This window comes from Polaribacter sp. MED152 (assembly GCF_000152945.2).
Taxonomy (GTDB): domain Bacteria; phylum Bacteroidota; class Bacteroidia; order Flavobacteriales; family Flavobacteriaceae; genus Polaribacter.
Window position 1 is genome coordinate 1,658,529 of record NC_020830.1, and the last position, 115,343, is coordinate 1,773,871.

A 115,343-nucleotide genomic window follows, 5' to 3' on the forward strand; every position below is an offset into this window, starting at 1 on the left:
GCATAAACATTGCTGTATTCATTGTTCTAAATGCAGCAATAGCCTCGGAGTTATTTGCCAATAAAGCAATATTCCTTTTTAAGCGCTTATAATCATTTCTACAGGCCTTTAACTGCTTATTTAATAGTTCTCTAGAGTTCTCGTTAAGGTTCTTCTCTTCATTTAAATCTGCCTGTTTATCATTTATCCAACTGTCTATCGTTTCGTCTCCATAAGCATCAATAAATAAGTTTAATCCTCCAATAATTTCATCATCTGTAACGTTACTGAGAGTAGAAAGATATCGCATAGACAGCATGGTATCATCTTCAATTCTAGATTTAATAGCATTTTGACTTTTAATGATTTTACTAGGCTTAAAGTCAACTGTAGGTGTTTCTTGAGTGGGAAGGAAATCTGAAGATATAAACTTCAGCCCATTATTGGTAGTACCCCAATTCACAGATGTATTATAACCTTCACCATAATCAATATAGTTTCTGTAAATTAACTTATTAAAACTATCTTCTTCATCAAAATCTAATAATTGAGGTGGATTGTATTGTGAAAGACAAGATTGTTTCTTTTCCTGAATTCTTAATTCAATTCCAAAAAATGATAATTTATTGGCTTGATCTTTTTTATTTAATTGAGGTGGTTCATTTTCTTTTAATTTATACTCATTAACGTTTTCAACTATTAATTTCACAAAAACTTTATCTTCATCATTTTTAGGAATATAGTATTGAACATAGTATTCTAAACTTTCTTTGTCTTTCTCATCAATTGGTTTTCTTGTTTCCCTTTGAATCGCTTTTCCATTCAGCTTTGGTAAATGAATTTCTTTTGTAAATTTTTCAGATTGCCATACTGGGGAAGCATTGCGTGCTTTTAGTATTGTTTTTAGGTCTGTAGTTATTTGTACTAACTGATTATAAATTTCGAGTTCTTTTATTAGGACCTTATATCGGTTATAATTGGATATTCCGTTTTCTAATTCTTTTTGAATAAAATCGGTTATTGAATCGGTAAAAATTGTGTAAACATTTTTATGGTGATGTTTAGATTCTGAAATTGAAAAAAACTGCTTAATAGGATTTGCTAAACCAAAATATTTAACCCCTTTATCTTCTTTTAACTCAATAATATTATTGTCAAATACTTTATTTAAAACTATGAGAAATTCTTTTTTTACATAGTTATTTAATAATTCGTAATCTATTTTGTAAATGTCATCTTGATTAAAGTCTCTGTTTGTATGAATAAATAAATTATTGCCTTTTTTAACTATACTAAAAGCTGAATTCAAGTATGTTGCAATAATCTGTTCTATTTCTTCTTTATATTCTTTAACGTTTATAGCTATTTTGTTCTCTACTAAAACCTTTTTTCTAATATTTTTATATTTCCTGTAGGAAAGTGTGATTTCTAAATCTTCTTGGATGTTTTTGTTTTTATCAAAAACGAATGATAGACCAAAGGTATTTGGATAATTTTGTTGAGTTAGCACAACATTAGTTGATGTATCTTCTGATATATTATCGTCATCTGCAGAGGTGTTTACAGGTACTTCATCAGGTTCATCATTTTCATCAGGTTCTCGTTGCTCTTCATTTCTATTTTCACTAGATTGAATAGTTCTTGGAAATAAAATAGCAGAACTATATTGATAAGCAGGAACTTCAGGTATAATTTCATCAAAATTCTCTATGGCAGAAACTTGAGCAAGGTCTTTGTCAACATATGTTGACTCATCCCAATCCTTAAGGAAAAAATATTTTTTATTATATGCACCAGGGCCAATAACTTGTTCCTTAACATAGTTTTCTAAACTTTCTCTTTTCTCTATAAACTTATTCATTTCTTATAGTTTTTATTTCAGTAAATTCAAGTTGACTGAATATTGTTGATATTATAGATTCAGAAACCTCATCTTCAGTAATTTCATTTGAATCGGATATATTAAAAATGGTATTATGTTGTTTAACTATTTTAGAAACTGATTCTATAATTAATGGATTTTCAATTGAGCCTATCCAATTATTTTCTATTAATAGTTCTATAATTGTTTTATAAACCTTTTTTAGTTCGTTATGTTTACTTCTTCCATAATATGCAATGAAAGATAGATGTTGGTCAGAGTCGTTGATATTTAAGAACTCACAAATTACTGCCCAATCTTTTTTTCTTCTAGGTATTCTGAATGTTTGCTCGTTAACTAATTCTACTGCATAGTTTTTGTCAAAGTAGTTTTGGTACTGGTATGAAATCCCTTTATTTTTTAGAATCTTATATATGTTCTTTTTTGTAAATAACTGCTTTTGATATGAAAGAACATCTTGAGGTATATTTACGAGCTTATCATAAAAGTCATTTGATTGAAATAAACCTGTAATATCTGAATCTCTTATTATCCGATCTCCGATTTTTAATGCTCTTGCTTTTACATACAATAATGAATCTCTCTGCAATAGAACTTTCTCATTTGATGGTATCATTAAGTTGTCATTTATAATTACTAACTCATCATCAATATCAACATCATTATTAAACGTCTCGATTTCTTCATCGTTTGTGAATTCTAAATCTTCTACATCTGCATTTTCATCTTCTAAATTTTCATCTTCTAAATTTTCATCTTCTATATATTTCCTTCTGTAATTTTTAAAATCTGACCTAATTTTAGTGATTAGATCTGTTTTTATTTTTTCTAACTCATCCTTATTTGCATCATAATTATCATCAAATTGTTCTCTCACATTGTTAAGCAAAGGACTGAATTGATAATTAAATAAATGAAGTTTTATCCAAGGTTGATAACCAAAATATAAAAAGTCTGGTATTGCAACATTGATTTTTTTGTTTGGTTTATTTTGACTTTTATTCACCAAATCAATTACGTTAAATGAGTCAACAACTATGATGCACTCTAAATTATCATAATCTATAGAATTAATAAACTCAACATTAGAATTAAGAGATTGTACATAATTTTTAAAATTATTGAAGACAAACTCTAATCTTTTTTTTCTATTACTTTTTAATTCGGGGAACGAGATTTTTGTTGAATTTGTTAATATTTTTTCAATCCAATTTAATTCAATTACCTCTTCAATTATTTCTTCAATTATTTTAATTATTGGCTTTTCAGCAACTGCAGGAAAATCTTTTTTAAATTGAACCAACCACTGCTCTTTAGTTAATGAAGGATTTAAGAAAAGTAACCAATATTTTGGAAAAGGTGTGGTGAACTTATTTAATTCTAGTTGAACCCATTGATCTTTAAAAGACTTAAACAAATCATATAGTTTTTTTGTATGATTTGTAGTGATAATCTCATAATTTAAATTTGTTTTAAGACTATTATCGTCTTGTAATAATATTAAATTATTTTCTAAATTCTCATTATTATAAGCAAATCGATTATTAAAAATTAAATTAAATTTCTTTTCTGCAACATCAGTTAAATATGGATGTGGCTTTTTAGAATATGGATATTTTATAAATAGGCTATTATTTAACTTTTTAGATATAAGTTGATCTTCTAATTCAATGGCTGAATCATCATCTAATTTATTATCAAATAACAAAATATTTTCCGAAATTAATTGACTAGAGACATTATCTAGATTGTTGAATATCAAGATTTTTTCCTTAATTTCAATATGGATTGGAAAATCAATAATATTTGATTTACGGATACTTTTAAAAAGTTTAAAAGTATTTTTAATGACACTTGCTTTGCAGTAATCTTTAATTTCTTCTTTTTTAAAAACGGGTAAAAAAGTGTCTAGTTTTGTAATTGTATCTTTTTGCCACAGAACTAGATTGTCCTTTTGCTTTTGAAACTCAAGTGTTAATTCTTCAACTCTCTTATCTTTCGAATAATTAAATATATCAAAAAGGCATGTGCCTTCAAAATCAGATAACTTTTGATTTTTTACAAGGTTAAAAATAATTGTAAATGCTCTTACATAATTAAAAGCAGTTAAAGAAAACTCTTTGGAATAATAAGGTAAATGTAATCTGAGTTTATCACTGTCGGATTTCAAAAAATTGAAATACCAGAAACCAATAGTTCTTAATTTACCATTATCTTTCTCGTTAAGAAAATCTAAAGTAGTATTATGGATTTTTACAAACTCTACTTTCTCCATAAGATAATTTTAACTGCTTCCATTGCTCTTGTAACAGCAACATAGTTTTGTACTTTAGATTTTTCATTTAATTCATCTGTTATCAGATAAACTGATTTATTTTCTAAACCGCGGTATTTAATTGGTGTTGCGTACCTTATTTTAGCTGAAGGAATATTAATGTTATTATCAAGAAGTTCCTCTAGATTATCTTTATAATAATCTTCGGCGATTTCTTTAAAAGAATCAATTATTTTGCTATGAACTAAAATTATTTTTTCCGAATTTAAGAATATTCGCTCATCAATGATTTCTTTAATTAATTTTAACTTATTCTCAAGTGAAACAACAATCTTATCTTCTTTAGTTTTTTTACTATGAAGTATATTATTTGATATAGTAATTATGTTTTTATTCTGTCCACATCTATACGTTTCATCAAATAAATAGTGCGTAAAACCATTCTCTATATAAAAGTCAGTATAAAAAGAGATATCACTAAAATTGTAAATGATTGTTTGTTTTGGATCATAAAGAACTAATAATTTAGGATGTTCCATTTTTTGTTCAAATTTTTCAATAAGCTCAAACAAACCTTTATTAAAATATTCTTGAGCCTCATCAAATATGATAAAACCTATTTCATCTGACACATTTTCATTTATAGCATTTTCATGGTAAACTTTAAACTTTATCAAACTATTATCTATGCCATAATCTCTAATTATAGCATGTTCAATTTTTGATTTTATTAATTTATTAGCGCAATAGTATATGCCTTTTTGTTGCATTAAAATATTTTCCGCTAAAAACTTTTTTGCTAAGACAGTTTTTCCTGTTCCAGGCGCACCTTGAATTATTACTTTTCTATTTCTTTTTAAACCTTTTAAGGTTTCATAATTTTCCTTTAAAATAATCTCAGAATTAATTCTTTCAGGATTATACCCATACGAAGATTGAGCTGGAAATAATTGAGCTTTTAGCGATTTAATTTTTTTCGAGGATAGTTCTGGATATTTTTCAAATATTTTTTTATTTATTTTTTCAGAAGACCAACTTGGGTTAAGTTCTCTTAATATTTTACTTCGTGAAGTTTTAGCTAAGTTTAATATGAAATCATAAAAAAGTTTATTTATTGCTTTATCATCTTCACCACCTTTTAAGTTTTCAAAATCTTTTTTAGAAAAAAGTAAATTTTTATAGCCTTCTAATTGTGGCCCTCTTAATTGAAAACCTGCTTCGTGTGGCAATACAATAGCTCTATATATAAAAACTCCCTCATCAATTAATTCTTTAAGTGTATGTGTATATTCTTTTGCTTGATTAAAAGGATTTTGAGTTTTGTAACCTCTTAGATTTGCTTTATTAAAAGAAAAATATTGATCGCTATTATCTACCTTTAAACCTCCCCCTTTAACCTCAAAAATTAATATTCCATACTTAGATAAAAGAACAAAATCTATCTGACCTTCAACTTTTCCCTTACTTGCTGGATGAGTTGACAAATTATAGTCATGCTTTAAAAACCACGATTCATTTTCTAAAAGTTTGTATTCATTAAATTTTAGAAATTGATCATACAGCCAAATTTCTCCATAAAGGGGAGAATTGTCTATTTTAGTTATACTTTTTTCTAAGTTATTTTCCGGGTAATTGTTTAATAAGGTTACTGGCATTCTTTTTTTCTTTTTCGTTAGCTACCGATGCAATTTTATTTATAGCATATAAAGCAAATAGTTGTTCCATTGGAATTTCATCCTTATATACAAATATTTCCCTCTCTCTTTGTTTAAGTGTGTTATTACTTATGTTTAAGTTTTTAATAATTACATTCACTTCATGTACTAATTCTGTAGGTTCTTTAAAATTACCTTTAGATTCTTGTAACTCATACATTTCCTGTAAACTAAGACCATCTGCAATTTTTTCTGAGAAACCATTATTGATTATTCTTACAAACTGTTTACCGCTTTTATTTTTAATCAACAAAGGTTCAAAATCTTTATAATAATTATCTTGAACTACTTGATTCTTAAAGTTTATACCTGTACCATATTGAATTGATGTAAACCATTTCTTATTTGGTTTTGTTTTTTTTTCAATTTCATAATTTGATAAAGTAACTGTTAAATTTCCCACTTTTATTGGATGCCTTCTAAACCGAGAGTTTTTTGTTCTTTTAGGTTGCTTATCAAATGATTTTTCTTTGAAGTCATTTAGATTTACTATGTCAGTAAATGCTATTTCTTTTTTTAGTTTAAGAGACTTGGGTGCTTTTTTATTTAAACTTAATAATACTTGATTAGCTAATGACCTACTTACTGAAGGACAAACCGCATTACCAACTAGACGCCACTTAGAATTTATTGACCCGAGAAACTGATATGTATACGGAAAACCCATTATACTTGCCGCTTCTCTTATTGTTGGAGTTCTATATTCACCATTCCCTTCTCGGTTATATTCTGATTTATAAACTAATGCTTCACGTGAAGTGCCACTTTTTGTTGCGGTAATTGTTCTACTTGGTTTATTTAAATTTTCAGGAAATGACATTTTCCCCATACAATAATGATTTATCTTATGCTCCATAGATTGACGCCATTCACTTCTATATAAACCACTATCATAGAAATGGTCAGTGATTTCTTTTTGTTTTAACATTATTGACTTGTAGACAGGGTCATTTTTTACTACATCTGACTCATTAGAATTTGGAGGTGGAATTTCTTGTAATAATTCACCCAAGGTATTCCAATTAAGTAAATTATCTCCTGCTATATTCGAATGTGTTTTTCTTGGAACAATTAATTTGTTAAAAAAAATAATTTCACCAGAAATAGACCTTTTTCTTGCCTGGTACGAACCATAGTCGGCGGAGTTCATTATTACTGTATTATCTTTTAAATTTAAAGCCTCAGAATCTGGATTTTTACCATTTTCAAGTGCCCAATCCGTTAAATCTAAATCCTTAAAGGAGTAAATTTCACTAATATATTTTTTGGAATTAACAACATTTTCCATAAACCAAGCTTTAAGAATAGAATCCTTTTGATGCTTTTTAACAGCAACTATTCTTAAAAAGCATTTTGTTAAATCTAAACCTAAAGATTTGTCTGCTTTCCCAGATTTATTTGAACTTGAAAATGAAACACAGGGTGGAGAACCAATTATTATGTCAGAATCTGGCAAATTATCTATTTCTTCTAAAGAATCTTTAAACTTTAATATATCTGTTAACTTTGATTCCGTATCAAAATTATAATTGTATGTATTTATTGCAGGTTGCCAATTATCAAAACCCTCTAAAATCTTAAAACCAACTTGTCTAAAACCTTCAGAAAACCCACCAGCACCACAAAAAAAATCAATGACAGTTAACTTACTCATGAAATCAATTAATAGAAATAGTATAAACTAAATAAAACGTTTACATTAATATTTTTTAAGGATGAAAGTTATTTAATTTTATCATATTTAGCAAGTAAATCTACCCATATAATTAGAATCAATAGATATAAACTTGATTTATATAGTATTAAAAATCCATATTAATGTAATTTAATAATTGATGTTAGCAAGGTTTAAAAAAGACCTTTAAATTCTTTTCTCTCCCCGCCATTTCTTTAATTACCTCGCTCAACCTAAGCTCTAACTGTTGTATATCCTTTTTTGTTGCAGGCTTATTTTCTTTAGTTGTAAATATTTCTTTTGCTAACTCAACAACTCCAGAACCAATAGCTGCATTGCTTACCCCAGATAAACTTATCTGATCAATTTTAGTCTTTTGAAACTCTTTTCTATTTTTGTTTGCAACTATTGAAAGTGTTGTTGCTTCTGTTGGTTTTACTGTTGGTTTGCTTTTTAATTGATGTGAGCGCACTCTGCAACTGTTACTACAAAACTTTTGTACTCCTCTTCTTTTAGGTACATATTCTTTTTTGCAATAATGACATTCGTAATTTCTTGTTTCCATTTAGCGTTAATTTTACGTACGATTAACTTATAATCGTTGGTTTTTATCCTTTTTTACCTCTTTTTGAATACATGATCCAATAAGTATTGAGTTGCTTCTTCCCTACTAATTGGTGATGTCCTTCTCTTTTTAGGCCTTTTTGATATGCTAAAATCCTTCTGTAGTTTTCTCAACAACAACAATTGCTCTTCGTTGGGAAGCGCTTTAGCTATTTGATAAACTATATCTGAATTCATATCTAATTACAAAATTAGATAGTTTATGAGCCATCAAATACCGAGTTTACTAGATACGACATGACTGTGCACGACTTAAACCAACTTTTAATGACCGTGCACAACTTTTATCAAGTTTTAAATGGAATGATTTAAGGAGTAAATCAAATAACCTCGATTATAAGAAAGCAAATGAAGGTTTAATTTATATAACCCTTTTGAATAAAAAAAGTTCTCTAAACATTTGAAGTCAATTCAATTACCTAAAAACCAATTCATTCAATTAAGCAAAATCTTCTGAATAATCAGCTGGCATTTCTGCATCAATATCTCTTAAGTATTTTTGTAAAGCATCTAATGTAACATGACCGGTAATATTCATTAATTTACTTTTAGCTTGTTGAGGAGTCATGGTTTTTACATACTTCACATACAATTTTGTAACATAAGTATGTTTAAAACTATATATACCATAATCAGATCCTAATTTGAAATGATCTTTAACAGCTTTAAAACGTTTCGAAAATTCGTTTCTTTTATTAATAGGTTCTGCATCCCAAATCTCCCCAATTTCATAGCGTCCAAATAAGTTGGCTCTTGGATCTTTTTGTGATAAATCTGGAAGATGATCCAACAAAATTTGTGGTATAATTTTCTTTTGAACAGGTTTTGTCTTTGACTTAATGTACATCAATTTATTTTCAACATCAATATCTTCAACCTTTAATCTACAAATCTCTATAGGACGCAAAAAACTGTAAGAAACAAATCGAATAAATAAAATCATATAAGGATCATTCTTCTCTAAGTATTCAAAAATTTCATCTTCTTGTTTTGGAGAATAGGTTTTATTTCTTTTTGGAATCGATTTTAACTTTGGTATTCTTTTTACAAAGTTGACAGTTATCCATTCATTATCTTCTAATAGTTGAAATGTTGAGGCAAGATCCGTTCTTGAATTATTTCGGTTTCTTGGACTAGTTCTTTTCAGAACTTCATTTAAATATTCTGTAATAATTCTTCTAGTAATAAAACTTAATGGTTTGTTCAGGTATTCTTTAGACTTCAACCATTTTTTAAAAAGACCAATTCTACTACTATATTGAACAAAGGAGTTTTTGTTCATCATACTTACTTTAATATCTAAAGCAAAATCAAGTGCCTCTTCTATTGTTTTTTCAGGAATCCCTTGAACCTCCCTAGGCTTCTTATTTTCTTTTATAGAATCTTTCTCCTTAACTTGATTTTTAATTTGAGGCTTTTTCTTCGATTGCGTTTTTTCCCCAGAAAGAAACTGGTTTTCTAGGTCAGTATTATCTTGGTAAGGATTAAATCCAAATTGCAATAATTGTATTAACGATTGTTGAAGCTTTTTCAAATAAGAATAACGTTCTGTTTTGGTTTTAAATCGATTAGCACCAGCTTTAATATTAGGCTGTCTAACTAATTTTCCAGACGATGGATCTCGAAAAGAAAAATAGAGATACCAAGGTCGCTCTAAAGCGTTATTTTTTTGTTTAGCTGTAAGTTTAGACCAAGTCGAAATATCTACTCCTCCAGTGTAGATTTTTGGTTCAGAATAATTCAATTTCATAGAAAAAACGTGTACGTTTTCGTGTACGTTTTGTAAAAGTAAAGAATTTAAAGGCATAAAAAAACGAATTGTGAGACACAATTCGTTGATTTAATACGCTTTACGCTAGTAGCGGGAACTGGACTCGAACCAGTGACCTTCGGGTTATGAGCCCGACGAGCTACCTACTGCTCTATCCCGCGATTTGGACTGCAAATATACAACACAAACTAAGTAGAAACCAAACTTTATTTTAATTATTTTTTAATACTGAAAAATTAAAACAAAGATTAAAACTAATTACCTTTGTATTTATGATACATAAAGCAGGATTCGTAAATATAATAGGTAACCCAAACGTTGGTAAATCAACATTAATGAATGCTTTGGTAGGCGAAAAACTATCTATCATTACGCCTAAAGCACAAACTACGAGACACCGTATTTTAGGAATTGTAAACCATGAAGAGTATCAAATTATATTTTCTGATACACCTGGAATTATAAAACCAGCCTACGAATTACAAGCTTCTATGATGGATTTTGTAAAATCTGCTTTTGAAGATGCTGATGTATTAATTTATATGGTTGAAGTAGGAGAAACTGCTTTAAAGAATGAAGCTTTTTTTAACAAAATTATTCATAGTAAAATTCCGGTTATTCTTTTATTGAACAAAATTGACAAATCAAACAAGGAAGAAGTAGATGAAAAGATTGCCTATTGGAGAGAAAAAGTACCCAACTCTTTTGTATATGTGATATCTGCTTTAGAACGATTTAATGTAGATGCTGTTTTTTATAAAATCATAGAATTGTTGCCAGAAAGTCCTCCTTTTTATCCAAAAGATCAGTTAACAGATAAAAATGAACGCTTTTTTGTAAACGAAAAAATCAGAGAAAAAATTCTAACGCATTATAAAAAGGAAATTCCTTATTCAGTTGAAGTGGAAACAGAAAGCTTTATTGAAGAAGAAAATATTGTTAGAATAAGGTCTATAATAATGGTGGAAAGAGATACACAAAAAGGAATCATTATTGGCCATAAAGGAACGGCTATAAAAAGGGTTGGTGCAGAAGCACGTAAAGATTTAGAGCGTTTTTTCCAAAAGAAAGTATTTATTGAACTTTACGTGAAAGTAAATAAAAACTGGAGAAGCGATAAAAATCAATTAAAAAGATTTGGGTATCAACAATAAAATTACTCAGACAAATAATCTAACTTCATCGTAATTGAAGCTGTTTTTTCTTTAGAAGATGTATTAAAAGCGCCTCCCCAAGAATAACTTTCGTTCGAATTTTGACCAGTGATTTGGAATATTCCCATTTTCGCAGAAATTAAATCACCCAGTTTACCACCAGAATTATCAGCAATTTTCTCTGCTCTCGCTCTTGCATCTGCAGTAGCTTTAGAAATCATTTCCACTTTTAAATCTGCCAATTTTGTATAATAATACCTTGGTGGTTGAGAGTAGAATTCGATACCCTTATTTAATAATTCAGTTATTTCTCTAGATATTTTCTCTACGGTTTCTACGTTCTTAGAATCGATTTGTAATGATTGAGTTAAAACATACCCTAAAAACTCATCTCCAGCATATTTGCCATTCACATAAATAGATTTATTATCCTTTCTACTTTGTACTGCTTTAAAAACAATTTCATTTGCTGTAATTCCTTTAGAAATCAAGTATTCTGTAATAATTTTTTTATCCTTTTCAAGATTATTATAAGCTTGTTTCAATTGTTTATTGGTGTTAGAAAAAGAACCTTCCCAAACAATTAAATCTGAAGTAAAATTAGCATTACCCAAACCTGTTACAGAAATATTCCCTTGTCCATTATTTCTATTTATAATGGCATCACCCAATAAATAAGCAGCAATAACTATCGCTATTGAAAACACTATAGAACTAAAACTTTTTTTCATAATTAAGGTATTTAACTGTCTCTAAAAATACAACTAAAAATCTTGGCTTTAATTGTATCTTTGCACCAAATTATTTTAACAAATGAATAGTATTATAGCCATTGTAGGAAGACCAAATGTTGGAAAATCGACTTTATTTAACAGATTGGTTCAAAGAAGAGAAGCTATTGTAGATTCTGTAAGTGGAGTTACAAGAGACAGGCATTATGGAAAATCTGATTGGAATGGAAAGGAGTTTTCTGTTATTGATACAGGTGGATATGCTATTGGTTCTGACGATATTTTTGAGGAAGAAATTAGAAAGCAAGTTAAATTAGCAATTGACGAAGCAGATTTAATTGTTTTTGTTGTAGATGTTGAAGATGGTATAACACCTATGGATGCTGAGGTTGCAAAGCTTTTAAGAAAAGTTAAAAAACCAATTTTTACTGCAGTTAATAAAGTTGATAATGCAATGCGTGATGCAGATGCAGTTGAATTTTATAATTTAGGTTTAGGAGACTATCATACAATTTCATCTATTAACGGAAGTGGAACAGGTGAATTATTAGATGCAATAGCAGAAAAAATTCCTGCCCCAGAAGAAGTAGATTTAGAAAAAAAGGAATTACCGAGATTTGCTGTTGTTGGTAGGCCAAATGCAGGAAAATCTTCATTTATTAATGCATTAATTGGCGAAGACAGAAATATTGTAACCAATATTGCTGGTACTACAAGAGACTCTATAGATACTAAATATAACAGGTTTGGTTTTGATTTTAATTTAGTAGATACTGCAGGAATTCGTAAAAAATCTAGAGTAAAAGAAGATTTAGAATTCTATTCTGTAATGCGTGCTGTAAGATCTATTGAATACTCAGATGTTATCATTTTAGTAATAGACGCTACTCGTGGTTTTGAAGGTCAAGACCAAAACATATTTTGGTTAGCGGAGAAAAATAGAAAAGGTGTTGTTATTCTAATCAACAAATGGGATTTGGTTGAAAAAGAAACCAATACAATGCGTGATTATGAAGCTAAGGTAAAAGAACAAATTGCACCTTTTACAGATGTGCCAATTGTTTTTATATCAGCATTAACCAAACAGCGTTTATTTAAAGCTATCGAAACTGCTGTAGAGGTTTTTGAAAACAGAAAAAACAGAATTCCAACAAGTAAGTTTAATGATGTAATGCTAGAAGTGGTTAAAAACTATCCTCCACCAGCAATTAAAGGTAAGTTTGTTAAAATCAAATACTGTATGCAATTACCTACACAAACTCCTCAGTTTGCGTTTTTCTGTAATTTGCCTCAATATGTTAGAGATCCTTATAGACGTTTTGTAGAAAATAAATTGCGTGAAATTTATAATTTTTCTGGAGTACCAATTACCATCTATTTCAGACAAAAATAAGATGTAATTATATTTTTTGTAACTTAAACTCAAATCAAGCGTCTAAAAGAGTACCATTTTATAATCTTTGAAGCATGAATATCATAAAATCAACTAAAATAGATGATGTAGAGTTGCCATTACAACTCAATATTTCTTTTCAAAAAGTTTTCGTTTTATTTGAAAAATATGCCGAAAATAATTTTGCTCATCACCCATATCATGATGCAGCAAAAAAAATGGTAACGCTCTTTAAAAATCATCCAGAATTAATTGATGGTTTTTCTGATCTTAGTTTGTTAACCAAATATAAAGAGCAAATCAACTTACTCTTAGACCCTTTATTTCCTGAACCTCTAAGAACAAATGAAATAAAGGCTGCTAGTATTCCTTTCTCATTTACCTCGTTTAAATTTACAGACAGATTTGAAGATATTATAGAAAATGCAGGTGAAGATTACGAATTAGTTGTTCGCAATTTTGAAGATAACAGCATGTTTGTAATGGCATGTACCTTTATTTTAGGTTTTGTTTATGGTTTTAAAATCGATATAAAAAGACCTTTCTATTTCGATATTCCTGATAAAAAAACAGGAACCATGAAATATTATAGAGCTGCTTTTAATGCCGATTTTTCTGAAGTAATCCCTACAGAAAATGCGCCAGAACTTACTCAAGAAGATTTTAGAGAATTGCTAAATAATTTTGAAAACATAGATTTATGGAAAGAAAAATTTCCACCAAACAGCTATATTTTTAAAGGTTTTGGTATTATTAATTTATTTGATGTTACTGCAGAAGAAATGTTATCTGCAATTAAAGCAAATTTATTAGCAGGTGGAGATCAATTGATTTTTAAACTACAAAACAACTTAAGAGATTTTTATAGTATAAAAGATTTAAGATTAGGTTATTCTATTTTCGACAAAATAAATTCTAAGATTTGCGAAACCATAGTAAACAAATCTAATAGCTTAATTCTTAGCAATGTAGAAGAAATTAAATGCGATAATTCTTATTTCTGCAATACAATTATGCAGAAAGTTTTTAAGAAACACGAAACATTTATTATTTCAGATATTGATGAATATGGAGCAAATACAGGTAAAAATCCATTTTACCAAAATCTATATGATTCAGGTATAAAGAGTATTATTTTAATACCAATTTTAGCTTCAGGAAAAGGAGATTTGGCATTATTAGAAATTGCTTCACCAAGAGCCTACGATTTAAATTCAGTAAATATCAACAAGCTGAAAGATATTATTCCTGTTTTTGAGGCAGCTGTAAAAAGATCTTCTGAAGAGCGTCAAAATGTTCTGGAGGCTACCATCCAAGAAAATTACACTTCAATACATAGTGCTGTAAAATGGCGTTTTTATGAAGCTGTAGAAAAATTTCATGTAGAATCTCAAACCAATGAGAATGCAAAGTTAGATGAAATTATTTTTGATGATGTGTACCCTATTTTTGGACAGAGTGATATTAAAGGTAGTTCAGATGCTAGAAATGAAGCCATTCAAGAAGATTTAATTACACAACTTTCCTTGGCTATAGATGTACTAGAACATGCTTGCAAAAGAGAAGCATTACCTATTTACAAAGAACTTATGTTTAGAATAAACACGTTCTTAAAAGAGGTAAAAAGTGAACTTAATGCTGGTGATGAAATAAATATATTAGAGTTTTTAAAGCGTGAAATCTATCCTGTTTTTAATCATATAAAAGACATTAATAAAGAGCTTTCTAAAAAAGTAAACATTTACATGAATCGTTTGGATCCAGATTTAGGTGTGGTTTACGAAAAAAGAAAAGAGTATGAGAAAAGTGTAAATCGTTTAAATGATAAACTTTCTAGATACTTAGATTTAAAACAAAAAGAAGCTCAAAAAATGTATCCTCATTACTTTGAAAGATACAAAACAGATGGTGTTGAGTTTAATATTTACATTGGGCAATCTATCACCAAAGAAGATACTTTTGATGATATTTACCTATACAACCTTCGTTTATGGCAACTACAAACCATGTGCGAAATGGAAAATATTGCCTACAGCGAACTTTCTAAAATGAAGCAAGAACTTAGAGTGGCTTCTTTAATTTTAGTACACAGCAATCCTATGGCTATTAAATTTAGGATGGATGAAAAGCAGTTTGATGTTGATGGGGCTTATAACATTCGTTATGAAATTATTAAAAAACGAATTGACAAGGCTTACATAAAAAACACTGAAGATAGATTAACAGTTCCTGGTAAAATTGCCATTGTTTACTCACAAGACAAAGATGCTTTAGAATACATAAAGTACATTAACTTCTTACAATCTAGAAATCAACTAGGTAAATTAGAGTTCTTAGAGTTGGAGGAATTACAAGGTGCTACAGGTCTAAAAGCACTTCGTGTTGAAGTAATTTATCAAGAAAATTTTGACGCCAAAAAAGTAATTACGTTTAATGATTTAATTAAAGAAATAGAATCTTAAGGAGCTATTTCTTGAAATGAAAACGATACTGCAAACGCAATTACACTTACAATAATACCTGTCATAAAAACAGTGTAGGTAATTCTTAGTATTTTATATTTTCTGTTCAGAACCAAACCTAAATAGTATAAATCTTTGGTTAATGAGCCATAAAGATAATCTCTATCTTGCATCATTTCAGATATTCCCCATTCAAAATCATCTAATTTCATTTGATGAAAATTACCAAAAAACAATAGGTTTACCTTTCTTTTAGCAACATCTTCTTTCGTAAACTTGCCCTCTGTTACATTAGGTCTAGTAGCCAAAATTGATAAAATTATAGAGATTACAGTAAACCCAACAAATATAATTGTTGGCACAAATAAATGTGAGTTTGAAGGATTGTCTAACTTTGGTAATAAACTAGAAAGTGCCAAAGAAACTATAATGGCATTTACAGAAAGTAAAATATTGGCTTTGGTATCTGCAATATCACTTAAAGTAATATGGTTTCTTAAAGCTACCCTAAACATTGTTTCTACACCTCTTTCAGGTACAATACTTTTATTTTTCTTAAGATCTAAAGCCTCTTTCTTTTGTTTAAACTTTTTATTCTCTTTTTTTAACTTCTTTTGATTTTTTAAAAGTTTGGCTAAATTTTTATCTTTTGGCTTGCTCCAATTTCTCAGTGCAAACTCAGTATAATATCTGTGCTTCTGTGTAAAAAAAGCCAGATTTAGAGTAATCCATTCTTTATTACTGTAGGTTTTTTCTAACACCAACTCCCACTCTTTTCTCAACAAAGAAGTATAATCAAAAAAGTTACCTGAAGCTAAATGTGCAGAATCTGCATCTCTTAAAACCTCTTCTAATTTATTTTTAGGAATCGAATTCATTCTAGTTGCAAGAATAAGCTCACCAATAGCAGTTATGCGCTCCTCGTTAAATTTGTGCGATTTTAAAAATTCTGAGGCAATTTTAATACTTTCCTCTTCATGATTTTCATCACTTACAGTAAAGCCAACATCGTGAAACCAAGCAGCAATAACCAAATTTTCTAAATCATCTCCTTTAATATCGGAATCTTCAGAAATTTCTATAGTTTTCTCAACAACTCTTTGAGTATGAGATAAATTATGATACACATAATTGGCATGTAATTTCTCACTCAATAAATTGTAAACAAATTTCTCTACTTCATTAATAACGTTGTTCATGCTAAAATTTTTATCAAAAATAAACAAATAATTTTGCTTTTTAACCTCTTCATTTTATCGTAAATTTATAGAAGTTAATTCTATACTTAAATCCGTTTTCAATTGTAATTTTTTAAGTGTTTAAACGACTATTTTTAAGAAAGATTTTAAAAGAAAATAATTTATATGCTTACTTGGAAAGATATTATACATTTTGCTACCAAAGGAAACCCAACTCCAGAGAAAAGAGTTGAAAAATCAGAGGCAGAATGGAAAGAAATTTTAACTGCAGAACAGTTTAGAATAACACGATTAAAAGGTACAGAAAGACCTCATACAGGCGAATTATGTTCTATTTATGATGAAGGCCAATACAATTGTGTGTGTTGCAATACACCTCTTTTTGACTCTACCATAAAATACGAATCGAGTTCTGGTTGGCCTAGTTTTACTCAACCTATTCAAAAAAATGCAATTCAGTACGTAAAAGATACCACATTTGGTATGGTTAGAGTAGAAGTTTTATGCAATACTTGCGATGCTCATTTGGGTCATATTTTTCCTGATGGACCAGAACCAAGTGGTTTGCGTTATTGCATAAATTCTGAATCTATGAAATTAGAAAAAAACAATGAGTAAAGATATTAGAATAGCCACAGTTGGTGGTGGATGTTTTTGGTGCACAGAAGCCGTTTTTCTGGAAGTTAAAGGCGTAGAAAAAGTAGTATCTGGTTATGCAGGTGGTAATGCACCTGGCAAACCTACTTATAGAGAAATTTGTTCTGGCTTAACAGGTCATGCAGAAGTAATTCAAATTACCTATGATGCAAATGTTATTTCGTTCGAAGATATTTTAGTGATTTTTATGACAACTCATGATCCTACAACATTAAACAGACAAGGTGCAGATAGAGGTACACAATACAGATCTGTTATTTTTTATCATGATGAAAATCAGCAAAAAATTGCAGAAGAAGTTTTAAAGCAATTACAAGTTTATTTTGATGATAAAATAGTTACAGAACTTAGTCCTTTGCCAATATTTTATGAGGCAGAGCAAGAACATCAAGATTTTTATAAAAACAACCAAGGTTATGGCTATTGCACTTATGTAATAGAACCAAAATTAGCAAAAATTAGAAAATTACACGCAGATAAATTAGCATGAAATTAAACCTGAAACATACTTTTTTAAATGAATTACCAGCAGATAGTATTCTAGAAAATACTAGAAGACAAGTTTCAGATGCTGTATATTCTTTTGTAAATCCAAAAAAGACACAGCAACCTGAGATACTTCATGTATCTCAAGAAATGGCAAATGAACTGGGTATTACACAAGAAGAAACCACATCAACCCTATTTAAAAAAATATTTACGGGTAATGAAGTATACCCAAACACAAAGCCTTATGCCATGTGTTATGGAGGTCATCAGTTTGGAAATTGGGCAGGTCAATTAGGTGATGGTAGAGCTATTAATTTATTTGAAGTAGAACATGATAATAAAAATTGGAAAGTACAATTAAAAGGTGCTGGTGAAACTCCTTATTCTAGAACTGCAGACGGTTTAGCTGTTTTACGCTCATCAATTAGAGAATATTTATGTGCAGAAGCCATGTATCATTTAGGAGTACCAACAACCAGATCTTTATCTTTAGCTTTGTCTGGAGACGATGTTTTAAGAGATGTTATGTATGATGGAAATCCTGCTTATGAAAAAGGCGCCATTGTTTCTAGAATATCTCCATCATTTTTACGCTTTGGAAATTTCGAAATATTTGCCTCAAGAAATGATTTTAAAAATCTTAAAATTCTAACAGATTATACCATAAAACATCATTTTTCTCATTTAGGAAATCCTTCTAAAGAAACCTATATTCAATTTTTTGGTGAAGTCGCAGATCGAACTTTAAACATGATTATTGATTGGCAAAGAGTAGGTTTTGTTCATGGAGTTATGAATACAGACAACATGTCTATCTTAGGATTAACCATAGATTATGGACCTTATGGTTGGCTAGAAGGTTTCGATTTTGGCTGGACACCAAATACCACAGACAGACAAAATAAACGCTATAGGTATGGAAATCAGCCTAATATTGGTCTATGGAATTTATATCAACTTGCTAATGCTTTATATCCTTTAATTGAAGATGCTTCTCCTTTAGAAGCTATTTTGAATAAATACAAGACAGATTTTGAAAGAAAATCTTTACAAATGATGAAAAGTAAATTAGGGCTTTTTGTTGTTGATGAAGATGATTTAAAATTGATACAAGAATTAGAAGATAATTTACAATTAGTAGAAACAGACATGACAATTTTCTTTAGAAATTTAAGTGATTTTTCTAGCACTAAAGAAGGTTTTAAAATTATTGAAGATGCATTTTATGATTTAGAAAGTATTTCTGATGATGTAAAAATTAGATGGAATAGCTGGTTCAATAAATATGAAGATAGATTAGCGATTGAAAGAGTACCTTTTGATGAACGTAAAGAAAAAATGGATGCCGTAAATCCGAAATATGTATTAAGAAATTATATGGCACAGTTAGCTATTGATGCTGCAAACAATAAAGATTACAGCTTAATTAATGAGTTATTTGAATTATTAAAAAAACCATATTCAGAACAACCAAATTATGAAAAATGGTTTGCAAAAAGACCTGAATGGGCAAGAGATAAAGTAGGTTGTTCAATGTTATCTTGTAGCTCTTAACCTAAACTAAATAATTATGAAAGCAATTTGGAATAACGAAATAATAGCAGAAAGTAATGTAACAGTAGTTGTGGAGAATAATCATTATTTTCCTGAAAATAGTATAAAAAAGGAGTTCTATATACCAAGTACAACTAGAACCACTTGTCCTTGGAAAGGTGAAGCCTCTTACTACACTTTAGTGGTTAATGGAAAAGAGAATAAAGATGCAGCATGGTTTTATGGGCGTCCTTTTGAGGCTGCAAATAATATTAAGAATCACGTAGCTTTTTGGAAAGGGGTAAAAGTTACAGAATAACTACATATGCAAACCAATAAAATAGCTTTTGGTGGTGGCTGTCATTGGTGTACAGAAGCTGTTTTTCAATCTTTACAAGGGGTGGCTGAAGTAAATCAAGGTTGGGTTGCTTCAACTGATAAAAATAGCACATTTTCAGAGGCTGTAATTGTACATTTCAATCCAGTAGAAATTAATTTAAAAGATTTAATTTCAATTCATTTGGCCACACATAAAAGCACTAGCAATCATTCTATGAGAAAGAAGTATAGATCTGCTATTTATGTATTTTCGAATCAGCAAAAAATAGAAAGCGAAAATATTCTAACTGAAATTCAAGAAAATACAGCAAGTCAAATCATCACACAGATTTTACCTTTCTCTGAGTTTAAACCTTCTGAAAATCAGTTTCAGAACTATTACAAGAAGAATCCTCAAAAACCCTTTTGTAAGAAATATATCTTACCAAAATTAAAACTCATTTCCAATCAGTTTACTGCTAATGCTATTGTAAAAAATTAGAAATTATATTCTTTAAATTATTTACTGTAACTTTAGGTACCCTAAACTTGTACTTAATAGTTTATCACAACACAAAAATCAGCCAAACATGAAAAAAAGAAATCGTTTTTATATAATTCCGCTTTTAATGTTAGGAGGAATTTTATGGGCTTCTAACTACAACAAAACAGAAAAAGACTATACTCCTTTAGAAACTAAGCTTATAAATGCTTCAGAAAATTCTGATAATTTTAATAAAATGATGGATGTTCTTACACATCCAAGATGCATGAATTGTCATCCAAGTGATAACATTCCAAAACAAGGTATAGATAGTCATCCTCACTATTTTGGAATGAAAGGTGGTGAGAAAGATCATGGTTTTGAAGCTACAAAATGTGCAACTTGTCATCAAAAAGAAAACAATAATTATTCAGGTGTGCCTGGAGCTCCTCATTGGGGTTTAGCTCCACAATCTATGGCTTGGAAAGGTTTAACAAGAAAAGAAATTGCAGAAGTAATTTTAGATAAAAATAAAAACGGTGGTAAAGATTTAAAAGGTGTAGAAAAGCATTTAACAGAAGATGATTTAGTGCTTTGGGCCTGGAATCCTGGTGTAAATGCTGCAGGAGAAAAAAGAGAAATTCCACCAATTTCTGAGGAAGAATTTAAAAGAGTTGTAAAAGAATGGATTGCTAATGGTGCAGTAATTCCAGAAAATTAATCGCAAAAAAGAAACAATGAATATATCATTTAAAATAAATAACGAAGCTATTACAGTTAATGTTTCTGATGAGAATACTCCTCTTTTATGGGTGGTTAGAGATGTGTTAAATTTAAAAGGCACCAAATTTGGCTGTGGTAAAGCAGCTTGTGGTGCATGTACTTTGCATATAGATGATGTTGCTGTGCGTTCTTGCTCTTATGCAGTAAAATTTGCAGAAGGTAAAAACGTAACTACTATTGAAGGTTTGGGTGATGCAGAAAACCCACATCCTGTGCAACAGGCTTGGATAGAAGAAGTAGTGCCTCAATGTGGATATTGTCAGCCAGGTTTTATGATGGCTACAGCCGCCCTTTTAAAAGAAAACGACAATCCAACAGATGAAGATATAGATAACAATATTATTAATATTTGTAGATGTGCAACCTATTACAGAATGCGAAAAGCAATTCATAGAGCTGCTGAATTAACAAGAGAATCTAAACTATAAAACATGAGCAAGAAATTATCACGTAGAAAATTTTTAGTTAGAGGTGGTTTAGGTACACTTGGAGTTTTGGCTGTAGGTACCTATCTATTTCGTAATCCAATTCGAAGAGAAATTATTGGTTTTGCTGAGTCTTTTGTGGCACCTTATTCTGGCTCAGGTACAGATGCTAATTTGTGGTTTGAAATCACAAAAGACAATAACATCATTTTACATTCTCCTAAAGTAGAAATGGGCCAAGGTACTTTTACTGGCTTAGCACAAATAGCTGCAGACGAATTAGATGTAAATATCAACCAAATGCAAGTAATTGCTGCAAGTTCTGCTAGTGGAATTGTAGACAGACTTGGAACTGGAGGTAGTTTATCTATTGCTTCTATGTGGACTACCATTCGTGAATTGGCAGCTACAACTCGAGAAATGGTAAAGTTAGAGGCTGCTAAAAAATGGGAAGTTTCTGTTGATGATATAACAACTAAAAATGGAATAGTAACTCATGAAAGTAAAGAATTATCGTTTGCAGAAATTGCTGCGAATGTTACTGAATGGGAAATACCAGATACACCGAAATTAAAGCCCGTAAATTCTTATAAATTGGTAGGTAAACCTGTACCAAGAATCGACTTAAAGGCAAAGGTATATGGAGATCCTATTTTTGGAATGGATGCAGAAATGGACAATATGCTTCATGCAGTTATCTTAAGACCAGAATATATTGGAGCCACCTTTAAAAGTGCCAATTTTAGTAAGGCAGAACAAATGCCAGGAGTTGTAAAGGTTGTACAAATTGATGACTGGGTAGGTATTGTTGCTAAAACATATCCAGAAGCTTTAGCTGCAAAACTTGAGGTTGATATTGAATGGAACATCCCTAAAAAATGGACAGAAGAAGATATAAGAAATCTAATTACTGTAGGTAGTGGAGATGAAATGATTGTTCAAAAAGAGGGTGATGTTCTTGAAAATGATGATGAAGATTTTCTAGAGCTGGAGTTTAAAAGTCCAATTGGTGCTCATGCACAATTAGAACCAAATGGTGCTGTTGCTTCTTATAAAGATGGCAAAGTAACCGTAATTTTATCTACCCAAGTAATTGGTATTACACAAAATCAAATTGCAAAAGCGTTAGATATTGATACAGATGATATAAATGTAATTCCTACCTATTTAGGAGGTGGTTTTGGTAGACGCTTAAATACAAATCATGCAATTCAAGCTATTAAATTATCTAAAGCAGTTGGGCAACCAGTAAAGTATTTCTTCACTAGAAAAGAAGAGTTTCAAAATGATATGTTTAGACCTCCAACACACCATATTATGAGAGGTAAACTAAATGAGGAAGGTTTGATTGAGCATTTAGAGCATCACTTTGCAAGTGGTAATGTGGCTATAGATTCACTGCTTTTACCAGGTATTGCAAATACAGTTTTAGGTGCAGATTTTGGTGCAATTCGTGGAGGACGAATTCATTACAGTGACATAAAAAATGTTAGATCTATTCAGTGGCATAAAACCTTGCCATTTGCCACAAGTTGGTGGAGAAGTTTAGGTTTGCTGGCTAATACTTTTGCTATTGAAAGTTTTGTTGATGAATTGGCTTTTCAAAACAATAAAAATCCTATTGAATTGCGTTTAGTGCAGATAAAAGAAAATGAAGAAGGAATTCGTTTAAAAAACGTTATTAAAAAAGTACAAGAAGAATCAAATTATTCTGAGACTGTTTCTAATGGAAGAGCCATGGGTTTTGCCTGTTCAACAGATACAGGAACACCATGTGCACAAGTTGTAGAAGTATCTATAGAAAACAAAGAAATAAAAGTGCATAAAGTTACTTGTGTTATGGATTGTGGAATTGCTGTAAATCCAGATCAAGTTAGAGCACAATGTGAAGGAGCAATGATAATGGCCATGAGTGCAGCCATGCACGAAAAAATGTATATAGAAGATGGCCAATTACAACCTACCATTTTCGGACCTTATGAAATGGCTATGATAAAACATGCTCCAAAAGAAATTAATGTACACTTACTGCAAGGTATGGACAAACCAGGGCCTGTTGGCGAACCTCCTTTAGGACCAATTGCTGCTGCTATAGGGAATGCAGTAAAAAGATTAACAGGAGAAAGATTAACAGAAATGCCATTAAAACTCTCTTAAAATTGATACACGAACTTAAAGAAATCATACAACAAGCAGTAATCAATCAAGAAAAAGGATTGAAAAATGTGATGGCCTCTGTTGTACATTTAGAAGGTTCATCTTACAGAAAACCTGGAGTTAGAATGCTAATTTCGGAAGATTTACATTCAGTAGGTGCAGTTTCTGGTGGTTGTGTAGAAAAAGAAATCATACAAAGATCAAAAACTGTTTTTAAAGACAACAAACCAAAAATCATAACTTATGATGGTAGGTACAGATTGGGTTGTGAAGGTATTTTGTACATTTTAATAGAACCTATATTTATTAAGAATGATTTTATAGCGGTATTTCTAGAAGCATATTCAAAAAGAGAATCATTAAAAATTGAAAGCAATTTTAAACTAGAAGACGAATCTTTTGGTGCTTATGGTTCTGTAATCACTTTTGAAAATGGACAGCAATTTTCGTTTAGTAAGCAATTCACCATTGATGAGCAAACACAAGTTTTTTCACAAGTATTACAACCTGCCTTTAAATTAGTAATTTTTGGTGGAGAACATGATGCAGTGCAATTGTGTAAAATTGCAGCAAATCTTGGTTGGGAAATAGAAGTGATTACATCTGCCAAAGACAGTAAGAAACTATCGGATTTTCCTGGAGCTAATAAAGTTTTAGGCGAAAGTCCTGAAACCATTGAATTTAAAGACATCAAAGAAAATTGTGCAATTGTTTTAATGAACCATAGTTATGTGCAAGATTTAAAATATCTCGTAAAACTATCTAAAGAAAACTGTTCGAATTACATAGGTATTTTAGGTGCACCTAAAAGAAGAGAACGTTTATTTAATGAGCTTTTTGAATTTGCTCCTGAAACTACAGAAGAATTTTTAGAAACTATTTATACGCCTGCAGGTTTGCATATTGGTGCTCAAACACCACAAGAAATTGCAATTTCTATTATTGCAGAAATTTTAGCAGTAACAAGAAATAAAGATCCTTTTTCTCTTAGAAATATTACTAGTAAAATACATAGTAACTAACCTTATGAAGATTGCTATTTTAGTTTTAGCTGCAGGTAAATCATCTCGCATGCAAAGTATCAAACAGCTAGAGAAAATTGAAGGCAAAACCCTTTTAAACATCACTTTAGAAAAGGCAAAATTATTACAAAAAAATAATGTTTATTGTGTTTTAGGCGCAAATGCTAATCGTATTAAACAATCCATTTCAGCTTCAAAAATAACAACAATTTACAATGATAATTTTGCTGATGGTTTAAGTACTAGCATAATTTCAGGGCTTAATTATTTTAAAAATCAACATTTAAAATTTGATGCTATTTTTATCCTATTAGCAGACCAACCAGCTATAGATATAGCTTATCTTTTATCTATGAAAAGCTTGTCTTTAAAAAATCCTACAAAAATTATAGCTACCAAATATCCAGCTCATTTTGGAGTTCCTGTAATCATCCCTAAAATTTATTTTGAAGCTCTACTAAAAATTAATGGTGATAGAGGTGCTAAAAGTTTTATTAACGCACATAAAAACGAAGTTTTATCATCAAATTTGCCAACTAATCATATAGATATTGACACGAAAGAGGAGCTAAATCTTTTTAGAAAGTCAATTTTAAAATAGTTAATTTTACCAATATGAAATTCGTAAAATATATTGCCTTAGTTTTATTAATAGTTCTTGTATCTGCTTGTGCTACAATAGATATGCAAATTACAGAGGGCCAGAAATTTACACCTAAAACAAACAGTAAAGTTTTACACTCATTTTATTTAATTGGTGATGCAGGAAATTCTGAATTATATAAAAGAGATTCTGCTTTATCATATCTGAGTCAAGAAATTTTAAAAGCAAAAGAAAATTCAACACTTATCTTTTTGGGAGACAATGTGTATCCTAAAGGTATTCCAAATAAAAATAAAAAAGGCTATAAACTAGCCAATCATCGCTTAAAAGTTCAAACAGATATTGCTAAAAATTTTCCAGGAAAATCACTTTTTATACCTGGAAACCATGATTGGTATAGTGGTTTACAAGGCTTAAAAGATCAAGAAAAATTAGTAGAAGATGCCTTAGGTAAAAAGAGTTTTGAGCCAGATAATGGATGTCCTTTAGAGAAAATTGAAGTAAATGATGAAATTAACATTATTGTTGTTGATACTCATTGGTATGTAACAAATTGGGACAAACACCCAGGAATTAACGATGATTGTGAAATAAAAACGAGAGCTAAGTTTTTTGAGGAATTAGAGGGTTTAATAAAAAAATCGCAAGGAAAAACTACCTTATTAGCACTACATCACCCAATGTTTACTAATGGTCCTCATGGAGGGTATTATTCTTTTAAAAGCCACATGTCACCTGCACCAATTTTAGGAACTGCCAAAAATATACTTCGTAAAACTACTGGTTTAACCAATACAGATCAGCAGAATGACAAATACAATACGCTTAGAAAACGTATTATTAGTTTAGCTCAGCAAAATGAAAAAATCATTTTTGTTTCTGGTCATGAGCATAGTATTCAATATATAGTTCAAGATAACATACCTCAAATTGTTAGTGGTTCTGGTTCTAAATTAACAGCAACTAAAAATGTAAACGGAGGTAAATTTTCTTATGGAACTCAAGGTTTTGCAAGGCTAGATGTTTATGAAGATGGTGCATCTACAGTTCATTTTTACACAGCTAAAGAACGTAAAATTGTTTATGAGGCTAATGTTTTCGAAAAAGATAGTATTATAGAATATTCAGAATTTCCTAATGTTGATTTAAGCGAAAAAGAAGCTTCTGTTTATACAGATAAAGAAGTTAAAAAAGGTAATGTATATAACTTACTTTGGGGTAAAAGATATCGCAAATATTTTGGCGAAAAAATTGTAGCTCCTACAGTAAAATTAGACACTTTGTATGGTGGATTAACACCTGTAAGAAGAGGTGGAGGTCATCAATCTAAATCTTTGCGTTTACAAGACAAAGAAGGTAGAGAATATGTAATGAGGGCTTTGCGCAAAAATGCAGTTCAATATTTACAAGCTGTTGCATTTAAAGATCAATATGTAGAGGGTCAGTTTGATAAAACTTACACAGAAAGTTTGTTATTAGATGTTTTTACAGGTTCACATCCTTATGCACCATTCACTATTGGAGAATTAGCAGATGCTATAGATGTGTATCACTCAAATCCTATTTTATTTTATGTGCCAAAACAAAAAGGTTTGGGCGAATTTAATGCGGATTATGGAGATGAATTATACATGATTGAAGAACGTACAGCAGATGGTCATGGAGATAAAAAAAGCTTTGGATATGCAGATGAAATAATAAGTACAGATGACCTCAGAAAAAATTTAAAGAAGGATGAAAAATACGTTTTAGACGAAGAAGCTTACATTAGAGCACGTTTATTTGACATGCTTATTGGAGATTGGGATAGGCATCAAGACCAGTGGAGATGGGCTGAATTTGAGGAAGGAGACAAAATTGTGTACAGGCCAGTTCCTAGAGATAGAGATCAGGCATTTTCTGTATTTAGTGATGGTATTTTACTTAATATTTTTACTAGATTAATTCCAGATTTAAGGGGTATGCGTTCTTATCAAGAAGACATAGAAAAGCCAAGATGGTTTAATTTATCTGGCTACCCAATAGACATGACTTTAATTCATGCATCAGACAAAGATGTTTGGGATGCACAAGTAGCTATTATTCAATCTCAAATTACAGATGAAGTAATAGAAAGTGCATTTGCAAAGTTTCCTAAAGAAGTAAATGATGAAACTGTAAATGATATCAAACAGAAATTAATTGGTAGAAGAAAAAACTTGCAAGACATTTCTGACACCTACTTTAAATATTTAAATAGATTTCAAGTAATTAAGGGGACCAATAAAGACGATCATTTCGAAATTGAAAGATTTGTAAATGGTGATACAAAAGTAACTGCTTACAGAATTAAAGATGGAGAAAAAGCGGATATTATACACCAAAGAAGGTATAAGTTTGCCACAACTAAAGAAATTTGGATTTATGGTTTAGATGATGATGATGTTTTTGTTGTAAATGGTGAAACTGGCAACAACAATGCAATTCGTATAAAGATTATAGGAGGTTTAAATAATGACACCTATGAAATAAATAGAACAAAAAAGGTGAAAATTTACGATCAAAAATCGAAGAAAAACACTTTTATAACACCTAATGTTAGTAAGAAAATTACTGATGATTATGATACAAATACTTACGATTACAAGAAATTAAAAAGTCAGAAAAACTCCATATCTCCTGCAATTGGTTACAACCCAGATGATGGAATAAAATTAGGTTTAAAAAACACCTTTTTAGTAAACTCATTCGAAAGAAATCCGTTTACGAGAAAATATACAATTTCTGCTTTTTACTATTTTGCAACTAATGGTTTTGAACTGAATTATAACAGTGAATATGCCAATATTTTAAATAAATGGAACTTAGGTTTCGAAGCACAATATACAGGTCCAAATTACGCTTTAAACTTTTTTGGTTTTGGTAATAACTCAGAAAATTTAGAGGCAGATGGTACAGAAGATAGAGATTACAATAGGGTTAAAATATCACAAATTAAAGCAGGCTCTTTTGTAAAATGGATTGGAGACTTAGGTGATGAATTAAAAATTGGTGCAAAATTTAATAGTTATAACGTAGATAGAACTGCAGGTAGATACCTAGAAACACAATATGCAGCAGATAACAGAATCTTTAACAGAGAAAACTTTATCAACTTAGAAACAAGTTACAGCTATAAGCATGCAGACAACCCTGCTTTTCCAACACTAGCTATGGATTTTATGGTAAGTGTTGGCTATACCAAAAACTTGGCAAGTAGTAATAATTTCTCTTACACTAGTTCTGGTTTAGGAATTACACATAAATTAATTCCTAGTGGTAAATTGGTTTTTGCTACTAAAGTTCATGGCCAATTTATTTTCGGTGATGATTTTGAGTTTTATCAAGCAGCAAATATTGGTGGTAATAATGGTTTAAGAAGTTATAGAAATCAGCGTTTTACAGGTAAAAATGCATTTTATCATTCAAGTGATGTAAGATGGAATTTAAGAGATGTAAAAACCAACTTAGTGCCTATGAATATTGGTTTATTTGCTGGTTTCGATTATGGTAAAGTTTGGGGAGCACCGAATACAATTGTTACTAATCCACAATTTTACTCGAACACACCTAATACATCTATAGGTGGTGGCTTTTTCTTTAACACTGCAGATATTTTTGCAGGAAACATCTCTGCATTTACTGGTGAAGATGGTTTACGAATTATGTTTAACGTAGGTTTTGATTTATAAATAAAATGAGTGTAATCGCATTAATTTTTGGAAGTATCTTCGGATTTTTAGCAATAGTTTTAGGTGCATTTGGCGCTCACCTACTAAAGAAAAAACTAAATCAAGATCAATTACAAAGTTTTGAAACTGGTGCAAAATATCAAATGTATCATGCCATTGTTTTATTAGTATTAGGCTATAATCTAAATGATACTTTGGCTATTGATAATTACATTGTTTACAGCTTTATTATAGGAGTAGTTCTTTTTTCCTTTTCAATTTATGGTTTAGTAATTTCTACATATAAAGGAAAAAAATTGAAGTTTTTAGGACCAATCACACCTTTAGGAGGTTTATTTTTAACCCTTGGCTGGCTTCTTTTGTTGTATAAATATATCGTTCTATTTTAAGCTATATTCATATAAATTTCCTCCTTCACCTCCTGCTCTTTCATCCGTAATTAAAAGTGTGTTATCGCCTTTAAAACAGATACCTTCTTTTTGAGATTTATGAGTTAAAGGTATTTTTTTTACAGAGCCAGAAAAGAAATTATCTCCTGTAAAATTGGTAAAGATTAAAATATTTTTTTGAGATAATAAAACTACTTTTTTACCATCATCAGAAATATCTGCAGAAGTTATCCAAGAGGATTCTTTTTTACCATTATCAAACTTACCAATTAACTTAGCTTTATGTTTACCAGGTGTTGCTGGTACTCTATATAAAGAAGTTTTGCCATATTTGTTTTTTACTCTACTCTTTGTAAAAACATAAAAGTTGTTATTAAAGTAGAAGAAAGATTCTGCATCAAAATAACGGACTTTCTTTTTAGGTGGATACTTTTTTTGATCTTCATATTCAAACTCGATTTCCTGAACCTTTGCATCTTTCTTATCTAAATCATTTTTGTCGATTTTTAGGATTTTTAGCTTTTTACGTTTGCTATAATTATTTCCAAAATCGCCAATGTACAAATTTCCAAATTCGTCTGATGTTAAGTCTTCCCAATCTTTATTTTTAGCATCAACATCTAACTCATGTAAAATTTTTCCTTTAGAAGAAATTCTGTAAATATCAGATGAATTTCCTCCATCTTCTAAAATCCAAATAGCGTTAGAATTCTGAATATATTCATTCCCTGAAACCTCTTTTAGAGAATTAGGTAAATCCCCCAACATTTTTAATTGACCAAAATTTTGGCAACTAAAAAACACAAGTAAGCAATTAAGAATAAATAGTTTTTTCATGAAAATGCAATTAAAATAAGATTAAAAAATAGGGTTTGGCTGTTGTATAGAATAGCTAATTACCAGCCTCCAGAAGCGCCTCCTCCACCAAAAGAGCCTCCTCCAAATCCGCCACCAAAACCACCTCCACCAAAAGAACCACCTCCTGATGAGCTACCTCCAAAACCACCACCAAAGCTTCCTCCACCTCTACCAGCGTTGCTTAAAATGATTGTATCGAAAATAGTGTCTGCTAGAGAACCTCGTCTAAAACGTCTTCCTCCTCCTCTGTTGTTTTTATTTCCTCTAGAAATTATGATGAAAAATATAACAATAAGAAGAATAAAAAATACAATTCCAGGGTCAAACCCTTTCTCTTCTTGTATTCTAGTGCCTTTAAACTCACCTTGCAGCGTTTTAAATATGTAATCTGAGCCTTTATCTAAACCTCCATAGAAATCTCCTTTTCTAAATTCAGGAATTATTACTCTTTCTATGATTCTTTTTGATTGAAAATCGGTTAATAAATATTCTACTCCTCTACCAACTTGGATAGCGATTTTTCGATCATTTTTAGCCAATAAAATTATAACTCCATTGTCTTTTTCTGCATCTCCAATTCCCCATTCTTCGCCCCAATTTGCAGCCAAATAATTAATATTCTCACCTTCTGTAGAATTTATAATGGCCACAACAATTTGGGTTGATGTAGTGTCTGAATAGCGAACTAATTTATTCTCTAAATTTGATTTTTGCGACTGCGATAAAAGGTTTACATAATCGTAAACACTAGTTTGAAACTTTGGTTTTTCTGGAATTTGAAATCCTTGAGCAAAGGTTTGTAAGGAAAAAACTATCGCTATAAATATGAACCCCTTTTTACTTAAACCTACTAACTTACTGCTTGCTAAAAACTGCTTATTCAATATCATCCTTTAGAAATCTCATTAGAAAGTTCGTTCTCATCATCTATCTGCCAAGGAAAATGTTCTTTTAGCTCTTCACCTGCTTTTAAAATACCTTCTACCAAACCTTGCTTAAAATTGTTATTTTTAAAATGATTTTGCATAACATCTTTTGTAGCATTCCAAAAATCTGATGGCACAACATTGTTTATACCTTTATCACCATAAATAACAAACTTTTTATCTTTTACTGCAACATAGATTAAAACTGCATTTTCATCTTTTGTATTGTTCATTTTTAACATGTGGAATACCTCCAAAGTTCTATCAAAATGATCTTTGGTTGATGTGGCTTCCATATGAACACGAATTTCTCCAGAAGTATTGGTTTCTGCTGTTCTAATAGCCGCAATAATTTCTTGCTCTTCGTCTTTTGTTAAAAATGCTTCTACTTTAGACATTTAGGCTGCTTTATTAAAATCGAAGTTAACATCTGGTGCATTTTCAGAACCTGGATTTGCTTTATATCTATCCATTTCTTCAAAATTAAACATACCTGCTAACAAAGAGTTTGGAAAAATTTTGATGTGCTTGTTGTACTTATTTACACCTTCATTAAAACGATCTCTTGCTACATTAATTCTATTTTCTGTGCCTTCTAATTGGCTCTGTAATTCTAAAAAGTTTGTGTTTGCTTTTAAATCTGGATAACGTTCTACAGATACTAATAGTTTAGATAAAGCACCACTTAAACCTGCTTGTGCTTGCTGAAATTGTGCCATATTTTCTGCAGTTAAATTACCTGCATCTATAGTTGTAGATGTTGCTTTTGCTCTTGCATTAATAACTTCTGTTAAGGTACTTTTTTCAAAATCTGCAGCTCCTTGTACTGTTTTTACCAAATTACCAATTAAATCATTTCTTCTTTGGTAGGCACTTTCTACATTAGACCAAGTGGTTTTAGCATCTTCTTGTAAAACTACAGCTTCGTTATTAAAACCTTTTGCCCAACTATATATTGCGAATGCTATTACTCCTATAATTATAACCGGAATTAACCATTTTTTCATAATTTCTAATATTTAAATTTTATTTTGATTTGTTTGATTTCTTCAAAAATACTTAATATATCCTACAGTAAAAAAAGACTTTTTAGCTGATAAACTAATTCTATTAACGCTAATGAGATCTTACAAAGAAGTTCCTCCATCTAATGTTATGGTTTGCCCAGTAATAAATTTTGTGTTATCTGAAGCCAACCACACAACTGCATCTGCTATCTCTTCTGCTTTACCATAACGTTTCATAGGTATTACACTTTTTAAAATTGCATCCATTTCTGGCTTTGCATTGATAAGTTGTGTTAACAAAGCAGACTCTGTATACCCAGGACAAACTGCATTTATTCTAATGTTCTTAGTGGCATATTCCATAGCTGCAGACTTTGTCATACCAACCACTGCAAATTTACTGGCACTATAACTAATATTATTAGGTGATGCCTTTAAACCAGCTAAAGAAGCTATATTTACAATATTTCCAAATCCTTGTTCTAAAAACTGGTGCAAAGCAAGCTTCATTCCATAAAAAACACCTGTTTGGTTTACGGCAATAACTCTATCCCAATCTTTTACTAAAGATTCATGAGTTCTTAATAAATGTGGACCAATACCTGCATTATTCACTAAAACATCTAACTGTCCAAATTTGGCAACTGTTTCATGTATTAACCTTTCAAACTCATCAAAAACAGCAACGTTTGCTTTTATAGGTATCGCTTTTCCTCTATTTGTTACAATTTCTTGCACAACTTTTTCTGCACTCTCTAAATTAATGTCTGATACTACTACTGTTGCTCCATGGTTTGCAAAATGCACTGCTGTTGCTTTACCAATGCCTGAACCTGCTCCTGTAACAATTACAATTTTATTTTTTACTTCCATTAGTCTATTGATTTAGTTTTAATTGCTTTTAAAGCCAGTTTACAACATAGTTCTGCTGCCTTGTTTAGGTTTGCAAATCGAGGATCTGTTGTCCAACCTTTAGAATATCGATAATAAATTTGTTGTGCAATCACAGCAATTTTGAACAGACCAAAAACATAATAGAATACTAAGCTTTCTGTTGTTCTTCCTGACTTTTGAATATATTGTTGTGCAATTTCACTTCTTATAGGATTACCTTCAAAAATAGTTGGAGATGGGATGCCTTGTTTCACAAATTCATGATCTGTAGCTACAGTCCAATATCCTAATGAAGTTCCAAGATCCATAAATGGATCTCCTAAGGTAGCCATTTCCCAATCTAAAACTGCAGAAATTTCTTGCCATGAATCATCTTTAAAAACAACATTATCGTATTTAAAATCGTTGTGAATTAAACAATAATTATATGTTTTAGGTTGATTTTTCTGCATCCAATCCATTACCATTTCCGCTTCTGGATATTCATCTGTTTTGGCTTTTAAGTACTGTTTGCCCCAATTTGTAACTTGTCTTTCAACATAGCCTTCTGGCTTTCCTAAACCAGTTAAACCAACTGCATTGTAATCTACATTATGTAATGATATCAAGGTATCTAACCAAGAATTCGCAATTATTTGATAATCTTTTGCTGAAATTTTTCTCTTTTGAGCTTCCTTGTAATTTAAAATGATGCCTTCTACTTTTTCCATAATATAAAAGTCACTTCCTAAAATGGCTTCGTCATTAGAAAATCCATACATTTTTGGAACTTTAGAAAATTGAGAGGCTATGGCCTTTTGAACCTTAAATTCACGCCCCATATCATGCCCTCTTTTTATGGCACCTTTGGGTGGCTTTCTAAGTACAAATTCTTTACCTTCAATTTGTAATAGATAAGTTAAATTAGAATAGCCATGTGTAAATTGCACTACGTTTAAATCGCTTTGAATATCATCAATTAAATTAATTTCTTTCAAATACTTTTTTAAAGGTAGTTCTGGTAATTCTTCTCCTTTTCTTACTTTTTGATTGCTCATGAATTCCCAAATTTTTTGATGCAACTTTTACCTAATTGATACATATGAACTTCATCTGGACCATCTGCTAAACGTAACATTCTTGCAATTGCATAATAATGTGCCAAATACGTATCTGGGCCAACACCTTTTCCTCCTAAAATTTGAATAGCTCTATCTATTATTTTTTGAGCCATGTTTGGTGCTACAATTTTAATCATAGCAATTATATCTTTTGCATGTTTGTTACCAACCTTATCCATCTTATCTGCAGCAGATAGGGTTAACAAGCGTGCTTGTTCTATTTCGCAAGCAGATTTTGCAATTTCATGACGAATACTACTATAATCATAAAACTTTTTACCAAAAGTTTCTCTTTCTAAAGTTCTTTTAGACATCATTTCTAAAGCATATTGGGCCATGCCAACCAATCTCATACAATGATGAATTCTACCAGGACCTAAACGTCCTTGTGCTATTTCGAAACCTCTACCTTCACCTAAAATTAGGTTTTCTTTAGGTACACGAACATCGTTTAATATTATTTCTGCATGTCCTTCAGGTGAGTCATAAAAACCTAGTACAGATAGTGGCCTTACTATTTTTAAACCTGGTATATTCATAGGAACCAACACCATACTTTGTTGCTGATGTCTATGTGCTTCAGGGTTTGTTTTACCCATTACAATAGCTACTTCACAGTGTGGATCCATTGCTCCAGAAGACCACCATTTACGGCCATTTATAACATATTCATCTCCTTCTAGTATTATTGAAGTTTCAATATTTGTAGCGTCTGAAGATGCAACTTGAGGTTCTGTCATTAAAAAAGCAGAACGAATATCTCCGTTCATTAAAGGAGTAAGCCATTTCTTTTTCTGAAATTCACTTCCATATTTCGCCAAAACCTCCATGTTTCCAGTATCTGGGGCAGAGCAGTTAAAAATCTCTGAAATCCAGATTTTTTTTCCCATAATTTCTGCTAATGGTGCATATTCTAAATTGGTTAAACCTGGACTTAATTCTCCATAATCTTTAGGTAAAAATAAGTTCCATAAACCAGCATCTTTTGCTTTTTGCTTTAACATTTCCGTTTTTGGAAAACGTTTCCACATGTTATTCGCATCACTTTGAAAAGCCAAGAATTCCTTTTCTATTGGTACAATATGGGCATCAATAAAAGTGTTTAGTTTTTCTTGTAATTCTATTGATTTCTTTGAGTATTCGAAATTCATAGTTTTTCTATTTTAACCTGCAATCATATAACCACCATCTGCAGTATAAACGCCTCCAGTCATATAATTACCTGCATCTGAAGCTAGTAAACATGCCAAACCTACCATTTCTTCTGGCATTCCCATTCTTGATGATGGTAAAGCTTTTTCTACTTTACTTAGTATTTTTTCATTTTGCCATAAGGCAGCACTAAACTTTGTTTTAATTAAACCAGGACAAATGGCATTTGCTTTTACACCATACTTACCCCATTCTTTAGCCTGATTTTTTGTGAGCATTAAAATAGCAGCTTTACTTGTACTGTAAATACCTAAACCTAAACCTGGAGTTAAAGCTTCTACTGATGCTATATTAATTATACTGCCGTTTTTATTGGTCTGAAAATGTGGTAACACTAAATTTGACAAAGACCAAGGAGCTTTTACATTGACATCCATAATTTTATCAAAAATTTCTGGAGAAACCTCTTCAATTGGCCCAAAAACAGGATTAATAGCTGCATTATTTACCAAAATATCTATTCTACCAAAAGACTCGATTGTCTTATCAACCAAATTTTTTCGTTGGTCTTCTTTTCCTATATGACAAGCAATACCGATGGTATCTAAACCTTGTTCTTTAAATTCTTTTGCAACTTCGTCACAAGCTTCTTGGTTTCTGCTAGAAATAACAACTTGTGCTCCTTGTTCTGCTAAACCTTTAGCAATAGCTTTACCTATACCTTTACTTGAACCTGTAATAACAGCAACTTTTCCTGATAAATTAAATTGATCTTTACTATGCATTATATAATGTATTCTTTTTCATTTTTAATTGTTATAACTTCATTATTCATTAATGATTCAGCTAAAGAATTGGTTTTAGGTAACTCATATTTAAAGTAAAATTTCATGGTATGAATTTTACTCTCATAAAACGTTTCTGTGTATTTTTTATCGTTATTACTTAAAGATTTTTTAGCATCAACAGCCATTTCTAACCACAACCAACTTAACACAACAATACTCATATATTCCATAAATAAATTGGCATCTGCTAAATAACGTTCATAATTACCTTTCATAGCAAAAGGCATTAAATGACCAAGAATTTTTTGGGAGAGTTCTAATTTATCGCCTAAAATTTTAGCATATACTTTAAGATCTTCATCATTGCTTGCTGCAATAATAGTTTTTACTATTTCTGCAGATAATAATTCTAATCCTTTACCATTTTGCATAGGCACTTTTCTACCTAATAAATCTTGAGATTGAATACCTGTTGTACCTTCATATAAAGCAGAAATTCGAATATCTCTATAATATTGTTGCAGGGTAAAATCGGTACAAAAACCATAACCTCCCAATACTTGCAAGCCATTATCTACAGATTCTGCACCTGCTTCTGATGGATATGTTTTTACAATAGGAATAATCATTTCTAACAATAAATGATACTTTTCTTTTTCCTCTTTTGAAGTGGCTGTTGTTAATATATCTTGATATTTAGAGGCCAATAAAACTAAGCTTAAAGAACCTTCTACAATAGATTTTTGGAGCAATAACATTCGTCTAACATCTGGATGTTCTATAATAAGACTTTGCTTTTCAGTAGGGTTTTTCTTACCATCTGCAGATAACTTTCTTCCTTGTGGTCTTTCATTCGCATATTGTAAAGAAGTTCTATATGCAGCCATTGCAATTGCTGCTGCACCTCTACCTACTGCAATTCTAGCACCATTCATCATTAAAAACATTTGGGCTAAACCTTTGTGTTCTTGACCAACTAACCAACCTCTACAATCATCAGAATCTCCAAAACCTAAATGCGTAGTGCAATATCCTTTTTGGCCCATTTTCTGAAAATCGGCTACAGTCATTACATCATTATATTCTAAAGTTCCATCTTCTTTTAACCTGTTTTTTGGTACTACAAATAATGAGATTCCTTTAGTGCCTTTAGGAGCGCCTTCAATTCTTGCCAAAACTAAATGCACAATATTTTCTGCACCATTGTAATCGCCTCCAGAAATAAATATTTTTTGTCCTGTTATTTTGTAATAACCATCATTAGTTGGTGTGGCTTTAGTAACAACATCAGATAAAGAACTACCTGCTTGCGGTTCTGTTAAACACATGGTACCACCCCAAACTCCAGCCAACATATTTGGCACATATTTATCCTTTAAAACTTGCGAACCAAACTCTATAATTAATTCTGCAGCACCTAATGTTAAACTAGGATAACCAGGTAAGTGATTATTGGCTGCATCCATAATATACACTGCTGCCTGAAATGCAGAAATTGGCATTTGTAAACCACCATCATCATAATCGAAACAAGCAGAAATAATACCCATTTCTCCTGATTGATGCATTACTTCTTGAACTTGTTCGTGAACAATAACAGTTCCATCTTTATGATATGCAGGATTTGCATCCATCTCTTGAAAGTAAGGATACATTTCTCTATCAGAAAAGTCTTTTACAGAATCTATAAATAGATTTAAAGATTCCATATCATGTTCTTGGAATCTTTCTCTTGAAAGTAAATCTTCTAATTTGTGAATATCATAAAGTATGTATTTCAATGTTTCTAAATCTACATACTTTTTTGACATAATTTTGAGGTTTTATTTAAATGTACTGCTATAAATTAGCAAATACGTAATTTCATACTTCCCAAATATAGGGAAAATTACTATGCATGCATAATATAAAAACAGGTAAAATATATTGGCATATTTAAATAAGAACGTCTTACAAAAAGTAATTAAAGTGAGTTCTTTATTTTTAGCAATTCTGCTTTTACAGCTTCTAGTCTGCTAATAACCTCATGCTTATTGAAAGTGCTTTCTGGGTTCTTTTTAAGCTGCTGTTTTGCCCCTTCTAAGGTGAAGCCTCTTTCCTTAACTAAATTAAAGATAAGTTTAAAGTTATGAATATCATCTTGCGTAAAAAGTCTATTTCCTTTTTTATTTTTCTTTGGTTTGATGATATCAAACTCCTTTTCCCAAAACCGAATTAATGAGGTGTTTACATCAAAAGCAGATGCAACTTCGCCAATCTTATAATATCTTTTTTCGGGTAAATCTATATACATAAAATAGGCCTAAATTAATCGTAAGATTGACTTTCTTCTGAGGTTTGCTGCAAGTTTGCAAACTCTTCTAAGGTTAAATCTCCATAATAAAAGTTTATCGGATTTAAAGCCACATCATTTTTATGAACCTCATAATGCAAGTGTGGAGCTACAGATAAACCTGTGTTACCAACATAACCAATTAAGTCTCCTCTTTTTATAGTTTCTCCTCTTTTTACTACCATTTTGCTTAAGTGAGCATAAATGGTTTTATAACCATAACCATGATCTATGTAAATTACTTTACCAAATGTAGAGCTTCTTTGGGCTCTATAGATTTTTCCATTTCCTGAGGCGTAAACAGGTGTGCCTTTTGGAGCTGTAAAATCCATTCCTTTATGAAACTTATTGATTTTTAAAATAGGATGCATTCTCATTTTATACCCAGAAGCCACATAAAAATCACCTTTTTTAACAGGTAAAATAGCTGGTATTGAAGCCAACATTTCTTCCTTTTCTTTTGCTAATGCAACTATTTCATCTAAAGATTTAGATTGCACCACCATTTGTTTAGATAAGATATCAACTTCTTTAGTTAGATTTTTAATTAGTTCAGAATTTTCAAATCCGTCTAAGTTTTTATATCGATTTACACCACCAAAACCTGCTTTTCTTTGTTCTTCAGGTATTGGGTTTGCCTCAAAATAACTTCTATAAATATTATTATCTCGTTCTTGAAGCTGAGATAATATAGAAGCACTTTCTTCTAATCTCTTATTAATTAACTCGTAATGAAACTTTAAGTTTTCTAATTCTCTTTTTTGAGCACGTTCTGAAGGAGAAGTAATTATTTGACTAAAGCCAATAAAACCAATGAACGCAATAAGAATCACACCTAAAAAGCTAAATAATATTTTACGATAATAATCGCTCTTCTTTACAGCAATTTTTCTGTAAGAAAGCGTATCCTCATCATAATAATATTTTACTTTTGCCATATTGTGAAATATACTATTTTTGTGTTTGTATTACAGATTTCTTGGAAAACTTTTCAATACAAGAACTCACAAATTTACGAAATGTTTTACAACTGCTTTTTTAGGGCAGTTATTTTAAAAATATATTAACATAATCCAACTTGTTGGAAACTTCTTTTTTATGAAATCTCAAGATATTCGCGCTACTTTTTTAGACTTTTTTCAGAAAAAATCACACTTGGTAGTTCCTTCTGCACCAATGGTTACAAAAGATGATCCAACATTGATGTTTGTAAATTCTGGAATGGCGCCTTTCAAAGAATATTTTCTTGGGAATGCAACTCCGAAAAAGAATAGAATTACAGATTCGCAAAAATGTTTACGTGTTTCAGGTAAACATAATGATTTAGAAGAAGTTGGGTATGATACCTATCATCATACATTATTTGAAATGTTAGGAAATTGGTCTTTTGGAGATTACTTTAAGAAAGAAGCAATTGCTTGGGCTTGGGAGTTATTGACAGAAGTTTATAAGATCGATAAAGATATTCTTTACGTAACTGTTTTTGAAGGTTCAGAAGATGCAGACCAACTAAACATGGATACTGAAGCCTATGATATTTGGAAAGAATATATAGCTGAAGATAGAATATTAAAAGGAAATAAGAAGGACAATTTTTGGGAAATGGGAGAACAAGGACCTTGTGGACCATGTTCTGAAATTCATGTTGATATTCGTTCTGCAGAAGAAAAAGCAAAGCTTGATGGACGTACTTTAATTAATGAAGACCATCCTCAAGTTGTAGAGATTTGGAACCTTGTTTTTATGCAGTACAATCGTAAAGCAAATGGTACTTTAGAAGAATTACCAAACAAGCATATAGATACTGGAATGGGATTTGAACGTTTATGTATGGTATTACAAAACGTACAATCTAATTATGATACTGATGTTTTTACACCAATTATTAGAGAAATTGGTACAATTACCAACACTTCTTATGGTAAAAATGAAAAACAAGATATTGCAACAAGAGTAATTTCAGATCATGTTAGAGCTGTTGCATTTTCTATAGCAGATGGTCAGTTACCTAGTAATACAGGAGCTGGTTATGTTATTCGTAGAATTTTACGAAGAGCTGTAAGATATGGTTTCACATTCTTAAATAAAAAAGAGCCCTTTATTTATAGGTTAGTATCTATTTTATCAGATAAAATGGGTAAAGCTTTCCCTGAGCTAAAAAGCCAAAAACAATTAATAGAGAATGTAATTAAAGAAGAAGAAACTTCATTCTTAAGAACCTTAGACCAAGGTTTAGTTTTATTAGACGGAATTATCGAAAACTCAAAATCAAAAGAAATTTCTGGAGATAAAGTTTTTGAATTGTATGATACTTTTGGTTTCCCTATAGATTTAACTGCTTTAATTTTATCTGAAAAAGGCTATACTTTAGACGAGAAAGGCTTTGAAGAAGAATTACAAAAGCAAAAAAATAGATCTAGGGCTGCAAGTGAAATGTCTACAGATGATTGGACAATTTTAATTGATGATGCTGTAGAAGAATTTATTGGATATGACTTTTTAGAAGCAAATGTTAAACTAACAAGATATAGAAAAGTAACCTCTAAGAAAGATGGTGAAATGTATCAATTAGTATTTAACTTAACTCCTTTTTATCCAGAAGGTGGAGGTCAAGTAGGTGATAAAGGTTACTTAGAAGATACTCATGGAGATGTGGTATATATTTTAGACACCAAAAAAGAAAACAATGTAATTATACATTTTGCCAAAAACCTCCCACAAAATTTAGATGCAAACTTTAAAGCAGTTGTAGATGAAAAACAACGTTATAGAACCGAATGTAATCATACAGCTACACACCTATTGCATCAAGCATTAAGAGAAGTTTTAGGAACTCATGTAGAGCAAAAAGGCTCTGCTGTTCATTCTAAATACTTACGCTTTGATTTTTCTCACTTTTCTAAGTTAACTACAGAAGAATTACAAGATGTAGAAAACTTTGTCAATGCACGTATTTCTGGTAAATTACCTTTAGAAGAAAGCAGAAACATAACTATGGAAAAAGCAATTGCAGATGGTGCAATGGCTTTATTTGGCGAAAAATATGGTGATACTGTTAGAGCAATTAAATTTGGTAAATCTATAGAACTTTGTGGTGGAACTCACGTAAAAAATACAGGCGATATTTGGCATTTTAAAATAAAATCTGAAGGAGCTGTAGCAGCAGGAATTCGTAGAATTGAAGCTATTACAAATGATGCTGTTAAAGACTTTTATTTTGATAACAACAGAACATTATTTGAAATTAAAGATTTATTAAACAACACAAAAAATCCTGTTAAAGCTGTTCAAAAACTTCAAGACGAAAATACTGAATTACAAAAGCAAGTAGAACAGCTATTAAAAGAAAAGGCGCAAAACCTTTCTGGAGAGATAAAAAATCAACTTCAAGAAATAAACGGAGTTCAATTTTTAGCCACTAAAGTAGATTTAGATGCTAATGGAATAAAGAATTTGGCTTTTAGTTTAGGTAAAGAACATCAAAATTTATTTTTGCTATTTGCTTCTGCTCCAAGTAACGAAAAAGCATTGTTAACTTGTTATATTTCTAAAGAATTAGCAAACGAAAGAGGTTATAATGCAGGAACTGTTGTTAGAGAATTAGGGAAATTAATTCATGGAGGTGGAGGTGGCCAGCCATTTTTTGCTACTGCAGGTGGTAGAAATCCTGGTGGAATTCCTAAAGCTTTAGAAAAAGCGAAAGATTATTTAACAGCCTAATTAAACCTTATTGTAAAGTTAAAGTCTTAATTAATAGTAGATTACTATATATCTATTATTTTATTATCTTTAACTATGGCTTACCTAGATACGTATTCTGGAAATTGGACAGCTGCAGAAGCTAATCATTTATTAAGAAGAGCTTCTTTTGGTTGTTCTCAAGATACCTTAACTGAGGCTTTAGAATTAGGTTTAACTGGCACAATTTCTAAACTTTTTGAAGCTCAGCCAATGCCTGAACCACCATTAAAGTACGAACTTGATGGTACAGAAAGAGACGAAGTTTATGACCCAGAGGTAAATTATGGAGAAACTTGGGTAAATGCAGCTCCATACCCTATTTTACCCACACAACAAGCTACTAATAAAGCTATAAGAGCTAGAAATCGTTCTTTATATGCTTGGACTTTTATTCAAATGCAAGAGTCTGGTATTTCTATCAGAGAAAAGCTTACGCTATTTTGGCACAACCATTTTGTATCTGTAAACACCAATCCTCATAGAGAGTTTTATTACATTAATACGTTAAGAGAAAATGCTTTAGGCAACTTTAAAGAGCTTACCAAAAAAATTACAATAGACCCAAATATGTTGGTTTATTTGAGTGGAAACCAAAACACAAATTCTGCTCCTAACGAAAATTACGCAAGAGAACTTTTAGAACTTTTTACCTTAGGTAAAGGTGCTGCTGTTGGTAATGGAGATTATACAAACTATACAGAGGATGATATTGTAGCCATCGCAAAAATTCTTACAGGGTGGAGAGTTAAAAGTCTACTAGACCCAGATACATTAACTCCGTTTTTCTCAAACTTTAATCATTCAAAAGGCAGTAAAACATTATCTCATAGATTTAATAATGCAGTTATTGAAGAAAATGGAGCGGATGAATATAAAGATTTAATTGATGTAATTTTTCAGCAAGAAGAGTGTTCAAAGTTCATTATTAGACAAATCTATAAATGGTTTGTAAACTCTGAAATTACTGATGATATTGAGGTAAATGTAATTACACCTTTAGCCAAAATCTTAAGGGATAATGATTACGAAATTGCACCTGCATTAAAAGTAATACTAGCTTCAGATCACTTTTTTGAAAGTACATTTTGCATGATAAAAAATCCTATTGATTTAATGTTATCTGTAACAAAATCTTTACTTTTTGATGGGCCATCAACAACTATTAAAGAGCAATATGATTATGCTTTAGTATTATATTCTGCTTGTTTTGATTTGAATCAAGATATTTTTCATCATCCAGATGTTGCTGGGTGGAAAGCCTATTACCAAGCACCATTATTTTACAAAAGTTGGGTAAATAGTTTCTTATTGCCAAAAAGATTAGACTATTGTAGAATTATAGTTACAGGAGGTGATTTGGTTATCGATGATATAACCTATACAATTCCGCCTTTAATTCCGGTTTTAACCATAGTTTCAAAAATAGAAAATGCAACAGATCCTAATGTATTAATAAGATCTTTATCTAATTTGTTATTTAATTACGAAGTTTCAGAAGAACAAATAACAAGTTTAAAAGAATTTTTAATACCTGGTTTACCCGATTTTGAGTGGACAGTAGAATACAGTGAATATCTAGCAGATAGCACTAACATTACCTTAGTAGTTGCTGTAGATAAAAAGCTAAGAAACTTACTTTCTATTATGGTTCAAATGTCTGAATTTCAAATAATGTAGGTTATGAAAAATCAAAAAAAACTTAACAGGAGAGATTTTATTAAGCTAAGTTCTATAGCCTCAGCATCATTACCTATTGCACTGAGTGGTTTTCCTGTATTTGCAAAAGAGAAACCTAATAATTATCAGTTTACAGAAAATAATGAGAATGTTGAGAATGTTCTTGTTTTAATACAACTTCAAGGAGGAAATGATGGTTTAAACACTATTTTTGATTTGAATGAATATGCCAATTTGCAATCAGTTCGTTCAAATATTATAATTCCAGAAAATGAATTGTTAAGTCTAAATGGTTCTACTTACGTGCATCCTTCATTAGAAAAAATGAAAGAAATTTGGGATCAAGAAAAATTAGGAATTATTCAAAATGTGGGTTACCCAAATCAAAATAGATCTCACTTTAGGTCTACTGATATTTGGAACTCTGCATCAGATGCCAATGAATTTGTTGCTTCTGGTTGGTTAGGTCGTTATTTTGATGTCAATCACAGCAGTTTCCCATCAAATTATCCTGATGCCACAAATCCAGATCCATTTGCAATTACAATTGGTAAAGTAGTTTCTGAAACATGCCAAGGTGTAAATTCTAACTTTTCTTTGGCTATTGAAGATCCAGAGAATCCAGGTACAGCACTAGTATCTAACACAAGTACAATACCCAATAATTGTTATGGAGATGCTTTAAGTTTTGTAAACGAAACTATAGCGCAAACCAACGCATATGCAGAAGTTATACAAAATGCAGCAAGTTCTGGCACTAACAAATCTAATAAATATACAGACTCAGACTTATCAGAAAAGTTAAAACAAGTGGCTAAATTAATCGCTGGCGGTTTACAAACAAAAGTTTATGTTGTGCAAATTGGTGGTTTTGATAATCATGATAATCAAGTTGTAGAAAGCGATAAAAAAACAGGCCAACATGCAAGTTTACTACAAGAATTGTCAGAGGCTATGGCTGCTTTTCAAGATGATTTAGAACTTTTAAACATAGATCAAAAAGTATTGGGAATGACCTATTCTGAATTCGGGAGACGTATACGTTCTAATGGAGGTTTAGGTACAGATCATGGTTCTGCTGCACCTTTATTTTTATTCGGAAATTGTGCAAAAAATCAAATTTTAGGTGATGCTCCAGAAATTGATACGCAAGTAGATGATCAAGAAGGTGTGCAAATGCAATTCGATTTCAGAAATATTTATAGCACCATTTTAACAGATTGGTTGGGTGCTACAAAACAAGAATCTGAAACCGTACTTTTTAATAATTTTGAAGCTCTACCTATTTTTAAAGTAAATTGCAATGCTACTTTAACATCAGATACTAGTATTAATAACGACTCTGTTTTTAAGGTGTATCCTAACCCTACTACAGACTTTGTAATTTTTAATTTTACAGGTAGCAATGCCAACACAAAAATTACTTTATACAATGCAATTGGGGCTGTAGTAAAAGTAATTGCTAACACCACTTTTAACGATTCCAATCATACAGTTAAAATTGATTTACAATCCTTACCAAGAGGCAATTATTTTATTCATTATCAAACGAAAGGAAACTCTAAAACCAAAAAATTGTTGAAGTACTAAATTTCGATTAAATTTACTTTTCAAAATAAGTAATTTATGAAATTTCAAACCACGATTCTTTTAGAAAAACAATCTAGAAACCTCATAGATTACAACTCAAAAATTCTATTATTAGGTTCTTGTTTTTCAGAGAATATTGGGCAAAAATTAGATTATTTTAAATTACAAAATTATCAAAATCCTTTTGGTATTTTATTTCATCCAAAAGCTATAGAGCAATTTATAACTGATATTATCAATACAAAAACTTTTACTAAAGATGATTTAATATTTCAGAATGAAAGGTATCATAGTTTTGACGCGCATTCTTCGTTAAGCGAAGTTGATGAGAATATGATTTTAAACAATCTAAATTCTCAAATTATAGCAACTTCTAAATTCTTAAAAAACACTTCTCATTTAGTGATTACTCTAGGTACAGCTTGGGTTTATCGTTTTATTGAGGATGATAAAATTGTGGCTAATTGCCATAAAATTCCCCAGAAAAAATTTTTAAAAGAACTATTAACTATTACTGAGATAAGTGAGAGTTTAGAAGCAATTATTTCTTTAGTAAAAAATGTAAATCCAGATATTAATCTGCTCTTCACAGTATCTCCTGTAAGACATTTAAAAGATGGATTTGTAGAAAATATGCAAAGTAAGAGTCATTTAATTTCTGCCGTTCATGAAGCAATTGACAAAAGAAATAATATTCACTACTTCCCTGCTTATGAGATAATGATGGATGAACTTAGAGATTATAGATTCTATACAGAAGATATGATACACCCTAATCATACAGCAATACAATACATTTGGGAGAAATTTACATTTACTTGGTTTTCTGAAAACACAAAAGCAAGCTTAAAAGAAATTGATACAATTCAAAAAGGAATTGCACACAAACCATTTAATCCTAAAAGCAAAGAACATTTAAAATTTTTGCATAATTTATCGTTAAAACAAGAGCTATTAACTTCTAAATTTCCACATATATCCTTTTAAAATAAGGCATTTGGCGTATTTATAATTATGAATAGTTTTTATTGATTTGTAGTTCTAAAATTTACTGCGTGATTAAGAAGATATTATATCCTACACCTCAAAATGCATTTATCTGGTTAAGTAGCATTTATTTGCTTTTCTTACTATACCTGGGCAAAGCAAATGCCCTTACTATTTTGTTTGCCTACTTTCTAGAAACCATTTTAATAGGCATTTTTAATGCATTAAAAATGGCAACTACAATTTGTTTTGGCAAGTCTAAAACTAAGAATGTTACCTTAATTCTTTTCTTTGCAGTACATTATGGTTTTTTCGTAGCCATACAATCCATATTCGGCTTTGCACTTTTTAGTATGGGCAAAAGTAGCATCATAAAAGAACCCTTTAACCTCATAGAAAATTATACCACAATTTTGCAATTAGAAGACATAAAATATGCCTTACCTGCCATTATTTTTGCGCACTTGGGTAAATTTATTACAGATTATATTGCTCAAAAAAAGTATCTAAAATTTACAACCAAAGAGTTGATGTTTAAACCCTATTTAAGAATTTTTATCCAGCAATTTGTTGTAATTATTTCGTTTTTCTTTATTTTTCTTGATAATGGTGCAGGCTTAATTGCCGCTGTTTTATTAATTGTTTTTCGACTTATTGTCGATTTATTTTTTGAATCTATAAAAGAAAACTCAGCAATTCTAGACTCACTCTCTGTAAAATTAGCCAATGAAAAAGCTACTGCAGATGAAATTAAAAAACAACTAATTTCTTATACCGAATAAAAATATACGTCAAATGGCGTATTGTAAGCGCTTTCCTTTCTTGTGACTTTTGTAGAGTAACTTTAAAACACTAAAAATGAAAAATTTGGCACTTCTTGTATTTGCTTTTTGCATATCTTTTGTAAGTACTGCTCAAAATATTGGAGACTTGAAAATCACATCTAAAAAATATGGGATGAGCACCATGAAAAAAGCACCTAAAAAAATATACATCAACACTTTTAACGTAAACTTTGAGATGTATAAGGAAGCAATAGATTTTAAAGCTGGTGGAAATGGAGGTAGAATTGGTGGCAATACAAGTAATGCAACTGCTAAAGCTGCTGTTGGTTTAGATGGTATTGATGCAAATTTAATGCTTGCAAAAACAAACGAACTTTACAAGAATTTTATTGATAGAATTACGAAAGAAGGTTATGAAATAATAACTTTTGATACTGCAGAAAACACTGGTGTTTTTGAAGGATGGCAAAAGGCCTCAGGGCCTGCTATTGGTGAAAGTATTTCTGGAATTATTAATGTAATTCCTGAAGGTTATACTACTTTCTACAAACGAAAAACTGATAAAGGAGAAGTAAAAAAAGGTTTTTTAGGCGGTATTGGCTTACAATCTAAATTATCTAAAGCGCTAAATGATGCTATTGTTGCAGACGTAAATTTATACGTTATGTTTTCTGAGGAAGGCAGTGATTGGATGAAAGGTAAAGCAGCCAAGGTTAAAATTAAAACCAATTTAAGATTGATAAATAACCATGCCATATCTGTTCCTCAAAAATTGAAAAAGAAAAAAACCACTATGGGTAAGCTATTTGGTTCTGTAAAAATTGCTGGGGCATCAGATACTTATCCTGCAAGTTCAAACATTACTTTTTCTCAAGGTAAATCTGGCTTAGGAACAAAATCTTCTTTTATTGGAACTTTAAAAGGTGACGAAGAAATTGAGGGAGTTATGAAAAAAGAAAAAATTGTAGCCTATCAAAAACAAGGTTCTTTTGTACCTACATCTTTTTCTACCTTTTCTAATTATTTAGATGCAAAAGCAGATCGATTTTCTACTACAACAAAATGGATTCCTGTAGATGCCACAAAATTTGCAAACGGATTCTATAACGCTTGTAACACATTTTTAAACAAACAGTTAGACGCTTTATTTTCTAAGTTAAACTAAGATGAAAGCATTACAACTTTTATTGTGTCTTATTGTTTTTTTGTTACTTTTTAGTTGCTCTGAATATGGCAAAAAATTACAATATGATAAAACAGAAGTTTACTATACAGATTTAGTTGAAAAAGAGGAAGCAGAAAAGTTGGGCGATTTTTTAGTATCATCAAAATTTGCAGGTGAAAACGAAAAATCGGTTCAACTTTCTAAAAATAAAGAAAACAATCATTATCCATTTAGAATGGTAACTACCACAGATGCTGCAGAAAGTGAAACCTATGAAGCTATATTTAAAATGTATGCTCAACAATTATCTGATTCTGTCTTTAACAAACAACCTTTAGACTTTCATGTTTGTGATAATACTTTTCAAACGCTAAAGGTCATCACTTTCAAATAAAAAACACTATCTATAGTAGCTTTAAAAACAACTTAAAACACCTATAAATGCAAGGATATCCCCCAATTTTAATTTTTATAATCATTGCATTTATGGTGTTATTGATTGTTTTTTTATCCAATTCTTATTATCAATTAAAGAGAAGAGAGCATACTAAAATTAAAATTTTAATGAAGACCATTTTAGAGGAAAATAACGCAACTTTATTATTAGAACATGAAAATAGTTCTCTTAAGGTGGTGATGCAATCAATTAAATTGAAGCTAAAAATAGTGAATGTAAACCTTCTAAATATTCAATTTTCGCTTTTAGAAATCTTACATTAAATTGTTTTTTTTAACTTGGTTACCTGATTTACTTTTACTTATGAAAAAGACCTTACTCGTATTTGCCCTATTATTAATGGCAAATACCTCTATTTTATTAGCTCAAAACAATACTATAAATAGTTTAAAAACTTCACTCACATTAGCTAAAACCAAAAAACAAAAAGCGGCTACTTACTTACTTTTAATCGATAATTATTTTAGCTCTAACAAGGATTCTGCAGAATTCTATTTAAAAAGAACCTTACAATTTACAGAATCAGAACCTACACTTCAAGTAAGTTACATTAGTGCCATTTTAAAGTATGCACAACTATTTATTGTTAAAGGAGATTATAAAGAATCAGAAAAATATTATAATAAAGCTTGGGCAATTTTAAAAGACAACTACAATTACGAGTTATACTCTAAATATTATGGAGATTTTGGTGTTTTGCATTTTTATAAAGGCGATTTTAAAGGTGCTTTAAACAATTTTTCTAAAGCATTAGAATTGGCTGAAAAAGAGCAAATAGACGAGGATCAACTACGCTTTTTAAATAATAAAGCATTAGCTATGTCTTATTTAGGAGAAGCTGAAGCTTCTTTAGACGTTCATAAAAAAGCCATTTTTTTAGCTGAAAAGTTAAACGATTCTACAGCACTTGGTAAATCTTTTAACAACATTGGTTTAATTTACGAGGACATGAAAGAGTACAATAAAGCTTTAGAGTTTTATTTAAATGCATTAGAAATTAAAAAGAATGGAACCAGCCAAATAGATGTTGCAAATAGTTTATACAACGTGGCTGGTATGTATAAAGAAATTGGTGAAAAAGAAAATGATACCTCTTTGTATATGAAAGCAGAAAATTACTACCAGCAGTCTTTAGAGTTAGGTGGTAAAATTAATTACGGAAAAATTATTTTATATACTAAAACAGGGCTAGCTCAATTGGCAACAGCTAGAAATAAACCCAAAAAAGCTATTGAAATTTATAAAACAGTTATTCCAGAAGCAACAAATTCGAATGACAATCAAACTTTAAGGTTAACCTATTTAAATCTTGGTGTTAATTATTTAAAGATTAATCAATTGAATACAGCAGAAAACTATTTATTACAAGCAAAACCTTTAATAGAATCTTCGAATAAACCTTCAGATAAGGCTAAATTGTATAAAAATTTATCAAAATTATATGCAGATAAAAATCAATTTAAAGTTGCATATGAGTTTTTTGAACAACAATACAATTTAGAGCAAGAATTGTCTAAAAACTCGTTACAAAATAAAATTTCTGATTTTGAAATTAAATACGAAACTGCTAAAAAAGAGAAAGAAATTGCAGAGCAAAAAGAACAGTTATTAGCACAAGAACTTGATATAAAAAACAGAAATTTATATGCTCTTTTGCTTAGTTCTGCTTTAATTATTTTAGGTATAATCTTTTTCGCTATCTACAAAAGAAATCAGCTTAAAAGAAATCAACTGCAAAAAGAAATCGATTTAAAAGATGCACTTGCTACCATAAAAACTCAAAACAGATTGCAAGAACAGCGCCTTAGAATTTCTAGAGATTTGCACGATAATATTGGCTCTCAACTCACCTTTATAATTTCTTCTATAGACAATTTAAAATATGTGTCTAAAGATGCAAATGAAAAACTGAAAGAAAAACTATCTAATATAAGCACATTTACAGGAGATACCATTCATCAACTAAGAGACACAATTTGGGCAATGAATAAAAGTACTATTTCTGTAGAGGATTTACACTCTAGAATATTATCATTTATAGAAAAGGCAAAAGTTTCTGTACCAAATATCGATTTTAATATCTCTTATGATATTGATGCAAATAAAAGTTTTCCTTCTATAGTAGGCATGAACGTTTTTAGAGTAATTCAAGAAGCCATTAATAACGCTTTAAAATATGCAGAAGCATCTAAAATAAATGTAGAACTTGCCAAAAAGGAAGCTCATTTTTTAATTAAAGTTTCTGATAATGGTAAAGGTTTTAATTTAAAAACTGTAGAACTTGGCAATGGTTTAAGCAATATGGAAAAAAGAATGAGCGAAATCAATGGCTCTGTAATTATAAATTCTGAACTTAAACAGGGAACAGAAATCATTTTAAAAATTGCTTTAGAAAACAAAATAACATGAGTTTAAAAATTTGTATTGCAGAAGATAATTACTTTTTAACCAAAGCCATTAAAGAAAAATTGTCATTTTTTGATGATATTTCTGTAAAGTATCATGCAAATAATGGTGCTGAACTTATTGGTAAATTAGAGGAGAACCATAACATAGATGTTGTTTTAATGGATATACAAATGCCAGAAATGGATGGTATTAAAGCAACAGGATTGGTAAAGAATAAATACCCTCAAATAAAAGTTATTATGCTAACAGTGGTAGATGATGATGAGTATATTTTTAACGCCATCAAAGCAGGTGCGAATGGCTATTTATTAAAAGAAATTGATGCAGAAAATCTCTACAAAAGCATTATAGAAGTTACAGAAGGTGGTGCACCAATGTCACCAAGTATTGCCTTAAAAACTTTAAACCTATTAAGAAACCCAACAATAGCAACTGAAAAAATAGAAGAATCTGATACTATTAAATTAACAAAAAGAGAAACCGAAATTTTAATACAGTTAAGTAAAGGCTTAAACTATAATAGTATTTCTGATAACTTAATAATATCACCTTCTACTGTTCGTAAACATATAGAAAACATTTACAAAAAATTACAGGTTCACAGTAAAATGGAAGCTGTAATGAAAGCTCAAAAAAGAAATTTGATTTAGTCTTCTAAATGTTGTGCTACGTTTTGCCAAGGGCCACCATTAATTACATCTAGTCCGTTTTGTTTTAAGAACTGAGTAGCTTGTCCACTTCTACCTCCACTTCTACAAACAGCAATAATTGGTTTTTCCCAAGCCTTTATTTGATCTAATTCTGTAGGAATCAAGTTTAATACAATATGTTTTGCAGCTCGTATATGGCCTTCATCCCATTCCATTTGTGTTCTCACATCTAATATTACTGCATCTTTTCCTAAATAATTTTTGATTTCATCACTCATATCTTTCCTTTTAAAAATGTCAAATAAACCCACGTTATTTTGTTTAAAGTTGATGCAAATTTAAACCATTTTCAATAAGGCTAGTGTAACTTTTGTTACTTTTTAGTGATTGTAGCGTCTCTAAAATTGAACTTTTTATGGCATAATTATTAGCTAAAGCCAACTCATAAAGTTCTAAATGCAAGAGCCAATCATTAGGATAATTATTTTTTAAATCAGTATAAATAGCAGTTATTTTTTCTTCGGAAACTGTTGCTTCTTCACGCATTTTTCTAACTGATGAATAAAGAGTATACAACTGTTTTTCAGCATTTGTATAAACAATTTTATGCGTTTTTGTTTCTGAAACTTTGCCCAAACCATCATAAGAATCTACATCTGCAGGCCCTGCATAAGCAGATACAATTGAAGAACCAACAGCCATATCATATAAACCCCATTCAGGTTTAAATAATACCTCATCTTTGTAAGTAACAGTACATTCATCAAAAGTAATTATTAGTATTTTACCTCTTAAATCTCTTGTTCCTGTAATTGCTCTACCTTTTAAAACAATACCACTTTCGAACTCTAAGGTCATGAATTCACCTTCATAAATGCCATAAGCTTTTAAATCTCTTGGACTCATGTCTTCAATAGGCAAATTAATTCCTTTTAACTTACCTATTGGGCTACCAAATCCATTTTGATGTACAGCTGTACCATGCCCAATTAATTCTTTATCTCTATTAGCCAAAGCTGTTGCTCCCTTTGTTTGAAAGTAAGCTACTTTATTGTTTTTAAATTGAATAACTTTATCAAAAACACCCGAAATTTGAATACCAGTAGTTAATTCAATCGTTCCTAAATTTTGTGAATCTATTAATTTTTGCACACCATTTAAGCCTCCTTTTCTCAGAGCCATTGTATTTGCAAATTCGTCTAAAACTAAACTTAAATAAGCAAAATCTGGAGTTACAAATAATTGTGGTTGTGGTTTTGTAATATCAAAATTTTTAGTGGCAGCTTCTATAGAATATTTTACCTTTTTAACTTTGTCTTGCATGCACCAAGCACTTTCACCTATAGATGATAATAAACCTGCTCCATAAATTTTTGGATTCTCTAAAGTGCCAATCAAACCATATTCTACTGTCCACCAATGTAAATTTCGAATCATAGCCATTTCAGACAATTCACCCATATTGTCTTGCAGCCAAGCTACTTTTTCTTCAGCCTCTTGAATTTGTTTCTCTGTAGAGTTTGGATTCTCTTTTAAAATAGATAAAAGTCGAATAGCTTCGTACATTTCGTGATCTTTAGCAGATGAAATGGCTTTACTACCAATTTCTCCAAAACGTCTTAAATACTCAGAATACTCTGGGTTTGCAATAATTGGTGCATGACCTGCAGCTTCGTGAATAATATCTGGTGCAGGTGTGTATTCTATGTGGTTTATGGTTCGCATATCTGATGCAATCACTAAAACATTGTAAGCTTGAAACTCCATAAACGCATTTGGTGGTATAAAACCATCTACAGAAACAGCTGCCCAGCCAATTTCTTTTAAGATTCTGTTCATACCTTCCATTCTAGGAATGATTTCTGTTGAAATACCTGTTTTTTCTAAACCTGGAATGTAAGATCTGTGAGCTACTTTACTTAAATAATCTACATTCATGCGCATTACATACCTCCAAACTGCTTGGTTTTGTGGTGTGTATTCCTCATAAGGTTGCTTAACAACAAACTTGTGTAAATGTTTTGGTAACTTCTTAGTTACAGCATTCATTTCAAAGTGTGAATCCATTAAAAAAATCTCATATAATTTACCTTGTAAAATTACGATTTTTACAATTAATCTATGTTTTATTTCATGTTAAAAATTGATTTGAAAACGATTGGTAAAATAAATTACGATATTACTAATTGTAACAAAATCAATAAAATACCTACATATCTATAAAAGAGATACAATTATGGGTTTTGGAGGTTCTGCAGCAGCAATGATTACTAGTTTAAAAAATAACAAGAGAAATCGTGTGTCTGCTTTAGAAAAACTTAAAAACCATAAAAAAGGAAACGCAATTCAGGTTAAGTTTGATAAAAAAGCCAATAAAATTCAACTTAAACAAATTAGAGAAAAACTACAGGCAGAAAACAAGCGTAAACTAAGAAGAAATATCATTCTTTTTGTCTTGGGAATCCTTATTATCATTTACGCTATCGGTTTCGTAAAATTTTAAGTTACTCTCTAAAATCTTTCTTATTTTTACGTTATAAATCAATAACATGAACAAGAAAGTAATCTTAATGATTCTAGATGGTTGGGGTATTACACAAGACCCAAAAGTTTCTGCCATTTACAATGCGAACACACCTTATATTAACGCTTTATATGACAAATATCCTCATGCAGAATTAAGAACTGATGGAGAACATGTGGGTTTACCTGAAGGACAAATGGGAAATTCAGAAGTTGGACATATGAATTTAGGTGCTGGTAGAATTGTATATCAAAACTTAGCTAGAATAAACAAAGCTGTTCAAGAAAATACTTTAGGTCAAGAAAAAGTGTTGTTAGATACCTTTAAATACGCCAAAGAAAACCATAAAAATGTGCATTTATTAGGTTTAGTTTCTAATGGAGGTATTCATGCTCATATTAATCATTTAAAAGGAATTTTAGATGTTGCCAAAGAAAATAAGGTAGATAATGTTTTTCTACATGCTTTTACAGATGGTAGAGATTGTGACCCAAAATCTGGTGCTTATTTTATAAATGATATTCAAGAATATATGGCAAATAGTACAGGGCAATTGGCTACTGTTACTGGGCGTTATTATGCCATGGATAGAGACAATAGATGGGAAAGAGTTAGTGAAGCATATCATGGAGTTGTGAATGGTACAGGTACCAAAACTACTGATGTAATTGCAACCATTAAGCAGAATTATCAAGATGGTTTAACTGATGAATTTCACAAACCAATTATTGTTACCAATGAAGATGGCACACCAAAAACAACCATTAAAGAAGGTGATGCTGTAATTTTCTTCAATTACAGAACAGACAGAGGTAGAGAGTTAACAAATGCGCTTTCTCAAACAGATTTTCCTGAATTTAATATGAAAAAACTAGATTTATATTATACAACAATGACCTTGTATGATGAATCTTTTACCAACATTAACGTAATTTACAATAACGATAATATTAAAAACACTTTAGGTGAAGTTTTAGCCAATGCTGGTAAAAAACAAATTAGAATTGCTGAAACAGAGAAATATCCTCATGTTACTTTCTTCTTTTCAGGTGGCCAAGAAGCACCTTTTGAAGGCGAATCTAGAATATTAAGAAATTCTCCTAAAGTAGCAACTTATGATTTAAAACCAGAAATGTCTGCTTATGAATTAAAAGATGCACTTTGCGAAGATTTAGAAAAAGGTGACGCAGATTTTGTTTGTTTAAACTTTGCAAATGGTGATATGGTTGGGCATACAGGTATTATGGAAGCTGCCATTAAAGCGTGTGAAGCTGTAGATGAATGTGCGAAAGCCGTTATTGATACTGGCTTAAAAAATGGTTATACAACCCTTTTAATTGCAGATCATGGAAACTGTGAAACTATGATGAATCCTGATGGATCACCTCATACAGCACATACCACAAATCCAGTTCCTTTTATTCTAATAGACGATGAAATTAAATCGATAAAAAGTGGTATTTTAGGTGATGTTGCACCTACTATTTTAGAATTAATTGGAGTAGAACAACCAAAAGAAATGACTCAAAAATCGCTTTTATAACTATGAAAAACATATCAATACTATTTTTTACAATACTACTTTCTGCATGTAATGCAAATAAAACTGCAGTTGAGAACAATACAGAAATTGAAGAAAAAATTGAAGTTGTAGAAGTTAAGGAGGTTGTTAGACAAAAAGCACCAGCAGCAAATGCTACAAAAAATGATAGAGATTATTTAATTGGTATTGCAAACAGAGAAATGTTTAATGAGAACTCTTACAACTACTGGTTTAATGATAGGTACAAAGAGTACAATACAGACAAAGAATTAATAGCAAAGTTAAAACCAATTATTAACGATTTTACCATTAAAGGTTTTATGGGTACTTGGTGTGGAGATAGTAAAAGAGAAACACCTCGTTTTTATAAAATTTTAGATGAAACAGACTTTGATCAAGAATATTTTGAACTAATAACTGTTGGCCGAAACAAAAAAACACCAAACAATTTACAAGAAGGTTTTAATATTATAAGAGTACCTACTTTTATTTTTTATAAAGATGGTAAAGAAGTTGGGCGTTTTGTAGAGTACCCTAGAGAATCTTTAGAAAAAGATATTCTAAAAATTCTTACAGGAGAACCTTACAAACACTCTTATGATAGAAGTAAATAAACAGTACTACTCTTAAGTACTAAGCATCCAAAAATCCTAATAATTGTAGTAACTTTGCGTTTCAATTTTTTTAAGATGATTAAGATTAAAACCAGAGAAGAAATAGAAATTATGCGCGAAAGTGCGTTAGTCGTTTCTAGAACATTAGGTATGCTTGCTAAAGAAGTTAAACCTGGTGTATCTACTTTATTTTTAGATAAACTTGCAGAAGATTTTATAAGAGAACAAGGTGCTATTCCTGGATTTTTAGGTTTGTACGATTTTCCAAACACACTATGCATGAGTCCAAACTCGCAAGTAGTTCACGGTTTTCCTACAAAAGAGCCTTTAAAAGAAGGTGATATTATCTCAATTGATTGTGGTGCTTTAAAAAATGATTTTTATGGTGATCACGCTTACACTTTTGCTGTAGGTGAAATTGATGCAGATACTAAAAAACTTTTAGATGTAACCAGAGAAAGTTTATATGTTGGTATTAGAGAATTTAAAGCAGGGAACAGAGTTGGTGATGTTGGTTTTGCTATTCAAAATTTTACTGAAAAGCATGGTTATGGAGTGGTTAGAGAACTTGTTGGTCATGGTTTAGGACGAAAAATGCATGAAGATCCAGAAATGCCAAATTATGGTAAAAGAGGAAGAGGTAAAAAGTTTACAGAAGGTATGGTTGTAGCCATTGAACCTATGATAAATATGGGAACTCAAAAAATTAGACAACACTCAGATGGTTGGACAATTACTACCTTAGACAATAAACCATCTGCTCATTTTGAGCACGATGTTGCTATAGTTAATGGTAAACCAGAGCTATTGTCTACTTTCAAATATGTACATGAAGCTTTAGGTATAGAAACTAACGAAGAAGATGAATTTAGACAAAATTTATAAGTGTCTTTTTTCAAATCCATATTAAATACCATACCAAGACCTTTTTTAATAAAAGCAAGTTATGTAGTTAGACCTCTAATTGGTTTGTATTTGAAGGGCGATAAGTTTACAGACCCAATAGATGGTAAATCTTTTCGCAAATTTTTACCTTATGGTTATGGTAAACAACGCGAAAATGCACTTTCTCCCTCTACATTATCTTTAGAAAGACATAGATTAATGTGGCTATTTTTAAAGGATGAAACTAAGTTTTTCAAATCAAAAGAAAAGCTAAAAGTTTTACATATAGCACCTGAACAATGCTTCTTAGACATTTTCAGAAATCAAGATAATTTAGAGTACATCACATCAGATTTAGAAAGCCCTATTGCAGATGTTAAGGCAGATATTTGCGATTTACCTTTTAAGGATAATGAGTTTGATGTTGTTTTTTGTAATCATGTCTTAGAACATATACCTGATGATACAAAAGCAATGCAAGAATTGTTTCGTGTTTTAAAAAATGGTGGATTTGGAATTTTCCAAATACCTCAAGATTTAAGCAGGGCAATTACCTTTGAAGATAATTCGATTACAGATAAAAAACAACGAGCAGAAATTTTTGGGCAATATGATCATGTTCGTGTTTATGGTAGAGATTATTTTAATAAGCTTAGAAAAATTGGCTTTAGGGTTGATGAGGTAGATTATACAAAAAAAATCGCTCCAGAAAAACTAGAACGATTTTGTTTAATGAAAGGAGAAATACTCCCTGTTTGTTATAAAAACTAATTATTTACCTGAATTTTGTCTTAGAAAATCTGCCATTTTTGGCAACTTCTCTTGGCCTTTAATAATCATATTATCTCTCAAAATCTGATACGCACCAGAATTTAATTTTCTTACTTTAGAATCTCCACCATAAACTGCAGTTTCGCTTTTGGCATCAGATACTTTTGTTCCATTTTGATTTACCCAAACAGTTTTGTTATTTTTCAATGCTTGGTATTTATTTTGATAGAAATATCCTAAGTAACCAAAATCAGAAGAAGCATCTATTAAATTACCATCAATAGAACACAAATAGTATTGTAATTTATAATCTTCTACAGAATATAGAGGATGAACTCCACCTCCTAAATGACCTCCAAATACATACCATTCTTTATCAACCTTAACCTCACCATCTTTGTTGTATTTATCAATTACATCTGCCTTTTTTAAATCTTTTAGTAAATCTTCTTGGTTTGCTACTCTTACAAACTTTTTTGAGCTTACATCATACACCAATGGCTCTTTAACGTTGTTTGGATAAGTTACAATGCGCCCATTTCCTCTTGGCAACATAACCATACCATAATTTGTAGACAAAGTACTAAAGTCAGAAACAGCTGGTAACATTGTACCTACTTTACTTGAACTGTCGTAAGCAAATATTTTTGTTGGCTTATCCTTCTTATTTTTAAAAACAAAATAACCATCAAACTGAAGTGCATCTGCATATTTACCAGTATTTATAATCGTTTCTCCCAAATCATTAATCAACCCATAAGAACCATCAAGTTCTATTAACGCAAAACCATTTTTATTAAACTTGTAAAGGCTATCTACTTTAATTGCTAAGCTTTCAGATTGTTTAGACCAAGTTGCTTTTAAAGAATCTATTCTTCTAATTTCTTTCTCTTTTCGAAGTTTTTCTTCATTTTCAGCCTTAATTTCATTAGAAACTTCTTCAATAGTTTCTCTAATTAAAACGTATTCTTCTGTATTCTCAATATATTCTTCAGAACCTTTGTTCTTTGCTAAAAGAAAATACTGTTTCGAATAATCTTGAGCAATTTGTAAATAATTTAATTGCTCTTCTAGCGTATTTTGTTTGTGGTGTACTTCGTAATGAATTTTAGAACCTAAGTGTGCAATTTTACGATCTGTTATGGTATCTGTAAACTTCATTGCTTTATTAAAGTAAGTTAGAGCAGTTTCGTAATCAACACTCGTTTCTATAGCTTCTTTTGCTCTTTTTAAATAAACATTTGCTATTTCCTTATTTGATTGACTATAAGACACTACAAAAGATAGCAAAAAAGCTAGGGTGAATAATTTAATTTTCATGGCGTTCAATTAATTTATGTAATTATTTTTTTGGTATGAGCAAGATAGTAAAAATAACAAACTAAAAATGAACAAAATATACCTAATTGTGGGTATTTGTAGAGTATTCATTCAAATTTCCATCTTTGTCAGAAAATAGTAAAATAACCTCTATATTTTTATAATCTTCTAAAAAAGCTTTGGTCTTTTCTAAACCCATTGCCATAAAAGCAGTTGCATAAGCATCTACGTCTGCACAATCTAAAGGTGCAATTACAGAAGCACTTAACAAATTACTTTCGGTTGCTAAACCTGTTTTTGGGTTTATGGTGTGCACGTATTTTTTACCATCGTCTGTAACTTTAAACTTTCTGTAATTACCAGAAGTGGCCATAGATTTCCCTGAAAGGTTTATAGTTTTATAACCTGTATTTACATCTACAGGATTCACCAACTGTATTAACCATGGTTTACCATTCTTCTTGACACCTTCTGCTCTTATTTCTCCACCAATTTCAACCATATAATTTTTGATGTTTTTAGATTCTAAAAATCTTGCAATAACATCTATTCCAAAACCTTTTGCTATAGAATTAAAATCTAAATAAACTTTAGGGTCGTCTTTAACAATTACTTGATTTTTAAGACTAACCTTATCTAAACCAACGTATTTAAGTTCTTCATTTATGACCTCTTCAGTAATATCTAACAATTCTTTTTCTGGGCCAAAACCGTAGACATTTACTAAATTACCTACAGTTGGGTCAAAAAAGCCATCTGTTTGCTTATAAATGATTTTAGATTTTTCTAAAACTTCCTTAAAAATAGCATCTACTTTAACATTTTTTTCACCTCTGTTAATTCTTGAAATATCAGAATCTGGAATGTAAGTAGAAACTGAATTATTCACTACCTCAAACAAACTATCTATCTCTTTTTGATAGTTTTTATCTGCCTCTAAATAGGTGATTTTATAGGTGGTACCAAAGACACCTCCTTTTAAGGTATAGTCTTTTTTTTCTACATTTTTAGCGCAAGAAACAAGCAGAAATAAAACCAAAAAACGACTTAATACAATTCGAAATGACATAGATAAAAATTTAGAAACAAAAATAGGATATAAAATTTTCATAAAATACATGCATTGTTACTATTTATTTAACGATTTTGTTAAATTTGTCTGAGAATATATAATTTATAAATGATGAAAAAATTAACAGCGGTAGTAGTTTTATTTACTTTTTTTATGACTTCTTGTGTTTCAAAAAAAGAGTTTGTAGCCTTACAAGAAGAGCATGCACAGGCTAAAGACGAATTATTAAAAGTAGAAACTAGTTTACAAAAATGTTTAATTGAGAAAGAAAAACAAGACACTAAAGTTTTTGCATTGTCTGAGCAGGTAAAATATTTGCAAGAAGATAAAAAGACAGCTTTAAAACAAGTAGAAAACTTAACAGTTTTAACTCAATCTTCATCTGATAACATTAAAAATGTAATTTCACAATTAAGTGAAAAAGACAAATACATCAATGGAGTTAGAAAAGCAATGACTCAAAAAGATTCTTTAAATCTTGCAATTAAATACCACTTAACTAGAAATTTAGCTGATGGTATACAAGATAAAGATATTGAGGTGAACGTAGAGAAAACAGTTGTTTTCATTTCTATATCAGACAAGTTATTGTTTAAAAGCGGAAGCTATAATGTAACTGAAAATGCTTACACAGTTTTAGATAAAATTGCTAAGGTTATTAAAGATCAACCTAAAATGGAAGTTATGATTGAAGGTCATACAGATACCACACCTATTAAAAGAGATTTAATTCAAGATAACTGGGATTTATCTGCTTTAAGAGCAACTTCGATTACAAGAATTTTACAATACAAATTTGGTGTTAAACCAGAACGTTTAATTGCAGCTGGTAGAAGTCAGTACATTCCTTTAGCACCTAATGATACTGCAGAAAACAAAGCAAAAAACAGAAGAACAAAAATTATTATTATGCCTAAATTAAATCAATTCTTTGATTTATTAGAGCAAGATTCTGAATAATTCTTCAGTTTAAATTTTATAAAAAACCAACTCTGATGAGTTGGTTTTTTATTTTTAATCAAACAACAAACTTAATAAGATTTCAATGATACATTTAATTGTAGGAAATACAGGTTCAGGCAAAACAACCTATTCAAATGCATTAAAACAAAAAATAAATGGCATTGTTTTTTCTATAGATTATTGGAACAAAACCTTGTTTTTAAAAGATAAAAATATAGAGGATGGTTTAGATTGGTTTCTTGAAAGAATTGATAGAGCTGAAGATGTAATCTTAAATTTAGTGCATCAGTTAGAAAATACTAAAACAGATTCTATTTTAGATTTGGGCTTATCAAAAGTAGAACATCGAGAAAAATTTAGAAAGTTTGCAACCCAAAATGGTTACGATCTTAAAATTCATTTTTTAGACATTTCAAAAGAAAAAAGACTTGAGAGAGTTTTACATAGAAATAAAAATAAAGGTGCTACTTATCAATTTGAAGTAACTCAAGAAAATTTTGATTTTATGGAGACTTGGTTTGAAAAACCGAATCAAGAAGAAATGGTAAATGGAATAACTATTACTAATTAAAATGTAAATTTATACTTACAACAACTTTAAAAAATCATCAAAAGCCACATAATAAGGCTGATCTTTAAAAACAGGATTTTCTACACTTTCTGCATTTGCAATACCTACACCTGCATACCACACCTTTGCATTTTGCTTTTTTGCGTGGTTTAAAAATGTTTCCATCCAGATTGTATCATATTCATTAGGGTTCTGCAAATTATTAGTTGCTTTTACCAAAACAAAAATAGTAGGTTCTCCTTTTTTAAAAAGTACAAATTGTGGATGTCTTTTTAACTGACTGTTTATAGCTTGAAATTCATAGCCCATTTTTGTAAGCTTCTCACCCACAATATTCATGGCTAAATTATGCAATTCTTGAGCGGTTAAAATCTGCATTACTTCTTTTTATTTCGTCTGTTGTAATTTTTATCACCTCTTGTTTTAGGCTTTTTATATTTTTTGGCAATTTCTCTTCTGTAAGAACCACCTAAATTTACTTTACTGTTCTTTTCACTTTTTTCATGAAAAGCTGGGCCAGGCACATACTCTAGACCTGTTCTGTTTTTAGATTGTTCTCTATCTTCTTTTGGGCGTTCATCTTCTGTTAACTGCGTAGAGATTTCTATTTCTTCTGGTAATTCTAAAAGAGGAATTTTATAATCCATTAAAGCTTCTATTTCCTCTTTTGCTTCTTGCTCTTTTGCAGTAGATAATAAAATAGTTTTACCCGCTTTTTCAGCCCTACCTGTTCTACCAATTCTATGCATGTAGTTTTCAGGGAAATCTGGTGTATCAAAATTAATAACATGACTTACATTATCAAAATCTAAACCACGAGCCATAACATCTGTAGCCACCAAAATTCTGTTATTACCTTCATCAAACTGACGAATTGAACGTATTCTATAATTCTGAGTTTTATTGGAATGTATTACACAAGTTTCACTACCAAAAACTTCTTCTAAATGCTTAAACAAATAATCTGCAGTTCTTTTAAAACCCACAAAAATCAACACTTTATTATAAGTTTCTTTATCGCTTAAAAGGTGATTTAGCAAATTAACTTTGGTAAAAAAGTTAGGTACATTATAAGAGATTTGTTCAATATTATTTAAAGGTGTACCACTTACTGCAATTGATATTTTTTCAGGATTTTTAAAGAAATCGTAAATTAATTCATCCACATCTTCTGTCATGGTTGCAGAAAATAATACATTTTGCCTTCTTTCAGGTAGAATATCAAAAATGTTCATTAGTTGAAAACGGAATCCCAAATCTAGCATTACATCAACCTCATCTATCACCAATTTTTGAATTGATTTTAGCTTTAAAGCATTGCTTAACCCAAGGTCATATAAACGTCCAGGAGTTGCCACAATAATATCTTGACCTTGCAAAATGGCCTGTTTTTGTGTATTAATGTTGGTACCACCATAAACCCCTAAAACACGAGTATTAATGTATTTAGATAACTTTTCTATTTCATCTACAACTTGCACTACCAATTCACGAGTTGGCACCAAAACCAAAACTCTTGGATGTTTCTGCTTAGAGAATTTTAAATCGCGTAAAATTGGCATCATATAAGCAAAGGTTTTACCTGTACCTGTTTGTGCAATTCCTACTACATCTTTTCCAGATCTCACTACAGAGAATGCTTGCTCTTGAATAGGTGTTGGGTTTTCGAAACCTAAATCTTCAATAGCATATTGTAGCTGATTAGATAAGTCTAATTCTTTAAAAGTCATATTATGAAATTTGTGCAAAGATACAGTTTATAAATAGCAATTCTTTTGATTTTATACGCATGAATATTCTTAATTTTGTTGATGAAAATTATTCACATTTCATGATTACAGATACACATACGCATTTATACTCAGAACAATTTGATGAGGATAGAAAAGCAATGATTCAACGTGCTAAAGATGCAGGCGTTTCTCGATTTTTTATTCCTGCTATAGATTCTAGTTACACAAACAGAATGTTAACTTTAGAAGAAGAAAATCCTGAAGATGTATTTTTAATGATGGGGCTTCACCCAACTTCTGTTAAGGAAAATTATCTTGAAGAATTGGCACACATAAAAGAGTGGATTGATAAAAAAAGCTTTTATGCCATTGGTGAAATTGGTATTGATTTGTATTGGGATACCACTTTTTTAAAACAACAACTAGAGGCGTTTAGAACTCAAATTAAATGGGCAAAATCTCAAAAACTACCCATTGTTATTCATTGTAGAGATGCTTTTGACGAAATTTTTGAGGTATTAGAATCTGAAAAAGGAGATGATTTAAGAGGTATTTTTCACTGCTTTACAGGTAATTTAGAACAAGCCAAGCAAGCTATTTCTTACAATATGAAATTAGGTATTGGCGGAGTTGCAACTTTTAAAAATGGCAAAATTGATAAATTCTTAAACGAAATAGATTTAAAGCATATTGTTTTAGAAACAGATGCACCTTATTTAGCACCTAAACCTTTTAGAGGTAAAAGAAATGAAAGCGCATACATAACCAATGTAGTTGATAAGTTAGTAGATATTTACCAAGTATCGTATCAAAAAATTGCACAAATTACCACTCAAAATTCTAAAGACGTTTTTGGAGTCTAAGTTATGGAATCAGAAATCACATACCACAAAACACCAATAGGCATTGCAAAAATTACAGGCAATGAAAATGGTATTCAATCTGTTTGTGTGATAGATGAAAAAGAAGTACTTAAAGAAGACTTAGCTAAAAAAACCCCTGAGCTATTGCAAAATTGTGTTACACAACTAAAAGAATATTTTAATGGAGAAAGAGCAAGTTTTGATTTAACTGTAAATCCTAAAGGAACACATTTTCAGATTAAAGTTTGGAAATCATTACTAAACATTCCTTATGGTAAAACAAGAAGTTATTTAGAACAAAGCAAAACTTTGGGCGATGCTAAAGCCATAAGAGCAGTTGCTGCTGCAAATGGAAAAAACCCTTTATGGATTATAATTCCTTGTCACAGAATTATTGGTTCTGATGGCTCTCTAACAGGATATGCAGGTGGTCTTTGGCGGAAAAAGTGGTTGTTAAATCATGAAAGCCCCAATAAACAACAATCTCTTTTTTAAAAAAAGGCATCGTAAAACATAAAAAACATATTTTTACGTTACGTACATATTGTTAATATGTTTAAAAAAATACTTTTTCTTTTTTTCTTATTCATTGGGTTCTGTATTCAGGCTCAAACAACAAATACAGATTATAGAAAAAAAGTTTTAGAAGTAAAACAAGATACCATTCAGCTTGATTCTGTTCCTCTAAACTCTTTAGAATTTAAAATTTTTGATGCCACCAAAAAACGATTGTCAAAAACCGATTATAGCATCGACTTTAACAAGGCAATTTTAATTGTTGATGCAAAAAAATACCAAATCCTTTATGTAGAATATTATCGATTACCCAATTTTCTAACAAAAGTTTACACTCCTTTTGATAAAAAATTAATTATCAAACAAAATACCAATCAGGGAAAACTATATAGCTTAACTACAAATAAAAAACCGTCAGAAATTAATTTGTTCGAAGGTTTAGATACACGAGGTTTTATTACTAGAGGATTAACTTCGGGTAACAATCAAAATGCTGTAACCAACTCTGCTTTAGACCTAGAAATTTCTGGTAAATTATCTAAAAATGTATCATTAAGAGCCAATATTTTTGACACGAATATTCCCATTCAAGAAAATGGATACTCTCAAAATTTAACAGATTTTGATCGAGTTTTTATAGAAATGTATGCCAAAAATTGGCGTGTTAAAGCTGGTGATTTATCTCTAAAAAATTCAGAAACATTCTTTTTTCCTTTTGTAAAACAAGTTGCTGGTTTAGAGGTAGAAGCAAAAGTTACAGATGATTTACTAGTAGCTGCTTCTGGTGCAGTTGTTAGAGGTACTTTTAATACGTTTACATTTACAGGAATTGAGGGCAACCAAGGTCCGTACAAAATTTTAGGCGCCAACAATGAAGCTGCTATTTTAATTATTGAAGGAAGTGAAAAGGTTTACGTAAATAGCACCCTTTTAAAGCGAGGAGAAAATGAAGATTATAACATTAATTATAATTTGGGTGAAATTACATTCACTACTACTTTTCCTATTACTAATGACATGCGAATTTGGATAGATTTTCAATATTCAGAAAGAAATTATACACGATTTATTACTTATGAAAAAGCGGAATATAAAGGAGAAAAATTTAGTTTGGCTGGTTACTTTTATTCAGAAAATGATGCAAAAAACCAACCTTTACAACAAAGTTTAACTAACAACCAAAAAGAAATATTAGCCAATGCTGGTAATGATATCAATGCAATGTTTGCAGAAAGTGCATTCTTAGATACTTTTGATGAAAATAAGATTCTCTATAAAAGAGTAACGAATACCAACGAAACTTTTTTTGAGTATTCTACAAATGAAAATGATGAATTATTTTCTGTAACTTTTACTAATGTTGGCAGTAATAATGGCGATTACGTTTTAGACAGCACCATTGCTATTGGAAATATTTATGTTTATGTTGGCGCAAATCAAGGAGATTACAATCCTGTTGTTCGATTAATTGCACCTTCAAAATCGCAAATGTTTGTTGTAAAATCCTCTCTGAATGCTACAAAAAAAACAACTTTAGATGCAGAAATTGCATTGAGTAATAATGACCAAAATCTATTTTCAAGCATAGGTGATGATGAAAATATTGGCTTGGCTGCCAAAGTAAATTGGCAACAGGTTTTAATAGATAAAGAGTGGAAATTGGTGAGTAAAATCAGCCATGAATATGCACAACAAAACTTTAGAACAGTGCAAAGATATGAACCTGTAGAGTTCAATAGAGATTGGAATATACTTACAAACAATGCTACAAAAAATTACTTTCAATCAGAATTAAATCTTAGCAATGCAAAGGACGATTTTATTACTTATCGTTTTAACAACTTAACTTATGACAATGGTTTTAGAGGTGCTAAACACAGATTAAAATCAAAAATAAAATCGAACAAAACTACTTTTTTTGCTGATGCTAGCTATTTATCTAACTCTTCAACTATTGAAGATAATTTCTTTTTAAGAGCAAGAGCAAAAGCAGAATATTCTTTACAAAAATCATGGCTAGGTTCTTTTATCAACATAGAAACAAATTCTAGAAAAGAGGCAAATACAAATCAATTTATAAACACAAGTCATAGATTCAAAGAATATGAAGCATACTATGGAATAGGAGATTCTACTAAAGTTTTTGCTAAAATTGGAGTGAATTACAGAAATAACGACAGTATAAAATCCAACTCATTTACAGAAATTAATAACCGAAGAACATTTTACGTTAACAGTAAACTTATTAAAAACAAAAACACCAATTTGGCAATTTATGCCAATTACAGACTTACCGAAAACGCTTTTACAGAAAATGAAAAAACACTAAACTCAAGAGTGGTTTTTAATCAAAAACTGTTTAATAATTTTGTAAATATTAGCACCATTTACGAAACCTCTTCTGGAAACGTTGCAAGGCAAGATTATATTTATGTACAAACAGAACCTGGTTTAGGTTTTTATACCTGGATTGATTATAACAATGATGGTATTAAAGATTTTAATGAATTTGAAGTTGCTCAATTTCAAGATCAAGCAAATTATTTACGTTTACCTAAACCCAATCTAAGTTTTATTGCTACTCAACGTGCACAATGGAAACAGAACTTAACCATTAATTTAAGAAATTGGAGTTCAAAAACAGGGTTTAAAAAAATACTTTCTAAGTTTTACAATCAAAGTTTTTTAACAGTAGAAAACGAACAGGAACGTATGGGAAATAGCTTTCAACTTAATCCTTTTGATTTTAATGAAAATTCTTTAGTTGGTCTAAATTTAAATTTTAGAAACAGTTTGTATTTTAATAAAGACTTGCAACAACACAGTTTTACCTTTACTTATGGTAGCTCTAAATTAAAACAACAATTCTTTATTGGTAGTCAAGAAAATAAAATTAAAATTCATCAATTAGATTATGCTCATAAATTCTCTAAATTTTGGTTGATAGAAATGCTAAACAAGTTAAGTAAAAACGATTTGGATACTGAGAATTTTACAGACAGAAACTATAGTATTGATGCTTTTGAAATTTCTCCAAAAATAAGTTTTCTATACAATAGCAATCATAGATTTTCGGCCTTCTATCATTTTAAGAATAAGGAAAACCAAATTGAGAATTTTGAAACCTTAGCTCAGCAAAAATTTGGTGTTGAATATTTTTTAATTGATAAAAAACAGAATCAAATCTCTGCAAACGTAAATGTGTTCTTAAATGATTTTACAGGTAATACAAATTCACCTGTTGCTTATCAAATGTTAGAAGGTTTACAAGCTGGTAAAAACTACACATGGAATTTGCTATTCAATAGAAAGCTGAACAGCTTTTTAAACCTTAATTTGAGTTACTTTGGAAGAAAAAGTGAAAACTCTAGAGCCATACATACAGGAAGTGTTCAGTTAAGGGCTATTTTTTAACTTTTTTACATTTAAATTTTAATACATTAGCTAGACTTAAAATCAAATTAATTATCTATGAAAAAAGTAATACTATTAGTATTTTTAGGTGTGTCGTTTATTTCTTTGGCACAAGAAAAAGAGAAAGTTTATCCACAAGATGAGGGTAAAAAACATGAACTTAAAATCAATGCATTAACACTAATTGCAGGTAAATGGATAGATGTTTCTTATGAAGGTTTAATTGATGAAGAATCTTCTTATGGATTAGCAGCTACCTTAAATACAGATACTGATGAAAGCAGTTTAAAATACGCGATTACTCCATATTATAGACGTTATTTTTCGGGTAAATATGCTAGAGGTTTTTTTGTAGAAGGTTTTGGTGCTCTTTTCTCTGCTACAGATCGTTACATATTTGGTAACAATGAAGATTTCGAAACAGGTTTTGCTTTAGGCGTTTCTGTTGGAGGTAAATTTGTTTCTAAAAAAGGTTTTTCTACGGAATTGCTTTTAGGTGTTGGTAGAAATCTGATAAAAGATTCTAGTTATGAAGGATTTCCAAGAATTGGAATATCTTTAGGTTACAGATTCTAAAAAATAATATTTTTAAACAAAAAAAATCCTCATCAAATAACTTGATGGGGATTTTTTTATGCTAAGTAATTCTTAAGCTTCCATTTTCTTAAGCCAAGTTTTTACATCAACTTCAGCTTTAATAATGGCTCTTAAATCAGAAATTTTAACACGCTTCTGATCCATAGAATCTCTGTGTCTAATAGTTACTGAATCATCTTCTAAAGAATCATGATCTACTGTAATACAAAATGGAGTACCTGCTGCATCTTGCCTTCTATAACGTTTACCAACTGCATCTTTTTCATCGTAAAATACATTAAAATCCCATTTTAAATCTTCTACAATTTGCTTGGCGACTTCTGGTAAACCATCTTTTTTAACTAATGGAAAAACTGCTGCTTTAAATGGTGCTAAAACTGCAGGTAATTTTAAAACGGTTCTTGTTGTACCATTTTCTAATTCTTCTTCTTGTAACGATTTAGAAAAAACAGCTAAAAACATTCTATCTAAACCAATAGATGTTTCTACTACATAAGGCACATAACTTTTATTTTCTTCATGATCAAAATACTGTAATTTTTTACCAGAAAATTCTTCGTGTGCTTTTAAATCAAAATCAGTTCTTGAATGTATCCCTTCTAATTCTTTAAATCCGAAAGGAAAATTAAACTCAATATCTGCTGCAGCATCTGCATAATGCGCTAATTTGTCATGGTCATGAAAACGATAGTTCTCTTCTCCCATTCCTAAACTTAAATGCCATTTTAAACGTGTTTCTTTCCACGAATTATACCATTCTTTTTGGGTACCTGGTTTTACAAAGAATTGCATTTCCATTTGTTCAAACTCACGCATTCTAAAAATGAATTGTCTTGCTACAATTTCATTTCTAAAAGCTTTACCTGTTTGTGCAATACCAAAAGGGATTTTCATACGTCCTGTTTTCTGAACGTTTAAAAAGTTTACAAAAATACCTTGGGCAGTTTCTGGTCTTAAATAAACTTGAGTAGAATTTTCTGCTGATGCACCTATTTGTGTACCAAACATTAAGTTAAACTGCTTTACTTCTGTCCAATTTTTAGAACCAGAAGCTGGGCAACCTATACCTAAATCTACAATTAGCTGTTTAAAACCAACCAAATCACTTTCTTCTTGAACCCTAGTTAATTCAGCAGAAATTTCATCGATTTGTTTTTGTCTTCGAATTACATTTTGATTAGTAGCTCTAAACTCTTCTTCATTAAAAGCATCACCAAAACGTTTTTTTGCTTTAGCAATGTCTTTTTCTATTTTCTGATTTATTTTTTCTCTAAAATCTTCTACCAAAACATCAGCTCTGTAACGTTTTTTTGAATCTTTATTATCAATTAATGGATCATTAAAGGCGTCTACATGACCAGAAGCTTTCCAAGTAGTTGGGTGCATTAAAATTGCTGCATCTATACCTACAATGTTTTCGTGCATTTGCACCATTGCTTTCCACCAATAATCCCTAATATTTTTCTTTAGCTCAACTCCATTTTGAGCATAATCGTAAACCGCACTTAAACCATCATAAATTTCAGAAGACTGAAATACATAACCATACTCTTTTGCGTGCGATAAAACTTTTTTAAACTGATCTTCTTGTTTTGCCATAATGAGCGCAAAGATAAACGTTTACTGAAATTTATCAATAAAACAGCGATTTAAAAAGTGGTAAAAATCATTTTACGTATCTTTAGGTAGATTTCTTTTATGCTATGAAAATATTAAAAGATCTATTATATCTCTTTTACCCAAAGTTATGCGCAGTTTGTGAATTGAAACTAGTTGATAATGAAACTACAATTTGCACACTTTGCAGACATGATTTACCATTGACTAACTTTACCAATTTTAGAGAAAATAAGGTTACTAAAACTTTTTACGGACGCACTTTAATACATAAAGGTTATGCCCTACTTTTCTACAGGAAAAAAGGCAGTACAAGAAAGTTAATACAACAATTAAAGTATAGAAACAATGAAGAAATTGGGGTATTCTTTGGCAATTGGTTAGGTGAATTACTCAGCGAAAATAAAGAATTTAAATCTGTAGATTACATTGTACCTGTGCCTTTACATCCTAAGAAATTTAAAGAAAGAGGTTACAATCAGGTCACCAAATTTGGAGAACAATTAAGTCATCATTTAAATAAACCTTTAATTGAAGGCAAATTAAAACGAATTTCAGCCACTAAAACGCAAACTTTAAAAGCACGTTTTGAACGCTTTAATAATAATGACACCAAGTTTCAATTGGAGGATTCTTCTTTTTTTAACAATAAACATATTTTACTTATTGATGATGTAATTACCACAGGCGCAACTCTAGAAGCTTGTGCAAATGAATTTCAAAATGCTGAAAATGCAACTATCAGTATTTTAACAATGGCATTTACTGAATAAATTTTATGATTTTTTATTCAAAAATTAATCGTTATTTTGTCTTAAATTTATTTTTGTGAAAACAGGTTACAAGCTACTTTTTTTAGTATCATTTCTATTTTTGATTACCAATTGTGCAAGAACTGGAAGACCAGATGGAGGTCCTAAGGATGAAGAAGCACCTTTGTTTGTTACTGCAAATCCTCCTTATGAAAGTATTAATTTTGATGAAAAAGAGATTAAAATAAATTTTGATGAGTATGTTACTTTAAAGGATTTAAATAAACAGTTGGTAGTTTCTCCTCCAATGAAAAATCCGCCTTTAATTACACCTCAAGGTACACCAAGTGAATTTATTAAAATTGAAATAATAGATACATTAAAAGCAAACACCACCTATATTTTTAATTTTGGAAATGCTGTTCAAGATAATAATGAGGGGAATAAACTTGAAAACTTTAAATATGTTTTTTCTACAGGCACTTATATAGATTCTTTAACCACTTTTGGTACTATAAAAGATGCTGAATTACTTGAAACACCAAGAAGTGTAAACGTATTAATGTATAGAATTGATAGTACTTTTAACGATTCTATCATCTATAAAAAAAAGCCAGATTACGTAACTAGTACTTTAGATACTACCAACTATACTTTTACCAATTTAAGAAAAGGTAACTATTTACTATTGGCTTTAAAAGAGCCATTAAACGATTATGTTTTTAATCCTAAAACAGATAAAATTGGTTTTTATAAAGATACCATTCAATTGCCAAGAGATAGTATTATTCCGAATTCTATTGTATTATTTAACGAAGAACAACCTTACGAATTTGCAAGAGGAAAAGAAACTACAAAAGGTAAAATTGAATTTGGCTTTTCAGGCAATGCTAAAGACATGAAAATAAATTTGCTTTCTAATGTTCCTGAAGATTTTAAAAGTATTGCAAAATTTGATACACAAAAAGATACTTTAAATTATTGGTTTACACCTATTGAGGCAGATTCATTAAATTTTGTTGTAGCTAACAAAAATATTTTAGATACAATTACAGTAAGATTGCGTAAAAAGAATATAGATTCTTTAGTACTTGAAGCCTCTACAAGAAATATTTTAAATTTAAGAGATACTTTTTTCATAAGTAGTAATACACCTATTATAAATATAGATAGCACTAAAATTGACTTATTTGATAAAGATACATTGGCTGTTAAATATGATATAATTTCATCACAAAAAGAAAATAAAATTGCCTTTGTTTTTGATAAAAAACCAGAAGATAAATACAAATTTAAAGTGCTACCAAAAGCATTTACAGATATTTATGAGGTTTCTAATGATAGTTTAACCTATTATTTTAACACCAATGAATTAGAAGATTATGGTAGAATTACTTTAAACGTAAATAATATAAATTCTAAAAACTTAATTATTGAATTACTGGCTGGAAAAGATCAAGACAAAATTATAGAAAGACGCTTCATTAACTCGTCTTCTCAATTAGTTTTTGATTTATTAGAACCTATTAGATATACTGTTAGAGCTATTATAGATGAAAATGGTAATAATAAATGGGATACTGGAAATTACTTAAAGAAACAGCTTCCTGAAAAAATTATTTACAACGAAGCCATAAATAATTATACGCTTAGAGCCAATTACTTTGTAGAAGAAATATTTACAATAAACTAAAAAAGAATTATGCTAACTTGGTCTTTACCTTTACTAATTTTAGTGCTGTTGGCAGTAGTTTTATGGTTTTGGGCAATTTTAGATGTAAGTAGAAGTAACTTTAAAAATCAAAAAAATAAATTGCTATTTTTCTTTTTAATTCTAGTTGCACCTATTTTAGGTTCAATCGTCTATTTTCAGATGAAAAAAAGCTTTATCTCAAAAGAGAAAAGAAGTTTTAAACCAAATTTTAATACAAGATCTTAAAATTTTTAGAAATTAAGCATTTAATGCCTGCTCTAAATCGTTAAGCAAATCATCAATATCTTCTATACCAACACTTAAGCGAATTAAGGAATCTGTAATACCTATTTTTAAACGTTCTTTCTCTGGTATAGAACCATGAGACATGGTTACAGGATGATTTACCAAACTTTCTACACCTCCTAAAGATTCTGCCAGCGTAAATAACTTTGTGCTTTCTAAAAATGCAAATGTTGCTTTTTGAGATTCGTCTTTTAATTTAAAAGAAACCATTCCTCCAAAGTCGTTCATTTGCTTCTTAGCAATTGCATAACTTTCATGGGTTTCTAAACCTGGATAATAAACCTTGCCTACTTTTGAATGTGCATCTAAAAATTTAGCCACCTTCAACCCATTTTCACAATGTCTTTGCATTCTTACATGCAATGTTTTTACCCCTCTTAACGCTAAAAATGAGTCCATAGGCCCAGCAATTGCACCTGCTGCAAATTGAATAAAATGAATTTCTTTAGCCAGTTTTTCGTTGTTAACCATTAAAGCGCCCATTACCAAATCTGAATGACCACCTAAATATTTTGTAGCAGAATGCATTACAATATCTGCACCTAAATCTAAAGGTTTTTGTAAATAGGGTGTAGCAAAGGTATTGTCTACAGCTACTAAAATTTCTGAATTTTCATCTTTTACTTTCGTTGATATTTCTTCTATATCTGCAATTTTCATTAAAGGATTCGTTGGTGTTTCTATCCAAATCAACTTTGTGTTAGCAGTAATTGCATAGGTTACATTTTCAATAGAGTTCATATCTACATAAGTAAACTCCAACCCATATTTCTGAAAAAGTTGGGTAAACATTCTATACGTACCACCATATAAATCATCTCCTGCAATAATTTCATCACCCGGTTTTAATAAGCGTAAAACTGCATCTATAGCAGCCATTCCAGACGCAAATGCAAAGGCATGTGTACCATTTTCAAGAGCTGCAAAACTAGCTTCTAAAGCGGTTCTGGTTGGGTTTGTTCCTCTTGCATAGGCATAACCTTTATGTTCACCTGGGCTAGATTGTGCAAAGGTAGATGTTAAAAAAACGGGTGGCATTACTGAACCTGTTGTTTCTTCATGCATTTGACCTCCGTGAATTGTTTTGGTATTGAATTTCATGTTTTGAATAGACTTAAAATTATTGAAAGCTAGAAATTAATAGAAACGCTTAGCCCAGATTGAACGTTTTGTTTAAGCTCTTTTTAAGTTGCTGATTTTTATCAGCAACTTAAAAAAGCGAGTAGTGAAAGCTGGAAATAGCTTCTAAACCTATAAAAACTTTTTTATAGATCTAATGATACCATAATGAATACCTTCGTGAAAATTGTTAAACGGAATTGCGTTTTCTATCGAAGAAAGTACAAAACCTGTACTGGTTGGGTATTCTTTATAATTTTCGAAAATACCAGCTTCAAAATCTTCTTCTAAAGTATCTGGCAAACCCATTAGTAGTTCTTTTACTTCATTAAATTCTTCTTCTGTAAAGGTTTTTGTAGGCACTGTACCTTTTCTATGTGCTTCTACCAAATCGTCTGGACATAATAAATTTAAGCCTGATAAACCATAGTGTAATAATTGTTGAGTAACTACTACATGTGCTACATTCCAAGCAATATTGTTTTTAAAACCTTCTGGAATTTTATGCAGTTCTTCTAAAGATAAACCATCTATTTCTTTTAAAATTAAATCTCTAGATTTTCGTAAAATATCAAATTGAATTTTCATTTTTATACTTAATTTTGATACTGTAAATATAATTGATATAAAATGAAGAAAGTTTATTTTTTGAAAACTTGTGATACTTGTAAACGTATCTTAAAAGAGGTGAATTTAGATGGATTTGAACAGCAAGAAATAAAAGTCAATCCAGTTAATGAAACTCAGCTACAAGAAATGTATGCACTTTCTAATAGTTATGAAGCTCTATTTAACAAACGTGCAAGGTTATACAAGTCTTTAGGTCTAAAAGATAAGTCTTTATCTGAACCCGATTATAAAAAATATCTTTTAGAAGAATATACTTTTTTAAAACGACCTGTTTTTATTATTGATGATGAAATTTTTATTGGAAACAGTAAGAAAGAAGTAGAAAAAGTAAAAGAGAAAGTGAATTAACACTTTCTCTTTTTTGTTTTAAATTTTATCTGAGTTAGATAGCAATTTTGCAAGTTCTTCTTTTGTCATGCTGGTTTTTAAACCTAAAAGCACTAAACTATCATCGTCACTATTCGCTTTAAAAATTATTTCTTTTATTAAGTTGTTTTTTTCTAACGTGTAAAATTCGGCTCTACTATCATCGCCTTTTACACGAACCATTGTCTTTAAATTATTTCTTCTAATGTACTTTTTAAAGTCTTTAGATACTTCTTGGTTTTCGTTATCAAAAACCATTAATTTAAAATTACCAGATTTTTTAAGTAAATCTGTAACCTCTTCTGAATCTTCATCATTAAAAAAAGAACCTACCATAGATGCAGATACATTTAATGAAAATTGAGAATATTCTTTATGATTTTTATAAAACTTTTTAAAGGTTGATGTTTGTGCTGATGCAGTTAATACAAAAAGTGCAAATACGAATGTGATTAATTTTTTCATGTTACTTGGTTTTCCTTTCAGACGATCAAGTAAAAATTTTGTTACATTTTGGAATTATTTTTTAAATATGCATTTGTTCTTAAAACCGCATTTTGCTGAATGTCTTTCCAGAAAAGATTGATATCTCCAACATGATAATTTTTCATAAAAGACATAAAAAGCCTACCAGGAAATTTGGGTGTGGTTGTCCAAACTAAACCATCTGTTATTTCAATTTCTAAAGCATTCTCGTATAATTTTTTGTTAGAATACAAAAAACCTTTGTGCTGCTCTAAGGTTGTAGTTTTATCTAAATTCCAAGTTATAGGATTTGAAGTTACACTACCTTTAAAATAATCTTTTCCCTTTTTAGAATAATAGCCTTTTTTAAAAGTATTCCAACCTACAAAACCACCAGTTTCATTCGGTTTTGTCATCACTTTAATTGCCTTAAACTGATTTGGTTTTACGATAGTACCAATAACATAAGCCGCAATTAACTTTTTTTGTAAAGGTTTTTCATCGAAAAAATCTTTTAATAAAAGCTTGGTATGTGTAGAACCTTGACTGTGACTTGCTATGATAATTGGTCTGCCATTATTGTATTTTTTTAAATACAATTCAAAGGCTTTTTTTACATCTGAATACGCCAATAATAGTGCTTTTTCTCCTCCATTTTCTAAATTAGAATACGAACGTAAATGTGCTTGTCTGTAAAAAGGAACGTATACTTTACCTGCAGTTGCAAAGGCAGATGCCTGAAAAAGTACAGCTCTATTTAAGACTTTATTTTGTTGTTTTTTATCATCTACAGGTACATTCCATCTTAAATCATCTTTTTCTGAATTTAGAGTTGGATATACATAAAATACATCTGCTTGTAAAGTATCTTGTTCTTTAGATGCAAACTCAGCAAAGTCTTTGGTGTATTTGTTTGGTAACACTGCCCATTTTTTTTCTAAATTATAATTAGGTGATGTACTAGTATCAGTTTCTATATAATTTGGAACATTTTTTGTGGATTTACAAGCTGTAAACACCATAAAAAAAGCAAGAAGGGTATGTATCTTTTTCATTAGAAGTTCATTGAGATGCCAACGTTTGCACCATTAATTTTTAAATTAAAGCTGGGTTGAAATTGATAACTGGTAGACGAAATATCATTATTATATAACTCTACTGCTTTTTTGGTTTTTCTATTAAAACCTTTTACAATAGGAATAGTAGCCACAATTAAAGCAGCACCTGCACCTGCTAAAGCCCATTCTGGATCTCCACCACCAATGGCAGTTCCAATAGGGAAACCCACTAAAGCACCACCTGCAGTTCCTAAGATCAATGCCCAAGTTTGATTGGACTTAGCAGATTGAACCAACTCAAATGCTTCTTTGTTCTCCTTCATGATTTCTTGCATATCTTTTAAAAGCAAGGTTTTTCCTTCTTGCTTAAATTGGTAACCTCCAAAAACTTTTTCCATTTCAATTTTTTGAGCATTTGCCATATATGAGGACAATACTGTTAAAAATAAGATTGCTAAGATTTTTTTCATTTGATTAATTTTTTAAATAGAATTCAGTTAAACTTTTGGCCTCTTTTTTGGCACTCCAATTATTAATAATTTCTTTTCTAGCTTCTTTACCTAAGTAAGGAATTTTTTGCTCTATTAATTTAAATAAAATATCTTCTAGTTGATTTTCATTGCCTGCTTCAAATAAATATCCATTTTTACCATGGTTTATTAACTCAGAATGTACACCTACATTTTGGGTAGCTATTACTGTGTTTTCACAACTCATAGCTTCTGCAGTTACTAAAGAAAATCCTTCAGAAAAACTAGGTGCAACTACAATTTTTGCGGCTTGATAATAAGAAACAATATCTCTAGTTTCATTTATAAAATAAACTTGACTTTCTATCTGATGTTTTTTAGCAATTGATTTTAGGTCGTTTAGAAATTCAGGTTTGTCTACTTTACCAACAATTACCAAAGCCCAAGTTGGGTGTTTTTTTAAGTTTTTTACAGCCTCTAATAACACCAATTGCCCTTTTTCTTTACGAACTCTACCCGCATTTAAAATTATATTTTCTTGAGATATATTCAACAACCTCTTAGTTGATTCTGGTACAAATTTATCTACTTGAACTCCATGACCAATCTTCGTGTTTTCTATCCCTAAGTTTTTACTCGTAGAAGTAATAAGAGTAACTACTTTATCTGCTTTTTTTAATAAAAACAAGGTTAATCCAGAAGGTTTAGCCTCTGCATGTCTAGTTGCTACAAGTGTAAATTTAGCGCCCAAAAAACGATAAAATAACATTCGCATAATTTCATTGTTTCTATGACAATGCACAATGACTTTTTCGTTAGAAAATAATACTGATTTAAGTTTTTTGGTAGTGATATGATTCCCATTAATATTAGAACCATACACATAAGTTTCAAATTGATCAGCAAAGAAAGGAAGTACGTTTTCTATACTTCTAGTAACACCTGTTTTTCGCTTATGAAAATGCGTATGAATTAAAATCGGCTTCAGAATTTAAACTATTTTTTGATGTACTTTTTAGGCAAACTTTCGTGCCACTATTTCTAAGAACCTACTTTCTAGTTCTTCTTGTTCTGCCCAATTATAATCTGGCTTAACCATTGTGTTGATAAAGTTTTTGGCATCTTTTTCTGTTTTAAAAGTATTTAATTGAGATACCACTCTGTTATAATCTTCTTGCTGGTTATTAAAGAGATGTTTTACAAATGCAATTCTATCATTTAAACCAATTTGGATATTGGTATTTAATTTGTCGTTTAAAGATTTTGGTTGGGCGTTTTCGAACAAATCAGCCATGACATCTACAGAAATAATATCGTGCAATTCTTCTTCTAAAGACATTGTTTTGCGCTCTTCTACTTTTATTACCTCTTTTTCTGCTTCTGGTTCTGCAACATCATTTGGTTTAGAAAACATAATCTCTTCTAATTCATCAAAAGGTTGTTCTAATTTTTGCTGAGTTGTTTTCTTTTCTGGCTTTGGTTCTGTTGCTTTTTGTTCTTCAACTTCTGGTTCATCAATTAAATTAAAAACTACTTTTTCTTCAAGTACTTTTTCTTCTTTAACTTCATCTTCACTTACAATTGGTTCCTCTTTTTGTTCAAACGCTTTTTCAATTTTATCGACCAAAACCTCTTTATTTTCAGCAGTATTTGGAGTTGTAGCTAAATATTCATCTACAAAAGCCAGCATAGATAACTTTTCGTAGATTTCTCTAGATTTCTCTTTTAATGCAAACACATCATCCTTATTCTTCATCTTTAAGATGCTATGAGCTAAACTAATTAATTCGCTCTCTAATTTTTTGTGCATAAGTTGTGTCTTATAATTAAATTAAACTACTAAATATTTATAAATTTGTAAACGTTGAGGATTACACAAAAGTATAAAATTATAACGCTTAAAATTACAAAATGTTTCTTGAAAATACTGTAAATCATACAGAACAATTTGGTTGGATTGAGGTAATTTGTGGCTCTATGTTTTCTGGTAAAACAGAAGAGTTAATTAGGCGTTTAAAACGTGCTCAATTTGCAAAACAGCGTGTAGAAATTTTTAAACCTGCTGTTGATACAAGGTATGATGAGGAAGAAGTGGTTTCTCATAACGATTCTAGAATTCGTTCTACGCCTGTACCTGTTTCTTCAAATATTCGTTTGTTAGCCAATGATGTAGATGTTGTTGGTATTGATGAAGCTCAGTTTTTTGATGATGAAATTGTTGCTGTTTGCAATGATTTAGCCAATAGAGGAGTTCGTGTAATAGTTGCTGGTTTAGATATGGATTTTAAAGGTAAACCTTTTGGCCCAATGCCAGCACTAATGGCTACTGCAGAGTATGTTACTAAAGTGCATGCAGTGTGCACTCATACAGGTAATTTAGCTCATTATAGTTTTAGAAAAGCACAAAATGACAACTTGGTTATGCTTGGCGAAACCCAAGAATATGAACCATTAAGCAGAGCTGCTTATTACAAAGCTGTTAAAGAAAAAGAACAACTTACCTCTGTTGAAGCTAGCAATAATTCAGATATCGATACTTCTAAAACCGATTTAAATTCAACGCAAGAATGAATAATCACGTAAGCGTTTTAGAGATTGATAGCAAAGCATTAGTCCATAATTTAAATTATTTTAAAAATAAATTAAACCAAAACACTAAGATTTTAGCAGTTGTTAAAGCCTTTGGCTATGGTAGTGATGGAGTTTTAGTTGCTGATTTTTTAAAAGATAAAGTAGATTATTTTGCGGTAGCTTACGCTCATGAAGGTATTGCCTTAAGAGAAGCAAATATTAAAACACCAATCTTAGTTTTACATCCTCAAATAGCTACTTTACAAGACATTATTGATTACAGATTAGAACCTAATTTATACAATTTTAAAATATTTCACGCCTTTTTAGAGTTAGCAGACACGATTCCTTTAATGAACTATCCTGTACATATAAAATTTAATACAGGCTTAAATAGGCTTGGGTTTTGGCATACAGATATTCCTAAAATTATCTCAGAATTAAAAGAAACCAATCACATAAAAGTACAATCACTTTTTTCTCATTTAGCAGCTAGTGAAGATTTAGAAGAAAAAGATTTCACCAACAATCAACTAAATAGTTTTGCATACATAGTACAACAGTTTTATAAACATTTAAGCTATGAGCCTATGTTGCATATTTTAAACACTTCTGGTGTTGTAAACTATGCCAAAGCTCAGTTTGATATGGTTAGAGTTGGTATTGGCTTGTATGGTTTTGGTAATGATGATGAAGAAACCAAGCAACTTAAAAATACGCACAATTTAAAATCTATAATTTCGCAAATTCACCTTATTGAACCAGGTGAAACTGTGGGTTATAATAGAGCATTTGTTGCTAAAAAACCTAGTAAATCTGCGACAATTCCTGTGGGGCATGCAGATGGTTTATCTCGAAAATTAGGAAATGAAGCAGGTTATGTTTTAATCAACAATCAAAAAGCAAAAATTATTGGTAATGTTTGTATGGACATGATTATGGTTGATGTAACCAAAATTGATTGTAATGAAGGTGATGAAGTTATCATATTTAACAGTCAAGACATGCTTAAACATATAGCAGATGCCTCTGAAACTATCGTTTATGAAACCTTAACTTCGATTTCTCCACGTGTTAAGAAAATGTTAAAATCATAAAATTTTATTACTTTAGCATTTCATCAACTTAAAATTATACAATAAATGGGAATGTTAAAAGAGTTTAAAGACTTTGCAATGAAGGGTAACCTTATAGATATTGCAGTAGGTTTTGTTATGGGTGCTGCTTTTAAACAAGTAGTAACATCGTTTACAGGAGGTATTGTTTCGCCTTTAATTGGTTTAATTTTCGAAGCCGATTTTAAAAAGTTAAAATGGGTAGTGAAAGAAGGTACTTTAAATGATGCAGGTGAAACTGTTGGTCAAGTTGCTGTTTTATATGGAGATTTCTTAACCAATGTCATCGACTTTATCATTGTAGCTTTTGTAATGTTTATGATTGTAAAAGGTATTAATGCAACAAAGAAAAAAGAAGAGCCAAAACCAGAAGCTCCAAAAGGACCAAGTCAAGAAGAATTATTAGAGCAAATTAGAGATTTACTTGCTAAGCAAAATAAATAAGCTAATTTAACTTGTTATAAAAAAACCCAAGCTAAGCTTGGGTTTTTTATTTTTTAAGTATTTCTGCAGCTTTCCTTTCTAACTCTGCTTGGAATTCTTCCATTACCGGTTTTACTGTACTTTCTGGTATATCTGCAACCTTGATATACATTAAACCATCTACAGCATTGTTAAATTTAGGATCTACATTAAATGCAACCAATCTTGCATTCTGTTTCACATATTTCTTAATCAGAACAGGAATTCTTAATGCTCCAGGTTCAATTTCATCAATAATCTTATCAAACTTTTGCATGTCTGCTTTTGTGGCATCAAACACAAAATCTTTATCATCACCTTTTAATTTAACCTTATATTCTTTCTTTGGATAAATGTACTGAGCAATATAAGGATCATAATAATGAGACTTCATGAACTCAATCATTAACGACTTTGAAAAATCTGAAAATTGATTGCTAATAGAAACGCCACCCATTAAATATTTATATTCAGGATAACGTAAAGTTACATGCACAATACCTTTCCATAAAAGAAACAATGGCATTGGTTTTTGCTGATATTCATCAATAATAAAAGCCCTACCCATTTCTATGGTATTCTCCATCATTTGATGCAATTCTGGCTCAATTCTAAACAGAGTCTGAATGTAAAAACCATTAATGCCAAATCTTTTATAAATTTCTTTACCAAGACCCATTCTGTAAGCTCCTGCTAAACATTGAGCCTGATTATCCCAAAGAATTAGATGATAATAATACTTATCGTATTTGTCTAAGTCTAGAGCCTTGTTAGTACCTTCACCTACATTTCTAAACGTAATTTCTCTTAACCTGCCTATTTCATGTAAAACGTTAGGTATGTCTTTTGCATTGGCAAAGAAAACTTCATAATTCTTACTTTCTAAAAGTCGGCAGTCTTTGTCTCTTAAATTATTAATTTCTTTAAGAAAAGAATCTTTATTTCTTTGTGCAGCAATTTTTTTAGCTGGCTTTTTAATTTTAATAGATTCTGTAGAGATTAGCTTGTTCGCTTTCTCAAAAGGATTAGCCAACATATAAGTTTTCTTTCTAATAAATTCATAGAAAGAAGGTATGTCTTTGTACTCTTTTTGATCGGCTACAGAAATTGGTTTTCCTATTCTAACTTTTATTACTTTGCCTTCTTGCGAAATAACTTCTGATGGTAATTTGGCTGTTCTTAAAGTGTCAGAAATTTTAGATAAAAAATAGAATAATCCACTATTTTTTGCATGAAAATAGATAGGAATAACAGGTACTTGTGCCTTTTTAATTAAACGTACAGCACCTTCTTCCCAAGGCTTATCTACCTTTAATTTACCATCTTTATAAGTAGAAACTTCACCAGCAGGAAAGATCCCTAAAGGTTTACCTTCTTTTAAATGCTGTAATGCACTTTTTATACCTGCAACACTAGATTTAGCGTCCTTTCTTGTTTCAAAAGGATTCACAGGCATTATATAGGGCTTTAAAGGCTCTATTCTATGCAATAAAAAGTTTGCTATAATTTTATAATCGGCCCTTTTTTCTATTAATAATTTTAGTAATAAAACGCCATCTATACCTCCTAAAGGATGGTTAGATACTGTAATAAACGGACCTTCTTTGGGAATTCTTTTTAAATCTTCTTCCGGAATTTGGAATTCAATATTACAATCATCTAAAACACCATTTAAAAAAGCTAAATCAGTTTTATCTTTATTCTTTTTGTAAATTTTATTGATTGCAGAGATTCGTAAAACTCTAATAAGTAGCCATCCAACAAAAGTTCCTAAAACACCAAATTTCTGTAAACCAATTACTTGTGCAATTTCTTTAGATGTTACTAATGGCATAATTCGAAGTTAATACTAGAGAACAAACATAGTAAAAAAAACGAAATCGAAATTTTATTTAATTGGGTTTTATCACAATTTGCGAAGTTTCTTTGTTTACTTGAGTTAATAAAGATTCTCCTTTGTTTTCAATCAATTCTATTGCATTATCATCAAAGTGACGAATAGTATACAAGTCTACATTTTTCTGAACATCTATTTTAAACTGATGCTCTAATTCTTTATGGAATTCATCAAACTTATTAAACTTGTTATCTATACAAACAGAAAAGCTAATGGCAGAGTTTTGAATCAGGTTAACTTTTAGCTGATAATCGTGTAGTTTTTGAAAGATAAAACTAATATTATTTTCAACCATAAATGAAAAATCTAAGGCCGATATTGAAACTAAAATTTGATTTTTCTTTACAATATAGCAAGGTATATATGGTTCTAACATGGTACCTTTAGAAACTGTGGTGCCTTTTTCTTTTGGGTTTACAAAAGAACGTACCAACAAAGGAATTTCTTTCTTTTCTATGGGTTGTAACGTTTTTGGGTGTATTACAGAGGCTCCATAGAAAGCCATCTCTATAGCTTCTTCGTATGAAATTTGAGCTAATAAAGTGGTATCAGAAAACACTCTTGGATCTGCATTTAAAACACCTGGTACATCTTTCCAAATAGTTACACTTTCTGCATTTAAACAATAGGCAAAAATACCTGCAGTATAATCAGACCCTTCTCTACCTAAAGTGGTAGTATTTTCTGTATCATTAGCTGCAATAAATCCTTGGGTGATGTTAATTTTAGAAGTATCTACTTTCTTATTGATAAGCTCTTCTGTTAGCTCCCAATCTACTTTTGCATCTCTATAATTACTGTCTGTTTTAATATAATTTCTTACATCAAACCAAACATTCTCTTGGCCTATTTTTGCTAAATAACCACTAACAATTCTTGTTGATAATAACTCACCAAAGCAAATAATTTGATCGTAAACGTAGTTAAACCTTTGTGAAGTATTTCTGGCCAAAAACCAACCTAACTCTCCAAATAAAACATCTACTTCTTTGTAAACCTCATCTGTTTTATCGAATAAAGAGCTCATGATATTTTTATGAAACTCTTCTATATAGTTCAATTTACTTGGTAAATCTTCTTTTTTATGATAATATGAATCTATAACATCTTCAAAAGCGTTTGTCATTTTACCCATAGCAGAAACTACTACTAGAGTATCTTTGGCTCCTTCATTTTTAATGATTGAAACAACATTTTTTACACTTTCTGCGTCTTTAACAGAGGCACCACCAAATTTAAAAATCTTCATCTATCTAGTTATTTTCTATAAATTTTGCCAAATTCTCTTTGTTCATTTGAACCACAGACCAATCATTTAAATAAGTAGCACCAGTACTTTTATAAAATTCAATGGCATTTGTATTCCAATCTATAACCTCCCAAGCAACTCTATTGAAATCATTTTCATAAGCATAGTTTAACACAGCTGTGTACAATGCTTTACCTGCACCTATTTTTTGGCGTTTTTTAGTAACGATTAAATCTTCTAAGTGAATGGTTTTACCTTTCCAAGTAGAATATCTTTCATAAAAAAGAGCAATACCAATAATGGTTTCGTTCTCTTCTGCTACAAAAATTTTAAATCTTGGCTTTTCAGAAAATCCGTCTTTGATTAAATCGTCTACAGTAATTTCTACAGCATCTGGTTCTTTTTCAAAAATAGCTAGCTCCATAATTAAATTATGTACAGATTGCATATCTTCTTTTAAACCTCTTCTAATGGTAAAACTCATATTTTCAAAATTTTGGCAAAGATAAATCATTTTACAATCGTCAAAAATATTTGTAAAATTTTGACAATTAGCTACAATCTGTATAATTTTTTATATAATTCTTAAATCATTATGATTCAAAAAAATAAAAATCTAAAACGTTGTAGTAACTCAAAAAAGTTCAGATATTTGTTAAAAATCAACCTTTAACGCTTTTATGACAGTAAAAAAACAAACTCTTGGTGAATTCATTATTGAAAATCAGCACGCCTTTAAATACAGTTCAGGTGAATTAAGTAGCCTTTTAAATTCTATTAGATTGGCTGCAAAAGTGGTAAATCATGAAGTTAACAAAGCAGGTTTAGTAGATATTATTGGTGCTTTTGGAGACACTAATATTCAAGGTGAAGATCAGCAAAAATTAGATGTTTATGCAAATGATAAATTCATACAAACCTTAACAAGAAGAAATATTGTTTGTGGAATTGCTAGTGAAGAGGAAGATAGTTTTATATCTATCAATAGTATTGATGAAAATCATCAAAACAAATATGTGGTTTTAATAGACCCTTTAGACGGTTCATCTAACATAGATGTAAACGTTTCTGTAGGTACTATTTTTTCTATTTACAGAAGAGTTACACCAACAGGAACCCCTGTGCAAATAGAAGATTTTTTACAAAAAGGTAGTGAGCAAGTGGCTGCAGGTTATGTAGTTTATGGTACATCTACAATGTTGGTTTATACAACTGGTGATGGTGTTAATGGTTTTACACTAAACCCTGCAATTGGTTCATTTTACTTATCTCACCCAAACATGGAGTTTCCTGAAGATGGTAGTATATATTCAGTGAATGAAGGGAATTATATGGATTTTCCTTTGGGAGTTAAAAAATACATTAAACACTGTCAAGAAGAGGAAGGTGATAGACCTTACACAAGCAGATATATTGGTTCTTTGGTTTCTGATTTTCACAGAAATATGATTAAAGGTGGTATTTATATGTACCCTAAAGGGTCTAGAAATCCGAATGGAAAATTACGTTTACTTTACGAATGCAACCCAATGGCTTTTTTAGCTGAACAGGCTAATGGTTATGCTTCTGATGGGTACACAAGAACTTTAGATGTAGAGCCTACAGAATTACACCAAAGAGTGCCATTTGTTTGTGGTAGTAAAAATATGGTGGCTGAACTTGAGGAGTTTATGCAGAAATATGGTGAATAACTACAATCTATATTGCTATAAGTTAACAAATTATTAAAGACTTGGTATTGGTTCTTTTAAATGTTAAATTTGTTACTCACTAATTAAAATAAACTTTTAAAAATAAAATTATGGCTTTTGAATTACCAGAATTAGGATACGCACATGATGCACTAGAACCACATATTGATGCTAAAACTATGGAGATACACCATGGAAAACATCACAATGGATATACAACAAAATTAAATAACGCAATTGAAGGTACTGATTTAGAAGGAAAATCTATAGAAGATATTTTAACTAATTTAGATATGAGCAATAGCGCTGTTAGAAATAATGGAGGTGGATTTTACAATCACTCTTTGTTCTGGACAGTAATGAACCCAGAAGATAGAGGTTATTTATCTGGAGAGTTAAAAGATGCTATTGAAGCAGAATTTGGTTCTAAAGAAGCATTTATGGATGCATTTTCTAAAGCAGCAGCAACTCAGTTTGGTTCTGGTTGGGCTTGGTTATGTGTACATAAAGGTGGTAAAGTAGAAGTTTGTTCTACACCAAACCAAGATAACCCATTAATGCCAGGTGTTACTTGTGGTGGAACTCCAATCTTAGGATTAGACGTTTGGGAACATGCTTATTATTTAAACTACCAAAACAGAAGACCAGATTATATTGATGCTTTCTTTAAAGTTATCAACTGGAACGAAGTTGAAAGAAGATATGCAGAAGCTAAGTAATTATATTCTTAATGATATAAAAAAAAGCATCCAAAATTTGGATGCTTTTTTTATGTTGAAAACATTGCTATTTAATAAGCTCTCTCATCATTACCTTCATAGAAGTTTATGAATGCTTGATTTACTACTCTCATACCTCCAGGAGTAGGATAATCGCCTGTAAAATACCAATCTCCTAAATTATCTGGACAAGCTTTATGCAAACCTTCTACAGTTTGATAAATTACTTCAACCTCTGCTTTAATTTCTTCAGTTTTTAGCATCTCTGCAATTTTAGCTGAAATTTCTTCTGAAGAAAATGGGCTGTAAATTTCCTTTACATAATTTACAATAGCTTCGTCTTCTTTGTTTTGCTGAGCTTTACTTTTTTGATAAACCTCATCTACAATATGATATTGATCTGTTTGCTTTAGTAAAGCTATTGCTGCTTTAAATGCAATAAATGCATCTATTCTAGCCATATCTATACCATAACAATCTGGATATCTAATTTGAGGAGCAGAAGAAACCACCACAATTTTCTTAGGGTTTAATCTGTCTAAAATTTTAATGATACTTTTCTTTAAAGTTGTTCCACGAACAATACTATCATCTATAATTACTAAGTTATCTGTAGGTTTTACAACACCATAAGTTATATCGTAAACATGTTCTACTAAATCATCTCTAGAATTATCATCAGCAATAAACGTTCTTAATTTTGCATCTTTAATTGCAATTTTTTCAAAACGTGGTCTCTCAGATAAAATTTCTGTTACCTTTTGTGCAGACAATTTTGTACCACCAGCTAATATTTTAGCCGTTTTTTGTTGATTTAATAAATCTTCAGCAGCTTCTGTCATTCCATAAAATGATGTTTCTGCAGTGTTTGGTATGTAAGAAAATACCGAGTTTGAAACATCCGAATTTATAGATTTTAAAACTTGTGGAAACACATATTTACCTAAGTTTTTACGCTCTTCGTAAATGCTAGCATCACTACCTCTAGAAAAATAAATTCGCTCAAAAGAACATGATTTCTTTTCTCTAGGCTCATTTACTTTTTTAATAGAAACTTTACCACTTTTCTTTATTATTAAAGCATGACCTCTTTCTAACTCTTGCACTTTATCTATAGACACATTAAATACAGTTTGTATAACTGGTCTTTCTGATGCAACAACTACAACTTCATCATCTTCATAAAAAAAGGTTGGTCTAATTCCATTTGGATCTCTTAATACAAAAGCATCTCCATGACCTACTAAACCAGCCATTGCATAACCACCATCCCAATTTTTAGAAGAACGTTTTAAAACTTTCTTTAAGCTTAAATTTTCTTCTATAAATGGTGATGCATCTTTTTTATTAAATCCTTGTTTTTTAGCTTTTTGATAAAGTTTACCCACTTCATCTTCTAAGAAATGCCCAATTTTTTCCATTACAGTTACAGTATCTGTAAACTCCTTTGGATGTTGCCCTAACTCAATTAACTCGTCTAACATTTGGTTAGAGTTTGTCATATTAAAATTACCTGCAACAATAAGGTTTTTATGTTTCCAATTGCTTTGACGCAAAAAAGGATGTACACTTTCTATAGAGTTTTTACCAAACGTTCCATAACGTACATGACCTAAAAATAAATTACCCACATATGGCATGTGTTCTTCTTGCCAAGCAACATCGTCTTTTTTGTCTGGATTAACTTCTAGAACACCATTTATTCTATCGTTAATTTGTGCAAAAATATCTTGAATAGGTTGCGTTTTATTAGAACGTACTCTACTAATATATCTAGTTCCTGGCTCTATATTAAACTTTACACTTGCAAAACCAGCACCATCTTGACCACGATTGTGTTGCTTTTCCATTAACAAGTACATCTTATTAATTCCGTAAAAAGCAGAACCGTATTTGTCTTTATAAAATTGTAATGGCTTCTTTAATCGAACCAAGGCAATTCCACATTCGTGTTTAATTGCGTCACTCATTTATTCTAGTATTTGTTGTTTTTACTACAAAAAAATCCGCGTTTTTAGGCGCGGATTTTCATTTATGATAATTCTATATCAAATTGCGTTAACTCTTTAAAAGCTTGCAAGCGATTTTTTACTTCTTCTTTCGTAAGCTCCTGCATTCGTTCTGTACCAAACTTCTCTACACAGAAAGATGCCAAATTAGAACCATAAATTATGGCGTTTTTCATATTCTCAAAAGAAATGTCTTCAGTTTTTGCTAAATAACCACAAAAACCTCCTGCAAATGTATCTCCTGCTCCTGTTGGATCAAAAACCTCTGCTAAAGGCAAAGCTGGTGCAAAAAACATTTTACCTTCATTAAATAATAAAGCTCCATGTTCTCCTTTTTTAATCACCACATATTTAGGACCCATTGTATGAATCTTTTTAGCTGCATTGACTAATGAATATTCACCAGAAAGTTGGCGAGCTTCTTCATCATTAATTGTAACTACATCTACTCTTTTCAGCACTTCATGCAAATCATTTAAAGCAATATCCATCCAAAAATTCATAGTATCTAAAACTACCAATTTTGGTCTTTCGTTCATTTGATCTAAAACAGAAGCCTGCGTTAATGGGTGTAAATTACCCAACATTACAATACCTGAATCTTTAAAGTTTTCTGGAACAACTGGCTGAAAATTTTCTAAAACATTCAATTCTGTAACCAAGGTATCTCTAGAATTCATATCATTATGATATTTACCACTCCAGAAAAACGTTTTTCCTTCTTTAATTATTTCAATACCATCTGTATTAATACCTTTGGTATTCATCATTTCTAAATAACTATCAGGAAAATCTCCCCCAACTACAGAAACAACTCCGGTTTTTACACCAAATTGACTTGCTGCTAAACCTACAAAAGTTCCTGAACCACCAAGAATTTTATCGGTTTTACCAAATGGAGTTTCAATTGCATCAAAAGCTACTGTACCAACTGCTAATAATTTGCTCATTTCTTAAATATAATCAGTAATTTTGCACAACTTGTGTATGCAAGATTATTAAGATGCAAAAATAAGTTTTAAAAATGACTATCAAAGAAATACAAGAAGAAATTATTGATGAGTTTTCGATGTTTGATGATTGGATGGAACGTTATGAATACATCATTGAATTAGGGAAATCTTTACCAATTATTGACGATAAATATAAACTAGATGAGAACCTAATTAAGGGTTGCCAGTCTAAAGTTTGGTTGTATTCTGAGTTAGATGATAACAGTGTAAAATTTACTGCAGATAGCGATGCTATTTTAACTAAAGGAATTGTAGCACTATTGTTAAGAGTTTATTCTGGACAAAAACCAGAAGATATTTTAGTAGCAGAAACTCATTTTATAGATGAAATTGGTTTAAAAGAACACCTTTCACCTACAAGAGCAAATGGTTTAGTTTCTATGTTAAAGCAAATAAAAATGTACGCAATTGCGCAACAAGCAAAATTACAGAATTAAGATTATACAAAATGACAGATAAAGAATTAGAAGAAATAGGAGACAAAATTATTAGAGTTTTAAAAACTATTTACGATCCAGAAATTCCTGTTGACATTTACGAGTTAGGTTTAATTTATGATGTATTTGTTTCTGACGAAAACAATGCTAAGATTTTAATGACGCTTACATCTCCTAACTGCCCAGTTGCAGAGAGTTTACCTGTAGAAATAGAAGACAAAGTAAAATCATTAAAAGAAATAAATGAGTGCGAAGTTGAAATAACTTTCGATCCTACTTGGACTCAAGAAATGATGAGCGAAGAAGCTAAGTTAGAGCTTGGAATGCTATAAACGCTTCAAGAAACAAAAACTCACTCTAAAATTTTAAGAACATGCAAGATGAAATTGTAAATAGAGTTGCCAATAGTAAATTAGTAACCTTTGATTTAGAGGAAATATATCCTGAAGGAGAAAGAATTTTATTTGATATTAAAGATTGGCTTTTTCAAGAATTAATTTTGAAAGAGAGAGATTTTAGAGTTTTGGTAAAGAACCATAATTGGTCTAAATACAAAAAAACATTTGTAGCAGTTACTTGTTCTGTAGATGCTATTATACCTTCTTGGGCTTACATGTTAATTGCAGCAGAACTTGCACCACATGCAAATAAAGTGGTTATCGGAAATTTAGAATTATTAGAAACTGTAATTTACCAAGAGCTTATTGGGTTTTTAGATTTAAGACATCTTGCAGACAAACCTGTAATTATAAAAGGCTGTGCAGATAAACCAATACCACCTTCTGCTTTTGCTTTTTTAATTCAAAAGATTCAACCAATTGCCAAGAGTATTATGTTTGGTGAGGCTTGCTCTACAGTACCTTTGTATAAATCTAAAAATTAATTTTATTTTTTTGTAGATAATCTTACTTTTGCGATCAATCTATCAATAAAGTGAGAAGTTATTTTCTTCTTTTTTTACTTCTTTTTTCGTTCAGTTCTATAGCACAATCAAAGAAAAAAGACACACTGCCAGAACCTAAATGGAAAATTCATGGAAGGTTTGCCTTTGTATTCAATCAATCTTCGTTTTCTAACTGGAGAACTGGTGGTGTAAATACTATAGCAGGAAACCTAAATGTAAATTACGATTTTAACTATAAAAAAAACAACATTAACTGGGATAGCAGATTATTAACCAGCTATGGATTAAGTCATTTAAGTGAACAAGGCTGGAGAAAAACCGATGATAGATTTGAATTCAACACACTATTTGGTTTAAAAACATCAACGTATTGGTTCTTCTCATTTATAGGGAATTTTAGAACTCAATATACCTTAGGTTACGATTACAAACAAGAACCCAAGCAAGCAGTTTCTGACTTTCTTTCTCCTGCCTATTTAACCTTTGGGCCAGGAATGCTCTGGAAAAAGTCTGATAATTTAAGTTTAAATATAGCACCTGCAACTGCAAGATATACTTTGGTAAACGACTTTTTTTCTGGGAAGTTTGGGGTAGAAGAAGGCAGAAATACAGCATTTAGTATTGGGTATAACTTATCAGGCTACTACAAGTTTCAAATTATGGAAAACGTGGTTATGGAAAACATTTTAACCATGTATACAGATTATCTTGCAAACGTAGGAAATATTGATGTTGATTATCAATCAAACATTGGTTTTAAAGTAAATAAACAAATAAAGATGCACCTAACTTTTCAAGCAATCATAGATGATGATTCTTCGAGTAAAATTCAATTTAGGCAATTGTTTGGTTTGGGGGTAAACTACAGTTTTCATGAAAGAGTTAGTTATTAAAACCTAACTTTAATCGAAAAAAACAAGCCAAACTTCTATTTAGGTAATTGATTATCAATCTAAAAAAATAAAGTAAATTGCATTTCATCTAATTTAGATAATTTGAAATTTTAAATTATTTTAATTTTGCCAACTTATAAAAGCCAAATTTCATGAAAAAAATTACACTATTATGTTTATTCGCATTTATGAGCATAACATTACATGCTCAAAATGTAGATGAATTAAAAAAAGAGCTAGCCTCTAAAAAAGACTCCATTTCTAAACTACAAGCTAAAGCCAAAAAAATTCAGAGCAAAATAGATGCTCTTCCAGGTTGGAAAGTTGGTGCATTTGGTACTGTGGGTGCAAGTTTATCTGGATTTAATAATTGGTATGCTAGAAACGCACCCAATGCAGATGCTGCAAATATTGGAATTACCGTAAATGGTTTTGCCAATTTAATTCAAGAGAAATTCTTTTGGAGAAACTCTGGAAACCTTAACTTAGGTTGGGTAAAATTAGATGATAAATCCGTTAGTGGAGACGAAGATTTTGAAACTGCTTCTGATGTATTTACGCTATCATCATTATATGGTAGAAGATTAAACAAAAAATGGGCACTTTCTGCACTTGGAGAATACAGAACTACATTAATTGATAATTTTAATGACCCTGGATATTTAGATTTAGGTGCAGGTTTAACTTGGACACCAACTAGCCATTTAGTGGTAGTAATGCACCCAGGAAACTACAATTTTGTTTTTAGTTCCGGAGACACTGTTTTTGAATCTTCTTTAGGTGCAAAAGTGGTTGCAGATTACACCAATAAGTATGGCGATTTAAGCGTAAAATCTAACTTATCTTTATTCCAAAGCTATAAAGATGGTGATTTATCTAACTGGACTTGGACAAACTCTCTTGGATATACACTTTGGAAAGGAGTAGGTTTAGGTTTTGAAGTAGGTTTAAGAAACAATAAGCAAGAAGCACTTAACAATGCTTTAATAGACAACCCAGCAGAAACATTTGATACTGTAGATAACAAATTACAAACCTATTGGTTGTTTGGTTTAAGCTATGCCTTTTAACAAAAAACATAAATTAATATTCTAAGCCTCAAGAAACTCTTGAGGTTTTTTTATTTTAATTACTTTTGTAACTTAAATTTCTATGGATGACATTATTATTAATTTACGCTACTGTTTCAATTTTTTTCTCTTTTTTATGTTCAATTTTAGAAGCAGTTTTACTAAGTATTACGCCTACTTTTATCAACCTTAAAAAAAGTGAAGGTTTAGAATATGCTGAAGATTTAGAAGTTTTAAAAAAAGATGTAGACAAACCTTTAATTGCTATTTTAACTATTAATACAATCGCACACACTGTAGGTGCAATATTGGTGGGTGTACAAGCAAAAGTAGCTTATGCAGAAATGTATGGTACAACCACTAGAAGTGTTTTTGGCATAGAATTTACAGAAGATGTAATGGTTGGTTTAGTATCTACTATCATGACGATTCTAATCTTAGTAGCATCAGAAATTATACCTAAAACCATAGGAGCCACTTATTGGAAAGGCTTAGCTAATTTTACTTCTAAAGCACTTAAGGTTATGATTTTTCCTTTAAAATACACAGGTATTTTATGGGTATTACAACTTACCACTAAACTTATTGGAGGTAAAGGTCATGGAAGTATTTTAAGTAGAGAAAGCTTTTTGGTAATGACAGAAATGGCTGAAAAAGATGGTGTATTTAAAAAGAATGAAAGTAAAGTAATTAGAAACTTACTAGGTTTTAAAGAGATAAAAGTAAATGATGTAATGACACCTAGAACAGTTATGGAACTTGCAGATGAGAGCGAAACTATTCAGGCTTTTTACGAAGCTCATAAAAATTTACGTTTCTCAAGAATACCTGTTTTTAAAGAAAATCCTGATGAAATTACAGGCTACTTTTTAAAAGATCATTTATTAGAAGCCATTATTAACGGTCAAGGAAATGAGGCTTTATCTACCATAAAAAGAGCTATTTTAATTACAGATAGAGAATTATCGATACCAGATTTGTTTGATAAATTAATTAAAGAAAAAGAACATATTGCACTTGTTGTGGATGAATATGGTTCTGTAAGTGGTTTAGTTTCTCAAGAAGATGTTATTGAAACTTTACTTGGTTTAGAAATTATGGATGAAACTGATTCTGTTGCAGATTTACAAGCCCTTGCAAGAAAATCTTGGGAAAACAGAGCAAAACGAATGGGAATCATAAAGGATGATTTGGAGCAATAACATTCTAAAATAAACACTAAAAAAAATCCTACTACTTTAAAAGTAATAGGATTTTTTTTTATTCCTCTTCTTTGTATTCGTAATACAAAAAGTCATTGTAAGGAAAACGTTGAATATGAATTTTCTTTACTTCTTCATACGTTTTCTCTTTAAAGTCTTCTAGATTTTCTTTGTTTAAAGCAGAAATAAAAATCGATTCTACTTCATTATCATTCATCCATGTTTTTTTCCAATCTTGTAATGTATAATGCTCTTTACCTTTTTCTGTCTCTAAATCGTCTTCTTCTATAGTTTCATGTTGGTAAGCATCAATCTTATTAAAGACCATTAAGGTTGGTTTATCTGCACATTTGATATCTGTTAGAATAGAATTTACAGATGCAATATGATCTTCAAAATTTGGGTGAGATATATCTACAACATGTAACAATAAATCTGCTTCTCTAACTTCGTCTAAAGTAGATTTGAATGACTCTACTAATTGAGTTGGTAATTTTCTAATAAACCCAACAGTATCTGTCATTAAAAAAGGAATGTTTTTAATAACTACTTTACGTACAGTAGTATCTAAAGTTGCAAACAATTTATTTTCTGCAAAAACATCACTTTTACTAACTACATTCATTAAGGTAGATTTACCAACATTGGTATACCCAACCAAAGCAACTCTTACCATTTTACCACGATTCTTTCTTTGAACCGCCATTTGTTTATCAATAGTTTTTAAGCGCTTTTTTAAGAGTGTTATTTTATCACGAATTATACGTCTATCTGTTTCAATCTCTGTTTCTCCTGGTCCACGCATTCCAATACCTCCTTTTTGTTTGTCAAGGTGTGTCCAAAGTCTTGTTAAACGTGGTAAAAGATATTCACTTTGAGCCAATTCTACTTGCGTTTTTGCAGAACTTGTTTGCGCTCTCTGTGCAAAAATATCAAGTATTAAATTGGTTCTATCTAAAATTTTACAATCTAAAATTTTCTCGATATTTCTTAATTGTGCAGGAGATAACTCATCATCAAAAATAGCAGTACCAATCATGTTAGATTGTATGTACGCTTTTACATCTTCTAGTTTACCAGCTCCTAAAAATGTTTTAGGATTTGGTCTTTCCATTTTTTGAACAAAACGTTTTACAACAACACCTCCAGCAGTTTGCGTTAAAAACTCTAGTTCGTCTAAATATTCTGTTGATTTTGTTTCATCTTGCTGTTGTGTAATAACACCTATTAGTACAGCTTTTTCAGAAATGGCTTCTTTTTGATCTATCATAGAAAACAAAGGTAAAAAGAAAGTTGACACCAAATAGAATTTTTGATGTCAACTAGTTTAACAAACTCAATTAACTAAATGAAACTAATATATATTCTTCTTTATCTCACTTTCTAGTATTTACATAATTATGCATTTACTTATTTAAAAACAAAAAGAGCCCCAACATTTGTTGGGGCTCTTTCAACTTAGGGGTATTACTTTAATTTACTCTTTAACAAACTTAATTGGTAAAGTGTATGCTTTCAAGAATTTTACATTCTTTATAGCAGTTCTCTTATAGTTTAACTTAGTTTTAATGTAATTTGCAATATTTTGCTTGTTTGTATTTACAGATAAAACTATAATTTCTCCTTTTCTGTTGATAAGGAATTTTACAGAAGTCTTCTCTTCACTATTGTCTAAAATGTTCTGATAGTCTCCTAATAAATTTTCTATTTTGTTTCTTAATTTGTTATTTACTTCTTCTTTAACTTTATCATCGTTATTATTTGCAAATGATGAAAATACAGTCATTAAAGAAATTACAAGTACAATAGATAGCTTTTTCATTTTTAATAAGGTTTTTTTGTTGGATTTTATTGTTTTAATTAACACTGTAAAAGTACTTTACCATTAAAAACTATATTGAAATTAAAGGTTATAAAAACATATAGTTTTGGTTAGTTTTGACCGATTTTAATTCTCTTAACATTTAGTATACATTGCTGATATTCTGTTAATAAGTACTAAAAAATAGTAGAATTATCAGTAAAAAACCAAAGACTATTTCTAAAAACAAAACATTTATTAAAATCTGATAAAAAATATACAATTACTTAAATTAAACTAACATTAAGCCCTAAAAAATAGTATTGCTTTTTAATTCATTTTTTAACTGAGAAGTGTAATTTTTAATTCGATAAAAAGTAATTTTTAATTTGATGAATAGAAACAAAAAAAACCTCAAGACAAACTGAGGTTTTAATTAATTAATTCAAATATTTTACTTTTTGCTCTTATATGCTGTATTTAGTGGTGGTTGTATGGTTCTGCAAATTTAATTTGATTCTTTTTTACAGACTAAATTTGAATGTTAACAAAACATATATTTTAGGTTAAATTATCAACTATTTTTTATAGCAGATTTTTATTTTATAAAACACAAAAAATCCTCAAATAAATTGAGGATTTCTCAGCTAAAGTAAATCTCGCGCTTTTATACTAATTCTATATTTAGCCTAATTCAAATTCTAATCGTTACAAATTTATATTTTTATATAAAGTAATTCGTTATTTGAAGGTTATGAAAACAAAACCAATAAGTTAGTTTCATGCCTTATAAATTGGTTATTTTTACCTTAAAGTAAATTTTATGTTTCCATCTATACCAGCTATCAAACAAAAAAAAGATATTACAACTATTGCTTTTTACAATGTAGAAAACTTGTTTGACACAGTAGATAACCCAAATACTGCAGATGATGATTACACTCCATCTGGTAAAAAGAAATGGACCATAAATCGTTACAACATCAAAATCAAAAAATTGAGTTCAATTATAGCGCAATTGGGGCTCAATAAATCAAAATACCCGCCTGCAATTGTAGGTTTGGTTGAAGTAGAAAATGCGAAAGTGGTATCAGATTTGGCAAATTCTTCTTATTTAAAAAAACACCATTATGGTTTTGTGCATTATGATTCACCTGATGAAAGAGGTATTGATGTAGCCTTATTGTATAATAAAATTTCATTTGAATTAATAGCTTCTGAAACCTACCCAGTTTTTTTAGAAGATGATGAAGGTGAAAGAGATTATACAAGAGATATTTTAAAAGTTAGTGGCCATTTACATGGAGAATTGGTGCATATTATTGTTACACATTGGTCTTCTAGAAGAGAAGGTGTAGCAGAAACCGAACACAAACGTATTGCTGCTGCAGAAAAAATAAGAGAAATAACAGCTGGAATTCATGCCAAAGAAATGGGCCCTAAAATTATTATTATGGGCGATTTTAATGATGATCCAAAAAGTAAAAGTGTTAAGGAATATTTGGTAAAAGATGATTTTTATAATCCTATGGAAAAAATTTTAAATCCTACTAGTAAAGGTTCTCTAACCTACAATGGAAGCTGGAATTTATTTGATCAAATTATATTCTCTAAAAACTTTTTGGTAGAAGAAAAAGACAAACTGTACTTTAAACATGCAGAAGTTTTTAATAAAAAATGGATGAAAATCTATAAAGGAAAATACAAAGGGAGCCCTTTTAGAACCTATATTGGTCCTTGGTATAAAGGTGGCTTTTCAGATCATTTTCCTGTATATGCTTTTCTAAAAAAGAAATCTTAATTTTTATCTCTATTTTTAAAAGCAGCCATTAATTTCTCGTCTGTAAGTATGTATTTTTTATACTTACCATCTCTATATCTGTAGTAGATAAAAATTGGCATAAATATAAAAGACAAGTAAAACACGCCTAAACCCATTACAATTTCTGCTTTTTCGTGTTCTGTATTTAGTAAAAATGCTCCAACAGACATCCAAACTATAAATATCACAAAAAGAATTTTTAATAATAACTTCATACTGCAAAATTACAAAAGTTCTATCTTTAAAACTTAATATAGTTTAAATGAAATACAATTTATTATTTTTGATTTGTTTGTTGCTAACTGGCTGCAACCAAATCCAAAAGAAAAAAAAATTGAGCAATAAAGTTGTTATAGCACATAGAGGTGCTTCTGGCTATTTACCTGAACATACCTTAGAAGCAAAAGCAATGGCTTATGCAATGCAGGTAGATTTTATAGAACAAGATTTGGTTCTAAGTAAAGATGATGTGCCCATTGTAATACATGATATTTATTTAGATTATGTTACAAACGTAGCCAACAAATTTCCTGATAGAAAAAGAGAAGATAATCGGTTTTATGTGATAGATTTTACATACGATGAATTAAAGTCTTTACAAGTTACAGAACGTTTTGACCCGAAAACTGGTGAGCAGTTCTACCCAAACAGATTTCCAAAATGGAAAGCCAACTTTAAACTACATTCTTTACAAGAAGAAATTGAATTGATACAAGGTTTAAATGCTTCTACAGGAAATAATATTGGAATTTACCCAGAAATTAAAGAACCAAAATTTCATCAAAAAGAAGGCAAAAATCTAACTACAACTGTATTAAATATTTTAGCTGATTATGGTTACAAAACAAAGAATGATAATTGCATTTTGCAATGTTTTGATGCAGAAGAATTAGAACGAATTCGAGTAGATTTAAAATCGGAATTATTTTTAGTTCAGCTTATAGAACACCCTGAAGAAGCAAAACAGTTAGCACATTTTGCAACCTATGCAGATGGAGTTGGGCCTTGGTACAAACAAATATTATCAGAAAAAGTAAACAACAGCTTTCAATTTACAAACTTGGTAAAAGAAGCTCACGAGTTAGGGTTAAAAGTGCATCCATATACATTTAGAGCAGATGCTTTAGCCGAGTTTTCATCTTTTGATGAAATGCTAAAAACCCTTTTAATAGATGCTAATGTAGATGGTGCTTTTACAGATTTTCCTGATAAAGTTATTGATTTTCTTAAAAAAGAAAATGAGCGTTAACAATTGCAACTTTTATGAATTTCATTTTGTATTTTTATTATAAATATGCTCTAAAATGGATTTAGAAAATTACAGAATACAACACACCAACAACACTCTAGAGGTTTATGATAAAAACATCTTAAAATTTTCTTCTGCCTGGTATTCTGGTTTTGGTAAATTTCATACAGATGTTTTTAACGCCAATCAGCAAACAATATATGTTGTAACCAAACAATTTCAATTTTGGAAATGGAGAATGGTATATCAGATTAAAAAAAACGATACTGTTTTATCAGAATTAATTTCTAAAAATAATAAGAAAACAATTTTTGCAATAGATGTAAACGAAATTACCTATCAAATTAAAATTCACTTTCAAGATAGGTTGTCTATTTTTAAAAACGGAATTAAAATTGCTGAGTTTAATGAAGCTTGTACCAAAGAAGATTTTGCAGGTAAAGTAAAATTACTAATGCTTGATAAAAATGATTTAGAAATAGCTTTTTTACTTTATTCTTGCTTAAAAATCGGCGAGCAAAACAGGTCTAGTAAATCTATTATTGCTAGTCAAAAGCAACTAGAGCCTAATGAAGATCCTTGGAGTTAAATTAACTTGTTACTTCTATCAGCTTATTTCTATACGCAGTTAGTAATTTAGATTTAGATATAAAACCTACGTATTTATCGCCTTGAACTACAGGTAAATTCCAAGCATCACTAGTTTTAAATTTCTTCATAATTTCTGTCACAGAATCTTCATAGAAAATAATTTCTGGTGCAGCTTTCATTAAAGTTTCTACTGTAACATTATTATACATTTCTGTATCAAACATAAATGGTCTTATATCATCTAATAATACAATTCCTAAAAAAACTTTATCTGCATTGGTTACAGGAAAAATGTTTCTAGTAGATTTTGCTACTGCAGATTTAAGCATATCTCCTAACAACATTTCTGGATGAATGGTTTTAAAGTTATCTTCAATTAATCGATCAATCTTCATCATCATCATTACATTCTTATCCTTATTATGTGTAATCAATTCACCTCTTTTAGCCAATTCTGTAGTGTAAATAGAGTTCGCTATAAAGTATTTGGTAAACGCAAAACTAATGGCTGCAACTAACATTAAAGGCACAAACAAATCATAGCCTCCAGTTATTTCTGCAATTAAAAAAATAGCGGTTAAAGGTGCATGCAAAACTCCAGCCATTAAACCAGTCATGCCAATTAAGGTAAAATTAGATTCGGATACATTGCCACCTAAAGCATTTATAATTTTTGCAAATACATTGCCTAAAGAAGCTCCCATAAATAAAGTCGGAATAAAAATACCTCCAACTCCACCAGCTGCAAATGTGGTTGTCATTGCAATGGCTTTAAACAATGCTATTAGAATTAGAAATGCAATAACAATCCAAATATTTGTTAAATCTACTTTATAAGGTAATGTTGCTAGGGCATCTGCTGTATTTCCATTCAATAAATTATTAATTAAACCATATCCTTCACCATATAATGGTGGTATAAAGTAGAGCATAATTCCAATGGCTATTCCACCAAGAATTAACCTGTGAATTGGTTTCTTAAAATGATTAAAAAACTTGGTAATTCTAAAATAGATTTTAGAAAAATATACAGAAGCAACTCCTGTACCTAAACCTAAAATAATATAGTAGAGAACATCTTTAATCTCAAATGCATCAATAAGCTGAAAACCAAAAAGCGCGTCTTTTTCAAAGAAAAAATAAGAGGTAATTACTGCAGAAACAGAAGCCAATAATAAAGGTACCAGAGATGCAAAAGCCAAATCTAAACTAAATATTTCTACAGCAAAAACAATTGCTGCAACTGGTGCTTTAAACATAGAAGACATTGCACCAGCTGTTGCACAACCAATGAGTAACATTCTTGTTTTTGCACTCATGTGAAATAACTGAGCAACATAAGAACCTAAGGCAGCACCTGTACTCACTGCTGGGCCTTGCAAACCTGCAGAACCACCAAAACCAACTGTAATTGGAGCAGTAATTAAAGAAGCATACATCTTGTATTTATCTATAATTCCGTTTTTTTTAGAAACTGCATGCAATGTTGTTGGTATACCATGCCCAATTTCTTTTTTTATGATTTTCCTTTTGATGTAATACACCAAAATCAAACCAATAATTGGAAAAATAAAGTACAAAGAATAATGAAAATCTTTAATGAACTTACCCTCTAATAAATTCTCAAAAAAAAAGGTTAGGTTCTTTAATACAGCAGTACCTAAACCTGCCAATAAACCAACTAAAACACTAAGAACATAAATAAATTGTCTTTCAGAAATAAACTGATACCTCCAAAGTAAAATTTGTTTTAGATATTTATTTTTAGTGGGCATTAAAAATGAACTATTTGGTTTTAGATAGAATATCTGTACCTAGATAATTATTGTCTTTATTATAATACCAAGCTCTTACTTTTGGCATTTTAATAGCATTAATGGTTTCTATACCAGATAACAAAATATATTCTCCACTATCTTTAGTATCCTTAAAAAACTGATATACTTCCATAGCAAACGTTTCTGGATTAAAATAAAAATACCAAGTGTCTTTACCCACTTCTTTATTATAAGTAACTTTTAATACCAAGTAATCTTTTCCTTTAAACTGACGTTTTTCTACTTTTTGATGTATGATTGTTCCATCATCTTTTAACTTCATAGGTAAGCCATATAAATAGGTATAATAATTTTTATACAACTCAGCTCGTTCACAATTTAAACTATACTTCTTCTTTAGGTCTGCAGATAAATCTTGTTTCCCATTTAAACTAAAACTACAATTCTCTTTATCAACTATAAACTCTGTAATAATTGTATCTCTTTTAGCAAGTACAGAAAAATACTGATTGGGCAAATCTATATTTATTTTACTTTTTCGATCTGCATTTTTAGGAGTTTCCATGGTTACAAACAATTCTCCTTTAAAAGTATTCCAATTTCCATTTGGATCATGAAACTGAATTGCTTTTTCCAATAATTCATCTCCTGTCATAGTTTGCGAAAACCCAGATACAGCAATGAATAATAGTAAAAGTGTGGTTAATTTTTTCATATTTTAAATGTAATAAAAAATCCTGCAAAAGCAGGATTTTAATTTATTCTTGAATATCGAGTTTTAAACTCAATTCTTGCAGTTGCTCATCATCTATAAAGGCAGGTGCATCTATCATTACATCTCTACCAGAATTGTTTTTTGGGAAAGCTATAAAATCTCGAATGGTTTCTTGGCCTCCTAAAATGGCAACCAATCTATCTAAACCAAAAGCCAAACCTCCATGAGGTGGTGCTCCATACTCAAAAGCATCCATTAAGAAACCAAATTGTGCTTTCGCTTCTTCTTCAGAAAACCCTAAGTGTTTTAGCATGGTTGCTTGTGTGGCTTTATCATGTATTCTAATAGAACCTCCACCAATTTCATTTCCATTCAACACTAAATCATAAGCATTTGCTTTCACTTCTCCTGGTTTAGAATCTAACAATTCTAATTGACCTGGTTTTGGTGAGGTAAAAGGGTGATGCATTGCATGGTAATGACCTGTTTCTTCATCTAACTCTAATAAAGGGAAATCAATTACCCAAAGAGGAGCAAATACTTTAGGATCTCTCAACCCTAAACGTTCTGCTAATTCCATACGTAAAGCAGACATTTGTGCTCTTACTTTATTGGTTTCACCAGATAAAACACAAACTAAATCTCCAGGTTTTGCACCTGTAACTTCAACCCATTTTGCTAAATCTTCTTGATTGTAAAATTTATCTACAGAAGACTTAAATGAACCATCTTCGTTAACTCTACAATAAATCATTCCAAGAGCACCAACTTGAGGTCTTTTTACCCACTTTATAATGTTGTCTATTTCTTTTCTTGTGTAAGCATTCCCTCCAGGTACAGCAATACCAATTACTAATTCAGCATCATTAAAAACCTTAAAATCTTTATGTTGCGTAACTGCATTTAACTCGCCAAATTCCATTCCAAAACGAATGTCTGGCTTGTCATTACCATACAAACGCATGGCATCATCAAACAACATTCTTGGAAACTTATCTACTTCAACTCCATTAATTTCTTTTAATAAATGACGTGTTAATCCTTCGAAAATATTTAGAATATCTTCTTGCTCTACAAAAGCCATTTCACAGTCTATTTGGGTAAATTCTGGCTGTCTGTCTGCACGCAAATCTTCGTCTCTAAAACATTTTACAATCTGAAAATATTTATCCATTCCACCAACCATCAACAATTGTTTAAAGGTTTGAGGCGATTGTGGTAAAGCATAAAATTGACCTTCGTTCATTCTAGAAGGTACCACAAAATCTCTTGCGCCTTCTGGAGTAGATTTAATTAAATACGGAGTTTCTACTTCTATAAATTCTTGATCAGACAAGTATTTACGAACTTCCATAGTTACTTTATGACGAAAAATTAAGCTGTCTTTAACAGGGTTTCTTCTAATATCTAAGTATCTATATTTCATTCTTATGTCCTCTCCTCCATCAGTTTTATCTTCAATTGTAAAAGGTGGTAGTTTAGCTTCGTTTAAAATTTCTAGTTCAGTAACCAAAACCTCAACTTCACCAGTAGCTAACCTATCATTTTTAGATTCTCTTTCAATAACAGTACCTTTCACTTGAATTACAAATTCTCTACCCAAAGACTTTGCTTTTTCTATAATGTCTTTAGATGTACGTTCCTCATCAAAAATTAACTGTGTAATTCCATATCTATCTCGCAAATCTACCCAAACCATAAAACCTTTGTCTCTAGATTTTTGAACCCAACCTGCTAGTGTAACTTCTGTGTTAATGTGTGATGCTCTTAAGGCACCACAAGAATGACTTCTGTACATTTCTTATTGAAAATTTTCTTTCGCCAAAAGCGAATATCCTTAAATTATCTTCTCAAATTTATTTCGAGATCTGACTGCAAAATTACACATTTTATCCATTAAAATCTTTGTAAATTTGTTTTTATGAGCGTAGTTAATATTCAAAAAAAATTTGGCCTTTTTAAAGATTTATGGTCTCCAAAAAAAATAGGAGAATTAAATGGTCAGCAAATTTTGTTAGCCAAAATTAAAGGTGAATTTGTTTTTCATAATCATGAAAATGAAGATGAACTTTTTTTGGTACAAAAAGGAGTTTTAGAAATGCATTTACGAGATGAAATCATCACTATAAACGAAGGTGAATTTTATATTGTGCCTAAAGGTGTAGATCATAAACCTGTTGCCAAAGAAGAGGTTCATATTTTATTATTTGAGCCACTATCTACAAAACATACAGGAGATGTTGTTGCAGATATTACTGTAGAAACTTACGAATCTATCTAACAATTATGAGTAAACTTTATTTAGTACCAACGCCAATAGGCAATTTAGAAGACATGACATTTAGAGCCATTCGTGTTCTAAAAGAAGCCGATTTTATTTTAGCAGAAGACACAAGAACAAGTGGAAAACTGTTGAAACATTTTGAAATTTCTACACAAATGCATAGTCATCATATGCACAATGAACACAAATCTATTGAGGGCATTTTAAATAGAATTAAAAGTGGAGAAACTTGTGCTGTAATTTCTGATGCTGGAACGCCTGCAATTTCTGATCCTGGATTTCTACTAACGAGAGCTTGTGTAGAGAATAATATTGAAGTAGAATGTTTACCTGGTGCCACTGCTTTTGTACCTGCTTTAGTTAATTCTGGCCTACCAAATGACAAGTTTGTTTTTGAAGGTTTTTTACCTGTAAAAAAAGGAAGACAAACACGTTTTTTACTTTTGGCTGAGGAAACAAGAACCATGATTTTTTATGAATCGCCTCATAAATTGGTAAAAACATTAGGCCATTTTATTGAATATTTTGGAGAAGAAAGAAAAGTTTCTGTTTCTAGAGAACTTACAAAAATGTTTGAAGAAACTGTTAGAGGAACTGCAGCCGAAGTTTTAGCTCACTTTACAAAAAAGCCACCAAAAGGTGAAATTGTAATAATTGTAGAAGGAAAAAATAAATAAAAATGACGATTACTCAATTTAAAGAGAAACTCAATAACCAACCAAACCAAGTGTTGTTTTCTGAAACAATGCAGCTTATAGAAGATAATTATACGTTTATACCAACAGCATTCACCAATGGTGAAATTACAAATAAGGCTGGCGAAAACTCTGGCTCATGTAAAGTTTTTGCTTTTGCACTAGCGCAAAAGTTGACAGAGAAAGAAACCTTAATTTGCTTTGGTGAACACTATAGAAATGTTCTAGAAGATTCAGAAGGTACATCACATCAAAATATTAGAAATTTTATGAAATTTGGTTTTGATGGTTTGACTTTGGCCAATAAGGCACTTTCTAAGAAGTAAATCAGTTCATAATTTCAGCAATACAATTAAGAACAATTTACTAAGAACATTATTTTTGATACCTAGATACAGTTATTATGGAAGAAATTAAATATGATGTTTTTGTTATTGGTAGTGGAATTGCAGGCCAAACAGCAGCCGAAATTTGTGCAAAAGAAGGTCTAAAGGTAGCTATTGCAGACAATAAAGCTTTTGGAGGAACTTGCGCTATTAGAGGTTGTGACCCTAAAAAAGTGATGCTTCAATTTGCAGAAATTACACAAAAAGCAAAACATTTAAAAGGTTTAGGGTTTACTAAACTTCCTAAAATAAATTGGGATGATATTTTAAAATTCAAGAATAATTTTACTGAAGCTGTACCAAAATCTACTGAAGAAGATTTGGCTGATTTAGACATCGATTTGTATCATCAATCTCCAAAATTCATATCAAAAAATAAAATTTCTGTAGAAGGTAAAACTGTAATTGCAGATAAATTTGTTATTGCAACAGGTTTAATACCAAGAACATTAAAGTTTAAAGGTGCAGAATTTTTAAAAACTAGTGATGACTTCTTCAACCTAAAAAAACTACCCAAGTCAGTTACTTTTATTGGCTCTGGTTATATAGGTATGGAGTTCTGTTTTTTGTTATCAACCTTAGGATGTAAAGTTATAATGATTGATAGAGGACCTAGAATTTTATCTCAATTTGAAAAATCACTAACCGAAAAAATTAAGCAAAATTTAGCTAACAATGGTGTTGAATTTATCTTTGAGGCAGATGTTCTATCTGTAGAAAAAGGTAGAAAAAAATTAAAATTAAACTACAAAGTTGGCAAGGAAGAGCGCAGTTTAAAATCTCACATCATCTTTAACACTTCTGGAAGAGTACCATCTTTAGAAGCCTTGAATTTAGAAAATGCTGCGATAAAAGCAGATGAATCTGGAGTTTTGGTAAACGATTATTTACAAAGTTCTAGTGCAAAACATGTTTTTGCTTGTGGAGATGTTTCTAGTAAATCTTTTCCATTAACACCTTTATCTGGCTTACAAGGTTATATTGTTGGTCATAACATTTTAAAGGCAAGAAGCAAGAAATTTAAAAATCCGTTAGTACCTTCTATCGTTTTTACAGATCCTAATTTAGCCATGGTTGGTTATTTAGAAGAAGAAGCAAAAAAACGATATAAAAACACTAAAGTTTATAAGGGAGATGCTTCTAATTGGTACAATGCAAAAAAAGAAAATGCCCCTTTTTACGCTTATAAAATTATCGTAAACAAAAGAACTGATCAAATTGTAGGTGCTCACCTTTTGAGTAGTGAAGCAAATGAAACCATTAATATTTTTACCACTGCCATAAACGCTAAAATGACTGTAAATGAATTTAAGAAAATGATATTTACCTATCCTTCTTACGCAAGTGATTTAAAAAGTATGTTTAAAGAAGACTAATGCAAAAATTATTAGCAGAAATTAGAAATTGTAAACTTTGTGAACCTCATTTAGATTTGGGTGCAAGGCCCATAATAGCTGCTTCAGAAAATTCTAAAATACTTTTAATTAGTCAAGCTCCTGGAAGAATTGCTCACCTTAAAAATAAAGCTTGGGATGATCCTAGTGGAAAAGTGTTAAGAAAATGGTTACATGTAGATGAAAGCCAGTTTTACAATACAGATCACTTTGCTATTCTACCTGCAGGGTTTTGTTTTCCTGGCAAAGGAAAAAGTGGAGATAAATTGCCAAGAAAAGAATGCGCTCCTCTATGGCATTCTAAAGTTATGCATCAATTTAAAAATGTACAACTTAAAATTTTAATTGGTAATTATGCTCAAACTTATTATTTAAAAAATAAGCCAAGAACGTTAACAGAAACAGTAAAAAATTATCAAAGTTTTTTACCTGAATATTTGGTATTACCTCATCCATCTCCAAGAAATAGATTTTGGATTCAAAAAAATCCTTGGTTTACGAATGAGGTAATTCCTGATTTACAAAAAGTGGTTACAAAAATACTTAGTACTTAGAACCATCGTGCTTACCAACTTCAAAACCATGTTTACCTAAAAACTGATTTCCACTTTCTATAGCATCCTCTTCTAAAGTTGTACCCATAGAATCATTCCATCTATTTAAATATCCAAATAAAGAAATAACACCTAGCATTTCTACGATTTCTCCTTCATCCCAATATTTATATAATTCTTCTTTGATTTTTGCATCTACTGCATTTGGCACCACAGAAGCTGCTAAAGAAAAATCTAACGCAGCTCTTTCTGCATCTGAAAATGCTTTGTGGGTTTTATATTCCCAAATATTATCTAACTGCTCTTGCTCTGCTCCATAACGTTCTGCTGCTCTAATGGCATGTGCTTGGCAATATCTACAACCTGTAGCATTGCTAGAAACCCAGGCAATCATTCTTTTTAAGGCAGAAGTTACTCTACCCTCATTAGCCATTACAGCTTTATTTAAGTTGATAAATGCTTTAGAAATTGCTGGTCTTCTTTGCATGGTAAGCACTGAGTTTGGACAAAAACCTAAGGTTTCATTAAAAAACTCTGCTAACTTTTTTGTTTCTAAATCGTGTTCTGCTGCTAAAGGTGTTACTAATGCCATAATTGTTATTTTCTTATTAAACTAAAATTGCCTGTTTTTTCTATTGATAAATTATTAATATCGGTTAAAGTTACTTTAAACCAGTAGGTATTAGAGGGTGCAGGTTTGCTATTTGTAAAACCATTCCAGCCTTCATTGTTATCCATTTTAAAAATTAAAGAACCATATCTATTGTAAATAAAAACCGTAGATATTGAATAAAAGGTTTCATCGAAACCAGAAATTTTCCAAATATCATTGCTATTATCTCCATTTGGTGAAAAGAACTTTGGATAAGCCAAAATTGAAAATACCAAACTAGCTGTTCCACAACCTCCTTGATCTCTTACATAAAGTGTGTGAATACCTGTGGTTAAGTTTTGAAAAATTACATTATCTGAATAATTACCAAACTCATCATCTAAAGCATATTCATAGGTACCATTTCCTAAATTTGTATTTGCAATTTGAATGGAATTATTGTTAGAATCATCTGTAATGATGACGTCATTCATAGTTATGGTTGCCTTTTCACTATCTATCACTAAAAAAGTTTGTTCTGCTGACACACAACCTGCTGCAGATACTGCACTTACAGCATAAGAGCCAGTCTCAGTTACATTTATTTGGGCTGTATTCTCAGGTAATAATGCTCCTTCTCTTTTCCAAATATAGGTGTAATTGCCTTGTGCATTTGTTGTTATTAAATCTACATTACCAATATCTTCACACAAAATAAACTCAGGCTGAAGCAAATCAAAAATAGGAATAGTGTTATCTACTTCTGCAATTACTTCTTTTCTATCCATAGAAATACAGTCTAAATTATTAGCTTCTACAAAATAACTTGTGGTTGCGTTTAAATTTGGAGTTTGAAAATTATCGCCAATAAAAAGAGGAGTGGTACTTGTAGGTGTTTCATACCAATACACATCTCCTTGATTTGCTTCTGCACTTAACAAAGCAGCACCAGAACAAATTAAATCATTAGTAACTTCTGTAATTTGTGGTCTTTGATTTACAATTACTGTAACAGGAGTTCTTGTATAAGAATTACAACCATTTACGGTAATTGCAGCAAAATAAGTAGTGTTTTCTGTAATAAATGGCGTTGTAAAGCTGTTTCCACTGCCTAGCAAGTTATTACCCGATTGCGTTTCATACCATAGAATATTTCCTTCACTTGGTTCTGCAGAAATGGTTACTGAACCAGATTCACAAATGGTAGCAGATGTTGTTGTTATTATTTGTGGTAAATAAATGCTTGTACTAGCAACAATATTTAGTGGGCTATCTCCTGGTTTTCCATACTCTACAATATAACCTCGTGGAATGTATAAATCTGTACCCCCAGTATTTGGCAAATCGTTCCATGCACCTAAAATTCCTATAGAAGGATCTGTAATATGTGCATAGTCTTCTCCTGTAGTATTATTTCCTCTAAAATCATTTGGTTCTCCATTATTCCAAAATGCAAAGTTTGGCGACGTTCCATTTACTTGACCTCTCCAAAAAACGGTACCTGCTTCTGGGCCTGTAACCCATTTCCATTCACCTTCTGTTTCTTCATCAGAACCACCTATCCAACCAGCACCTGCAGCTTGTTTTCCTGCAAAATCTGCTTCTTCTCTACTTGTAAGTGTTGCTAAATAACCCTCTCTACCAAAATAAGTTCTGTTTTCAGCTAGCAGTCTTGCTTGAGCCCAAGTAATACCTTCATCTGCTACAAATTCATAAAAATGATCTGTTGCTGGCAAATAATTTGCATCATCTACAGTAAGTGAAAATATCTTTTCTTCTACTACATCTGTGGCAGTTGTAGAAAATACAATAGCCCTAACTGCAGCCGTTAATTCAGAAAACTCAATTTCTGTAGTTCCGTTTGTAGGTAATAAGGTTAGTTTACCTTCATTTGGATTCCAACTTGCAGAAATATTAGGATGACTACCTGTTAATTCCAACAAATCTAAATTACGTTGGTAGCCCTCAGAAATCTGAACGAAAAAATTTTCTATACCTAAATCATCAGGATCTGTAATAGAAAAATTGGTTACAATATTAATACTAGAACCAACACAAAAAAGTTGCCTACCTTCTGCAGTAATTGAAGGGGCAGAATCAGCTTGTGCATACACAAAGAAATTACTACAAAACCATAGGATAAAAAATAACCTAGTTTTTAGTTGCAGAGAATTTTTCATTTTAAGGATAAACTATTTGTGATTTCTTACTTTTGTAACAAAGCACAATTTACTACTTCATTCTTTAAATATATAAATTATGGTAAAAAATATAGTTACTACAAAATGGACTCAAAAGTCTCAATTCGATACAGACAATCCAAGTGGGCATCACCTAACAATGTTCGATAAATCTCAAGATAATGGAGATGTTGTAGGTTTTGCTCCAAAAGCATTAATGCTATCTTCTTTGGCAGGTTGTTCTGGTTTAGATGTAGTATCTCTTTTAGAAAAAATGAGGGCTGAAGTAGCGCAGTTTCATATAGAAGTTACTGCAGAACTTACAGATGAACATCCAAAATATTATAATAAAGTAAAGGTAGATTATCATTTTTCGGATGCAGAATTACAACCAGATAAAATACAGAAAGCCGTAAATTTATCTGTAACCAAATACTGTGGAGTAATGGAAATGTTTAGAAAATTTGCTGATGTAAAAACAGAAATTCATTTACATAATTTATAAAATTAAAGTTCAACATTTGCTATGAGATGGACTTTAAAACCAACACCAGATTCAGAAAAAGTAAAATCACTTGCGAAAGAATTGCAGGTGTCACCTACTATTGCAAGAATACTTTGTCAAAGAGATATAAATACTTTTAATGAGGCTAAATTATTTTTTAGACCAAGTTTAGAGGATGTTCATGATCCTTTTTTAATGAAAGATATGGATTTGGCTGTTGCAAGAATTGACAAAGCTATCGCCAAACAAGAAAACATTTTGGTCTATGGAGATTATGATGTAGATGGCACAACAGCTGTATCTTTAGTAGCCTCTTATTTAAGAACTTTATCACCTAATATTGCCACTTATATTCCTGATAGATATGCAGAAGGTTATGGAGTTTCTTATGCAGGAATCGATTTTGCAGAAGACAACGATTTCGCTTTAATTATTGCCTTAGATTGTGGAATTAAAGCCATTGATAAAGTGGCTTATGCTACACAAAAAGGCATAGATTTTATTATTTGTGATCATCATAAACCTGGAGATGAAATACCTAAAGCTGTTGCTGTTCTTAATGCAAAAAGAGAAGATTGTTCCTATCCTTTTGATGAACTTTGTGGTTGTGGAGTTGGCTTTAAACTCATACAGGCATTAGGTGTTTCTAGGCAACAAACTATAGAAAAGTTTGTGCCTTATTTAGATTTAGTAGCTACAGCCATTGCTGCAGATATTGTACCTATGAATGGCGAGAACAGAGTTCTAGCTTACTATGGTATACAAGTAATTAACAACAATCCAAGAAATGGAATTAAGGCATTAGTTCATCAAACTAAAAAGAAAGAGCTAACCATTACAGATGTTGTGTTTATTATTGCACCTAGAATTAATGCTGCAGGTAGAATGAAACATGGTAATTATGCTGTAGAATTGTTGACTGAAATGGATTTTGATTCGGCTGTACAATTTGCTGCAGACATAGAGATTTTTAATGCAGACAGAAAAGATCTTGATAAAAAAATTACAGACGAAGCCTTAATTCAAATTATAGATAATAATGAAGAAGATAAATTTACTTCTGTTGTTTATCAAGAAGATTGGCATAAAGGTGTAATTGGTATTGTAGCTTCTAGATTAATAGAAAAATATTACAGACCTACTTTAGTATTTACAAAAAGTGGCGATAAATTGGCAGCATCTGCTAGATCTGTAAAGGGTTTTGATGTATACAATGCCTTATTAGCTTGCTCTGAATTTATAGAACAGTTTGGAGGCCATAAATATGCTGCTGGCTTAACCTTATTGCCAGAAAATTACAACAAGTTTAAAAACAAGTTCGAAGAAGTTGTTTCTAAAACTATAGATAAAAAACTTCTTACCCCAGAAATTACAGTTGATGCAGAAATAGAACTTTCTGAAATTACTCCAAAATTATTCAGGATTCTAGAACAAATGGCGCCTTTTGGCCCTCAAAATATGAAGCCTGTATTTAAAACAAGTAGTGTTAGAGACAATGGTTATGGTAAAAAAGTAGGTGCAGACCAATCCCACCTAAAATTAAATGTTTTTCAGGGTGATAATAAACAAACTTTTGGAGCTATTGGTTTTGGTTTGGGTGATAAATTAGAAGAAGCTCAAAACGATTTTGATATCGTCTACACCTTAGACGAAAATATTTGGAATGGTCATAAATCCATTCAGTTGGTTTTAAAAGATTTGAAATAATCTAAACATGCTGATCAATTAGAATTGTATTTCCATCAGGATCTAAAATTACCAAACTAGCTGGCCCAGAACTGTTTTCATCTGCTTCTTGCTCTAATTTAATATCATTAGCTTTTAAGTGTTTTTGAATTTTTCGAACATCATCAAACTCTTTTAGTTCACTTGCATTTTCATCCCAACCAGGATTAAATGTCATAATATTATTTTCAAACATCCCTTCAAAAAGACCTATTAAAGCATTCCCGTTTTTCATAATGAGATACTTTTTTTCAAGCTCACCTGCAAAAACAGAAAAACCTAACTTTTCGTAAAACTCCTTTGATTTTTGAATGTCTTTTACTGCTAAACTATTAGAAAATGCACCTAATATCATATAAATAAGTTTTTTGGTTGATGACTTAAAGTTAAGAAATTATCTCTCCATAGAAAGTAAAACCATTCTTAATTCCATAAAAGTGAATGATTTATCTACCTTTTCTTTTAATTCTGTGAGGTTTTTAAATTCTACTTCCTCTATTTGGTTTACAATCTTTTTGTAGCGCTTTAATTCTATTAACTCTAAAATATCAACATCTCCTGAAGAAATAAAACTTGCTAAATGACTTTCTATAGTACCTTTAGTTAAACTGCGCTCTTTTGCAATTTCTGAAATAGATAAGCCAGACTTAAACAGTTCAAACGAAATTTGTTTAGTAGACTTTTTATCTTCTTTCTTTTGCTCATTAAACTTATTAATTCCGTTTTCTGAACAGTATTCTTCTATTGCTTCTAAAATTTCTTCACCATATTTCTGTACTCTAATTTTACCCATTCCAGAAATTTTAAGCAACTCTCTTTCACTTCTTGGCAGAGTATCGCAAATGGCGTATAAAGTTTCTTGGGTAAATATTTGAAAGTGTGGAATTTTAGCTGCCTTAGAAATATCATCTCTTAGCTCACGTAATTTTAAAGCCAAAATAGGATCGCGTTTTGAACTTAATTTCTTCTTCTTTTTAGGTTCAGATTTTTGCAAAACTGCATTGGCTCTTACTTGTAAATAATCTTGAACTTTAAAGCCCATCTTCATTTTTTGCAAGGCAAATAATTTTTCTTCTAATAGTTCTTGCAAGGCATCAAACTGCTTTAAAAAATCTTTTTTTATAGCTTTATTGTCTGTAGAAAACTCAATGACATCAATTGGTTTTTGAATATTAGTAGTGGTTGTATTTAAAAAATAATCTACACCTTTTAAAAATCGTTCTTGAATAGATGAACTATTTTCGGGCAACACACTATTCTCGGCTAATGTTGTTAACTGATTTTTAAACCCGTTAGAAACTTTCATTAAAGCTGCTACTCCATCATCTTTTATGGTTTGTAAATGATCTATAACATCACCTTTTATACTCGATTGGTTTTTGTAGAAAATATCTATCAACCTAGAAATTGGATATAAGAACTTTTGATAATCAAACAATTCAGCAATTAAATTTAACTGAAAATCTTTTTCTGATGCTATTAAATCTGCTTCATCTGGATGGTTTTCTTCTACACGTTCGTTAAACTGACTCACAGTTTGATCATTGATAATGGCACTGCTGGTAATTGGTGTTTTTAAAACCAAACCATCTAAAGAAGTACACCTACTTAAAGCCACATAAGTTTGCCCATGAGCAAAAGAAGCTTCTGCATCTATAATGGCTTTATCGAATGTTAATCCTTGACTTTTATGGATGGTAATTGCCCAAGCTAAACGCAATGGAATTTGAGAAAATGAGCCAATTACATCTTCTTTAATTTCTTTGGTTTCGTCATTTATTGAATAATTTACATTATCCCACTTTTCTCTTTCTGTAACAATTTCATCAATTTCATTTGGGCATTGCACAGTAACACTATCTCTAGAAATATCTGTAACTATACCTATTTTACCATTAAAATATCTTTTTTCTGGTGATGAGTCATTCTTAATAAACATGACTTGAGCACCCACTTTTAGCGCCAACTTTTCGTCATTAGGAAATGAATTTTCATTAAACTTACCTGAAACATCAGCTGTAAAAAAGTG

General features: G+C 30.5%; 109 protein-coding genes and 1 tRNA gene (2 of these 110 cut by a window edge). 61 read left to right on the forward strand and 49 right to left on the reverse strand.

The features are described from left to right. The 7 genes from MED152_RS07335 to MED152_RS07370 all read right to left on the reverse strand — a co-directional run. A protein-coding gene (locus tag MED152_RS07335) for a helicase-related protein (protein WP_015481228.1) crosses the window boundary here: on the reverse strand, positions 1-1,840 show its start. 2,453 nt of this gene lie to the left of the window's left edge; the window shows 1,840 of its 4,293 coding nt (coding positions 1-1,840); the start codon lies at positions 1,838-1,840; the stop codon falls past the left edge of the window. Then, on the reverse strand, positions 1,833-4,136 hold the full coding sequence (locus MED152_RS07340) for a hypothetical protein (RefSeq protein WP_015481229.1): 2,304 nt from the start codon (positions 4,134-4,136) through the stop codon (positions 1,833-1,835). Before MED152_RS07340 ends, MED152_RS07335 begins: the two co-directional genes overlap by 8 nt. Next, positions 4,124-5,791: a DNA/RNA helicase domain-containing protein gene (locus MED152_RS07345; RefSeq protein WP_015481230.1), complete on the reverse strand. Its 1,668-nt coding sequence runs from the start codon at positions 5,789-5,791 to the stop codon at positions 4,124-4,126. Before MED152_RS07345 ends, MED152_RS07340 begins: the two co-directional genes overlap by 13 nt. Then, positions 5,754-7,505 (reverse strand): DNA cytosine methyltransferase, encoded by a 1,752-nt coding sequence (locus tag MED152_RS07350; protein ID WP_015481231.1) that lies wholly within the window; start codon positions 7,503-7,505, stop codon positions 5,754-5,756. The genes MED152_RS07345 and MED152_RS07350 overlap by 38 nt, the downstream gene beginning before the upstream one ends. A 184-nt stretch (positions 7,506-7,689) precedes the next feature. Beyond that, entirely contained in the window at positions 7,690-8,091 is a 402-nt protein-coding gene (locus MED152_RS07355) for a hypothetical protein (RefSeq protein WP_015481232.1), read from the reverse strand. 498 nt (positions 8,092-8,589) lie between these two features. Further along, positions 8,590-9,900 (reverse strand): tyrosine-type recombinase/integrase, encoded by a 1,311-nt coding sequence (locus MED152_RS07365; RefSeq protein ID WP_238559133.1) that lies wholly within the window; start codon positions 9,898-9,900, stop codon positions 8,590-8,592. Between the two features lie 109 nt (positions 9,901-10,009). Beyond that, a tRNA-Met gene (locus MED152_RS07370) sits at positions 10,010-10,082 on the reverse strand. A 111-nt stretch (positions 10,083-10,193) separates the two neighbouring features. On the opposite strand from MED152_RS07370, the gene era reads away from it, so the two are divergent. After that, a complete protein-coding gene (gene era, locus MED152_RS07375) occupies positions 10,194-11,075 on the forward strand; it encodes a GTPase Era (RefSeq protein ID WP_015481234.1) in 882 nt (293 codons plus the stop codon). 2 nt (positions 11,076-11,077) lie between these two features. Here the strand turns inward: era and MED152_RS07380 are convergent, their stop codons facing one another. After that, positions 11,078-11,806: an SIMPL domain-containing protein gene (locus MED152_RS07380; protein ID WP_015481235.1), complete on the reverse strand. Its 729-nt coding sequence runs from the start codon at positions 11,804-11,806 to the stop codon at positions 11,078-11,080. Positions 11,807-11,888: 82 nt separating this feature from the next. Here MED152_RS07380 and der point away from each other — a divergent pair, with 82 nt between their 5' ends. Together der and MED152_RS07390 are read left to right on the forward strand one after the other, a co-directional pair. Then, complete coding sequence (gene der, locus MED152_RS07385; RefSeq protein WP_015481236.1) at positions 11,889-13,199, forward strand: ribosome biogenesis GTPase Der; 1,311 nt, start codon at positions 11,889-11,891, stop codon at positions 13,197-13,199. Positions 13,200-13,273: 74 nt separating this feature from the next. Then, positions 13,274-15,661, forward strand: a complete 2,388-nt coding sequence (locus MED152_RS07390; RefSeq protein ID WP_015481237.1) for a hypothetical protein — start codon at positions 13,274-13,276, stop codon at positions 15,659-15,661. Here MED152_RS07390 and MED152_RS07395 read toward each other — a convergent pair. Next, positions 15,658-16,860, reverse strand: a complete 1,203-nt coding sequence (locus tag MED152_RS07395) for a Pycsar system effector family protein (protein ID WP_015481238.1) — start codon at positions 16,858-16,860, stop codon at positions 15,658-15,660. The two genes, MED152_RS07390 and MED152_RS07395, sit on opposite strands and share 4 nt — an antisense overlap. 165 nt (positions 16,861-17,025) lie before the next feature. On the opposite strand from MED152_RS07395, the gene msrB reads away from it, so the two are divergent. From msrB to MED152_RS07455, 12 genes are all read left to right on the forward strand, one after another. Next, on the forward strand, positions 17,026-17,478 hold the full coding sequence (gene msrB, locus MED152_RS07400) for a peptide-methionine (R)-S-oxide reductase MsrB (RefSeq protein ID WP_015481239.1): 453 nt from the start codon (positions 17,026-17,028) through the stop codon (positions 17,476-17,478). After that, positions 17,471-18,007 carry a peptide-methionine (S)-S-oxide reductase MsrA gene (gene msrA / locus MED152_RS07405; protein WP_015481240.1) on the forward strand — a complete coding sequence of 179 codons (537 nt, stop codon included), beginning with the start codon at positions 17,471-17,473 and terminating at the stop codon, positions 18,005-18,007. The genes msrB and msrA overlap by 8 nt, the downstream gene beginning before the upstream one ends. Beyond that, positions 18,004-19,560 (forward strand): YdiU family protein, encoded by a 1,557-nt coding sequence (locus tag MED152_RS07410; protein ID WP_015481241.1) that lies wholly within the window; start codon positions 18,004-18,006, stop codon positions 19,558-19,560. Before msrA ends, MED152_RS07410 begins: the two co-directional genes overlap by 4 nt. 16 nt (positions 19,561-19,576) lie before the next feature. After that, the gene (locus MED152_RS07415; protein ID WP_015481242.1) at positions 19,577-19,858 is read left to right on the forward strand and encodes a DUF427 domain-containing protein; all 282 of its coding nucleotides are present in this window, start codon (positions 19,577-19,579) and stop codon (positions 19,856-19,858) included. A 6-nt stretch (positions 19,859-19,864) separates the two neighbouring features. Next, positions 19,865-20,359 (forward strand): peptide-methionine (S)-S-oxide reductase, encoded by a 495-nt coding sequence (locus MED152_RS07420; RefSeq protein ID WP_015481243.1) that lies wholly within the window; start codon positions 19,865-19,867, stop codon positions 20,357-20,359. A gap of 88 nt (positions 20,360-20,447) precedes the next feature. After that, positions 20,448-21,062, forward strand: a complete 615-nt coding sequence (locus MED152_RS07425; RefSeq protein ID WP_015481244.1) for a hypothetical protein — start codon at positions 20,448-20,450, stop codon at positions 21,060-21,062. A gap of 16 nt (positions 21,063-21,078) precedes the next feature. After that, complete coding sequence (locus tag MED152_RS07430) at positions 21,079-21,552, forward strand: (2Fe-2S)-binding protein (RefSeq protein ID WP_015481245.1); 474 nt, start codon at positions 21,079-21,081, stop codon at positions 21,550-21,552. A gap of 3 nt (positions 21,553-21,555) precedes the next feature. Beyond that, positions 21,556-23,706: a xanthine dehydrogenase family protein molybdopterin-binding subunit gene (locus tag MED152_RS07435; RefSeq protein ID WP_015481246.1), complete on the forward strand. Its 2,151-nt coding sequence runs from the start codon at positions 21,556-21,558 to the stop codon at positions 23,704-23,706. Positions 23,707-23,708: 2 nt separating this feature from the next. After that, the gene (locus MED152_RS07440; protein ID WP_015481247.1) at positions 23,709-24,728 is read left to right on the forward strand and encodes an XdhC family protein; all 1,020 of its coding nucleotides are present in this window, start codon (positions 23,709-23,711) and stop codon (positions 24,726-24,728) included. Between the two features lie 4 nt (positions 24,729-24,732). Next, entirely contained in the window at positions 24,733-25,329 is a 597-nt protein-coding gene (locus MED152_RS07445; protein ID WP_015481248.1) for an NTP transferase domain-containing protein, read from the forward strand. A gap of 14 nt (positions 25,330-25,343) precedes the next feature. Further along, a complete protein-coding gene (locus tag MED152_RS07450; RefSeq protein WP_015481249.1) occupies positions 25,344-29,042 on the forward strand; it encodes a metallophosphoesterase in 3,699 nt (1,232 codons plus the stop codon). 5 nt (positions 29,043-29,047) lie between these two features. Further along, positions 29,048-29,431 (forward strand): DUF423 domain-containing protein, encoded by a 384-nt coding sequence (locus MED152_RS07455; protein WP_015481250.1) that lies wholly within the window; start codon positions 29,048-29,050, stop codon positions 29,429-29,431. On the opposite strand, the gene MED152_RS07460 is transcribed toward MED152_RS07455, so the two are convergent. From MED152_RS07460 to MED152_RS07510, 11 genes are all read right to left on the reverse strand, one after another. After that, a complete protein-coding gene (locus MED152_RS07460; RefSeq protein ID WP_041383469.1) occupies positions 29,423-30,268 on the reverse strand; it encodes a hypothetical protein in 846 nt (281 codons plus the stop codon). The genes MED152_RS07455 and MED152_RS07460 overlap by 9 nt on opposite strands. Positions 30,269-30,327: 59 nt before the next feature. Next, on the reverse strand, positions 30,328-31,179 hold the full coding sequence (locus MED152_RS07465; RefSeq protein WP_015481252.1) for a YgcG family protein: 852 nt from the start codon (positions 31,177-31,179) through the stop codon (positions 30,328-30,330). Next, the gene (locus MED152_RS07470; protein ID WP_015481253.1) at positions 31,176-31,613 is read right to left on the reverse strand and encodes a TPM domain-containing protein; all 438 of its coding nucleotides are present in this window, start codon (positions 31,611-31,613) and stop codon (positions 31,176-31,178) included. The genes MED152_RS07465 and MED152_RS07470 overlap by 4 nt, the downstream gene beginning before the upstream one ends. Beyond that, positions 31,614-32,222, reverse strand: coding sequence for a LemA family protein (locus tag MED152_RS07475; RefSeq protein WP_015481254.1), 609 nt, complete (start codon positions 32,220-32,222; stop codon positions 31,614-31,616). A gap of 120 nt (positions 32,223-32,342) precedes the next feature. Continuing rightward, positions 32,343-33,095 (reverse strand): SDR family NAD(P)-dependent oxidoreductase, encoded by a 753-nt coding sequence (locus MED152_RS07480; RefSeq protein WP_015481255.1) that lies wholly within the window; start codon positions 33,093-33,095, stop codon positions 32,343-32,345. After that, positions 33,095-34,153: a phosphotransferase family protein gene (locus MED152_RS07485; protein ID WP_015481256.1), complete on the reverse strand. Its 1,059-nt coding sequence runs from the start codon at positions 34,151-34,153 to the stop codon at positions 33,095-33,097. Before MED152_RS07485 ends, MED152_RS07480 begins: the two co-directional genes overlap by 1 nt. After that, positions 34,150-35,367, reverse strand: a complete 1,218-nt coding sequence (locus MED152_RS07490; protein WP_015481257.1) for an acyl-CoA dehydrogenase family protein — start codon at positions 35,365-35,367, stop codon at positions 34,150-34,152. Before MED152_RS07490 ends, MED152_RS07485 begins: the two co-directional genes overlap by 4 nt. 12 nt (positions 35,368-35,379) lie before the next feature. Continuing rightward, complete coding sequence (locus MED152_RS07495) at positions 35,380-36,153, reverse strand: SDR family NAD(P)-dependent oxidoreductase (RefSeq protein WP_015481258.1); 774 nt, start codon at positions 36,151-36,153, stop codon at positions 35,380-35,382. Continuing rightward, positions 36,153-37,967: an acyl-CoA dehydrogenase gene (locus MED152_RS07500; protein ID WP_015481259.1), complete on the reverse strand. Its 1,815-nt coding sequence runs from the start codon at positions 37,965-37,967 to the stop codon at positions 36,153-36,155. The genes MED152_RS07495 and MED152_RS07500 overlap by 1 nt, the downstream gene beginning before the upstream one ends. Positions 37,968-38,119: 152 nt before the next feature. Then, positions 38,120-38,449, reverse strand: a complete 330-nt coding sequence (locus tag MED152_RS07505) for a MerR family transcriptional regulator (RefSeq protein WP_015481260.1) — start codon at positions 38,447-38,449, stop codon at positions 38,120-38,122. 14 nt (positions 38,450-38,463) lie between these two features. After that, a complete protein-coding gene (locus MED152_RS07510; RefSeq protein ID WP_015481261.1) occupies positions 38,464-39,426 on the reverse strand; it encodes a M23 family metallopeptidase in 963 nt (320 codons plus the stop codon). Between the two features lie 160 nt (positions 39,427-39,586). Between MED152_RS07510 and alaS the strand changes: the two genes are divergently transcribed. The 10 genes from alaS (at position 39,587) to MED152_RS07560 (ending at position 51,949) form a co-directional block, all read left to right on the forward strand. Further along, the gene (gene alaS / locus MED152_RS07515; RefSeq protein WP_015481262.1) at positions 39,587-42,208 is read left to right on the forward strand and encodes an alanine--tRNA ligase; all 2,622 of its coding nucleotides are present in this window, start codon (positions 39,587-39,589) and stop codon (positions 42,206-42,208) included. Between the two features lie 75 nt (positions 42,209-42,283). Continuing rightward, on the forward strand, positions 42,284-43,906 hold the full coding sequence (locus MED152_RS07520; protein WP_015481263.1) for a DUF1800 family protein: 1,623 nt from the start codon (positions 42,284-42,286) through the stop codon (positions 43,904-43,906). A gap of 3 nt (positions 43,907-43,909) precedes the next feature. Continuing rightward, positions 43,910-45,496 carry a DUF1501 domain-containing protein gene (locus MED152_RS07525; RefSeq protein ID WP_015481264.1) on the forward strand — a complete coding sequence of 529 codons (1,587 nt, stop codon included), beginning with the start codon at positions 43,910-43,912 and terminating at the stop codon, positions 45,494-45,496. 36 nt (positions 45,497-45,532) lie between these two features. After that, positions 45,533-46,483 carry a GSCFA domain-containing protein gene (locus MED152_RS07530; RefSeq protein WP_015481265.1) on the forward strand — a complete coding sequence of 317 codons (951 nt, stop codon included), beginning with the start codon at positions 45,533-45,535 and terminating at the stop codon, positions 46,481-46,483. 68 nt (positions 46,484-46,551) lie between these two features. Continuing rightward, on the forward strand, positions 46,552-47,265 hold the full coding sequence (locus MED152_RS07535; protein WP_015481266.1) for a DUF6498-containing protein: 714 nt from the start codon (positions 46,552-46,554) through the stop codon (positions 47,263-47,265). A 76-nt stretch (positions 47,266-47,341) separates the two neighbouring features. Next, positions 47,342-48,433 (forward strand): hypothetical protein, encoded by a 1,092-nt coding sequence (locus MED152_RS07540; protein ID WP_015481267.1) that lies wholly within the window; start codon positions 47,342-47,344, stop codon positions 48,431-48,433. A 1-nt stretch (position 48,434) separates the two neighbouring features. Beyond that, the gene (locus MED152_RS07545) at positions 48,435-48,827 is read left to right on the forward strand and encodes a hypothetical protein (protein WP_015481268.1); all 393 of its coding nucleotides are present in this window, start codon (positions 48,435-48,437) and stop codon (positions 48,825-48,827) included. 47 nt (positions 48,828-48,874) lie between these two features. Then, entirely contained in the window at positions 48,875-49,153 is a 279-nt protein-coding gene (locus tag MED152_RS07550) for a hypothetical protein (protein ID WP_015481269.1), read from the forward strand. Positions 49,154-49,193: 40 nt separating this feature from the next. Beyond that, positions 49,194-51,299: a sensor histidine kinase gene (locus MED152_RS13405; protein ID WP_015481270.1), complete on the forward strand. Its 2,106-nt coding sequence runs from the start codon at positions 49,194-49,196 to the stop codon at positions 51,297-51,299. Then, complete coding sequence (locus MED152_RS07560) at positions 51,296-51,949, forward strand: response regulator transcription factor (protein WP_015481271.1); 654 nt, start codon at positions 51,296-51,298, stop codon at positions 51,947-51,949. Before MED152_RS13405 ends, MED152_RS07560 begins: the two co-directional genes overlap by 4 nt. Here MED152_RS07560 and MED152_RS07565 read toward each other — a convergent pair. Both MED152_RS07565 and MED152_RS07570 read right to left on the reverse strand, forming a co-directional pair. Continuing rightward, positions 51,946-52,227: a rhodanese-like domain-containing protein gene (locus MED152_RS07565; RefSeq protein ID WP_015481272.1), complete on the reverse strand. Its 282-nt coding sequence runs from the start codon at positions 52,225-52,227 to the stop codon at positions 51,946-51,948. The two genes, MED152_RS07560 and MED152_RS07565, sit on opposite strands and share 4 nt — an antisense overlap. Before the next feature lie 43 nt (positions 52,228-52,270). Further along, positions 52,271-54,016, reverse strand: a complete 1,746-nt coding sequence (locus MED152_RS07570; RefSeq protein ID WP_015481273.1) for an aromatic amino acid hydroxylase — start codon at positions 54,014-54,016, stop codon at positions 52,271-52,273. A gap of 169 nt (positions 54,017-54,185) precedes the next feature. Between MED152_RS07570 and MED152_RS07575 the strand changes: the two genes are divergently transcribed. The 5 genes from MED152_RS07575 to MED152_RS07595 all read left to right on the forward strand — a co-directional run bounded on the left by MED152_RS07575 (position 54,186) and on the right by MED152_RS07595 (position 58,286). Continuing rightward, complete coding sequence (locus tag MED152_RS07575; RefSeq protein WP_015481274.1) at positions 54,186-54,452, forward strand: hypothetical protein; 267 nt, start codon at positions 54,186-54,188, stop codon at positions 54,450-54,452. Between the two features lie 46 nt (positions 54,453-54,498). Beyond that, positions 54,499-56,016: a 2,3-bisphosphoglycerate-independent phosphoglycerate mutase gene (gene gpmI, locus MED152_RS07580; RefSeq protein WP_015481275.1), complete on the forward strand. Its 1,518-nt coding sequence runs from the start codon at positions 54,499-54,501 to the stop codon at positions 56,014-56,016. A 2-nt stretch (positions 56,017-56,018) separates the two neighbouring features. Further along, on the forward strand, positions 56,019-56,630 hold the full coding sequence (locus MED152_RS07585) for a thioredoxin family protein (protein WP_015481276.1): 612 nt from the start codon (positions 56,019-56,021) through the stop codon (positions 56,628-56,630). 75 nt (positions 56,631-56,705) lie between these two features. After that, positions 56,706-57,515 carry a type I methionyl aminopeptidase gene (gene map, locus MED152_RS07590; RefSeq protein WP_015481277.1) on the forward strand — a complete coding sequence of 270 codons (810 nt, stop codon included), beginning with the start codon at positions 56,706-56,708 and terminating at the stop codon, positions 57,513-57,515. Further along, positions 57,516-58,286, forward strand: a complete 771-nt coding sequence (locus MED152_RS07595; protein ID WP_015481278.1) for a class I SAM-dependent methyltransferase — start codon at positions 57,516-57,518, stop codon at positions 58,284-58,286. Here MED152_RS07595 and MED152_RS07600 read toward each other — a convergent pair whose 3' ends face one another. Both MED152_RS07600 and MED152_RS07605 read right to left on the reverse strand, forming a co-directional pair. Next, positions 58,287-59,606 carry a hypothetical protein gene (locus MED152_RS07600; protein WP_015481279.1) on the reverse strand — a complete coding sequence of 440 codons (1,320 nt, stop codon included), beginning with the start codon at positions 59,604-59,606 and terminating at the stop codon, positions 58,287-58,289. It abuts the gene before it with no gap. A gap of 82 nt (positions 59,607-59,688) precedes the next feature. Then, positions 59,689-60,675: an FAD:protein FMN transferase gene (locus tag MED152_RS07605; protein WP_148284805.1), complete on the reverse strand. Its 987-nt coding sequence runs from the start codon at positions 60,673-60,675 to the stop codon at positions 59,689-59,691. 111 nt (positions 60,676-60,786) lie between these two features. On the opposite strand from MED152_RS07605, the gene MED152_RS07610 reads away from it, so the two are divergent. Both MED152_RS07610 and MED152_RS07615 read left to right on the forward strand, forming a co-directional pair. Continuing rightward, positions 60,787-61,638, forward strand: a complete 852-nt coding sequence (locus tag MED152_RS07610) for an OmpA family protein (RefSeq protein WP_015481281.1) — start codon at positions 60,787-60,789, stop codon at positions 61,636-61,638. An 85-nt stretch (positions 61,639-61,723) separates the two neighbouring features. Beyond that, on the forward strand, positions 61,724-62,212 hold the full coding sequence (locus tag MED152_RS07615; RefSeq protein WP_015481282.1) for an ATP-binding protein: 489 nt from the start codon (positions 61,724-61,726) through the stop codon (positions 62,210-62,212). Between the two features lie 15 nt (positions 62,213-62,227). Here the strand turns inward: MED152_RS07615 and MED152_RS07620 are convergent, their stop codons facing one another. After that, positions 62,228-62,590, reverse strand: coding sequence for a hypothetical protein (locus tag MED152_RS07620; protein WP_015481283.1), 363 nt, complete (start codon positions 62,588-62,590; stop codon positions 62,228-62,230). Then, complete coding sequence (locus MED152_RS07625; protein WP_015481284.1) at positions 62,590-63,942, reverse strand: DEAD/DEAH box helicase; 1,353 nt, start codon at positions 63,940-63,942, stop codon at positions 62,590-62,592. The genes MED152_RS07620 and MED152_RS07625 overlap by 1 nt, the downstream gene beginning before the upstream one ends. A gap of 101 nt (positions 63,943-64,043) precedes the next feature. Here MED152_RS07625 and MED152_RS07630 point away from each other — a divergent pair, with 101 nt between their 5' ends. Genes MED152_RS07630 through MED152_RS07645 form a run of 4 tightly spaced genes read left to right on the forward strand, consistent with a single transcriptional unit; the run spans position 64,044 to position 69,314 of the window. Continuing rightward, the gene (locus MED152_RS07630) at positions 64,044-64,808 is read left to right on the forward strand and encodes a TatD family hydrolase (protein WP_015481285.1); all 765 of its coding nucleotides are present in this window, start codon (positions 64,044-64,046) and stop codon (positions 64,806-64,808) included. Between the two features lie 3 nt (positions 64,809-64,811). After that, a complete protein-coding gene (locus MED152_RS07635) occupies positions 64,812-65,303 on the forward strand; it encodes a methylated-DNA--[protein]-cysteine S-methyltransferase (protein WP_015481286.1) in 492 nt (163 codons plus the stop codon). A gap of 57 nt (positions 65,304-65,360) precedes the next feature. Beyond that, a complete protein-coding gene (locus tag MED152_RS07640; RefSeq protein WP_015481287.1) occupies positions 65,361-68,738 on the forward strand; it encodes a hypothetical protein in 3,378 nt (1,125 codons plus the stop codon). A gap of 57 nt (positions 68,739-68,795) precedes the next feature. Continuing rightward, positions 68,796-69,314, forward strand: coding sequence for a DUF3575 domain-containing protein (locus MED152_RS07645; protein WP_015481288.1), 519 nt, complete (start codon positions 68,796-68,798; stop codon positions 69,312-69,314). 72 nt (positions 69,315-69,386) lie between these two features. Here the strand turns inward: MED152_RS07645 and MED152_RS07650 are convergent, their stop codons facing one another. Then, a complete protein-coding gene (locus MED152_RS07650; protein WP_015481289.1) occupies positions 69,387-70,934 on the reverse strand; it encodes a glycine--tRNA ligase in 1,548 nt (515 codons plus the stop codon). A gap of 164 nt (positions 70,935-71,098) precedes the next feature. Here MED152_RS07650 and MED152_RS07655 point away from each other — a divergent pair, with 164 nt between their 5' ends. Genes MED152_RS07655 through MED152_RS07665 form a run of 3 tightly spaced genes read left to right on the forward strand, consistent with a single transcriptional unit; the run spans position 71,099 to position 73,643 of the window. Next, entirely contained in the window at positions 71,099-71,725 is a 627-nt protein-coding gene (locus MED152_RS07655; protein ID WP_238559134.1) for a ComF family protein, read from the forward strand. A 55-nt stretch (positions 71,726-71,780) separates the two neighbouring features. After that, on the forward strand, positions 71,781-73,397 hold the full coding sequence (locus tag MED152_RS07660) for an Ig-like domain-containing protein (protein WP_015481291.1): 1,617 nt from the start codon (positions 71,781-71,783) through the stop codon (positions 73,395-73,397). Positions 73,398-73,406: 9 nt separating this feature from the next. After that, complete coding sequence (locus tag MED152_RS07665; RefSeq protein WP_015481292.1) at positions 73,407-73,643, forward strand: PLDc N-terminal domain-containing protein; 237 nt, start codon at positions 73,407-73,409, stop codon at positions 73,641-73,643. Between the two features lie 12 nt (positions 73,644-73,655). Here the strand turns inward: MED152_RS07665 and MED152_RS07670 are convergent, their stop codons facing one another. After that, positions 73,656-74,804, reverse strand: coding sequence for a cystathionine gamma-synthase (locus MED152_RS07670; RefSeq protein WP_015481293.1), 1,149 nt, complete (start codon positions 74,802-74,804; stop codon positions 73,656-73,658). 150 nt (positions 74,805-74,954) lie between these two features. Then, positions 74,955-75,410, reverse strand: coding sequence for a DinB family protein (locus tag MED152_RS07675; protein ID WP_015481294.1), 456 nt, complete (start codon positions 75,408-75,410; stop codon positions 74,955-74,957). A 42-nt stretch (positions 75,411-75,452) separates the two neighbouring features. Between MED152_RS07675 and MED152_RS07680 the strand changes: the two genes are divergently transcribed. Then, on the forward strand, positions 75,453-75,800 hold the full coding sequence (locus tag MED152_RS07680) for an arsenate reductase family protein (RefSeq protein ID WP_015481295.1): 348 nt from the start codon (positions 75,453-75,455) through the stop codon (positions 75,798-75,800). 18 nt (positions 75,801-75,818) lie between these two features. Here the strand turns inward: MED152_RS07680 and MED152_RS07685 are convergent, their stop codons facing one another. The 5 genes from MED152_RS07685 to MED152_RS07705 all read right to left on the reverse strand — a co-directional run bounded on the left by MED152_RS07685 (position 75,819) and on the right by MED152_RS07705 (position 79,621). Continuing rightward, a complete protein-coding gene (locus MED152_RS07685; protein ID WP_015481296.1) occupies positions 75,819-76,283 on the reverse strand; it encodes a DUF4252 domain-containing protein in 465 nt (154 codons plus the stop codon). A 41-nt stretch (positions 76,284-76,324) separates the two neighbouring features. Continuing rightward, on the reverse strand, positions 76,325-77,338 hold the full coding sequence (locus tag MED152_RS07690; RefSeq protein WP_015481297.1) for a DUF3089 domain-containing protein: 1,014 nt from the start codon (positions 77,336-77,338) through the stop codon (positions 76,325-76,327). Further along, the gene (locus MED152_RS07695; protein ID WP_015481298.1) at positions 77,338-77,811 is read right to left on the reverse strand and encodes a hypothetical protein; all 474 of its coding nucleotides are present in this window, start codon (positions 77,809-77,811) and stop codon (positions 77,338-77,340) included. The genes MED152_RS07690 and MED152_RS07695 overlap by 1 nt, the downstream gene beginning before the upstream one ends. 4 nt (positions 77,812-77,815) lie before the next feature. Beyond that, complete coding sequence (locus MED152_RS07700) at positions 77,816-78,586, reverse strand: glycosyltransferase family 4 protein (protein ID WP_238559135.1); 771 nt, start codon at positions 78,584-78,586, stop codon at positions 77,816-77,818. A gap of 240 nt (positions 78,587-78,826) precedes the next feature. After that, entirely contained in the window at positions 78,827-79,621 is a 795-nt protein-coding gene (locus tag MED152_RS07705) for a hypothetical protein (RefSeq protein WP_015481300.1), read from the reverse strand. 101 nt (positions 79,622-79,722) lie between these two features. Here MED152_RS07705 and MED152_RS07710 point away from each other — a divergent pair, with 101 nt between their 5' ends. From MED152_RS07710 to mscL, 3 genes are read left to right on the forward strand one after another with little or no spacing between them, the layout of a single operon-like run. Then, the gene (locus tag MED152_RS07710) at positions 79,723-80,382 is read left to right on the forward strand and encodes a thymidine kinase (protein WP_015481301.1); all 660 of its coding nucleotides are present in this window, start codon (positions 79,723-79,725) and stop codon (positions 80,380-80,382) included. Next, entirely contained in the window at positions 80,379-81,479 is a 1,101-nt protein-coding gene (alr, locus tag MED152_RS07715; protein ID WP_015481302.1) for an alanine racemase, read from the forward strand. The genes MED152_RS07710 and alr overlap by 4 nt, the downstream gene beginning before the upstream one ends. Before the next feature lie 51 nt (positions 81,480-81,530). Beyond that, on the forward strand, positions 81,531-81,941 hold the full coding sequence (mscL, locus tag MED152_RS07720) for a large-conductance mechanosensitive channel protein MscL (RefSeq protein WP_015481303.1): 411 nt from the start codon (positions 81,531-81,533) through the stop codon (positions 81,939-81,941). Positions 81,942-81,987: 46 nt separating this feature from the next. On the opposite strand, the gene MED152_RS07725 is transcribed toward mscL, so the two are convergent. The 3 genes from MED152_RS07725 to MED152_RS07735 are packed head-to-tail and all read right to left on the reverse strand — an operon-like array spanning position 81,988 to position 85,589. Further along, entirely contained in the window at positions 81,988-83,793 is a 1,806-nt protein-coding gene (locus tag MED152_RS07725; protein ID WP_015481304.1) for a lysophospholipid acyltransferase family protein, read from the reverse strand. A gap of 58 nt (positions 83,794-83,851) precedes the next feature. After that, positions 83,852-85,105, reverse strand: coding sequence for an aspartate kinase (locus MED152_RS07730; RefSeq protein WP_015481305.1), 1,254 nt, complete (start codon positions 85,103-85,105; stop codon positions 83,852-83,854). Positions 85,106-85,109: 4 nt separating this feature from the next. Next, complete coding sequence (locus tag MED152_RS07735; protein WP_015481306.1) at positions 85,110-85,589, reverse strand: GNAT family N-acetyltransferase; 480 nt, start codon at positions 85,587-85,589, stop codon at positions 85,110-85,112. A 196-nt stretch (positions 85,590-85,785) separates the two neighbouring features. On the opposite strand from MED152_RS07735, the gene fbp reads away from it, so the two are divergent. Beyond that, positions 85,786-86,796, forward strand: a complete 1,011-nt coding sequence (fbp, locus tag MED152_RS07740; protein WP_015481307.1) for a class 1 fructose-bisphosphatase — start codon at positions 85,786-85,788, stop codon at positions 86,794-86,796. A gap of 110 nt (positions 86,797-86,906) precedes the next feature. Continuing rightward, on the forward strand, positions 86,907-87,515 hold the full coding sequence (locus tag MED152_RS07745) for a superoxide dismutase (RefSeq protein WP_015481308.1): 609 nt from the start codon (positions 86,907-86,909) through the stop codon (positions 87,513-87,515). Positions 87,516-87,586: 71 nt separating this feature from the next. Here the strand turns inward: MED152_RS07745 and MED152_RS07750 are convergent, their stop codons facing one another. Together MED152_RS07750 and MED152_RS07755 are read right to left on the reverse strand one after the other, a co-directional pair. Further along, positions 87,587-89,485: an amidophosphoribosyltransferase gene (locus tag MED152_RS07750; protein WP_015481309.1), complete on the reverse strand. Its 1,899-nt coding sequence runs from the start codon at positions 89,483-89,485 to the stop codon at positions 87,587-87,589. A gap of 62 nt (positions 89,486-89,547) precedes the next feature. After that, entirely contained in the window at positions 89,548-90,474 is a 927-nt protein-coding gene (locus MED152_RS07755) for a PfkB family carbohydrate kinase (protein WP_015481310.1), read from the reverse strand. Positions 90,475-90,548: 74 nt separating this feature from the next. Here MED152_RS07755 and MED152_RS07760 point away from each other — a divergent pair, with 74 nt between their 5' ends. The 6 genes from MED152_RS07760 (at position 90,549) to MED152_RS07785 (ending at position 95,043) form a co-directional block, all read left to right on the forward strand. After that, on the forward strand, positions 90,549-90,974 hold the full coding sequence (locus MED152_RS07760) for a SufE family protein (protein ID WP_015481311.1): 426 nt from the start codon (positions 90,549-90,551) through the stop codon (positions 90,972-90,974). 11 nt (positions 90,975-90,985) lie between these two features. Next, the gene (locus MED152_RS07765; RefSeq protein WP_015481312.1) at positions 90,986-91,306 is read left to right on the forward strand and encodes a DUF59 domain-containing protein; all 321 of its coding nucleotides are present in this window, start codon (positions 90,986-90,988) and stop codon (positions 91,304-91,306) included. Positions 91,307-91,347: 41 nt separating this feature from the next. Next, entirely contained in the window at positions 91,348-91,857 is a 510-nt protein-coding gene (locus MED152_RS07770; RefSeq protein WP_015481313.1) for a DUF2480 family protein, read from the forward strand. A 50-nt stretch (positions 91,858-91,907) separates the two neighbouring features. After that, positions 91,908-92,771 (forward strand): DUF3078 domain-containing protein, encoded by an 864-nt coding sequence (locus tag MED152_RS07775; RefSeq protein WP_015481314.1) that lies wholly within the window; start codon positions 91,908-91,910, stop codon positions 92,769-92,771. A gap of 152 nt (positions 92,772-92,923) precedes the next feature. Beyond that, entirely contained in the window at positions 92,924-93,841 is a 918-nt protein-coding gene (locus tag MED152_RS07780) for a DUF3078 domain-containing protein (protein ID WP_015481315.1), read from the forward strand. A gap of 86 nt (positions 93,842-93,927) precedes the next feature. Beyond that, entirely contained in the window at positions 93,928-95,043 is a 1,116-nt protein-coding gene (locus MED152_RS07785) for a CNNM domain-containing protein (protein ID WP_015481316.1), read from the forward strand. Positions 95,044-95,101: 58 nt separating this feature from the next. Here MED152_RS07785 and hflX read toward each other — a convergent pair whose 3' ends face one another. Beyond that, the gene (gene hflX, locus MED152_RS07790; protein WP_041383486.1) at positions 95,102-96,313 is read right to left on the reverse strand and encodes a GTPase HflX; all 1,212 of its coding nucleotides are present in this window, start codon (positions 96,311-96,313) and stop codon (positions 95,102-95,104) included. A 207-nt stretch (positions 96,314-96,520) separates the two neighbouring features. Continuing rightward, on the reverse strand, positions 96,521-96,865 hold the full coding sequence (locus MED152_RS07795) for a hypothetical protein (protein ID WP_015481318.1): 345 nt from the start codon (positions 96,863-96,865) through the stop codon (positions 96,521-96,523). 802 nt (positions 96,866-97,667) lie between these two features. Between MED152_RS07795 and MED152_RS07800 the strand changes: the two genes are divergently transcribed. Next, the gene (locus MED152_RS07800) at positions 97,668-98,645 is read left to right on the forward strand and encodes an endonuclease (RefSeq protein ID WP_015481319.1); all 978 of its coding nucleotides are present in this window, start codon (positions 97,668-97,670) and stop codon (positions 98,643-98,645) included. On the opposite strand, the gene MED152_RS07805 is transcribed toward MED152_RS07800, so the two are convergent. Beyond that, positions 98,642-98,881, reverse strand: coding sequence for a hypothetical protein (locus MED152_RS07805; RefSeq protein ID WP_015481320.1), 240 nt, complete (start codon positions 98,879-98,881; stop codon positions 98,642-98,644). The genes MED152_RS07800 and MED152_RS07805 overlap by 4 nt on opposite strands. A gap of 119 nt (positions 98,882-99,000) precedes the next feature. Here MED152_RS07805 and glpQ point away from each other — a divergent pair, with 119 nt between their 5' ends. Beyond that, positions 99,001-99,915, forward strand: a complete 915-nt coding sequence (gene glpQ, locus MED152_RS07810) for a glycerophosphodiester phosphodiesterase (RefSeq protein WP_238559136.1) — start codon at positions 99,001-99,003, stop codon at positions 99,913-99,915. Positions 99,916-99,970: 55 nt separating this feature from the next. Continuing rightward, on the forward strand, positions 99,971-100,504 hold the full coding sequence (locus tag MED152_RS07815) for a hypothetical protein (RefSeq protein ID WP_015481322.1): 534 nt from the start codon (positions 99,971-99,973) through the stop codon (positions 100,502-100,504). A gap of 1 nt (position 100,505) precedes the next feature. On the opposite strand, the gene MED152_RS07820 is transcribed toward MED152_RS07815, so the two are convergent. The 3 genes from MED152_RS07820 to aspS are packed head-to-tail and all read right to left on the reverse strand — an operon-like array spanning position 100,506 to position 104,797. After that, positions 100,506-102,281 (reverse strand): chloride channel protein, encoded by a 1,776-nt coding sequence (locus MED152_RS07820; protein WP_015481323.1) that lies wholly within the window; start codon positions 102,279-102,281, stop codon positions 100,506-100,508. A 10-nt stretch (positions 102,282-102,291) separates the two neighbouring features. Next, on the reverse strand, positions 102,292-102,999 hold the full coding sequence (locus MED152_RS07825; RefSeq protein ID WP_015481324.1) for a DUF6503 family protein: 708 nt from the start codon (positions 102,997-102,999) through the stop codon (positions 102,292-102,294). 43 nt (positions 103,000-103,042) lie between these two features. Continuing rightward, on the reverse strand, positions 103,043-104,797 hold the full coding sequence (aspS, locus tag MED152_RS07830; RefSeq protein WP_015481325.1) for an aspartate--tRNA ligase: 1,755 nt from the start codon (positions 104,795-104,797) through the stop codon (positions 103,043-103,045). Between the two features lie 123 nt (positions 104,798-104,920). Here aspS and MED152_RS07835 point away from each other — a divergent pair, with 123 nt between their 5' ends. The 5 genes from MED152_RS07835 (at position 104,921) to MED152_RS07855 (ending at position 108,312) form a co-directional block, all read left to right on the forward strand. Further along, the gene (locus MED152_RS07835) at positions 104,921-105,280 is read left to right on the forward strand and encodes a cupin domain-containing protein (protein ID WP_015481326.1); all 360 of its coding nucleotides are present in this window, start codon (positions 104,921-104,923) and stop codon (positions 105,278-105,280) included. Between the two features lie 5 nt (positions 105,281-105,285). After that, positions 105,286-105,960: a 16S rRNA (cytidine(1402)-2'-O)-methyltransferase gene (gene rsmI / locus MED152_RS07840; protein ID WP_015481327.1), complete on the forward strand. Its 675-nt coding sequence runs from the start codon at positions 105,286-105,288 to the stop codon at positions 105,958-105,960. A 2-nt stretch (positions 105,961-105,962) separates the two neighbouring features. Further along, entirely contained in the window at positions 105,963-106,304 is a 342-nt protein-coding gene (locus tag MED152_RS07845) for a HopJ type III effector protein (RefSeq protein WP_015481328.1), read from the forward strand. 77 nt (positions 106,305-106,381) lie between these two features. Beyond that, a complete protein-coding gene (locus MED152_RS07850; protein WP_015481329.1) occupies positions 106,382-107,740 on the forward strand; it encodes an NAD(P)/FAD-dependent oxidoreductase in 1,359 nt (452 codons plus the stop codon). Beyond that, on the forward strand, positions 107,740-108,312 hold the full coding sequence (locus MED152_RS07855; protein ID WP_015481330.1) for a uracil-DNA glycosylase family protein: 573 nt from the start codon (positions 107,740-107,742) through the stop codon (positions 108,310-108,312). The genes MED152_RS07850 and MED152_RS07855 overlap by 1 nt, the downstream gene beginning before the upstream one ends. Here the strand turns inward: MED152_RS07855 and MED152_RS07860 are convergent. Both MED152_RS07860 and MED152_RS07865 read right to left on the reverse strand, forming a co-directional pair. Beyond that, positions 108,302-108,904 (reverse strand): carboxymuconolactone decarboxylase family protein, encoded by a 603-nt coding sequence (locus MED152_RS07860; RefSeq protein WP_015481331.1) that lies wholly within the window; start codon positions 108,902-108,904, stop codon positions 108,302-108,304. The two genes, MED152_RS07855 and MED152_RS07860, sit on opposite strands and share 11 nt — an antisense overlap. 5 nt (positions 108,905-108,909) lie before the next feature. Then, entirely contained in the window at positions 108,910-111,084 is a 2,175-nt protein-coding gene (locus MED152_RS07865) for a T9SS type B sorting domain-containing protein (protein ID WP_015481332.1), read from the reverse strand. A 79-nt stretch (positions 111,085-111,163) separates the two neighbouring features. Here MED152_RS07865 and MED152_RS07870 point away from each other — a divergent pair, with 79 nt between their 5' ends. Beyond that, the gene (locus MED152_RS07870) at positions 111,164-111,589 is read left to right on the forward strand and encodes an OsmC family protein (RefSeq protein ID WP_015481333.1); all 426 of its coding nucleotides are present in this window, start codon (positions 111,164-111,166) and stop codon (positions 111,587-111,589) included. Positions 111,590-111,610: 21 nt separating this feature from the next. After that, on the forward strand, positions 111,611-113,296 hold the full coding sequence (gene recJ / locus MED152_RS07875) for a single-stranded-DNA-specific exonuclease RecJ (protein WP_015481334.1): 1,686 nt from the start codon (positions 111,611-111,613) through the stop codon (positions 113,294-113,296). Position 113,297: 1 nt separating this feature from the next. Here the strand turns inward: recJ and MED152_RS07880 are convergent, their stop codons facing one another. Both MED152_RS07880 and MED152_RS07885 read right to left on the reverse strand, forming a co-directional pair. Further along, complete coding sequence (locus tag MED152_RS07880) at positions 113,298-113,669, reverse strand: VOC family protein (RefSeq protein WP_015481335.1); 372 nt, start codon at positions 113,667-113,669, stop codon at positions 113,298-113,300. A 39-nt stretch (positions 113,670-113,708) separates the two neighbouring features. Then, on the reverse strand, positions 113,709-115,343 hold the 3' portion of the coding sequence (locus MED152_RS07885) for a helix-turn-helix domain-containing protein (protein ID WP_015481336.1). The gene runs 765 nt beyond the window's last position; only the last 1,635 of its 2,400 coding nucleotides appear in the window; the start codon falls outside the window, past its right edge; the stop codon is at positions 113,709-113,711.

Excerpts from the sequence above, each read along its gene's own strand:
- MED152_RS07340 (WP_015481229.1), bottom strand. The coding sequence starts at position 4,136 with ATGGAGAAAGTAGAGTTTGTAAAAATCCATAATACTACTTTAGATTTT.
- MED152_RS07345 (WP_015481230.1), bottom strand. The coding sequence starts at position 5,791 with ATGCCAGTAACCTTATTAAACAATTACCCGGAAAATAACTTAGAAAAA.
- MED152_RS07350 (WP_015481231.1), bottom strand. The coding sequence starts at position 7,505 with ATGAGTAAGTTAACTGTCATTGATTTTTTTTGTGGTGCTGGTGGGTTT.
- MED152_RS07355 (WP_015481232.1), bottom strand. The coding sequence starts at position 8,091 with ATGGAAACAAGAAATTACGAATGTCATTATTGCAAAAAAGAATATGTA.
- MED152_RS07365 (WP_238559133.1), bottom strand. The coding sequence starts at position 9,900 with ATGAAATTGAATTATTCTGAACCAAAAATCTACACTGGAGGAGTAGAT.
- era (WP_015481234.1), top strand. The coding sequence starts at position 10,194 with ATGATACATAAAGCAGGATTCGTAAATATAATAGGTAACCCAAACGTT.
- MED152_RS07380 (WP_015481235.1), bottom strand. The coding sequence starts at position 11,806 with ATGAAAAAAAGTTTTAGTTCTATAGTGTTTTCAATAGCGATAGTTATT.
- der (WP_015481236.1), top strand. The coding sequence starts at position 11,889 with ATGAATAGTATTATAGCCATTGTAGGAAGACCAAATGTTGGAAAATCG.
- MED152_RS07390 (WP_015481237.1), top strand. The coding sequence starts at position 13,274 with ATGAATATCATAAAATCAACTAAAATAGATGATGTAGAGTTGCCATTA.
- MED152_RS07395 (WP_015481238.1), bottom strand. The coding sequence starts at position 16,860 with ATGAACAACGTTATTAATGAAGTAGAGAAATTTGTTTACAATTTATTG.
- msrB (WP_015481239.1), top strand. The coding sequence starts at position 17,026 with ATGCTTACTTGGAAAGATATTATACATTTTGCTACCAAAGGAAACCCA.
- msrA (WP_015481240.1), top strand. The coding sequence starts at position 17,471 with ATGAGTAAAGATATTAGAATAGCCACAGTTGGTGGTGGATGTTTTTGG.
- MED152_RS07410 (WP_015481241.1), top strand. The coding sequence starts at position 18,004 with ATGAAATTAAACCTGAAACATACTTTTTTAAATGAATTACCAGCAGAT.
- MED152_RS07415 (WP_015481242.1), top strand. The coding sequence starts at position 19,577 with ATGAAAGCAATTTGGAATAACGAAATAATAGCAGAAAGTAATGTAACA.
- MED152_RS07420 (WP_015481243.1), top strand. The coding sequence starts at position 19,865 with ATGCAAACCAATAAAATAGCTTTTGGTGGTGGCTGTCATTGGTGTACA.
- MED152_RS07425 (WP_015481244.1), top strand. The coding sequence starts at position 20,448 with ATGAAAAAAAGAAATCGTTTTTATATAATTCCGCTTTTAATGTTAGGA.
- MED152_RS07430 (WP_015481245.1), top strand. The coding sequence starts at position 21,079 with ATGAATATATCATTTAAAATAAATAACGAAGCTATTACAGTTAATGTT.
- MED152_RS07435 (WP_015481246.1), top strand. The coding sequence starts at position 21,556 with ATGAGCAAGAAATTATCACGTAGAAAATTTTTAGTTAGAGGTGGTTTA.
- MED152_RS07445 (WP_015481248.1), top strand. The coding sequence starts at position 24,733 with ATGAAGATTGCTATTTTAGTTTTAGCTGCAGGTAAATCATCTCGCATG.
- MED152_RS07450 (WP_015481249.1), top strand. The coding sequence starts at position 25,344 with ATGAAATTCGTAAAATATATTGCCTTAGTTTTATTAATAGTTCTTGTA.
- MED152_RS07455 (WP_015481250.1), top strand. The coding sequence starts at position 29,048 with ATGAGTGTAATCGCATTAATTTTTGGAAGTATCTTCGGATTTTTAGCA.
- MED152_RS07460 (WP_041383469.1), bottom strand. The coding sequence starts at position 30,268 with ATGAAAAAACTATTTATTCTTAATTGCTTACTTGTGTTTTTTAGTTGC.
- MED152_RS07465 (WP_015481252.1), bottom strand. The coding sequence starts at position 31,179 with ATGATATTGAATAAGCAGTTTTTAGCAAGCAGTAAGTTAGTAGGTTTA.
- MED152_RS07470 (WP_015481253.1), bottom strand. The coding sequence starts at position 31,613 with ATGTCTAAAGTAGAAGCATTTTTAACAAAAGACGAAGAGCAAGAAATT.
- MED152_RS07475 (WP_015481254.1), bottom strand. The coding sequence starts at position 32,222 with ATGAAAAAATGGTTAATTCCGGTTATAATTATAGGAGTAATAGCATTC.
- MED152_RS07480 (WP_015481255.1), bottom strand. The coding sequence starts at position 33,095 with ATGGAAGTAAAAAATAAAATTGTAATTGTTACAGGAGCAGGTTCAGGC.
- MED152_RS07485 (WP_015481256.1), bottom strand. The coding sequence starts at position 34,153 with ATGAGCAATCAAAAAGTAAGAAAAGGAGAAGAATTACCAGAACTACCT.
- MED152_RS07490 (WP_015481257.1), bottom strand. The coding sequence starts at position 35,367 with ATGAATTTCGAATACTCAAAGAAATCAATAGAATTACAAGAAAAACTA.
- MED152_RS07495 (WP_015481258.1), bottom strand. The coding sequence starts at position 36,153 with ATGCATAGTAAAGATCAATTTAATTTATCAGGAAAAGTTGCTGTTATT.
- MED152_RS07500 (WP_015481259.1), bottom strand. The coding sequence starts at position 37,967 with ATGTCAAAAAAGTATGTAGATTTAGAAACATTGAAATACATACTTTAT.
- MED152_RS07505 (WP_015481260.1), bottom strand. The coding sequence starts at position 38,449 with ATGTATATAGATTTACCCGAAAAAAGATATTATAAGATTGGCGAAGTT.
- MED152_RS07510 (WP_015481261.1), bottom strand. The coding sequence starts at position 39,426 with ATGGCAAAAGTAAAATATTATTATGATGAGGATACGCTTTCTTACAGA.
- alaS (WP_015481262.1), top strand. The coding sequence starts at position 39,587 with ATGAAATCTCAAGATATTCGCGCTACTTTTTTAGACTTTTTTCAGAAA.
- MED152_RS07520 (WP_015481263.1), top strand. The coding sequence starts at position 42,284 with ATGGCTTACCTAGATACGTATTCTGGAAATTGGACAGCTGCAGAAGCT.
- MED152_RS07525 (WP_015481264.1), top strand. The coding sequence starts at position 43,910 with ATGAAAAATCAAAAAAAACTTAACAGGAGAGATTTTATTAAGCTAAGT.
- MED152_RS07530 (WP_015481265.1), top strand. The coding sequence starts at position 45,533 with ATGAAATTTCAAACCACGATTCTTTTAGAAAAACAATCTAGAAACCTC.
- MED152_RS07540 (WP_015481267.1), top strand. The coding sequence starts at position 47,342 with ATGAAAAATTTGGCACTTCTTGTATTTGCTTTTTGCATATCTTTTGTA.
- MED152_RS07545 (WP_015481268.1), top strand. The coding sequence starts at position 48,435 with ATGAAAGCATTACAACTTTTATTGTGTCTTATTGTTTTTTTGTTACTT.
- MED152_RS07550 (WP_015481269.1), top strand. The coding sequence starts at position 48,875 with ATGCAAGGATATCCCCCAATTTTAATTTTTATAATCATTGCATTTATG.
- MED152_RS13405 (WP_015481270.1), top strand. The coding sequence starts at position 49,194 with ATGAAAAAGACCTTACTCGTATTTGCCCTATTATTAATGGCAAATACC.
- MED152_RS07560 (WP_015481271.1), top strand. The coding sequence starts at position 51,296 with ATGAGTTTAAAAATTTGTATTGCAGAAGATAATTACTTTTTAACCAAA.
- MED152_RS07565 (WP_015481272.1), bottom strand. The coding sequence starts at position 52,227 with ATGAGTGATGAAATCAAAAATTATTTAGGAAAAGATGCAGTAATATTA.
- MED152_RS07570 (WP_015481273.1), bottom strand. The coding sequence starts at position 54,016 with ATGGATTCACACTTTGAAATGAATGCTGTAACTAAGAAGTTACCAAAA.
- MED152_RS07575 (WP_015481274.1), top strand. The coding sequence starts at position 54,186 with ATGGGTTTTGGAGGTTCTGCAGCAGCAATGATTACTAGTTTAAAAAAT.
- gpmI (WP_015481275.1), top strand. The coding sequence starts at position 54,499 with ATGAACAAGAAAGTAATCTTAATGATTCTAGATGGTTGGGGTATTACA.
- MED152_RS07585 (WP_015481276.1), top strand. The coding sequence starts at position 56,019 with ATGAAAAACATATCAATACTATTTTTTACAATACTACTTTCTGCATGT.
- map (WP_015481277.1), top strand. The coding sequence starts at position 56,706 with ATGATTAAGATTAAAACCAGAGAAGAAATAGAAATTATGCGCGAAAGT.
- MED152_RS07600 (WP_015481279.1), bottom strand. The coding sequence starts at position 59,606 with ATGAAAATTAAATTATTCACCCTAGCTTTTTTGCTATCTTTTGTAGTG.
- MED152_RS07605 (WP_148284805.1), bottom strand. The coding sequence starts at position 60,675 with ATGTCATTTCGAATTGTATTAAGTCGTTTTTTGGTTTTATTTCTGCTT.
- MED152_RS07610 (WP_015481281.1), top strand. The coding sequence starts at position 60,787 with ATGATGAAAAAATTAACAGCGGTAGTAGTTTTATTTACTTTTTTTATG.
- MED152_RS07615 (WP_015481282.1), top strand. The coding sequence starts at position 61,724 with ATGATACATTTAATTGTAGGAAATACAGGTTCAGGCAAAACAACCTAT.
- MED152_RS07620 (WP_015481283.1), bottom strand. The coding sequence starts at position 62,590 with ATGCAGATTTTAACCGCTCAAGAATTGCATAATTTAGCCATGAATATT.
- MED152_RS07625 (WP_015481284.1), bottom strand. The coding sequence starts at position 63,942 with ATGACTTTTAAAGAATTAGACTTATCTAATCAGCTACAATATGCTATT.
- MED152_RS07630 (WP_015481285.1), top strand. The coding sequence starts at position 64,044 with ATGATTACAGATACACATACGCATTTATACTCAGAACAATTTGATGAG.
- MED152_RS07635 (WP_015481286.1), top strand. The coding sequence starts at position 64,812 with ATGGAATCAGAAATCACATACCACAAAACACCAATAGGCATTGCAAAA.
- MED152_RS07640 (WP_015481287.1), top strand. The coding sequence starts at position 65,361 with ATGTTTAAAAAAATACTTTTTCTTTTTTTCTTATTCATTGGGTTCTGT.
- MED152_RS07645 (WP_015481288.1), top strand. The coding sequence starts at position 68,796 with ATGAAAAAAGTAATACTATTAGTATTTTTAGGTGTGTCGTTTATTTCT.
- MED152_RS07650 (WP_015481289.1), bottom strand. The coding sequence starts at position 70,934 with ATGGCAAAACAAGAAGATCAGTTTAAAAAAGTTTTATCGCACGCAAAA.
- MED152_RS07665 (WP_015481292.1), top strand. The coding sequence starts at position 73,407 with ATGCTAACTTGGTCTTTACCTTTACTAATTTTAGTGCTGTTGGCAGTA.
- MED152_RS07670 (WP_015481293.1), bottom strand. The coding sequence starts at position 74,804 with ATGAAATTCAATACCAAAACAATTCACGGAGGTCAAATGCATGAAGAA.
- MED152_RS07675 (WP_015481294.1), bottom strand. The coding sequence starts at position 75,410 with ATGAAAATTCAATTTGATATTTTACGAAAATCTAGAGATTTAATTTTA.
- MED152_RS07680 (WP_015481295.1), top strand. The coding sequence starts at position 75,453 with ATGAAGAAAGTTTATTTTTTGAAAACTTGTGATACTTGTAAACGTATC.
- MED152_RS07685 (WP_015481296.1), bottom strand. The coding sequence starts at position 76,283 with ATGAAAAAATTAATCACATTCGTATTTGCACTTTTTGTATTAACTGCA.
- MED152_RS07690 (WP_015481297.1), bottom strand. The coding sequence starts at position 77,338 with ATGAAAAAGATACATACCCTTCTTGCTTTTTTTATGGTGTTTACAGCT.
- MED152_RS07695 (WP_015481298.1), bottom strand. The coding sequence starts at position 77,811 with ATGAAAAAAATCTTAGCAATCTTATTTTTAACAGTATTGTCCTCATAT.
- MED152_RS07700 (WP_238559135.1), bottom strand. The coding sequence starts at position 78,586 with ATGCGAATGTTATTTTATCGTTTTTTGGGCGCTAAATTTACACTTGTA.
- MED152_RS07705 (WP_015481300.1), bottom strand. The coding sequence starts at position 79,621 with ATGCACAAAAAATTAGAGAGCGAATTAATTAGTTTAGCTCATAGCATC.
- MED152_RS07710 (WP_015481301.1), top strand. The coding sequence starts at position 79,723 with ATGTTTCTTGAAAATACTGTAAATCATACAGAACAATTTGGTTGGATT.
- alr (WP_015481302.1), top strand. The coding sequence starts at position 80,379 with ATGAATAATCACGTAAGCGTTTTAGAGATTGATAGCAAAGCATTAGTC.
- mscL (WP_015481303.1), top strand. The coding sequence starts at position 81,531 with ATGTTAAAAGAGTTTAAAGACTTTGCAATGAAGGGTAACCTTATAGAT.
- MED152_RS07725 (WP_015481304.1), bottom strand. The coding sequence starts at position 83,793 with ATGCCATTAGTAACATCTAAAGAAATTGCACAAGTAATTGGTTTACAG.
- MED152_RS07730 (WP_015481305.1), bottom strand. The coding sequence starts at position 85,105 with ATGAAGATTTTTAAATTTGGTGGTGCCTCTGTTAAAGACGCAGAAAGT.
- MED152_RS07735 (WP_015481306.1), bottom strand. The coding sequence starts at position 85,589 with ATGAGTTTTACCATTAGAAGAGGTTTAAAAGAAGATATGCAATCTGTA.
- fbp (WP_015481307.1), top strand. The coding sequence starts at position 85,786 with ATGACAGTAAAAAAACAAACTCTTGGTGAATTCATTATTGAAAATCAG.
- MED152_RS07745 (WP_015481308.1), top strand. The coding sequence starts at position 86,907 with ATGGCTTTTGAATTACCAGAATTAGGATACGCACATGATGCACTAGAA.
- MED152_RS07750 (WP_015481309.1), bottom strand. The coding sequence starts at position 89,485 with ATGAGTGACGCAATTAAACACGAATGTGGAATTGCCTTGGTTCGATTA.
- MED152_RS07755 (WP_015481310.1), bottom strand. The coding sequence starts at position 90,474 with ATGAGCAAATTATTAGCAGTTGGTACAGTAGCTTTTGATGCAATTGAA.
- MED152_RS07760 (WP_015481311.1), top strand. The coding sequence starts at position 90,549 with ATGACTATCAAAGAAATACAAGAAGAAATTATTGATGAGTTTTCGATG.
- MED152_RS07765 (WP_015481312.1), top strand. The coding sequence starts at position 90,986 with ATGACAGATAAAGAATTAGAAGAAATAGGAGACAAAATTATTAGAGTT.
- MED152_RS07770 (WP_015481313.1), top strand. The coding sequence starts at position 91,348 with ATGCAAGATGAAATTGTAAATAGAGTTGCCAATAGTAAATTAGTAACC.
- MED152_RS07780 (WP_015481315.1), top strand. The coding sequence starts at position 92,924 with ATGAAAAAAATTACACTATTATGTTTATTCGCATTTATGAGCATAACA.
- MED152_RS07785 (WP_015481316.1), top strand. The coding sequence starts at position 93,928 with ATGACATTATTATTAATTTACGCTACTGTTTCAATTTTTTTCTCTTTT.
- hflX (WP_041383486.1), bottom strand. The coding sequence starts at position 96,313 with ATGATAGATCAAAAAGAAGCCATTTCTGAAAAAGCTGTACTAATAGGT.
- MED152_RS07795 (WP_015481318.1), bottom strand. The coding sequence starts at position 96,865 with ATGAAAAAGCTATCTATTGTACTTGTAATTTCTTTAATGACTGTATTT.
- MED152_RS07800 (WP_015481319.1), top strand. The coding sequence starts at position 97,668 with ATGTTTCCATCTATACCAGCTATCAAACAAAAAAAAGATATTACAACT.
- MED152_RS07805 (WP_015481320.1), bottom strand. The coding sequence starts at position 98,881 with ATGAAGTTATTATTAAAAATTCTTTTTGTGATATTTATAGTTTGGATG.
- MED152_RS07815 (WP_015481322.1), top strand. The coding sequence starts at position 99,971 with ATGGATTTAGAAAATTACAGAATACAACACACCAACAACACTCTAGAG.
- MED152_RS07820 (WP_015481323.1), bottom strand. The coding sequence starts at position 102,281 with ATGCCCACTAAAAATAAATATCTAAAACAAATTTTACTTTGGAGGTAT.
- MED152_RS07825 (WP_015481324.1), bottom strand. The coding sequence starts at position 102,999 with ATGAAAAAATTAACCACACTTTTACTATTATTCATTGCTGTATCTGGG.
- aspS (WP_015481325.1), bottom strand. The coding sequence starts at position 104,797 with ATGTACAGAAGTCATTCTTGTGGTGCCTTAAGAGCATCACACATTAAC.
- MED152_RS07835 (WP_015481326.1), top strand. The coding sequence starts at position 104,921 with ATGAGCGTAGTTAATATTCAAAAAAAATTTGGCCTTTTTAAAGATTTA.
- rsmI (WP_015481327.1), top strand. The coding sequence starts at position 105,286 with ATGAGTAAACTTTATTTAGTACCAACGCCAATAGGCAATTTAGAAGAC.
- MED152_RS07845 (WP_015481328.1), top strand. The coding sequence starts at position 105,963 with ATGACGATTACTCAATTTAAAGAGAAACTCAATAACCAACCAAACCAA.
- MED152_RS07850 (WP_015481329.1), top strand. The coding sequence starts at position 106,382 with ATGGAAGAAATTAAATATGATGTTTTTGTTATTGGTAGTGGAATTGCA.
- MED152_RS07855 (WP_015481330.1), top strand. The coding sequence starts at position 107,740 with ATGCAAAAATTATTAGCAGAAATTAGAAATTGTAAACTTTGTGAACCT.
- MED152_RS07860 (WP_015481331.1), bottom strand. The coding sequence starts at position 108,904 with ATGGCATTAGTAACACCTTTAGCAGCAGAACACGATTTAGAAACAAAA.
- MED152_RS07865 (WP_015481332.1), bottom strand. The coding sequence starts at position 111,084 with ATGAAAAATTCTCTGCAACTAAAAACTAGGTTATTTTTTATCCTATGG.
- MED152_RS07870 (WP_015481333.1), top strand. The coding sequence starts at position 111,164 with ATGGTAAAAAATATAGTTACTACAAAATGGACTCAAAAGTCTCAATTC.
- recJ (WP_015481334.1), top strand. The coding sequence starts at position 111,611 with ATGAGATGGACTTTAAAACCAACACCAGATTCAGAAAAAGTAAAATCA.
- MED152_RS07880 (WP_015481335.1), bottom strand. The coding sequence starts at position 113,669 with ATGATATTAGGTGCATTTTCTAATAGTTTAGCAGTAAAAGACATTCAA.